The organism is Nocardia sp. NPDC055050 (assembly GCF_053608345.1).
Genome location: NZ_JBSGVG010000020.1, coordinates 1 through 113,775 on the forward strand (window position 1 = coordinate 1; position 113,775 = coordinate 113,775).

Here is a 113,775-nt window from a genome sequence, read left to right on the forward strand (position 1 = left end):
CCGCCGTCCGAATCGGACGGCGGCCTTTGTCGTGTGACTAGCGCGGCACCGGGATGGGGATCGGTGGCAGGCGCGGAATCTGCGGCAGCCCCGGAATCACCGGTGCCGGCGCGGCGGGCGGGGGAGTCGTCGGCGCGGGCACCCGGACGGTGCCGTCACTGATGTAGATCGTGACCACCGAGCCCGGAATGGCCGAGCCGTTCGGCGAACTGCCCATCACCGTGCCCTTGGCCTGCGAACCGGCGCCCGTCACCGCGGAGACCTGGAAGCCGGCGCCGGACAGGATCGAGGTGGCCTCGCCCTGCGACTTGCCCGCCACATCGGGGACCTGGGAGTTGTTCGCGCCGCGGACGTACTTGTCGTCCACCGGCGGCAGGCCCGGCGGCGGGAACCGATCCATCAACGGCTTGATGGCGTTGAACCAGGTGCGGGCCGGTTCGTTACCACCGAACAGGCCGGAGGCATCGCTGGCGCCGCAGTTGCGCAGCGGGAACGAGCAGATCTCGCCGGGGGTCGGGCTGTCGCCGTAGACGTAGACCGACGAAGCCAGCGCGTTGGTGAAGCCGAGGAACGCCGAGGAGCGGTGGCTCTCGGTGGTGCCCGTCTTACCCGACATCGGTGCCGACCACCCGGCCGCGCGCGCGGCGCCCGCGGCGGTACCGCTGACGTCGTCCTTGCTCATCGCGTTGGCGAGGGTGTTGGCCAGACCCGGGTCGACCACCTGCTCACAGGCTTGCTGGGTGAGCGGAACGGTCTTGCCGCTGCGGTCGACGACCTCCTTGATCGGCGAGGGCGGGCACCACTTGCCGCCCGAGCCGAGCGTGGCGGCCACGTTCGTCAGTTCGAGCGGGTTGATCGCGAACGGGCCGAGGGTGAACGAGCCCATGTTGTTGTTCTTGATGTGGTCGGCCAGGCTCGAGTTGCCGTGCCCGGAGGTGCCGGGGTTGGTGTAGGACCGCATGCCCAGGCGCACGGCCATGTCCACCGCGGACGAGACGCCCACGTCCTGGATCATCTTCACGAAGGTGGTGTTGGGCGAGGTCGCCAGCGCGTCGGTCACCGACATCGACCCCGGGTAGTTGCCCGCGTTCTTGACACACCACGAGTCGGCCGGGCAGCCCGGCGAGTTCGAGTAGCCCATGCCCCTGGCGGCGTAGGTGCCGGGGACGTCCACCTGGGCGGCGATGCCGAGGCCCTTCTCCATCGCGGCGGCGGTGGTGAAGAGCTTGAAGATCGAGCCCGCGCCGTCACCGGCCATCGAGTACGGCTGGCCCAGCAGCGTCTCGTTGGCGTCGCGGTTGAGGCCGTACGTGCGGCTCGACGCCATCGCGAGGACAGGGTGCGAATCCTGACCGGGCGCGACCACCGACATCACCTCGGCGATGTTGTCGAGGTCGGGGTTGGCCTGCTCGTTCACCGAACGCTTCACCGATTCCTGCAGCACCGGATCGAGTGTGGTCTTGATCAGGTAGCCGCCCTTGTCGATCTGCTCGCGACTGATCCCGGCCTCGGCCAGGTACTGCAGCGCGTAGTCGCAGAAGAAGCCCTTGTCGTTGGCGGAGATGCACCCGCGCGGCAGGCCCTTGGGTTCGGGCAGCACGCCGAGCGGTTCGGCCTTGGCCTTGCGGAACTCCTCGGCGCGGTGCGGGATGTTCTGGATCAGCGTGTCGAGCACGGTGTTGCGGCGGTCGGTGACGCCGGCCACGTTGGTGTAGGGGTTCAGCTTGGAGCTGGACTGCACCATGCCCGCCAGCATCGCCGACTGGGTGATGCTGAGCTGGGACGCGTCGATACCGAAGTAGGTCTGCGCGGCGTCCTGGATGCCGTAGGAACCGTTGCCGAAGGGCACCAGGTTCAGGTAGCGGGTGAGGATCTCGTCCTTGGACAGTTCGCGGTCCAGCGTGAGCGCCATCCGGATCTCGCGCAGCTTGCGCGCCGGTGTCGTCTCGATCGCGGCGCGGCGTTCGGCGTCGGTCTTGGCGACCACGAGCAGGTTGAAGTTCTTCACGTACTGCTGGTCCAGGGTCGACGCGCCCTGCTGCACGGCACCGGAGGAGGTGTTGGTGAGGAACGCGCGCAGCGTGCCCTGCCAGTCCACGCCCTTGTGGTCGGAGAAGCGCTTGTCCTCGATGGACACGATCGCCAGCTTCATGTTGTTGGAGATCTTGTCGCTCGGTACTTCGAAGCGGCGTTGCTCGTAGAGCCACGCCAGCGGCGACCCGTTCGCGTCGACCATCGTCGACACGGCGGGGACCGTGCCCTCCACCAGTTCGGCGGAGACATTGTCGACGGCGTCGGCGGCGCGGTTGGAGATGAATCCGAATCCACCGGCCAAGGGGAACAACAGCCCAGCGACAAGCACGGCGGCCAGCGCGCAGCTGCCGGCCAGCCTCGCGAGCGTTTGAGTGATCGGCACGATCCCAGACTAGAGGGTGGGGTGGTGAGGTTCACGGCTGTGCTGCTCGACGGGGAATGTCCGGGCGGTGCCAGGGGGGTTGCTCGGGCGTGTCAACAAAATGATCACATCGGCGTGTCGCGACCGGCCACGCCGGTGATCAGCACTACTGCGCGGTTCTGGCCCGATTTGAATGGACGCCCGTACCAAAAAATCGGGGGGCGGTCTTGCGTAACCGCCATACCTTTACCTAGATTGAGAACCCAGTGTGATAGAGCTAACACTCAAAGTGGAATGTGGTGCGGGACGCAGCGGTAGTTGGGTTGCTGTGATCCGCGCTCGCGATTCTGGAGCGCCGCACAACGGTGTTCGGACTGCAAAGGGGCACATCAAATGCACATCACAACCCCCATCGCTCGACTGGATGTAGAGCAGGCCGAGGCAAGGATCGCTTGGGTTGCCCAGGCGCGATGCAAGGAAGTGGACCCTGATCAGCTGTTCGTTCGCGGTGCGGCGCAGCGCAAGGCGGCAACGATCTGCCGTCACTGCCCAGTGCTGATGCAGTGTGGTGCCGACGCCCTCGACAATCGCGTCGAGTTCGGTGTGTGGGGCGGGATGACCGAGCGGCAGCGGCGTGCGCTGCTCAAACAGCATCCCGACGTGACGTCGTGGGCTGAATTCTTCAACGCCCAGCGCCAGCACCAGGTAGCTATCTAGCAGACGAGACCGGACCGTTATCACAAACGGCGCCGAGACCGCGTGGTTTGCGGAATCGGCGCCGTTGGTGAGTGTTACCGGATTGTGAGCTATAGCGGATTTGTCTGAATCGATCAGGCCGAAGCCGGGGTACCGGTCAGCTGATCGCCGACGGCGCGCAGTGCTTCGAGATCCGAGACCTCGAAGGGCAGCGCGGTCACCGAGACGATCTTCACCCGCGGGTGCGCACCGGTGAAGCGGTGCAGCAGCCGCCGCTCCCGCGCCGCCGTCGACACCCGATCGGCGTGGATGCGCAGCACCGACGCGGTCAGCGGGTTCGAATCAGCCAGCTGGTCGGCGGCAGTCAGCGCGTGGTCGCCCGACAGCTCCGACAACGCGGGATGGGTCCGGTTCAGCACCAGACCGGCCAGCGGCATCTTCTCGGTCGACAGCCGGTCGACGAAGAACGATGCCTCGCGCAACGCGTCCGGCTCGGGCGCGGCGACCACCAGGAAGTGGGTACCGGGCTTGGACAGCATCGCGAAGGTGCGCTCGGCCCGGTCCTGGAACCCACCGAACAGCGATTCCAGCGATTGCAGGAACGTCGAGGCGTCCTTGAGCATCTGCCCGCCGACAATCGTCGACACCCCGCGCATCGCCAGGCTCATCGCCCCCGTGACGATCCGGCCGACACCGCGTCCCGGCGCCATGATCAACCGGATCATCTTGCCGTTGAGGAAGGTGCCGAGCCGCTTGGGCGCGTCGAGGAAATCGAGCGCGTTGCGAGACGGGGGAGTGTCGACCACGATCAGGTCCCACTCCTTGCGCGCGGCCAGCTGGCCGAGCTTCTCCATCGCCATGTACTCCTGCGTGCCGCCGAACGACGACGCCACCGTCTGATAGATCGGGTTGGCGAAGATCTGCTCGGCCTTGTCCGCGCTGGTGTGCTCGAGCACCATGTCGTCGAAGGTGCGGCGCATGTTCAGCATCATCGCGTGCAGTTCACCGGGCACCTCGGGACCCAGCTCCACGCGCTGCGGGGTGTTGTCCAGTTCGGCCACGCCCAGCGACTGCGCCAGCCTGCGCGCCGGATCGATGGTCAGCACCACCACCTTGCGACCCGATTCGGCCGCCCGCAGCGCGATCGAGGCCGCGGTGGTGGTCTTACCGACGCCGCCGGACCCGCAGCACACGATCACGCGGGCACTCGGGTCGGCGATGATCTGCGAGACATCCAGCGCGGGCGGGGTGGAAACGTGCTCGCTCATCGGACTCCCTGCGCGGATAGCTGTTCGGCCAGTTCGTAGAGGCCACCCAGGTCGATGCCGTCGCCGAGGGCGGGCAGGGACAGCTGGGGGACGTCGATCTGCGCCAGTTCGGCGGCACTCGCGTTCTGCGCGGTCAGCACGATCGCATGGTCGACCGTTTCGGCGATCAGGCCGTCGAAGTCCGATTCGGACAGGGTGATGCCTGCCTTCGCCAGGTCGGCGGCGACCGCGGCGGTGTCGAGTTCGCCCGCCACGGCCGTGTCGCGCTGAGCCGGGGTGAGTTCGGCGGTGGCCGCCCGGTTGACGATCACCGTGCCGATCCGCAGATCGTCGGCAGTGAGCTCGGCGATCGCGTCGGCGGTCTCCTGCACCGGCAGCGCCTCGAGCAGCGTCACCAGGTGGATCATCGTCTGATCGGAATGCAGCAGGTTGGACACGCCTTCGGCCTGCGAGGCGATCGGACCGCCCTTGGCGATCTCGGCCATGGCCGTGGTGACGTCGAGGAAGCCGGCGATCCGGCCGGTCGGCGGCGCGTCGACGACGATGTCGTCATAGGCGGGTTTGCCGTCCTTGCCGACCCTGACCACACACTCTTTGATCTTGCCGGTGAGGATCACGTCGCGCAGACCGGGCGCGATCGTGGTGACGAACTCGATGGCGCCCATCCGGCGCATCGCCCGCCCCGCGAAGCCGAGGTTGTAGAACATGTCGAGGTACTCGAGGAACGCGTACTCGATGTCCAGAGCCAGTGCCGTCACCTCGCCACCGCCGTCGGCGCTGGCGATATGGGTCTCGGTGGGCGGCAACGGTGGCCGATCGAACAACTGCGCGATGGACTGGCGACTCTCGACCTCGACCAGCAGCACTTTGCGTCCCCCTGCGGCGAGCGCGAGTGCGAGTGCGGCCGAAACGGTCGACTTGCCGGTGCCTCCCTTGCCGGTCACGTAGTGCAAGCGGGCCTTGGCCGCGCGCTGTGGCCATCCGGTCGACGGTTCGGGAACCGACGAAACCGGCTCTGCTGTTGGTGCTCCCACGCCGCCGAGCCTATAACCCGTTTCGCCCAGGCGTTCGGGGTGAGCCCTAAACTCACACCATGAGTGAAGTCACCCTGTGGGAGTACGCGACCGTGCCGCTGTTGACGCACGCGACCAAGCAGATCCTCGACCAGTGGGGGTCCGACGGCTGGGAGCTGGTCTCGGTGCTGCCCGGACCGACCGGCGAACAGCACGTCGCCTACCTGAAGCGGCAGAAGTAGCCGTGGCCACCGCGTGGAAGGACGCGCTCGACCGGCTCGGTGTCACCCTGCCGCCGGTCGCCGCTCCTGTCGCGGCCTACATTCCCGCCGTGCGCACCGGTTCGCTGGTGTACACCTCCGGCCAGCTGCCCTTCGTCGACGGTGAATTGTCGGCGGTCGGCAAGGTCGGGGCCGAGGTGGATGTGGAGCAGGCCAAGGAGGCCGCCCGGCTGTGCGCGTTGAACGCGCTCGCGGCCGTGCACGACCTGGTCGGGCTCGACCAGGTGGTGCGGATCGTGAAGGTCGTCGGATTCGTCGCCTCGGCGCCCGGATTCAGCGATCAGCCGATCGTGATCAACGGTGCGTCGGAGTTCCTCGGTGAGGTGTTCGGCGAGGCGGGCGTGCACGCGCGCTCGGCCGTCGGCGTCTCGGAACTGCCCAAGAACACGCCCGTCGAGGTGGAATTGATCGTCGAGGTCGGATAGGCAGCCGTCATGGCACTGGAACATCCCGCGTACAGCCAGGTCAGGCCGGTCACTGCGACGGCATCGGTACTACTGGCCGACAACCCCAATCAAATGACGCTCGACGGCACCAACACCTGGCTGCTGCGTGGCCCGGACAGCGATTCCTATGTGGTCGTCGATCCGGGACCGAAGGACAAGAAACACACCGCCGACATCGTCGAGGCCACCGGCGGCCGGATCGCGTTGACGCTGATCACCCATCACCACCACGATCACACCGGCGGCATCGATCACCTGGTGAAAGCCACCGGGACGCCGGTGCGATCGGTGGACCCGGCGTATCTGCGTGGCGCGGTCGTGCCGCTGGTGGACGGCGAGGTGATCGAGGCCGCCGGCCTGCGGATCACGGTGCTCGGTACGCCGGGACACACCACCGATTCGGTGAGCCTGCTGCTCGACGACGCGGTGCTCACCGGTGACACGGTCCTCGGCCGCGGCACCACGGTGCTCGAATCCGCGCCGGGCGCGCTGGCGAACTTCCTCGCGTCGCTGGAAAAGCTGCGTGAGCTGGGCGCGGGTAAGGCATTGCTGCCCGCGCACGGGCCCGACCACCCCGATGCTGCGCCGGTGGCGCAGTACTACCTCGATCACCGGCGTGAGCGGCTCGACCAGGTGCGGGCCGCGCTGGTCGAACTGGGTCCCGGCGCGGGCGCTCTCGCGGTGGTCCGCAAGGTGTACGCCGACGTGGACAAACGGCTGTGGCCCGCCGCGCGCAGTTCCGTGCAGGCACAGCTGGAATACCTGCGGGCCGAACAGAACTGAACACCGGTCGATCGCCGACGCGCTTGCCGTGTCGGCGATCGACCGGTGTCAGGCAGACAACGGCCGATGTCCCGGCACAACGAAACCGCGGTGGTGTGGACGAGGCCCTCTCCTCGTGAGCCCACACGCATCAACGGTCCCGTCATACCGGGACGGCAGGTGTTCGAACGTCAGCGAGCGCGACGTGCCAGACGCTCGGAATCCGAGATCAGCACGCTCTTGCCCTCGAGGCGCAGCCATCCGCGATGAGCGAAGTCGGCGAGCGCCTTGTTGACGGTTTCCCGGGAAGCACCGACCAGCTGGGCGATCTCTTCCTGGGTCAGGTCGTGGGTCACGCGCAGCGCGCCCGCTTCCTGGGTGCCGAAGCGCTGTGCGAGCTGCAGCAGCGCCTTGGCGACGCGACCTGGCACGTCGGTGAAGATCAGGTCGGCGAGGTTGTTGTTGGTGCGGCGAAGGCGTCGTGCCAGCACGCGCAGCAGCTGCTCAGCGATCTCAGGGCGCTGATCGATCCACGACTTGAGTGCGTCGCGGTCCATCGTCACGGCGCGGACCTCGGTGACCGTGGTTGCGGTCGAGGTACGCGGGCCCGGGTCGAAGATCGACAGTTCACCGAACATGTCGGACGGACCCATGATGGTCAGCAGGTTTTCCCTGCCGTCCGGGGACCGCCGGCCGATCTTCACCTTGCCCGTCGTGATGATGTACAGCCGATCGCCGGGTTCGCCCTCGTTGAAGATGACGTGGCCGCGCGGAAAATCTACGGGCTGCAGCTGCTTGGCGAGCGCGGCCACCGCGGTGGGCTCGACGCCTTGGAAGATGCCTGCTCTGGCGAGGGCCTCGTCCACGAATGTGCTCCTTATGGGATATGGCTTGCGAACCTGGTCGAGCGAATCGACCAACCGCGCAGTCTACGCGGCATTCCGGCACCGCAGTGACAGACACCACGTAAAGAGTGGATTGCGCGTTGAGAATCGATCGTTTAGCTCGCCCGTGCGACATCCAATTCGGAGGTACGGGAACGGCGCTTGCGCACGCGCGCCACGGCGGCGGGCAGGCCGAGCTTCGTCAGCTCTTTCACTTCGGCGTTGCTGGCGTTGTCCAGGTACTGCTGAACCTCTTCGTCGGGTTCGAGAAGCTTTCGGAGCCGATTCTCGACCCGCTCCATCCCCAGCGCGAACAGCATCAACAGCACTGGGAAGAGCACCACAGCGAGTCCTTGCATGACTGGCAGTAAACACGGTCCAGGTCTCAGATGGAACACAGCGGGCAAACTGGCCGGGCAATGTTGTCGTAGTGGTTCCGTATGGTGAAGCGGTGCCCGTTTCCCCTGCCCCCGCCGCCGCCGGCGATGCCGATCCGGCAGCGGATTCGGCCGCCGTACCCACCGGCATCTCGGCCGCTCGCAAACGCAAGAACCGTGCGATAGCTGCGGAAACGCGGATCGGACTGGTCCGGCGCGCCCGCCGCATGAACCGCACGCTCGCCGCGGCGTTCCCCGACGCGCACTGCGAGCTCGACTTCACCACTCCGCTGGAACTGGCCGTCGCGACGATCCTGTCCGCCCAGTGCACCGACGTCCGGGTGAACCTCACCACTCCCGCCCTGTTCGCGAAGTACCGCAGTGCCTACGACTACGCGCAGGCCAACCGGGTGGAGCTGGAGGAATACATCAGGCCCACCGGCTTCTACCGGAACAAGACCAGTTCGCTGATCGGCCTCGGCCAGGCGCTGGTCGAAAAATACGACGGTGAATTGCCTCACACTCTGGACGAATTGGTGAAATTGCCCGGGATCGGGCGCAAGACGGCCAACGTCATCCTCGGCAACGCGTTCGATGTGCCCGGTATCACCGTCGACACCCATTTCGGCCGGTTGGTGCGTCGCTGGAAGTGGACCGACGAGGAGGATCCGGTCAAGGTCGAGCACGCGGTCGGCGCGCTGTTCGAGCGCAAGGACTGGACGATGCTCTCGCACCGGGTGATCTTCGAGGGGCGTCGGGTGTGCCATGCGCGCAAGCCGGCCTGCGGCGCGTGCATGCTCGCCGGCGACTGCCCGTCGTTCGGGCTCGGCCCCACCGACCCGGCGGTGGCCGCGGAGTTGGTGAAGGGCCCGGAGCGCGATCACCTGCTGAACATGGTCGGCCTGTGAGCGAAGCTTCGCTGCTACGGCGGCCCGCTGTGCGCTGGGTGCTCGCCGCGGTGATCCTGGTGGTCGCCGCCACGGTGGCGCTGTGGCCGCGTGAGGGTTCGCAGACCACCGGCGTCGTTGCGCAGACATCGCAACAGACATCGGGCGTGTCGGCCGAGGAACGAGCGGCGGCGGGGTCCCAACCCTGCCCGTCGCCCGCGTCCGCGTCCGGATCGGGGCCGCTGGCCGGTCTCCAGGTGAGCTGTCTGGCGGACGGCTCGCCCGTCGATCTCGCCGCGGCGCTCGCCGGAAAGCCCGCGCTGCTCAACCTGTGGGCCTACTGGTGTGGACCCTGCGCCACCGAGTTGCCGCATCTCCAGGAGTTCGCGCAGCGGGCGGGCTCGGCACTCACGGTCATGACCGTGCACAGCGATCCCGACGAGGCGAAGGCGCTGTCTCGGCTGACCGGACTCGGCATCACCCTGCCCGGCGTCGAGGATCCGCAGGCCGCCGTGCGCAGTGCGGTCGGTGCGCCCGCGGTGCTGCCCGTCTCGGTGCTCGTGCGGGCCGACGGCACCATCGCGAGCGTGGAGGTGCGTACGTTTGCCGACGTGGCCGACATCGCGGATACGGTATCCGCGAAGCTCGGGGTCACGGTATGACAGAGGACGTAACAGTGGCGTGTGGATCGAAGGCGATGGCGTGAACGATGTAGCGAGGCTCGACGATTCCGGCGTTCCCTCGTGGTTGCGCACCGCGATCAGATCCGGCGGCCCCGACGCCGACGACACGCTCGCTACTTCCCGCGCCCTGCGCCGGGCCATGTCGATCACCGGCAGGCCACGCCAGGCCGCTGTCCTCGTGCTGTTCGGCGGCTCGCCCGACGCCGATGAGTCGGTGCCAGGGGGCCTGCCCGCCGACGCCGACGTCCTGCTCACTCAGCGTGCCTCGACCATGCGCCAGCACCGCGGCCAGATCGCGTTCCCCGGCGGCGCCGAGGATCCCGGCGACGACGGCCCGGTCGGCACCGCCCTGCGCGAAGCCGCGGAGGAGACCGGACTCGACCCGGCCGGTGTCCAGCCGTTCGCGCTGCTGCCGAAACTGTTCGTTCCGCCGTCGAAATTCGACGTGACCCCGGTGCTCGGCTACTGGCGAGCACCCAGCGCGGTCCGCGTCGTCGATCAGGGCGAAACCGAGCGTGTCGTGCGTGTGCCGCTCACCGAATTGCTCGATCCGGCACACAGATTCATGGTGCGTGGCAGTCTCGGCTACCAGAGCCCCGCGTTCCAGGTCGACGGCATGCTGGTGTGGGGACTCACCGGCGGTATTCTCGCCGGCATCATCAAATCCGCTGGCTGGGAACGAAACTGGGATCGGGGCGACGTGCGTGACCTGGAGAGCTCGCTGGCTGCGGTCGGAATGACCCTGTGACCGCCTCGGTATGGCTCGACATCGCGGTGGTACTGATCGCGCTGGTCGCGGCGTCCACCGGCTGGCGGCAGGGCGCGGTGGCGTCGGCGCTGGCGTTCTTCGGCGTCGCGCTGGGCGCGGTCGCGGGCATTCTGATCGCACCGCACATCCTCAAGCACCTCAGTGAGGGTCGCAGCCGGGTACTCGGCGGCATCCTGCTGATCGTGCTGCTGGTGATCGTCGGTGAGGTGGCGGGCATGGTGCTCGGCCGGGCCGCGCGCACCAGCATCCGCCAGCCGGTCGCCCGCAGCGTGGACAGTGTTGTCGGTGCGGTGTTGCAGGCGGTGACCGTGCTGGTCGCGGCCTGGCTGCTCGCGTTGCCGCTGGCCACCGCGTCCCAGCCCGCTGTCGCCGCCGCGATCAACGGGTCGAAGGTGCTCGCCGACGTCAACTCGGTCGCGCCGGACTGGTTGCGCAAGGTTCCCAACGAATTCTCCAAGCTGCTCGACACGTCGGGCTTGCCCGATGTGATCGGCCCGTTCGGCCGAGCGCCGATCGCCGCCGTCGAACCGCCGGATCCCTCGGTGCTGGCCAGCCCGGTTGCGGCGTCGCTGCAGCAGAGCGTGCTGCGCATCCGCGGCACCGCACCCAGTTGCCAGCGGGCGCTCGAAGGTTCCGGCTTCATCGTCGCGCCGGAACGCGTGATGACCAACGCGCACGTCGTCGCGGGCACCAACACGGTGTCGGTCGACACGGCCCGTGGTGCGCTAGACGCCACCGTGGTCCTGTTCGACCCGTCCAAGGACATCGCGGTCCTCGCCGTCCCCGGTCTGACCGCCCCCGTGCTGCCCCAGGCCCCTGAGCCCGCGAGTTCGGGCGAGAGCGCGATCGTGCTCGGTTACCCCGGTGGCGGCCCGTACACCGCCAGCGCGGCCCGTGTCCGCGAGACCCTCGACCTCACCGGCCCGACCATCCACCGCGACGGCACCGTCGAGCGTGAGGTCTACACGGTGCGCGGTCAGGTCCGCGCGGGTAACTCCGGCGGCCCGCTGGTCGACGCCGAGGGCCAGCTCCTCGGCGTGGTCTTCGGCGCGGCGGTCACCGACGACGACACCGGCTACGTCCTCACCTTGCACGAGGTCGCGTCCGAACTGGCCGCAGCCGCCCCGAGCAGCACCCCCGTCAACACGGGCGCCTGCGTACTGAGCTGATCACCCAGTCCCCGGGTAGCCAGAGGTACGTCGACCCACGGCGCACACCGCCTGGGCCCGGTAGTCGCTGTATGTCTCTACCCCAAGGGGCCCGCCCCGATCTGGACTGACCGAAGGGTGCGACGAAGGAGTACCCGTAGGGAGGGAAGATCGGGGCCTCAGGGGCCCCGCTCGAGCGCGCCAGCGCTCCAAAAACACAGCCTCCAACTAACCCGGACCCGGTCGAACCCGATACGTCTACCCAAAGGCCAGACCCATTGCGCGCCGACGCTCCGAAACTACGGCGAAACCAAGTCGTCGTGCGGCGGCGACCCGTTCACACCGTTCTGCTCGCGCCAGTGCGCGGTCAGCGCCTCGTTGACCCGGCTGGGGTTCTCCTGATGGGCGTAGTGCCCCGCACGCGGAATCGAGACCAGCGTCCGATGGGGTGACAACGACTCCCCGCGCCGGAACGTGGCGTCGAGCAGATACGAGTCGTGCTCGCCGCGCAGCATCAGCACCGGGATGTCGATCGGGGTGCGCATCGTGGCCATGAACCGCTTACCGTCCGGTCGCCACTGACTGCGAAACGCCCAGCGCTGATACTCCAGCGCACTGTGCGCGGCCCCCGGTATCCGGATGGCATGCCGCATCCGCGACGCGGTCTCGACGAATTCCGCACTGCGCGACCAGGATTCACCGACCCGATCGTGCAGCAGGCGCTCCACCTCGGCGCCACCACGTCGGGTGAGCAGGTTTTCGGGATAGCGCGGCAGCTGATACCGCAGGAAATCGGGCAGCCAGGTCGCCCGTTGGGCCGGATCGCGCAGCACGGCGCTCTTGAGCGCGGCGGGATGCGGCGAGCTGACCAGCGCGATCGAGCGGACCAGTCGCGGATGCAGCACCGCGGTGGCCCAGCAGACCAGTCCGCCTTCGGCGTGGCCGACGAGCGTGGCCTCGGTGTGCCCGAGCGCCCGGACCAGGCCGGCGATGTCGCCTGCGAGGGTCCAGCCGTCGTAGCCACGCGGTGGTTTGTCGGTATCGCCGTAGCCGCGCAGGTCGACGGCGACGGTGCGATACCCGTGGCCGGCCAGCGCGGTCAGCTGATGCCGCCACGACCACCAGAAATCGGCGAAACCGTGCAGCAGCAGCACCAGGGGCGCCTCGGGGCGGTCCGCACCGTCGGTTTCGGCGACGTCTGCTTCGACGACGTGGAAGCGGATTCCGTTGGCGTGCACGTCCCGGTGGGTCCACGGTCCGTCGAAACGGACGCTGGAGGGATCCGGGAATGAATTGGACGACACGCCGATCGAGCCTAGTGGGCGGGTCCGGCTGTTGCGACCGGGCCCGCCCGGCGCGTCATCGGTTGCTCGACTTCTCCAGCGACGTGGCGCCCGCACCACTGGATCCGATGGCCGCGTGCGTGTCGGCCGCGTCGCGGTGGGTGAACGCGGCGGGCAGCACCTCGGCGGCCTGCTTGAGCGAACCGATCGTCTTCTCCGGCGCGCGCACCTTCCGTACCTTGAGCCAGCCGAGCAAGGCCAGCAGGACAGTGGTGAGCACCATCAGCAGGAACACGATCAGGAACGCGGCCCAGCGCCACAGCCACATGTCGAGCAGCTCGGCGAGGAAGAAGAAGAAAAAGAACGAGCTGAACAGCAGCACTGTCAGCGCGAGGATGAAGAAGACGCTGCCGGTGAGGCCCTTCTTGATCTCACCGGTGACCTCGGCCTTGGCCAGCGCCACCTCGGCGCGCACCAGTGTCGACATCTGCTCGGTGGCATCGCGCACGAGGCTGCCGATGCTCGCCGATCCGGGCGGATTGGCGTCGGTCAACGGGATCGAAGTGACCGTCCGACCGTCATTTCCGCCTTGGGTGTAACTCACTTCGTCGACCCTTCTCCCTGTGGTAACTGGTCTGCATCGCGGCGCGCCTGGTGCACACGTCCTCGGCGCAACAGTAGCGCCGATCCGATCAGCGATGCTGCCATCGAGGTCACCAGAACGGCGGCCTTGGCAAGATCGATGGCATCGTCGCCGACGTCGGCGAGCGCGAGTTCCGCCACGAGAAGGCTAACGGTGAACCCGATCGCGCCGAGTACCGACAGGGCGAACATGTCGCGATACTCCAGTCCGGCTGGGCGTTTCGCCCAGCCGAGTTTGATAACGACCCAGCTCACACCGAAGATTCCGATGGTTTTGCCGAGCAAGAGCCCGAGGAGGATCGCCAGCGCGAGCCGGTCGGTGAACAGTGATCCGAACACTGCGCCGTCGAGCGGCACACCGGAGGCGAACAGCGCGAACACCGGTACGCAGAAGCCGGCCGAGATCGGTTGCACCACATGCTCGAGGTGCGTCGCGGGCGCGATCTTCTCGCCGGGATCCTTGCGGACCCTGGTGAGCAACCCGAGTGCGACGCCGGCCAGCGTCGGATGGATGCCCGCCTCGTGCAGCGCGTACCAGCACACGAGCGCGACCGGAATATAGAACAGCGGCGTGTGCAGGCGCAGCTTCTGGGCCAGTGCCCACACTCCGCAGCAGGCGAAGGCGGCGGCCAGCCACAGCAGCGACAGCGAGGCGGTGAACAGCACCGCGATGAGAACGATGGCGAGCAGATCGTCGACCACGGCCAGGCTCAGCAGGAACACCCGCGCACTGGTGGGGATCCGCGAACCGGTCATCGCCAGGATCGCGAGCGCGAAGGCGATATCGGTGGCGACGGGAATGGCCCAGCCCTTGTCCATGCCGGGCACGCCGTGGCCCACCACCAGCGCGATCACGGCCGGGGTGATCACACCGCCCACCGCGGCGACGACCGGCAGCGCGGCCCGTTTCGGGTCGCGTAGCTCGCCGACGGCGAACTCGCGTTTGAGCTCGAGCCCGGCCACGAAGAAGAAGATCGCGAGCAGACCGTCCTTGGACCAGTCGGCCAGGGTGAGGTCGAGGTGTAGTGCGGGAATGTCGAGGTGGGTGTCGATCATCGTCTGGTAGCTCGCGCCCCACGGCGAGTTCACCCAGATCAGGGCTACCGCGGCGGCCACGAGCAGCAGCGCACCGCCGACGGTTTCGGTGCGGAGATAGCGGGTGAGCTCGGAGCGGACGCGCGTGATCAAGGGCAAGCCTTCCGGCAGAGGTCGACAGAACTGCGGGCGCTCATCGACTCGGATTCACGACCGCATGCCGACCAGACTTCCCGGCACACCTTTACTCGATCCTAACGGACCCGGCCGGTGACATTTGAGGTCACCGGCCGGGGCGCGTCAGTTGCTCCCGGTGCGAATGGCCTCGAAAACGCCCGGATCGACCAGCGTGGAGGTGTCGCCGAGCTCGCGCCCTTCGGCGACATCGCGCAGCAGCCTGCGCATGATCTTGCCGCTGCGGGTCTTGGGCAGTTCCGGCACGATGTGGATTTCGCGTGGCCGCGCGATCGGGCTGATCTCCTTGGACACCTGCGCCTTCAGCTCGGCGACCAGTTCGGGCCCCGCCGACGCCGCGGCCTCGCCGGTGAGGATCGTGAACGCGACGATCCCCTGTCCGGTGGTCGCGTCGGTGGCGCCGACCACCGCCGCTTCGGCGACGGCTGGATGCCCCACCAGCGCGGACTCGACCTCGGCGGTGGAGATGCGGTGTCCGGAGACGTTCATGACGTCGTCGACCCGGCCGAGCACCCACAGGTCGCCGTCGGCGTCGAGCTTGGCCCCGTCGCCCGCGAAGTACCATCCCTGCTCGGCGTAGCGCTCCCAGTAGGTGGCGCGGTAGCGATCCATATCGCCCCAGATGCCGCGCAGCATCGACGGCCACGGCTTGTCCAGCACGAGGTACCCGTTGGCCTCGGTTTCGCCGAGCTGCACCGGTTTGCCCTCTTCGTCGACGACTGTCGCGGAGATGCCGGGCAGCGGGCCCATCGCGGCGCCCGGTTTGGCCGCGGTGACGCCGGGCAGTGGCGCGATCATGATGGCGCCGGTCTCGGTCTGCCACCAGGTGTCGACGATGGGAGTCTTGTTCGCGCCGAAGACTTCCCGGTACCAGCGCCAGGCTTCGGGGTTGATGGGTTCGCCGACGGAGCCGAGCAGTCGCAGGGTGCTCAGGTCGTGGGCGTCGGGGATCTCCCGACCCCATTTCATGAAGGTGCGGATCAGGGTGGGTGCGGTGTAGTAGATGGTGACGCCGTACTTCTCGATGATCTGGAAGTGGCGGTGTTCGTCGGGGGAGTTGGGGGTGCCTTCGTAGACGACCTGGGTGGCGCGGTTGGCGAGGGGGCCGTAGACGATGTAGCTGTGTCCGGTGACCCAGCCGATGTCGGCGGTGCACCAGTAGACGTCGTCTCCGGCTTTGTGGTCGAAGACGTTGTGGTGGGTGTAGGCGGTTTGGGTGAGGTATCCGCCGGTGGTGTGCAGGATGCCCTTGGGTTTTCCGGTGGTGCCGGAGGTGTAGAGGATGAACAGCGGGTGTTCGGCGGGGAAGGGCTGTGCTTCGTGGGAAGGTGAAGCGGCGGCGACGGTTTCGTGCCACCACAGATCGCGACCGTCGGTCCACGGCACCTCCGTGCCGACCCGGCGCACCACGAGCACGTGCTCCACCGACGACGGCACGTCGCCCTTGGCGGCCAGCGCCTCGTCGACGGCCTCCTTGAGCGGTGCGGGCTTGCCGCGCCGCCACTGTCCGTCGGTGGTGATGATCAGTCGGGCCTCGGCGTCGTCGACCCGCTGGCGCAGCGCGCTCGGCGAGAAGCCCGCGAACACCACCGAGTGCGTGAGTCCCAGCCGCGCGCACGCCAGCATCGACACGATCGCCTCGGGCACCATCGGCATGTAGACGGCGACGCGATCGCCTGCCGCCAGTCCGAGCTCGGTCAGATAGTTCGCCGCTCGCGAGACCTCCTCCAGCAGTTCGCGGTAGGTGATGTCGCGCGAGTCGCCGGGTTCGCCTTCCCAGTGGATAGCGACCTGGTCGCCGTGTCCGTCGATGACGTGGCGGTCGACGCAGTTGTAGGCGACGTTGAGCTCGCCGTCGCCGAACCAGCGCGCGACCGGCGCGTCGGTCCAGTCGAGTACTTCGGTGAAGGGTTTGTGCCAGTGCAGCCGGTTGGCCTGTTCGGTCCAGAAGCCGTCGCGGTCGGTCTCGCCACGGTCGTAGAGCGTGGCGTCCGCGTTGGCGACGGCGGCGAATTCCGCACTGGGCGGAAACGAGTCCTGGTGTCCTGCAGCAGTTTCGGTCACGTCGGTTCAGCCTCACATGCCTGGTGCGGTCGGGTCGGTCGCCGGGGTGCGGCCCAGCTGTCTAGACAGTAGCCAACTGACCCGCGACGGCGTGTCCCGTTGTCGTGACGATGTTTCGCGGCGGTCAATAGGGCTAGTTCATCCGATGACTTCGCCGGACAGACCGGACGGTCGCGAGCTATCGTTTTTACTCAACGGTTCAGCTGAGCGTTCCCGATATTTGTTCATATTTTTCTGCCGAGAGCGAGGGGCTCGGCAATTTTTCCTGCGTTTCCAGCGAGTAACCGTACTGATACATGTGAACTGAAAATGGCTCGGATCGCTGAAAAATCCAGCCGGAGCCGCTAACCTCCGACCGTTAGCCACGGAATTGAACCGGGAGAGAGCGTTGAGATTCATCAGAGCGACCGCGCTGGTCGCGGCGGGACTGGCGGCCACAAGCCTCGGTCTCACCGCGTGCTCGTCCGACGACAGTGCTGATTCGAGCATCGTCACCACCAATGCGGGCGAGCCGCAGAATCCGTTGGTGCCCAGCAATACCAACGAGAACATGGGCGGCCGCGTCGTCGACCGTTTGTTCGCCGGGCTGAAGTACTACGACGCCAGCGGTGAGGCCCACGACGAGGTGGCCGAGAAGATCGAGACGGCTGATCGGAAGTCGTACAAGATCACTATCAAGCCGAATTGGAAGTTCACCGACGGCACCACGGTCACCGCGAAATCCTTCGTCGACGCGTGGAACTACGGCGCACTCGCCGACAACGCGCAGCTGCAGAGTTACGTGTACAGCCCGATTGCCGGGTTCGACGAGGTGAGTGCCGAGAATCCCACCGTCAAGACGATGTCGGGCTTGAAGGTTGTCGACGACCGCACCTTCACCGTCGAGTTGAAGTCGCCCTCGATCGACTTCGAGAGCGCGCTCGGCTACGCGCCGTTCTATCCGCTGCCCGATGCCGCTTTCAAGGATATGAAGGCATTCGGTGAGAAGCCGATCGGCAACGGTCCCTACGCGTTCGGTTCGTGGGAACACAACGTGAAGATCGATCTCACGCCCAACCCGGACTATCCCGGTGGCCGCCCGGCCAAGAACAAGGGCCTGCGATTCGTGATGTACCAGTCCTACGACACCGCGTACGCGGATCTGCAGGCCGGAAATCTCGACACACTCGACACCATTCCCGACAGCGCGATCACCACGTACGAGAGCGATCTCGGCGACCGTGCCATCACCAAGCCGACCGCGCAGAACCAGCACATCGGCATCCAGACCACCGTGCCGCATTTCGGTGGCGAGGAAGGCATTCTGCGCCGCAAGGCCATCTCGATGGCGATCAACCGCCCGCAGATCATCGACAAGATCTTCAACGGCACGCGCACGCCGTCGCGCGACTTCACCGCCGCGACCCTGCCCGGCTACGACGCGAACCTGCCGGGTGCGGAAGTGTTCGATTACAACCCCGACCAGGCCAAGAAACTGTGGGCGCATGCCGACGCGATATCGCCGTGGTCGGGTCAGTACCAGATCACCTACAACAGCGACGGCGGCCACCAGGCCTGGATCGAAGCTGTCGCCAACAGCGTGAAGAACACCCTCGGCATCGACGCGGTCGCCAACCCGATGCCGACGTTCAAGAACATTCGCGACGCGGTGAACGCCAAGACGATCGGTACCGCGTTCCGCTATGGCTGGCAGGGCGACTACCCCACGATGATGCAGTTCCTCAGTTCGCAGTACTACAGCTTCTCCGAGACCAACAACGTCAACTACAACAATCCCGAGGTGGACCGGCTGTTCAACGCCGCCCTCGCCGCCCCCACACAGGCGGATTCCTACAAGCTGATCGCGCAAGCGCAGGCGATCATGATCAAGGAGATGGCGGACATCCCAGTGTTCGACTACGTCGCCAACGCGGGTCGCTCGGACAAGGTCACCAAGGCCGAGCTCACCTGGAACGGCCTGTTCGACTTCGAGAACATCGAGAAATAGAACTCGACAGCTGGGCCGGGCCACTGCGAAGTGGCTCGGCCCCGGTCGTTTTCGGAGGAAACGATGGCTTGGTACGTAGTTCGGCGTCTGCTCCAGATGATCCCGGTATTCCTGGGCGCGACGCTGCTCATCTATGCAATGGTCTTTCTGATTCCGGGTGACCCGATCAAGGCGCTGGCCGGCGAGAAACAGTTGACGCCGGCCGCCGAGGCGGTACTGCGCGCCCGGTATCACCTCGATCAGCCTTTCATCGTGCAGTACCTGCATTATTTGAAGGGGATTCTGACTTTAGATTTCGGCACCTCTTTCTCGGGCAGACCGGTCCGCGAAGAACTCGAACGCGCCTTCCCGATCACCATCAGGCTGGCGTTTCTCGCCGTGTTCATCGAAGGCCTGTTCGGCATTTTGTTCGGCATGATCGCCGGGTTGCGAAAGGGCAAGCTCTTCGATTCGACCATGCTCATCGCGAGCCTGGTGATCATCGCGCTGCCGGTGTTTGTCGTCGGTTATCTCGCGCAATTCTTTCTGGGTGTGAAATGGGGGATCGCCCCGGTTACTGTCACGGGTAAAGCGAGCCTGAGCGAGTTGATCGTTCCCGCGTTCGTGCTCGGCTCGCTGTCGTTCGCCTATGTACTGCGGCTGACCCGAAACTCGGTGGCGGAGAACAAATCCGCCGACTTCGTTCGCACGGCGACGGCCAAAGGGCTCGGGCGCCGACGCGTGGTGAGCGTGCACATTCTGCGGAATTCGATGATCCCGGTCGTCACCTTTCTCGGCGCCGATTTCGGCGCGTTGATGGCGGGTGCGATCGTCACCGAGGGCATCTTCAACATTCCCGGCGTCGGCGGCACCATGTACCAGGCGATCATCCGCGGCGAGCCACCCACGGTGGTGTCGTTCGTGACGGTGCTGGTGGTGGTGTTCCTGATCGTCAACCTCGTGATCGACCTGCTCTACGCCGCACTGGACCCGAGGATCCGCTATGCATGACAAGCAACAGCATTTCGTGGCCCCCGCCGACGAGGTGGAGGTGCTCGCCACCGACCGTGTCCTGGACCAGGGCACCCCGACCAGCATCTGGGGCGACGCGTGGCGGCGGCTGCGCCGAAACCCCGTGTTCCTGGTCTCGGTGGTGTTGATCGTGTTCGTCATGCTCGTGGTGGTGTGGCCGTCGCTGTTCACCAGCCAGGACCCGCGGTTGTGCCTGGGGGAGTTCGGCATGGACGGCCCGCGCGAGGGTCATCCGTTCGGCTTCGACAAGCAGGGTTGTGATGTCTATGCCCGCACCGTCTACGGCGCGCGTGCGTCGGTGAGCGTCGGCATCGCATCGGCGATGCTGTTCCTGCTGGTAGGTGGCATCCTCGGCGCGATTTCCGGTTTCTACGGTGGGCTGCTCGACACGATCGTCTCGCGCATCGCCGAGATCTTCTACGCCATTCCGATGGTGCTGGCCGCGATCGTGCTGCTGCAGCTGCTGCGGCCCGCGGGGATCATGACGGTCGTCGCGATCCTGGTGGCCTTCACCTGGCCGCAGGCCGCGCGCATCACGCGTGGCGCGGTGATCGAGGCCAAGAACAGCGAATATGTCACCGCCGCGAAGGCGCTGGGCGTGTCGCGTCTGGGCACGCTGATGAAACACGTGCTGCCCAACTCGGCGAGTCCGCTGATCGTGGTCGCCACCATCTGGCTCGGAGTCTTCATCGTCACCGAGGCGACGCTGTCCTATCTCGGCGTCGGTCTGCCGCCGAGCATCGTGTCCTGGGGCGCCGATATCGACCGCGCCAAGACCGAGATCCGTACCTCGCCGATCCTGTTCTATCCGGCGACCGCGCTGGCCATCACCGTGCTGAGCTTCATCATGCTCGGCGACGCGGTGCGCGACGCGCTCGATCCGAAGGAGCGCACCCGATGAGCCTCGACAAATCCGCGCCCGAGCCCCTGCTCGAAATCCGGGACCTGGACGTCGGTTTCACCTCCGACGGCAAGGAGATCCCCGCCGTCCGCGGCGTGAGCCTCACCGTCTACCCCGGGCAAACCGTCGCCATCGTCGGCGAATCCGGCTCGGGCAAGTCCACGACCGCGCACGCCATCATCAACCTGCTGCCCGGCACCGGCAGGGTCACCGGCGGTTCGATCCTGTTCGACGGCAAGGACCTGACGAAAGCGTCGGAGAAGGAGATCGTCGCCATCCGCGGCAACGGCATCGGCCTGGTTCCACAGGACCCGATGTCGAACCTGAACCCGGTGTGGAAGATCGGCTTCCAGATTCGGGAAACCCTGGTGGCCAACGGTATCGCCACCGGCGCCGCGGCCCGCGAACGCGCGGTGGAACTGCTGGCCGAGGCGGGTATGTCCGATGCCGAACGCCGCGTGAACCAGTACCCGCACGAGTTCTCCGGTGGTATGCGCCAGCGCGCGCTCATCGCGATCGGCCTGTCGTGCAGGCCGAAACTGCTGATCGCCGACGAGCCGACCTCGGCGCTCGACGTCACGGTGCAACGCCAGATCCTCGGCCATCTCGAACAGCTCACCACCGAGCTGGGGACCGCGGTGCTGCTGATCACCCACGACCTCGGCCTCGCCGCGGAACGGGCCGAGCACCTGGTGGTGATGTATCGCGGCAAGGTGGTGGAATCCGGCCCCGCACTGCAGATTCTGCGCGATCCGCAGCACGCGTACACCAAGAAGCTGGTGAACTCGGCGCCGTCGCTGGCGGCATCGCGGATGTCGTCGTCGCGGCAGCGGGCCGAAGTGCGCGCGCAGGCTGTCGAAGTGGCTGTCGCCGAGAAGGCATCCGACGCACTGCCCGACACCGTGCTCGATGTGCGAAACCTGTCCAAGGCGTTCAAGATTCGTGGCAAGCGGCCGTGGCTGTCCACGGACTTCGTGGCCGTCGACGAGGTGAGTTTCACGGTTTGTCGCGGCACCACCACCGCGATCGTCGGTGAGTCGGGATCCGGCAAGTCGACCATCGCGCAGATGGTGCTCGGCCTGCTCGAACCGACGTCGGGCACCGTGGAGTTCGACGGCAAGGACGTCGCGAAGCTCGACAGCAAGGGCGCGTTCGCCTTCCGGCGGCGGGTGCAGCCGATCTTCCAGAATCCCTACGGCTCGCTCGATCCGATGTACTCGATCTTCCGCACGATCGAGGAACCGCTGCGGGTGCACAAGATCGGTACTCCCGCCGAGCGCGAAGCGGTGGTGCGTGACCTGCTCGACAAGGTGTCGCTGCCTGCGTCGGTGCTGCGGCGCTATCCCAACGAGTTGTCGGGCGGGCAACGTCAGCGGGTGGCGATCGCCCGCGCGCTGGCCCTCTCGCCCGAGATGGTGGTCTGCGACGAGGCGGTCTCGGCGCTGGACGTCCTGGTCCAGGCTCAGATCCTCACCTTGCTCAACGACCTCCAGGCCGAACTGGGGCTGACGTATTTGTTCATCACTCACGACCTGGCGGTTGTTCGGCAGATCGCGGACAACGTGTTGGTCATGCGCGAGGGGAAGGTGGTGGAGGCGGCCACAACGGACGAGGTGTTCGCATCTGCGCGCGAGGAGTACACACGGGCATTGCTCGAGGCGATTCCTGGTCGCGAGCTGCTCACGGGGTAAGGGTGCCGGCCGGGCTCTCGAAACTCTTCGATAGCCCGGCTCATCGGCGTAGCGTGGATTCGTCCGAGGTGGTGCGGGTTGGATCGCGGGGTTGGAGACGCCGGTGGATCGAATCGATGCTGAACGGCTGGCCGAGCGGGAAGCGCGGCGGCGCAGGGCGGTGACCCCGGCAGCCAAGCGGCTCGCCGAGGTGCCGTGGCCGGATCGCAGCTGGCCGACGGTGCGCGGGTTGTATGTGACCGTGGGGGCCGCACTGTACGAGCGGTAACCTCCATGCCGTGACTGATCCGCTCCAGCCCCTGGTCGACCTGCCCGGCGTGCGCGAGGCCGCCGACAAGGCGCGCGACGCGCTCGCGGCCGTGCATCGGCACAAGTCGAACCGGCGTGGCTGGGCGACCACCGCCGCCGAAGCCGCCGTGCGGGCCGCCCGCTCCTCGGCGGCCATCGAAGGCGCGAGCACCGACCTGCCCGCCGACGGTCAGGTCAGTGACCCGGTGCTGGCCGGCGCGTTGCGGGTGGGTCAGGCGCTCGACGGCGACGCGCTCACCAATCTCGTCGGCACCTGGCGGCGCGCGCCCCTGCAGGCGCTGGCCCGGTTGCACCTGCTCGCCGCCGCCGACCTGGTGACCGACGGGCAGGAACTCGGTCGCCCGCGCTCGACACCCGGCGTCGCCGAGCGGCTCGACATGCTCACGCAAACCGTCCAGTCGAGCAAGGCGCCCGCCCCGGTGATCGCGGCGATCGTGCACGGCGAGCTGCTGTCGTTGCGCCCGTTCGGCACCGGTGACGGTGTCGTCGCGCGCGCTGCCTCGCGACTGGTCGCGGTATCCAGCGGACTCGACCCGCACAGCCTCGGCGTGCCCGAAGTGTTCTGGCTGCGCCGCCGACAGGCCTACCTCGACGCGGCCGCCGGATTCGGCATGGGCACCGCGGAGGGCGTGGGTGGCTGGGTGCTGTTCTGCGCGGGCGCGTTGGAAGACGGGGCCCGCGAGGCGAACTCGATCGCCGACGCCGCGGCCGGCTGAACCGGCCGTACACATCGAAACGGGCGGCGTTGTCGATTGCTCGACCTCACCGCCCGCTAGCACGGAACACCCGGTTACCAAGCGTGCAGGGTGGGTTGTGTTCGGTGGCCTCGGCGATCATCCCAGCCCCGCCGGTTCATCCCCGCAACCTGTGCGAGGCGTTCGCCGACGTTGGCTCGAATTTCGCAGGCCCACAACTCTTTCGGCCTTGTCGCGGCGCGCTCCGCGTGGGTGCCTGGTGTCCGTGCTGGGAAGGGTGGGATGGGAGGCGAAACCTTCTCTTCCGGCTCCGTCTTGGCCTTCCGTCCTTCCGTGACTCCATTCTTACACTGTGATGGCACTCACATCAAGGGTTTCGCGGGCATAACCGAATCCCGATGAATTCGGCGTGTCACTCGGAGATTCGTGCTGCAAGCGGCCGGTCAGCGTCGTTTGCGGAGCAGTCGGTAGCTGATCGCGCCGGCGATGATCGCGCTCAGTCCGACGGCCGCCGTCGCGGCGACAGTGGTGGTCGACGGCGCCTGGAATCGTGACCACAGCGACACCGGGTTGGAGAACGTGAGCACCGGCCAGCCGCGGCTGGCCGCCTCCTTGCGCAGCGCACGGTCGGGGTTCACCGCGGTCGGGTGGCCTACGGCGCTCAGCATCGGCACGTCGGTCACCGAGTCGGAGTAGGCGTAGCACCGCGACAGGTCGTAGCCCTGCTCGGCGGCGAGCTTCTCGATGGCGGCGACCTTGCCCTCGCCGTAGCAGTAGAACTCGATATCGCCGGTGTACTTGCCGTCCTCGACGACCATCCGGGTCGCCTCGGTGTGCGAGGCGCCGAGCACCTCAGCTATCGGTCCGACGATCTCCTCGCCGGAGGCCGAGACGATCACCACATCGTGGCCGCGGATCTTGTGATCGGCGATCAGATCGGCGGCCTCGGCGTAGATCAGCGGGTCGACCAGATCGTGAAGAGTCTCGGCCACAATGGTTTTCACCTGCTCCACATCCCAGCCCGCGCACATGTTGGCGAGGTTTGCCCGCATCCGTTCCATCTGGTCGTGATCTGCACCGGAAAGCAGGAACAAAAAGTGTGCGTAGCTGCTCTCCAACACGGCTCTGCGGTTGAGCAGACCCTGCGCGTAGAACGGTTTGCTGAAGACGAAAGCGCTCGACTTCGCGATCACCGTTTTGTCGAGGTCGAAGAACGCGGCGACGCGCCCGCCCGGCACCGGGGCTCGGCCCGTTTTGCCGAGACTTGTGTCCGTAGGCGAGGTCTGGTCGCGTTCTGGCGTCACGTCAACAGGATAGGCACGACCTGCGCGCACCGCAGGATCGACTGCCCGCACCGTGGAAAAGGGTTTGCCCCGGGGACGCCGGGCGGCGCGAATCGCCGAAGAATGTCGGCGAATGCTACTTGCGCCCGCGGCAGGGGGTGGGTGTAGTATTGCTGGCACCTGGACTTAGTCCAGGCGCGTTCAGCCCGACCCCCCGGGGCTGAACCCGACGGCCCCAGCCTCCTCCCCCCCGGCTGGGGCCGTCCTCTATTTTCAGGACGATCGTCAAAGTTCTCCACACCCCCGAGTTATCCACAATCGGTGTTTTCGGGGTGTTGATGAACTCCTCGCTCGGCAACGCTGAGTCGCATGAACCCAGTCCCGATGCGCGGTGGCCCGCCACAGATCGCGCCCGCTCTAGTGCTCGTGCGTGATGAACGGCTGCGCGCGGAGGTGCGTCGAGTCGCGGCGGCCGCCGAGCGCGTCACCGAGGAACGGGTGATGCCGGTCGGCAGGCATGCGTGGGCCGGGGCAGGCATGGTCATCCTCGATACCGCCGCCGCTGTTGCCGCCGCCGTCGGCGGATTCCCGCGGCGGGCGGGCGTCGTCCTGGTCACCGAGGGGGAACCTGCCGTGCCCGACTGGCAAGCGGCGACGGCGGTGGGTGCCGAACGTGTTGTCGCATTGCCCTCGGCGGCTGTCGCACTGGTCGAACAGTTCGCCGAACACGCCGAATCCCGCACGGGTGAAGGGATAGTCGTCGCGGTGGTCGGCGCGGGAGGAGGTGCCGGCGCATCCACGCTCGCCGCGGCGACCGCGCTGCGCGGGGCCGCGCGGCGGGTGCGTCGCGACACGGTGCTGATCGACGGTGCCCCGCTCGACGGTGGGATAGATCTGGTGTTGGGCATGGAGAACGTGCCGGGCCTGCGCTGGCCGGACCTGATCATCGAGGACGGACGGGTGTCGGCTGCGGCGCTGCACAACGCGTTGCCCGTCGGGGCTCCCGGCTTGGCGGTGTTGTCCTGCGGCCGAGCGCGACCCGCCACCGGGGTGGGTCCCGGGCGATCACGGCCCGACTCGGCTTCCGTGGGGCACGCGTTCGTCGGGCTGGCGCCGGCGGCGGTCCGTGCGGTCATCGAATCGGGCAGGGACGCAGGAGATCTCGTGGTCTGTGATGTGTCGTGTGAGCGTGGCCCGGCGGCCGACGCGATGCTCGACGCCGCCGATCTGGTCGTCCTCGTAGTACCGGCCCGACTGCGCTCCATCGCCGCGGCCGAAGTCGTGTCGGCCTATCTCGGAGAACGAAACCCCAACCGCGGCTTGGTCGTTCGTGGTCCCGCGCCCGGCGGACTGCGCGGCGCGGAAGTCGCCGAACTTCTCGGATTGCCCCTTCTCGCCGCGGTGCGCGGGCAGGCCGGCCTCGCCTCCCGTCTCGAACGCGGTGGCCTGAGCGTCCGCCGGCGTGGCCCCCTGCGCGACGCCGCCGACGCTGTCCTCGCCATGGTCGGAGCCGAGGGATGACTACCCCCGTCAGCGCCCGGCGCTCCATCCGTCGTGCGGCCCTTCGGATGGACGGAGCCGGCACGACATGACCTCCTTTGTGACCGTCGACCTCCTCGAACGCGTCCGTGAGCGCCTCGCCGAGCATCCGGGCGTGCCAGATGCCGCGCAGCTGGCGGCCGCGATCCGTACGGAAGCGGGCGGGGTGCTTGCCGACACCGATCTGCTCCGGGCCCTGCGCCTGTTGCAGACCGAGATGACCGGTGCGGGGCTGCTGGAGCCGTTGCTGCACGATCCTCGGGTCGCCGATGTACTCGTCACCGGGCCGGATGCGGTATGGGTGGACCGTGGCCGCGGCCTGGAGCTGACCGATGTCCGCTTCGCCGACGAAGCCGCTGTTCGCCGCCTCGCCCAGCGCTTGGCCTCGGCCGCGGGCCGCCGCCTCGACGACGCTCAACCCTGGGTCGACGGCAAACTCGCCGGAACCGAAGCCACGCTGGGCGACGCGTTCGGCGTTCGACTCCACGCGGTACTGGCCCCCGTCGCCCACGACGGCACATGCCTGTCCCTTCGCATCCTCCGCCCCGCGACCCAGGGCCTCGACGCGCTGGCGGCCGCTGGTTCGATTCCTCCGGACGCCCGTCGTCTGCTCGGCGACATCGTCCGCGCCCGCCTCGCGTTCCTGGTCGTGGGAGGTACCGGAGCGGGAAAGACTACTTTGCTCTCGGCCCTGCTCGCCGCCGTCGACCCTGCCGAACGAATCGTCTGCGTGGAAGACGCCGCCGAGCTCGCTCCGGTCCATCCACATGTTGTTCGGCTGGTTGCCAGGACGGCCAATGTCGAGGGGGTAGGCGCTGTTACGGTGCGCGACTTGGTCCGTCAGGCCCTGCGGATGCGCCCGGATCGCATCGTCGTCGGAGAGGTCCGTGGTGCCGAAGTCGTCGATCTCTTAACGGCCCTCAACACCGGCCACGACGGCGGTGCGGGGACCGTCCATGCCAACTCGCCCCAGGAAGTTCCGGCGCGCCTGGAGGCACTGGCGGCGCTCGGCGGGATGGACAGGGCGGCCCTGCACAGCCAGCTGGCTGCCGCCGTCCAGGTAGTCCTGCACGTTCGGCGCCGCTCCGACGGAACCCGTGCTCTCCACGAAATCGGGGTCCTGCACCGTGATTTCGAGGGAGTCCACATCACCCCCGCCTGGCGGGCGGACGACCACCCGACTCCCGCGACCGGCGAACTCCACCGGCTGCTCGAGGTGCGTCTCGGATGAGTAACTCGGTTGCGTATGCGGTGGTGGCTCCGGGGGATTCGTGTCGCCATGAGCGAATTACAGGGGCAGGGAACTGGCTTCACAGGTCTACGCGCTATTCCGGGCGGTGGTCGGTGGTCGGCGAGGCGGAGCGGCGATCGCCGCGGGTAGAGCTCGGAGCCGCCCCCGGCGAGTGTGGCGAACGAGATGCGGGTTTCGGTGTGGAGGAGGCGGCCTCATGGGTAGTGCGTTGCTCTGTTGCGCGATCGCGGTGCTGGTGCTGCCGGTGGCAGGCGGTCAACGACGGTTCACCCGGCTGTTCGCGCCGAGCGGGAGCACTGCGCGACAACGCGTGCCTGTGGAGTGGTGTGCAGGAATCTCGCTGGGGTGCACGGCGTTCATGTTCGGACCCGGCGTCGGGTCGGCCGCACTGATGCTGGGAACCACTGTGGCGGTCCGTCAACGGCGTGGTCGAGGTGACCGCGAACGGCGGCGCGAATGCGGCTACCTCCTGGCCGGCCTCGAAGCTGTGGTCGGGGAGCTCCGCGTGGGCGCCCACCCGAGCGCGGCGGCCGAATCCGCCGCAGCCGAGTCGCGCGGCGAAGCGGCGCGCGTACTGGCGATCAGTGCCGGCCGCAGCCGCCTCGGTGGTTCCGGAGCCGACGGTTGGGTCCAGCCGGATTCGATTGTCGCCGAGGAACTGTCGCGAGTCGCCGCGGCCTGGCGGGTGGCCGAAGAGCACGGCTTGGCGCTGGCGGAACTACTCGCCGCCGCCAGGTCCGACCTACTCGGACGCATCCGCTTTCGCGACCGCACCGAAGCCGCACTGGCCGGCGCCCGAGCATCGGCCACCGTCCTGGCCGGCCTTCCCCTGGTAGGCATCGGCCTGGGACAACTGATGGGAGCTGCCCCGCTCACCATCCTGTTCGCTGCTCCGGCTGGGGAACTACTTCTCCCGCTGGGCGCCGCCCTCGCCTGCTGTGGACTGCTGTGGACAGATGTCATCACCCGTAAGAGCACCGCCTGATCCGCACCGGACGGTGTCGAACGGACGGCGGTAGTGGACAACTCGTGTGGATGCCCTGTGGACAAATGTGCGCCGCCGCAAGAGCGCAGCCGCACTCGGTGTGCGTCACGGCCCGACGGCAGGGCGGGAGTAGTCGCCGAATGCCTGTGGACAGATGTGATCACCGACCATGACCACGCGCTGATCGCGGTGCCCCGCGTGCGGCAGTTCGGATCGGGGTGTGGATGGGTGTGGACCGAACTTCGAGGAGGGGATTTGCTGTGCAGGGGATGGATGGTGCTGCTGCGCCGGGGGCGTTGCTGATCGCGGCCGTGGCGATTGTGTTGCTACCAGGGCGAGTGGCCGTCAGTCGACGGGTGCGTGCGCTCGGTCCGACGACGGCCGGCGTCTCCGGGACGGCAGGTGACACCGCGAAGGTCGACCCGCTCGGGTCGGCGTCCGCGTTCGATCTACTGGCCGCGTGTCTCCGAGCGGGACTGCCGATGGCCGCGGCCGCGCGAGCCAGCGCGCCGACAGCGCCGCCGGTTCTTCGGGCGGCATTGCTCAGGGCCGCAGACCTTCTCGCGCTGGGCGCCGACGCGGCGACGGCATGGGAACGGGCGGCCGCCGATGCGGTGGGGTCGGCGGGCGCCGATGACGTGGAGTCGCTGGCCAGGATGGCTCGTCGTTCGGCGCGCTCCGGCGCCTCGCTGGCCGCGGCAGTCGGCGAACTCGCCACGCAACGCCGCGAAGCCGTGGAGGACGCTGCCGTCGCGCGCGCCGAACGTGCCGGCGTGCTGATCGGTGGCCCGCTCGGCCTGTGCTTCCTGCCCGCTTTCGTCTGCCTCGGCATCGTGCCGGTCGTTATCGGCCTCGCCGATCGCGTGCTCGGCGGCGGTGGGCTGCTGTGACCGGTTGCGACGGGGCCACCGAAACTTCACCGCGCGGATCAGCCGCGCGGTGCAACCAGAGAGGGGATCACGATGACGTTCGCGCACGCGGTATACCTGGGGGCCCGCACTCGCATCACGCGTCTGCTGCTCGAGGACGACGGCATGTCCACGGCGGAGTACGCGATCGGGACTATCGCCGCGGCGGCCTTCGGAGCCGTGCTCTACGGGGTCGTCACCGGGGACAGCATTGTCAACGCGCTGACCGGCATCATCGACAAGGCACTCAACACGAGCGTGTAAACCGCCGCGACACCGGCACTCTCGGGGCCGACGCGGGTGCGGTGACGGTCGAGGCCGCCATCGCACTCGCGGCCCTGGTGTGCGCCGTAGCCCTGTGTGTCGGCGCACTGCTCGCAGGATCCACCCAGGTCCGCTGCACCGATGCTGCCCGCGAGACCGCCCGCCTCGCTGCCCGGGGTGACACCTCGCGCGCGATCACCGCGGGACGATCTGTCGCCCCATCGGGCGCGACCGTCGAACTCCGCACCGAAGGCGATCGGGTGGTCGCCACCGTCGCCGCGAACACCCCACTCCTGCCCGGCCTGCGCCTTCGCGCCGAAGCGGTGGCCGTCACCGAGCCGGGAGTGGATCCGTGACAGCGATGCGCAGGTGCCGGCGGAGGGAACGGCTCGAGAAGTGAAACCGTGCGGGTCGAAGGACCGTAGGTCGTCGTGGTTCACGGCGGATGGAGGCGGGGCAACGGCGTTCGTGTGTGTGGCGTTGGCGGGGTTGATCTGCCTGACGTTGCTGGTGGGCCAGGTGGGTGTAGCGGTGGTGGCTCGGCATCGGGCGCAGGGGGCCGCGGATCTGGGCGCGCTGGCCGCGGCGGGTCTCTTGGCGGAGAGCGCGGAGACGGCATGTGGGGAGGCCGGGGAGATCGCCCGGCGGATGGGGGTTCGAGTACGGCGGTGCTCGGTCGCGCAGTGGGATGTTGTTGTAGATGTCGAGGCGAATGTGTCAGCGGGAGTGTTCGGTATGCGCACTGTGCAGGCTTCGGCACGGGCGGGTCCGGTGGAAGAGAATGAGTGACGCGCAAGTGTTATCACTGGCCGGTGGTTGTTCCGCGCCGAACCAATTCGAATTAACCGGAAGTGCTTATGCGCTATTTCATGCGCATTCTTTGATCTGGGCGAGAAAAAAATGAAAAAAACGATGTAATCGCGCCCGTGGCTCCAGTTGGCTATGTGCCAGTTAATAGAAGAGTGGTCCTTTTTATTCGGACACGGGGCGTCGGCTGACATATCGCTGCTGGTCAGCAGTAATTCGGACGAGTGACCAACATTCTTCGAGTGCGGTGTCTCGCCGGTCACGCCGCGAGCGTGCGGACATCATGAATCCGCAGGTAGCTCCCGATGAGCCCGCAGCTCGCCGAGAACGGCGGCCAGCAAGCGCGCGGCGGCGTCCTTGTCCAGGGGGTTGTTGCCGTTTCCGCACTTGGGCGATTGCACGCACGAGGGGCAGCCGTCCTGGCACGCGCAGCTGTGGATCACGCTCAGCGTGGCGGACAACCAGTCCGTGAGCTGGGCGAATCCGCGCTCGGCGAACCCGGCGCCACCGGGCTGGCCGTCGTAGACGAACACCGTCGGCGCGCCGGTATCGGGATGTTCGGCGATGGAGACACCGCCGATGTCCCACCGGTCGCAGCCCGCGACCAGCGGCAACATGCCGATGGCGGCGTGCTCGGCGGCGTGCAACGCGCCGGGAAGCTGTTCGTCGGAGATGTCCGCGGCGGCGAGCAGCGGGGGCGTGACGGTATACAGGACGGCCTTGGTGTGCAGGGTGTGCGCGGGCAGATCGAGCTCCACCTGGTCGAGCACCTCGCCGGTCACCAGGGTCCGCAGGTAGCCGACGACCTGGTTTGTCACCGCCACCTGCGCGGATGCAGCCGTGACCTCGCCGAACACGCGCTCCTCGATCACCCCCTGAACGGTGATCGAGGTGATCTGCCGGGAACTGGTGGTGAAGCCGGGATCCACCTCGTTGACGAACGCGACACCACCCTCGAGGTCCAGTTCGTCGACCAGATAGGTCTCGCCCTGATGTAGATGGACAGCCCCCGTGTGCAGCGTGGCGGGTGCCCGGCCTGCGTCGGCGGTGCCGAGCAGGCGTCCGGTCTCAGCGTCGACGATCGCGACCGGCGAGCCGAGTCCACCGCGCACATCCACGTCGTCGTGCGGGTGGGTGTGCGCGGTGATGTGCCAGCGCGCACCCGCGCCGCGGGTGCCCGGCCTGCGCCGGATCAGGCCCTGATCGGCGAGGTCGGCGAGTACTTCGTCGGCTCTGAACTCGCTCGCCTCTTCGTCGGTGAGCGGCAGCTCCATCGCGGCGCACAGCAGTTGGGGGCCGAGGATGTAAGGGTTGTACGGGTCGGTGATGGTGGCCTCGATCGGCCGGTCGAGCAGCGCTTGCGGGTGGTGCACCAGGTAGGTGTCGAGCGGGTCGTCGGTAGCCACGAGCACCACCAGCGAACCCTGCGTCCGTCTGCCCGCCCGCCCGGCCTGCTGCCAGAACGAGGCGACCGTTCCGGGAAAACCGGCGATGACCACGGCGTCGAGGCTCGCGATGTCGACGCCTAGTTCGAGTGCGTTGGTACTCGCCGCGCCGAGCAATGTCCCCTGCGACAGCGACTGCTCGAGCTCCCGCCGGTCCTCGGCCAGATAGCCCGCCCGGTAGGCGGCAACCCGTTCCTGCAGCTCGGGGGCGGTTTCCGCGAGGACGCGACGGGCATCGAGCGCGATCAGTTCGGCACCGCGCCGCGAGCGAACGAAGGTCAGTGTCCTGGCGCCCTCGGCCACCAGCGCCGCCATGATCTTGGCTGCCTCGCTGGTCGCGGTGCGCCGCACCGGTGCTCCGTTCTCACCGGCCCGCATCGCGCTCAGCGGCGGTTCCCACAGGGCGACGGTCCGGGCGCCGCGCGGCGACCCGTCCTCGGTGACAGCGGCCACCGGCGCCCCGATCAGCCTGCTCGCCGACGCGGCCGGATCGGCACTGGTCGCCGAGCACAGGATGAACACCGGGTCGGCGCCGTAGAACCGGGCGAGCCGACGCAGCCTTCGCAACACCAGCGCGACGTGCGAACCGAACACTCCTCTATATGCGTGGCATTCGTCGACCACCACATACCGCAGGTTGCGCAGCACCCGTGCCCAGCGCTGATGCGAACGGAGAATCCCGACGTGCAGCATGTCGGGATTGGTGAAGATCCAGCGGGCGTTGGCCCGCACCCACTGTCTGACCTCGGCGGGAGTGTCGCCGTCATAGCTCGCCGGATGCGCCTCTCGCAGCGGATTGTCGTGGATCAGGCTGCCGACAGCGCGGAGTTGATCGGCGCCGAGCGCCTTGGTGGGGGAGAGATACAGCGCGGTGGCGCGGGGGTCGTCGTGCAGCGCGGTGAGCACCGGTAACTGGTAACCGAGCGATTTCCCGGACGCGGTTCCCGTGCTCACCACGACGTGGTTTCCGGTCGCCGCGAGATCGGCCGTGCGGGTCTGGTGTTCCCATGGCAGCGTGATCTCCTGCGCGTCCAGGGCTGTGACCAGCTCCGATGGCACCCATTCCGGCCACGCGGTGGTGTGCGCGCGCCGTGCGGGCAGCTCGGCGATGTGGGTCAACGGGTTGCCGCCGGCAGCCGCCTCGGTCAGGACACGATTGAGCAACGATCGCCCATAGCTCTCGCCCGTATCGTGCTCTCGGACCTCGGTCCGGTCTGTCGGATTCATCCAGTCCTTCTCTCACGCGACACGCGAAGTGTGAAACGTGTGTGTGCGACAACCACTACCTGGGATTTCGTAACCCAGTAGCGATCTGGGTCACAGCATGTTTGCTGGAAGCTCACTCGGTTATCAAGAAGCAAACAGACCGAAAGTACGGATACACCCAATCTGTCCCTTACCTGCACATTCGCAAGATCATGAATTTTGCAAATAGTCGGTAACTCGACTGTCGAATTGCGCAGAGACATGGTTCACTGGGTCTCGGTCGCAAGCTTCTGTGTTCGAGGGACGGATCCAAGGTCCAAACCATCAGCAGGATCGTTGTTGCGAACGCCGTGCTCAGGATTTCCTTGCAGGGGGACCAACAGTACAGCGGTCGGAACGGGCCCGGTGGACGAACCCAGTTGTCCGCCGTTTCCGGTAGAAAGAGAAGGAAACAGAATGGCACAGGGAACTGTGAAGTGGTTCAACGCGGAGAAGGGGTTCGGCTTCATCGCGCCCGAGGACGGCTCCGCTGACGTCTTCGTCCACTACTCGGAGATCCAGGGCACGGGCTTCCGTACCCTCGAGGAAAACCAGAAGGTCGAGTTCGAGGTAGGCCAGGGCACCAAGGGCCCGCAGGCCACCGGCGTTCGCGCGCTCTCCTGAGCTGCGGAACACAACAACGCCTCGTCCCCCTCCTCCGCATGCGGAGGAGGGGGACGAGTCATTTCCGGGTACCATCGCCCAGGACAGCGCCCGCGTCGTGAAACGCCGCAAATGCCTCTACCCCAAGTGCGCAGGGTATAAACGTCACTGGTGGTGATGTCCGAACGTCGCCGTCTGCCCCAGCCGCGCACCGAGCGGACCTCCCGACGCGCGGATCTAGAAGGAAGGTGTTCGCCGGTGGCAACACGAGACCGCAGTTCAGCCGACCAGGGCCGACCCCTGCGTCGTCTCGTGATCGTCGAGTCGCCGACCAAGGCCCGCAAGATCGCGCCCTACCTGGGTCGCAACTACACGGTCGAGGCCTCGGTGGGCCATATCCGCGACTTGCCGCGCGGTGCCGCCGACGTGCCCGCCAAATACAAGGGGCAAGCGTGGGCCCGCCTCGGTGTCGACGTCGATCACGACTTCGAGCCGATCTATGTGGTGAACCCGGATAAGAAGGCCAAGGTCGCCGAGCTCAAGAGCTTGCTGGCCGACGCCGACGAGCTCTACCTCGCCACCGACCCCGACCGCGAGGGCGAGGCTATCGCCTGGCACCTGCTCGAAACGCTCAAGCCGAAGGTCCCGGTTCGCCGGATGGTCTTCCACGAGATCACCGAGCCCGCCATCCTCGCCGCCGCCGCCGACACGCGCGAGCTCGACAACGATTTGGTCGACGCCCAGGAAACCCGTCGCATTCTGGACCGCCTCTACGGCTACGAGGTCTCCCCGGTGCTGTGGAAGAAGGTCATGCCGCGGCTGTCCGCCGGTCGCGTGCAGTCCGTCGCCACCCGGGTGATCGTGCAGCGTGAGCGCGAGCGCATCGCGTTCCGCTCCGCCGGGTACTGGGACATCGCCGCCAAGCTCGACGCGGGTCCCGACGAGAAGTCTGATTCGACCAACCCGCGCACGTTCGGCGCGCGCCTGGTGCAGGTCTCCGGCGACCGTGTCGCTTCCGGTCGTGACTTCGGTTCCGACGGTCAGCTCAAGTCGGCCACCGGTGTCGTCGTGCTCGACGAGGCCTATGCCCGCAGGCTGGCCGAGGCGCTCGACGGCGCCGCGCTCGAGGTCAGCTCGGCCGAGGCCAAGCCGTACACGCGCAAGCCGTACCCGCCGTTCATGACTTCCACGTTGCAGCAGGAAGCGGGCCGCAAGCTGCGGTTCACCTCCGAGCGCACGATGCGGGTCGCGCAGCGGTTGTACGAAAACGGCTACATCACCTACATGCGTACCGACTCCACGACGCTGTCGGAGTCGGCGATCGCGGCGGCTCGCTCGCAGGCGACCCAGCTCTACGGCGCGGAGTACGTCTCGCCGTCGCCACGCCAGTACACCCGCAAGGTCAAGAACGCGCAGGAGGCACACGAGGCGATCCGTCCCTCGGGTGACACCTTCATGACGCCCGGTCAGCTGGCCTCGAAGGTCGACAACGACGAGTTCAAGCTCTACGAGATGATCTGGCAGCGCACGGTCGCCTCGCAGATGGTCGACGCGCGCGGCACCACGCTGACCCTGCGCATCACCGGCACCGCGCGGACCGGCGAGGAGTGTGTGTTCTCGTCCTCGGGTCGCACCATCACCTTCGCCGGGTTCCTCAAGGCCTACGTCGAGAGCGTGGACGAGGAGGCGGGCGGCCAGTCCGACGACGCCGAATCCCGTTTGCCCGCACTGGAAGAGGGCCAGAGCGTCACGGCCGTCGAGCTCACTCCCGACGGCCACAGCACCAACCCGCCCGCCCGCTACACCGAAGCCTCGCTGATCAAGACGCTGGAAGACCTCGGCATCGGCCGCCCGTCGACCTACTCCTCGATCATCAAGACGATCCTCGATCGCGGGTACGTCTACAAGCGCGGCAGCGCGTTGGCCCCGGCGTGGGTGGCGTTCGCGGTGGTCGGCCTGCTCGAGGCCTACTTCGGTCGACTCGTCGACTTCGACTTCACCGCCGCGATGGAGGACGACCTCGACGCCATCGCCGGTGGACGCGAGCAACGCGGAAACTGGTTGTCCAGCTTCTACTTCGGTGGCGAATCCGGCGCCGAGGGTTCGGTCGCGCGGTCCGGTGGCCTCAAGAAGATGGTCTCCGTGCAGCTCGACGACATCGACGCGCGAGAAGTGAACTCGATCAAGATGTTCGTCGACGAAGAGGGCCGCGATGTCGTGGTCCGCGTCGGCCGCTTCGGTCCGTACCTGGAGCGGATGATCATCAATCCCGATGACCCCGAAGGGGATCGGATCTCGCAGCGGGCGAACCTGCCCGACGATCTGCCGCCCGACGAGCTGACGCCCGAGGTCGCCGAGAAGCTGTTCTCGACGCCGCAGGAGGGGCGCTCGCTCGGCGTCGACCCGGTGTCGGGGAACGAAATCGTCGCCAAGGAAGGACGTTTCGGCCCGTACGTCACCGAGGTGCTGCCGGAACCGCCCGCACCCGAACCGGACGCGGCGCCCGCGAAGAAGACCAAGAAGGCCGCGGAGGTCAAGCCGCGCACCGGTTCGCTGTTCAAGTCGATGGACCTGGCCGAGATCACCCTCGACGACGCGCTGATGTTGCTCTCGCTGCCCCGCGTGGTCGGCAACGATCCCACCTCGGGTGAGGAGATCACCGCGCAGAACGGCCGCTACGGCCCGTACCTGAAGAAGGGCACGGATTCCCGTTCGCTGGCGACCGAGGATCAGTTGTTCTCGGTCACCCTCGAGGAGGCGCTGAAGCTCTACGCCGAGCCCAAGCGTCGCGGGCGTCAGGCCGCGGCCGCGGCACCGCTGCGTGAGCTGGGCAAGGACTCGGCGACCGACAAGCCGATGGTGATCAAGGACGGTCGTTTCGGCCCGTACGTCACCGACGGCGAGACCAACGCGAGCCTGCGCAAGGGCGACGAGGTCGAGTCGATCACCGACGAACGCGCGTCCGAACTGCTGGCCGATCGCCGGGCGCGTGGGCCGGTGAAGAAGGCGGCGAAGAAGACGACCGCGAAGAAGGCGGCCAAGAAGGCGCCCGCGAAGAAGGCGGCGGTGAAGTCGACGGCGACGAAGACGGCGACCAAGACCGCGGCGAAGAAGTCCACCGCGAAGAAGACGGCAGCGAAGAAGGCTCCGGCCAAGAAGGCCGCCGCGAAATCCGCTGGGGCAGAAGAGGCTTGATCGCTCGCCTGCGTGCCCGCCCGGCCTCGGTGAATCCTGTCGGACCCCGCGGCTAGGGTGTAGCGCGTGGCAGGTGTCTTCGATCGACTGGTCGGCCAGGACGTGGTCGAGACCGAGCTGGCGGCTGCCGCGAAGGCGGCGCGGGCCGGTGTGGTCACCGGGGCGATGACGCATTCGTGGTTGTTCACCGGGCCTCCCGGTTCGGGGAGGTCTGTCGCGGCGCTGTGTTTCGCGGCGGCGCTGCAATGCACCGATCCCGATACCGTCGGGTGCGGGCAGTGCCATGCCTGCACCACCACGATGGCCGGTACCCACGGTGACGTGCGGCGCATCATCCCCGAGGGGCTGAGCATCAGCACCAAGGAGATGCGGGCCATCGTGCAGATCGCGGCACGTCGCCCGAGCACCGGTCGCTGGCAGGTCGTGGTTGTCGAAGATGCCGACCGCCTCACCGAGGGGGCCGCCAACGCGCTGCTCAAGGTGGTCGAGGAACCGCCGGACCGCACTGTGTTCCTGCTGTGTGCTCCCACCGTCGACCCCGAGGACATCTCCGTCACCCTGCGCTCGCGGTGCAGGCACGTTCACCTCGTGACACCGACCGTTCCCGCGATCGCCCAGGTTCTGCGCGAGCGCGACCGACTCGACGCGAAGACCGCCGACTGGGCTGCTTCGATCAGCGGCGGCCATGTCGGTCGAGCCCGCCGCCTCGCCACCGACGAGGACTCTCGCCAGCGACGCAAGCGTGCCCTCGCTCTGGTCACCGCGACCGAGCGCCCCGGCGCCGCCTACGCCGCCGCCGACGAATTGGTGAAGTCAGCCGACGACGAAGCCAAGCTGATGAGCGCCGATCGCGACGACCGCGAACGCGACGAACTCGCCACCGCTCTCGGCGCGGGCGGCACCGGCAAGGGCTCGGCGTCCGCCACCCGCGGTTCGGCGGGCGTTCTCAAAGACCTCGAACGCCGCCAGAAGTCCCGCGCCACCCGCACCGGCCGCGACGCACTCGATCGCGCCCTCATCGACATCGCCGGCATGTACCGCGACGCCCTGGCCATGCGATTCGCCGGCCGCGGCACCCCCATCACCCTCACCCACCCCGACATGGCCGACGAGATCACCGACCTCGCCACCAACGTCCGCCCCGAAGGCCTGCTCCGCAGCATCGATGCCGTCCTGGCTTGCCGCGAAGCCCTCGACCTCAACGTGAAACCTCGCTTCGCCATCGCCGCCATGACCGCCACCCTCATCACCGCCCGCACCACCTGACCACCCGTTTTCGCGTTCTACCCCTTCCCGCGATAGACTCGCGTCGCCGAAATGGCACGCCGCCTTAGCTCAGTCGGTAGAGCGCTTCACTCGTAATGAAAAGGTCGGGGGTTCGATTCCCCCAGGCGGCTCCAGTTCAGAGGCCCTTTCCGGTTCGCCGGGGAGGGCCTCTCTCGTTTCAGTGTGCCAACCGGCGGGAAATCCGTCCTGCGGCTCACCGGTTCAGAGCGGCCCCCGCCGCCTTCGATTCGTCCGCATGCGTGGCAATCGGGCGGTCGTCCGACACGCGACACCCAGCGCCAGGAACTCGGCGCGCTGCGCGTTCTCGAGCGCCGCGAGATGCGAGCCGACCCAACCGGTCCCGGGTCGTGGACGGAACAGACGCCTGGTATCTCGCGCAGCCTGCGCATCGACTGGTCAGTGTCCGTTCGGTCGAGATCGGGCACGTTGTGCGCCGTTGAAGCCGATCTCGCACGCGCATCTCGACGTCACCATTGCTGCTGTGCTCCGTTGTTGCAGGACCACACCTGGACCCGTCCGGTGAGCGTATGGCCGTTGGTGGTCAGCGCATCCAGGCACAGGCGATCATTCAGGCCGTTGCGCAGGCTGTGGCTGGGCCCGGCGATCCACCGCTGCTGCGCGCCGCCGTTGCAGGCCCATACCTGGACGACTCCGGTGAGCGTGCGCCCGTCGCGGGTCAGCGCGTCCAGGCACAGGCGTTCATCGAGAGCGTTGCGCAGACTGCCGTTGGGGCCGGGGATCCACCGCTGCTGTGCTCCGTTGTTGCAGGCCCATACCTGGACGACTCCGGTGAGCGTGCGCCCGTCGCGGGTCAGCGCGTCCAGACACACGCGTTCATTCAGGCCGTTGGGCATTGTGATGCCGGCCCCGGCCGAGCTGGCAGGCGCGAACACCATCATCGCCGCGGCAGCTACGACGGCCCCCCGGCCGAGCAGGCCGACGAGTCGTCGAGCCGAGCGCTCGGGCCGATTACGTCCCGCACGTACTACCCCGGCAGAAAGTGGATTCTTCACTGGTATTCCCTTCATGGCGCATTCGCCTATCGGTGCGTATTGCCTTGCTGCAGCGGATTTTTCCGACTTCGATGAGAGAAACGTAGCCAGCGCGGAATGTCGGATTCTTAATGAACGCTTTCGTACGAGGGTGCCTGGGCACGAGATGTTCCCGAGGTGCGAACATCCTCGGGGACGGTGAGTTACCCGCGGCACCGGTGCGGGCGGCGCCGCACAAGGGTGAGCAGACTCCGCCAGCCGAACTGGGACCGGCGGGCAAGGAACCGCATACCGTGGTGCACGGCGCGGGCCAAGCGGCCGACCACTCGTGCGACACCGCGCACCACGCGACCTCGAATTCGACCTATCGGGTCGTGGCTGAAACCAGCTCTGACCTGCTCTGCCTCGGTGGCCTTCGTCGCGCTGATCGTGTTCCGGATAGTGCACGGCGGTGACCGGGAAGTCGGTCACCTCAGCTGCAGATCGTCGATCGACCCTCGGCTGAAATGGACTCCCTACATCGCAGAAGAGGACTTCGAATATCGACAGCGGTGGTCTGCCCGGGCGACAACATGCCGAGGTTCCCGGCGCGGAGCGGGTTGCGAAGGGGGTGTGGCGGCGGAGTTTGTGACCGGGCCGAGGGCTGCGGTAAAACATGTGCGACCGCACAGACACGGTCGTCCGATCTTCACATCCGTTGTATGAGAGGACTTTTCAGCACATGGATCCAATTCTCGGTCAGATCGCGATCTTCACTTACGGCTGGACACCGCAGGGCTGGTACCCGTGCAATGGGGACATCCTGAAGGTCTCCGACCACCAGGCGCTGTTCAGCTTGATCGGCAACAAGTTCGGTGGCGACGGCAGGACGACCTTCGCCCTGCCGAACCTCAAGGCTGCCGGTGAGACGCTCGGCGACAACCTCCTCTACGCCATCGCCACCGAGGGCATCTACCCCCAGCGCCCGTAGACGCGGAGGTTTCAGCGGCGCGGGTACTGGCCGGCGACCGTTCTCTACATACCACTGAATAGTGCAGGGCGGGTATCGGAAAGTTCCGGTGCCCGCCCTTGCTGTAGGTGAACCAGTCCTTGTACGCCGTGGGCTGGACGCGATAGCGGCATGGCCGGATGTGTGCCGATCGGGTGGTCTTCTTCGGTCTACGCTGTGCTGCAGCAGTTCAGTGTTGTGAACGGTAAGGATCGAAGCGTGCCCCCGACCCCTCGTAGTCGCCGCCAGCCCACGCAGGATCGAGCCAAGGCGACGCGGAACCAGATCCTCGACGCCGCCGCGAAGTTGTTCGGGGAGCGCGGGATCACCGAGACCTCGACCAATCGGATCGCGGTGGCGGCCGGAGTCAGTATCGGTACGGTGTACCGCTATTTCAACGACCGCTCGCGAATGGTCGACGAGCTGTTGGACCGGCTGCTCACCGACATCGAAACGGCGTTCACCACCTCGATGTTCAGTCTCAGGGGCATGTCCACCCAGGAGATTTTCACCGCGATCTTCGGTGTCATCACCGACGTATTGGTCGCCAATGCCGGGCTGCTGCGGGCGCTGATCGCGGGCGTGCAGTTCTACAGCAGCGGCCTTCCCGAGTTCGAGCCGCGGTTGCGGCTGATGATCAAGATGCTGGTGATCCAGATCCTGGGTCCAGGCGATGACCACAAATACGACGTGATGGCCTCGGTCGTGGTCAACACTGGATTCGCGGCGGTGCTGCGCGCCTCGGCCCTCGATGTCGATGGCAGCGAGCGCCGTGAACTCATCGCAGCCACCGCTGAGATGGTCGCGACGTGGTTCGACGAGCATCAGCTCCCGAACCGTGATCTCACCTGGTAGTCCGCTGGCAGGAACCTGACCTCGAAGTAGAACCCTCCGTCTCCGGAGCCACGGCCTCGATTCCATGTTGCATAAATTTCTTTGCACAGATATTTGTGCAAAGAGTACGTTGTAACTATGGCCGACGAGGTACCGCCCCGAGAGATCACCGATCCCGCAGCGCTGCGCGCGCTCGCGCATCCCCTGCGTCAGCGCATCCTGCGCGCGCTCGCCGAGAACGGACCGGCCACCGCGACAGCATTGGGCGCTCGGCTGGGCGAGAACACCGGCGCGACCAGCTACCACCTGCGCCAACTCGCCGAACACGGCTTCATCGAAGAGGCGCCCGAACTGGCCAAGGGCAAGGAACGGTGGTGGCGTTCGCCGCCGAAGGACCTGCGCTACCGGATGGATCGCGAGCAGTCACCGGAGCTCCGTGAGTTGATGGAAGGTCTTGTCGCGCAGCACATCGCCGAAGACATCGAGATGTTCCAGCGCTTCCAGGCCGAGCGTGCCGAGCTGGGCGAGTGGGCCGACATGATGCCCTTCTCGCGTGGCGCCATCTACGCGACGCCGGCCGAACTCGAGGAATTCTTCGAGGACTACATGACGCTGCTCAAGCGTTTTCAGCAGTCGCACCCGCAGGATCGCCCGGGCGCCCGCCGTGTGCTGACGCGCTTCCTCGCCTTCCCCGCACCTCGCACGAACACCGCAAACTAGGACTTGGCGTGCTCTCTTTCTTCCGGCGAATCATCCTGCTCACCTTCATGATCACCGTCGTCACCGGATTTCCGGCGGCGCACGCGCAGAACACCACCACCGTCGACATCACCGTCACCCGCTCGGACGGCACGACCACCGCGGGCACCGTGCATGCTCCGGCGGGCGCGTCCGGCAGGCCGGGCGTCGTGCTCGTCCACGGATCGGGCGACGGCAGCGGCGAGCACTACGACCATGTCGCCGAGGCGTTCGCCCGCGCGGGCATCGTCGCGTTGCGCTACGACAAGCGCACCGAGGATTACACGCCGTCGCACCGTGACTACTCCCTCCTGGCCGACGACGCGCTGGCAGGCGTTGCCGCACTGCGGAATCGGCCCGAGGTGGACGCGGCGCGAGTGGGTTTGTGGGGCCTGTCGGAGGGCGGATGGGTCGCGCCCCTCGCCGCGTCGCGATCCGCCGACGCGGCGTTCTTGATCACGATCGGCGCGAATTCGGCCGCACCCGCCGCGCAACAGAACTGGGCGAACGAGACGCGGTTCGGTGCGGCGGGCGTGCGCGGTTCGATGGTCGATGTGCTGGCCCGCAACGGTATTCGTCAGCTGGTCGCGGCCGGTCAGTTCGCCCAAGCCGACTACGACCCGATCCCGGTGCTGGAGCGGATCACCCAGCCGGTCCTGGCGATCTGGGGTGATCTGGACCGTCTGACCCCACCCGGTGACAGTCTGCGCGGCTTCCAGACCGCCTTCGAGCATGCCGGAAAGACGAACTACACGCTGCGCACCCTCCCGAACGCCCAGCACGCCGGACAACCGACCACCGATGGCTTCGACAAACTTCCCGGTTTGGCGCCGGGATATGGCGAGCTCATGGGTGATTGGGTCAACGGGCTTCCCGGCGCCGCGACACCACCGACAACGGATCAACCTGCGGCACAGGGGCATTCGGTGCGGGCGCTGACTCCCGCCGCATGGTGGGAATCGACCGCGGTGCAGCTGACCTTGCTGTTCGGCATGATCCTGGCGCTGGGCGGCTACGCGTGCACCGGAACGGTCCGCTCCTGGCGACTGCCCGATCGGCTGCCGGCGCGAGTGCTGTTGTGTACGACGGTGATCGGCATCCTCGGCACGATCGTCCAGCTCGGCTACATCCTCACCACGCGCGCAACCTCGTTCGGCCCCTTGCTGTTCGGCCGAACCCTGCCCTGGCTGGCATTGCAGCTGATCGCCTTCGGCGCGGTGGTCGCGCTCGGTTTCGTGCTCGCCCGCGCCCGTCACACCCTCGCCGGTGCGAGCGCCGGAGCGCGGACCCGATGGGTCCTCTTGGTCTGCGGTGGAACAGGTTTCGTGCTCTGGGCGCTGTACTGGGGTCTGCTGCTCCCTTGAACCTACGAGAAAGGCCCCCGACGAGGTCGGGGGCCTTCTTCGCGGTTACTCCTGAGCCGATCGCCGTTGATCGGTCTCAGGAGAACTGGCTCGGGTCAGCGGGCAGCGACGTTGCGGCGGGTGGCCCGAGAGTTCATGGAGCTGCGCAGGATCTGGTGCAGAACGGCGTCGAAGGCGTCGGTGTCTTCGACATTGCTGAGGTGGCCGTGCGGCAGCACGTGGAAATCGGCCAGGTGGCCGGTGCTGCGCAGGGTGTCGACGATCGGGCGTGACAGGCGCTGTGGCAGCAGCCGGTCCCTGGCGCCGGCGATCACCGTGGTCGGCACGGTGAGGTTGGCGGTGCCCGCCGACAGATCCATGTCGGCCATCGCGGCGGCGTGGCGCCCGCGCGCGATCGGACGACAGGAGCGGATGATGCCCATCGCGAAGTCGACCTCGTCGGCAGTGGCCTCGGGGGTGAGAATGCGACTGCGCAGAACCTGCTGGGTGAGCCAGCCGCCGGGGATCGGCAGCGGCGCGAACAGCAGCGACTCGCTGACCGGCTGCGGCATCCGTACCGGTGCGCCGAGCAGCGTGACCGGGTATTGCGCGACGGTGAGCTGCTTGTTCAGCAGCGGCAGCATGTCGGTTTCCCAGCGGATCGCGGCATTGGCGGTGTTGGCGAGCAGCACGGCGGACGCGCGTCGGGAGACCTGTTCGGGGTGATGCTTGGCCCAGGCCTGAATGGTGAGCCCGCCCATGCTGTGCCCGGCCAGGACCGCTTTCTCGTCTTCGCGCAGCGTCGCGTCGAGGACGGCGGACAGGTCGTCGGCCAGGGTGTGTTCGCTGGGGGCGGCGGTGCCGAGGGTGGAGGCGCCGTGGCCGCGCTGGTCGTAGCTGACCACGCGGTACTCGCCGGCGAAGGCGGTGATCTGCGGGTTCCAGTATTCGATACTGCAGGCCCAGCCATGGATGAGGACCAGGGTGGGGGCGGTATCGGGACCGTAGACGTGGACCCGGAGCTGCGCGCCGTCCGCGGTGGTCACCGGGACGACCCGGTGCTCGACGGTGGGGGCGTTGAATTTCGCGGTGGCGAAACTGCGGGTACGCAGCCCGGCACGGAACTGTGCGGTCAGTGCGCCGGTCTCGAGGTGAGAGACCATGGATCGCGCTGCCGCGAGCGTCATCATCGACTTCGCAAGCATTGTCGGCACTCCTTTGTGTCGTAGGCCACCGTACAGTGCAAGCCAGGGTGCTAGCTAGTGTTAGCGGGTCACAGTGTCCCACTTGTTGTGAACTGGGTCACCGAGCGTGCTGACATTGTGAAATCGCCTGAAATCAGCGAAAAATTACACCGGATGGGCACGATCGGGCATCGGTCGCGCTGGCGGCGGCGGACGGCCGCCGCTACCGTATTGGAGTGGACAAAACGCACGTCACGGCCGAGTTTTCCGGCGCGGACCCGAACCGGGGTACCGCGCGCTCGACCTGGCAGCGGATGACGCCACCGCTGCTCGCCGCCGGTCTCGGCGTCGGCACGCTGGCCCTGCTGCATTTCCGTGACCCCCACATCGAGGGTTCCTACGGGCTGTGCCCGGTGTACGCGCTGTTCGGGGTGTACTGCCCCGGGTGCGGCGGCATGCGCGCGATGCACAACCTCACCGACGGCAACATCGTCGACTCGCTGCACAGCAATCTGCTGGCCCTGCCGCTGACCGTGGCCTTCGCGGTCTTCGTCATCGACTGGATCCTGCGCGCTCGTCGCGGACAGCGGTGGCGCGTGCCCGGGCTCAGCGCGGTGACCGTGTGGTCTTTCTTCGGCCTGCTCGCCCTCTATACCGTGCTCCGCAACACGCCATGGGGAACGTGGCTCACCCCCGTCTGACGCTGGTTCGCGAGCTGATTACCGGGCACCCTGGAGATATGGGCGATTCACTGAAAGACAGAGTCCGGCGGAAGTTGCAGCGTCAGCTCGCCCAGGACGGACCCGACCCCGAGCAGGACGACGCCAGGACCATCTCGGTCGCCGACGATCTCGAGGCGCTGGAGATGGTGCAGGCCGACGATCCGCTCATCGAGGAATTGGCCCAGCGCTATCTGGTGTTCTGATGCGCCTGCCCGCCCAGCGGCGGTAGTTGCGGCAGCGGCTTGGTCCCGAGCCAGATCGCGAACAACCCACGCAACGGCGCCACGCTGTAATGACCGGCCAGGTCGACGAACTCCTCCGTTGTAATAGAGGAATGCAAGAAGCGCGCGGTCCATTCGCGAATCAGCTCGAAGAACAGATGGTCGCGTAGTTCCAGCCGCAGCGCGTGCAGGGTGAGCGCCCCGCGCTTGTAGACCCGGTCGTCGAACATGTCCTTGGGTCCGGGATCGCCGACGATGATGTCCTGCGGCTGACGCGCCAGGTTCGCGCGCGCCGCCCGCGCCAGCTGATCGGCGGTCGGTCCACCGGACGCTTCGGACCAGATCCATTCCGCGTAACAGGCGAAACCTTCGTGCAGCCAGATGTCCTGCCACCGCTTCAGCGTGAGGCTGTTGCCGAACCATTGATGCGCGAGTTCGTGTGCGACAAGACGTTCCGCACCGCGCTTGCCATCGCAATGGTTGGCACCGAAGATCGAAATGCCCTGCGCCTCGATCGGAATGTCGAGCTCGTCGTCGGTGACGACCACGGAGTAGTCGTCGAACGGGTACGGTCCGAACCGCTCGGTGAACAGGGCCATCATCTCGGGCTGACGCGCGAAGTCGTGTTCGAAGCTCGCCCGTAACCGTGGCGGGATGACCGCGTGCATCGGTACGGGTTCACCGACGGCGCCGACCCGGTACTTGCGGTAGTTGCCGATCTGGATCGTCGCCAGATAGCTCGCCATCGGCTCGGCCATCTCGTACACCCAGGTGGTCTGGCTGGCCTTGGCCTGCTTACCGACCAGGGTGCCGTTGGCCAGCGCGTAGAACGGGCTGTCGGTGGTGATCGAAATCCGGTAGGAGGCTTTGGAACTCGGGTGGTCGTCGCACGGGAACCAGGACGCGGCGCCGTTGGGCTGGCTCGCCACCAGCGCGCCCTCGGTGAGCTCTTCCCAGCCGACCTCGCCCCACGGGCCGCGCACCGGCTTGGGGGTGCCCGAGTAGTGGACGGTGATCTCGAGAACGCCACCGGCGGGGATCTTCTGCTGCGGCGTGAGCGCGAGCTTGCCCTGCTGATGGACGAATTTCACCGCCTTCGATCCGTTGACGAGAACCTTCGACACCATCAATGCCTGCGACATGTCGAGGGTGAACCACGGCCGCACCGCAGTGGTGACCGCGATGATCACCGCACGCCCGGCGAGCCGGTTGCTGGCGGGCCGGTAGCTCAGCTCCAGCTCGTAGCGGGACACGCGGTAGCCGCGATTGCCGTTCTGCGGCAGGTACGCGTCGATGGGGTCCTCGTAGAACTTGCTCCGCATCAGGCGGCTCCGCGCTGCCTCGACTCCCGCGTCGAGGCGGGATCGGTCCAGTGCGCGATGGGATTGCCCCACCAGCGAGTCGACGGCGGAACCACGTCGCCGCGCATGACGAGCGACGCCGGGCCGATGGTGGCGCCGGCACCGATGTGGGCGGCGGGCAGGGCGACGCAGTGCGGGCCGAGGGTGGCGCCCGCGTCGAGTGTCACGGTGTCCATGGACATGATGCGGTCGTGGAACAGGTGTGTCTGCACCACGCAGCCGCGCTCCACGGTCGCGCCGTCACCGAGTGTCACCAGGTCCGCCTCCGGTAGCCAGTAGGACTCGCACCATACCCCGCGGCCGATCTTGGCACCGAGTCCGCGAAGCCACAGATTCATGACGGGAGTACCCGTGGCGGCCCGCGCGAACCACGGCGCCGCGACGGTCTCGACGAAGGCGTCGGAGACCTCGTTGCGCCACACGAACGAGCTCCACAGCGGGTACTCCACCGCGCGAATCCGCCCGACGATCAACCACTTGGCGGCCACCGCGATGGCACCGGCGACAGCGCCCGCGGCCATCAGTACCAGACCTGAGACAAGAGCCGCGACAAGGTAATCGGTGTGCTGAGCGATCAACGCCAGCACGAGCAGCACGCCGAGACCGATGGCGAAGGTCACCATCACCGGGATCAACCGGCAGGTCTCCACGAAGGCACGGGCCAGCTTGAGCCGCAGCGGCGGATCGAACGTGCGCGAGGTGTCGCTGGATTCGGTCGCGCGACGAAGCCGCACCGGCGGGCTGCCCAGCCAGGACGAGCCTGCCTTGGCCTTGTTCGGCGCGGCCGAGAGCACCGCGACCAGACCGTTCTTGGGCACGCGCCGACCGGGCGCGGTCATCCCCGAATTGCCGAGGAAGGCGCGCTTGCCGACCTTGGATTCGCCGATGCGCAGCCAGCCGCCACCGAGTTCGTAGCTACCGATCATGGTGTCGTCGGCCAGGAACGCACCGTCGGAGATCACGGTGAACTTGGGCAGCATCAGCACGGTCGACGCTTCGACGTTCTTGCCGATCTTCGCGCCGAGCAGGCGCAGCCAGACGGGGGTGAGCAGGCTGGCGTACAGCGGGAACAGGAACGTGCGGGCGGAATCGAGCAGGCGTTCGGTGGCCCACACCTGCCAGCCGGTCCGGCTGCGCACGGGGTGGTAGCCCTCGCGCAGACCGATGCTGAGCAGCCGCACCGCGAGCACGGTCGCCACGGCGTACACGCCGAGACTGAGCAGCGTGGCGAGCGGCAGGATGGCGAAACCGTGCAGGGCGGCGGCGCTGATCGTGGTCTCCTCGCGGACCCACCACGCGATGAAGGTGCCGCCGACGGCGAGGCCGAACACGGGCATCGCGGCCAGCACCATCGACGACAGGCCGAACACGACCAGCCAGTGCCTGGCGCGTTCCGGGGAGTGGTCGGGCCAGCGGCGCGGTGCCTTCCCGGTCTTGGTGGCGGGCGAACCCGCCCATTCCTGTTCGCCCTTGACCTTGCCCGAGACGGCGGAGCCCGGGGCGATCTCGGCCTTCTTGCCGATCTTGGTGCCGGGCAGCAGGATCGAGCGGGCGCCGATCACCGCGCCGTCACCGATGGTGATACCGCCGATGTGCACGATGTCGCCGTCGACCCAGTAGCCGGACAGGTCGACCTCGGGTTCGACGCTGGCGCCGTCGCCGAGTTCGAGCATGCCGGTGACCGGCGGCAGGCTGTGCAGGTCGACGCCCTTGCCGATCTTGGCGCCGAGCGCGCGAGCGAACGGAACCATCAGCGGTGCGCCGGACAGGCTTTCGGCGCCACTGGCCTCGGACAGGCGTACGGCGGCCCATAGACGCAGGTGCACGGCCGAGCCGCGGGGGTAGGACCCGGGCCGAAGTCCGGCGAGCAGAATTCGGGCGCCCGCCACGCAGATCGTCATGCGGCCGATCGGCGAGATGAACAGTACGAACGCCAGCAGAATCCACCACCAGGACAGGCGTGGCAGCCACGGCAGCGAGCCCGACCAGCCCGCGATGCCCGAGACCACGGTCAGCCACGTGACCCACTGCAACCCGGTGAGGGTGGTCAGCGGGACCGTGGCCAGCACCTGGGCGATCTGGGCGCGCAGCGGCGTCGGCTGCACGACGCGCACGTCGACGGCCGCGACCGGTGCGCTGCCGTCGAGCAGTTCGACCAGCGAACCGAGCCGCGGGTGGTCGTAGAGATCGGCGACGGTGACGTGCGGGTACCGCTCACGCAACGCGCCGACGAGCTGCGCCGCCGACAGTGAGCCGCCGCCGAGATCGAAGAATTCCGCGTCGAGATCGGTGGGCTGGGTGCCGAGGATCGCGTCCCACAGGTTCGCCACCCACGCCGCGGTGCCGGACAGTCCGGTCTCGGGTTCGTCGGTCGACGGCAGCGGCCATGGCAGTGCGTCGCGGTCGACCTTGCCGGAGGTGCGGGTCGGCAGGTCGGCGACGACAGCCAGTCGCGGCACCAGCGGAGCCGGAAGTTGTTCGGCCAGAATCTCTCTGGCCTTCTTCACGTCGAAATCAGGACCGGCGCCGGTGAGGTAGCCGACGAGAATCTTGTTGCCGGCCTTGGTGGTTCGGATCGCGGCGGCCGCGCCGCTGACACCCGGCAGATGCTGGAGCGCGTTGTCGAGCTCGCCGAGTTCGATGCGGCGGCCACCGATCTTGATCTGGTCGTCGGCGCGGCCGAGGAAGATCAGGCCCTCGCGATCGTTGCGGACCAGATCCCCACTGCGATAAGCGCGTTCCCACCCGAGGGAGGGCAGCGGCGCGTACTTCTCGGCGTCCTTGGCCGGATCGAGGTAGCGGGCCAGTCCGACGCCACCGATCACGAGTTCGCCGGTTTCGCCTTCGCCTACCGGGTTGCCTTGCGGGTCGACGACGGTGAGGTCCCAGCCGTCGAGCGGCAGGCCGATCCGGACGGGCATCTCGCCGGTGAGCAGCGCGGCACAGGCGACCACGGTCGCCTCGGTGGGCCCGTAGGTGTTCCACACTTCGCGGTCGGCGCCGGTCAGCCGTTCGGCCAGCTCCGGAGGTACCGCTTCGCCGCCGAAGATCAGCAGTCGCACCGATTCCAGCGCCTGGGCAGGCCAGGTCGCGGCCAGCGTCGGCACCGTGGAGACGATGCTGATCTCGCGGCGCATCAGCCATGGGCCGAGGTCGGCGCCGGTGCGCACCAGATCGCGCGGCGCCGGAACCAGGCAGGCGCCGTTGCGCCAGGCCAGCCACATTTCCTCGCAGGAGGCGTCGAAGGCCACCGACAGGCCGGCCAGGACCCGGTCGCCGGGGCCGATCGGGGCCTTTCGCAGGAAGAGCCGGGCCTCGGCGTCGACGAAGGCGGCGGCATTGCGATGGGTTACCGCAACCCCTTTCGGGGTGCCGGTGGAGCCGGAGGTGAAAATGATCCACGCGTCGTCGGCGGGGGTGGGCAGGGTGTTCCAGTCGTGGTCGCCGGTGGCCGTGGTGGCCGACTCGATGCCGTCGCCGGTGGCGATCGCGCTCACTCTCGCCTCGCCGAAGACGAGCCTGGCTCGCTCCTGCGGGTCGTCGGCGTCGACGGGCACGTAGGCGGCGCCGCAGTAGAGCACGGCCAGAATCGTCACGTACAGCGCGGCGGAGCCCGAGGGCATCCGCACGCCGACCCGGTCGCCCGGTCGCACGCCCGCCTCGGTGAGCTCGGCCATCCTGGCCTCGATCGTGGCGATCAGTTCCATGTAGCTGAGCACGACGGTGCCGTCGTCGATGGCCGGTGCGTCCGGGTGTGCGAGGGCGGTGCTGGTCAGGATGTCGACCAGGGTGCGCGGCGGCGCGGCGAGATCCGCGCGCAACAGCGGGTCGCGCAGGACCGCCGGTACCTCAGTGTGTGGCTCGAGCATCGTGCTCAGTCCACCTCTCATCGGTTGACCCCCATCGGTGGTGTCTGTTGTTTCATGAGCGGGTTACCGGAGGGCAAACAGGATGGTCACCAGATGCCAACGGTACTCGGTGCGGGTGTTGCCGGACGGCAGCGAAAGGCGTGCCGTCGGCGCTGTTCACGACGGTGATTCCGGCAATTCGCCGAGGGCGGTGACCGCCAGCCGGTGCAGCGTCCGCTGTTCGTCTTCATCCAGGCCGCTCAGCACGCGGGCGGTGGCCTCGGCGATCAGCTTGTCGGTGCGTTTGCACTGCTTGCGCCCGGCCTCGGTGATCCGCAGCCGGTATTTGCGGCGATCCTTGCCGTCGCGGGTGCGCTCTACCAGGTCGGCGCGTTCCAGCGCGTCGATCAGGCGGACGACTTCACTGCGGTCGATACCGAGCGCGTCGCCCACCTTCTTCTGCGTCAGGTCGGCGTTTTCCTCGATGAAGGTGAGCACCCAGTGATCGCGCAACGGGACGCCGATCTCGGCGTGCAGCGCCTTGGTGAGCCGTCCGAGCGCGTACACCGGGTAGCGCGGAAGGCCGCGGACGGAGTTCGTGTTCGTGGACATGAGAGGGAACTCTAGCAAATAGTGGAGGTGCCCAATCATCTTGGGTGTCCATCATGGGGTGCGTAGATGGTTGGAAACTGGGTGTGATCAGGCAACTCGGGGGCAATCGGTCAGGGGTAACCGACCACGTTGCGTGCGCGTGGCGAGCGCCCGGACTGATAGGTCTCGGCGCGGCGCCGGACCTGAGCGTGGATGCTCGATGCGGGATCGAGATCGGCGAGGTCGAACGAGATCTTGCCGCCGTGGTCATGGTGGATGACCAGGGAATCGTCGAGGACGCGGTAGACCGCGCGAACCTCACCGTCGGCCCAGGCTGCGACGTACCGCACCGCGACAGCCCGGTGCAGCGCGAGTCGCCAGTACTTGCTGGTTCGCTCGCGCAATCGGTCCGCGTCGACGCCGTCGTACCAGCTGGGCTCCGTGATGTGCGAGGAGCTGCCCGCCTGTGCCCAACGGTCGGCGGCGCTCAGGTCGACCCACAGGATCTCGCCGTCGCCGACCTGGTGCCCCGCGCGGGTCACGCGGCGTGACGGCGGCCGCCGGGGCGGTTTGGCGCGGGTGCCGACGACGGTGACGGCGGGCGTGCCGGGCAGTCGCGTTGCCGGGTCCACGGGCTGGTAGCCGGGATTGTCCTCGCGGACGAAGCCGAGGACGCGGTCGAACGCCGACAGGCCCGGTGCGGGGGCGCAACCGTCCAGGCACAGCAGGGTGCGGCCGAGCGCGAAGACGAGGTCCGCCGCGATCGAACCCCGCTTGTCCTCGTCGAACGCGCGGGTGAGGACCTGTGCGGGGACGATCACGATCGAGGTATCCGAGGGGCTGGTGTGCTCGGCGCAGCGGGTGAGGTGACCGACGTGCGCCGACTCGGACTCGGCGTAGAACAGGTAGTACGCGGTGGCGCCGAAATGCGCTGCGGCGTCCTGCAGATCGGCTCGCTGCGCGGAAGGCAGAGCAGCCGATTTGATCGGTTCACCCTGTCTGGCCCGCTTGGCCTGGATGAGTAACCGCACTTCGCTGGCACCTGAAGGGTCCTGCACGCTGTAGATGAAATCCGCACCGACTCCACGCCTGCCACGGGCACGGTTACCGCCCTCCTCCGGTCGCGTCAGCAGCCGGAGGCCACCCGATCCCGTCGCCTGCGTCGCCGACCCCCACGACGTGCACCGCCGCGGCGGCACGCAATCGGGGCACGGCGCGTCGATGCGGTAGTCGACCCCGGTGAGATGGCCGAGCAGGATCTCGGTGAACGTCTCCTCCTGCCACGGAAACAGCCGCGCGCCCAGGTGCTGCAGCCGGTATACGCTCTGACAACTCAGCCGCCGCGCCGCGATCGGGTCGACGAAGATCTCCGCTGGGAACTCAGACATCGAGTGGGATCTCGATCGCCGGGCGGAGCGCTTCGAGCTGGGTGACATAGGTGCTGAGCACCCGCTCGTACAGGTCGTCGACCTTGGCGTGGCGCACGGTGATCACCATCGAGTAGCGGATCGGCTGTGCGTTGACGGTGGGATGGCCCGATTCCCTGGCGGTGTGGTGGATGTCGAAGACCGGGTTGCGCAGGCTGTTGACGCGCTTGCTCCGCTCGGCGTGCAAGACGGTGTCCCACTTGTGGGAGTCACGGCGCAGCACGGCCTCGGGGTCGAGTTCGGTCGCGCGGAAGAACGGAGCCGAATCCGGGTGGATTCTGGTCGGTTCGGCGAACCGCTCGTCATGCGGACGGAACGTGACATCGAGGCCGCTGCGGGTGTAGCTGCCCGGGTCGGCGGGGTCGACCGGGGTAGCGAAGACCAGGGTCGCCCGAATGCGGACCATCCCGGCGGGAAGCGCTGCGGGGAGCGGAATCCGGGCGCGCAGGTATTTCGCGGGGGTGAGCTCACCCTGATAGAGAACTCTGGCTTCGCCGTCGCCGCACAGAACCATGTCGGCCAGGGTGGCGGCGATACGGCCGTGTCCTGAGTCGGAATCCGGTGAACTGGTGCGTCTTTCGGCAGTGTGCACGAGCAGGGCCTTCAGGTCTAGCGCACCGAGTTTCGGGCCGAACAGGGTGCGGGCGCCCAGTGCGGCGCGCAGGGCCATCGGGGCGGCGAAGCTGGTGCCGGAGTCGGGAACAGCGGTGCCGTCCGGTTCGACGACGTGGAACGGTTCGTGATCGCTGCCGCCGAAGGCGAGCAGGTCGGGCTTCACGGTGCCGGGGGAGCGGCCCGGCCCGATCGCGGAGTACGGCGCGCGATTCCATTGCGCTCCCACCCGATCCGACGAACCGACCGCGAGCGCGTTGACGCTGTCGGCCGGAACCTGCACGCGCGCATTGCCACTCGGCTTGTCGGCCTCGCCGTTGTTGCCGACCGCGATGGTGGCCAGCGTGGTGCCGTCGCTGAGGTAGTCGTCCCAGAACGCGGTCCAGGCGTGCACTTCGTCGTCCTCGATGGGGAGTTCGGGCCCGATGCTGACATTGACGAACTCGTATTTGCGTTGGCGCAGCACGGTATCGATGCGCTCGATGGCCGAGTACAGCTCGCACTGGTCGTCGTCGGTGTCCTCGTCGAGCACCTGATAGTGGTCGATGTAGCCGTAGGGGACCGGGACCGGCTGGACGGGGTCCACGCTGCCGAACAGCAGCGCCGAGGTGACGCGGTGGCCGTGGTCGAGATAGGTGCGCTGCGGCGCGGCGCTGTCGGCGAAGGTGTGGGCGTCGACCCAGCGGGTCAGCGGAGTGCGTGCGGGGATCCCACCGTCGAAGACCGCGATGGTGAGTTCCCGGTCGGTCGGCTCGGCCGTCGGCAAGGCCGGGCGGAACGTCGACAGCGCTGTCCTGGTGGTGGTGTCGCGCCCGAGCTGGGTGCGCATGCGCGGCATGCGGCGGATCACCCTGGTGAAGGAGTAGCCGGCGAGCGCGGCGATGGCGGCATGGGTTCCGGTGACGGGGACGAAGGCCAGACCACCGTTGTCGAGTCGGCGGTCGATGGCCACGTCGAGATCGAGATCGCGGGAGAAGTCGAGCAGACCCTGCAGGGCGATGTCGCGATCGGAGTGCAGCACCAATTCGGCGACGGTCTCCGAATCGCGCGGTTGCGCTGTGAGTCTGAGCCTGTCGGCGGCGTTGTTGAGCCGGAATTCCGCCAGGCTGACGATTCCGATCTCGGCGCCGCCCAGCGGTGTATCGGCATTGATCCGCGCGGTGAGCAACTGCAGATTGACGCGGGTCGTCGCCAGGAACAGCAGGGTGCTCGCCCGTGGTCGGCCGTGCTCCGGCGCGATCGCCACCGGCCTGCTGCCCAGTGGATCCAACTGCATCGATGTGAGAAGTCGTGTGGGATAACCACTTTTGGACAGGTACTGCGGATGCAGAGTGACCGCCGTGACCGTCTCGTCCTCCGGGCAGGCCGTCTTCGGCAACGCGTCCGCACTCGAGGTGGCCGCGCTGAGCATCGGCGCGAGTCGGGCTCGCGCCTGCGCCACCGTGTACGGGGACTGCGGCGAGCCGCCCGATCTGCTGGGGGAGATGGGCGCGGTGAGTCGCTCACCGAAGCCGATCAGAAATCGCGGTCCCGCCACCGGTGAATCCCCCCAGCTGCCACGTTATTCCCGTCGATGCGTGAAACCACGAATGGTGTCGCGCGACACCCCCGTCAGCGCGCTGATCTGGCGCTGAGACAAGCCTGACACGCCCGTCAGCGTCTGTGCCAGCCGTAACCGATCCGTTTTGGGAAGTTCAGCTGCCAGTCGCGCGGAATGCTCGGCCATCAGCCCGGGCAGTAGCTGGTCCTCGAGCACGCAACGCCTGCGCAATCGCAACATCGCGCGCTCGATATCGTTGAACGACAAGCCCTTCGACGCCAGCGCGACCGCGTCCACCGCGCCGTCGGGCAGTGGCTGCCCGGCGAATCGGCGAATCGCCTCGCAGCGTTGCTCGGCCTCGGGCAGCGCGAACTCCACGCTCACATCGAAGCGCCGCCACACGGCCGGATCCAGCAGATCGGCGTGGTTGGTCGCGCCGATGACCAGGCCCCCGCCGGTCGGCCAGTCGTCGATCTGCTGGAGCAGCACCGTCACCAGTCGCTTCAACTCGCCCACGTCGCGATCGTCGTCGCGACGCTTGGCGATGGCGTCGAGCTCGTCGAGCAGCAGAACGCACGGCCGCTGCTTGGCGTAGTCGATGGCATGGCGCAGGTTGGTGCCGGTCTTGCCGAGCAGGCTGCTCATGATGGTCGCCAAGTCCAGGACCACCAGCGGCAGCGACAGTTGGTGGGCCAGCCAGGCCGCGGCCATCGTCTTGCCGACACCGGGCGGACCGACGAACAGCAAGCTGCCGGCCGGAGTCAGATCGGCGGCGGCCAGCCGGTCGGCCTGCCTGCGTTCGTCGACGATCTGGGTGAGCACGTCATAGGTTTCGGCGGCCAGGATCGGCACTTCGGCGGTGGAGCCGGGCGGGATCACCCGCAGCAGCGGCAGCCGGCTGTCGCCGTCGACCGGAATCGGCGTATCCACTTCCGCGCGTAGGGGATTGGCGCGCGTGGGGTTCTGGCGCAGCAGCGCGATCAGCGCATCGGCCAGTTCGGGACTGGCATGCCGGTGGCGGCGCGCGGCGCGGCGCACGAACATTGCGACGTCCTGCTCGCGCCCGGCGAGCGCCAACCTGGCCAGGTGGACGAATTCGTCGGGTAGATCGGCGCTCACGTCCGCCGAAGTGGAGCTCAAGGCGTGTGACATGGTCTTCTTCCGATCAACTACGTGGACTATTTTCGCTTCACTCGATCGTACGGCGTCCATCACGGGCAAAGTTCACCCCTTGTGTACCGGTTTGACATCGGACCCCACCCGCAGCGCCACATTGATCTGCCGAGCACTCAGCGCAGCGATTCCCTTCGTCGGATGCTAGTTCCGCCACGCCCCCTCATGGGCGATTCCCTTCGCGTCGGGCGTGCCTCGAAGCGTGCGGCGCGGTGCCTATGCGACGCCGAGCGTCCAGACCAGCGCCATGGTGAACGGGTGGCCGCGCAGGTCGGCCCACTTGGGTTTCGCCGCGAGCCAAGCGTCGTCCACCAGGGCCTCGGCCGCTTCGGTGAGGACCCAGCCCGCGTCGGTGCCCGCGGCGATGTGCTCGCTCAGCAGGTGCAGGTGGGTGCTGATCGCGATCGGATCGCCCCCAGCCGGGGTGTAGTGCGTCGGCATTCCGGTGACCATCATGAACTGTGGGTGGTAGCTGACGTGGGCGAACGTGGCTCCTGGGACAGCCAGCCGCGCGGCCTCTGTGTAGAACGGGCGCAGGTCCGGCAGATGTTCGTCGATCAGTGAGGAGATCACGAGATCATAAGTGCTGCTGGGCAATTCGGTAGCACACACGTCGGCTTTGGTGAGTGTGCGATGTACACCGCGTACGCGGGCACGGGCCAGCATGCCCGCGCTCAGATCGACGCCGTCGATCTCGGCGCTACTGCGGCTGCGCAACCACGCGCCGGTTCGCCCCGTCCCGCAACCCAGGTCGACCGCCTGGCGCACGCCCGCCCAATCCGGGCGGCGAAGCCGATCCAGCAGCGCCGAGTCCATCTCGTCCATCACGGTGCGCTCGTAGGTGTCGGCCCAGCCGTCGTAGCCGGTGGCGACATCGACGGTGGGGTAGTGGCGTCGGTCGAAATCGGCGAAGGCAGGCATCACCGGAGTGTCGCAAAGGAAAGCGCACGTGGACAACCGATTTCCCGCTGCGGTCGCGACGCTCCGACCGCCGCGCCGAACCGGGAGATCTCGTGCGTGGCCGGGGTCGGCTCCGAGCGCGCCGGCGATCGGTGGTTGACAGGTCCGGTGGTCGTCTGTCACTCTCGTTGCAGGTCACGAGTACCAGCGTTCAGCCCCGGCTTGCTGGTCGGCAACCCTCCTCCGCGGTGGGGTGCTCCGGGTGACGACCAGGCTGACGTCCGAATTGGGCGCGGCAAGCGCGGGCCACCTCTTCAGGAGCGGGTCCCTGAGCCGACGGGATTTCGTCATGACTGCTGTAATCGACCCCACCTGTGCCATCGCCGCCGTTTCCGGTGCCGACCTGCAGGTTCCGCTCGTTCAGGGCGGTACCAGCTCCTACGCCAACTTCGACTACGCGGCGAGTGCGCCTGCGTTGAAGCAGGTCACCGACCGGATTTCGCAGTTGCTGCCGTTCTACGCCAGCGTGCACCGGGGCGCGGGATACGCCTCGCGGATCTCCACCGAGTGCTACGAGGCCTCGCGGGGGTCCGTTGCCCGGTTCCTCGACGCCGACGACGACCAGGTCGTGGTGTTCACGCGCAACACCACCGATTCGCTGAACCTGCTGGCCGGGTGCGTGCCGGGGGAGACCGTGGTACTCGATATCGAGCACCACGCCAACTTCCTGCCGTGGGCGAAGCACGGTCGTCGCGTCGTGCGGGCCGCCGCCACGGTCGAGGAGACGATTCAGCGTGTCGTCGCCGAGCTGTGCAGCAAGCCTGCCGCGCTGCTCGCGGTGACCGGCGCGTCCAACGTCACCGGTGAGGTGCTGCCGCTGGAACGGCTCGCGACCATCGCCCACCTCTGTGGTGCGCGCATCCTCGTCGACGCCGCGCAGCTGGCTCCGCATCGCCGGATCTCCCTGCGCGAAACCGGGATCGACTACCTCGCCTTCTCCGGGCACAAGCTGTACGCGCCGTTCGGTTCGGGTGTGCTCGTCGGCCGGCGCGACTGGCTGGACGAGGGTGAGCCCTACCTGGCCGGTGGTGGTGCGGTGCGCAATGTCGGTGTGACAGAGGTCGAATGGGCGTGCGCGCCGCAGCGGCACGAAGCCGGTTCGCCGAACGTCCTCGGCGCGGCCGCTATTGCCGCTGCCTGCGATGCGCTGGCCGCCATCGATCCCACCGAACTCGTCGCGCACGAGCGCTTTCTGGCCGACCGGCTGCGTGACGGCCTGTCCGCGATCCCCGGCGTCGACCTGGTCAGTATCTGGTCCGACAGTCCCGACTGTGTGGGCATCGTCGCCTTCACGATCGCCGATGTCGCCCCTGGCAAAGTCGCCGCGTACCTCTCCGCCGAACACGCCATCGGCGTGCGCGACGGCCGCTTCTGCGCGCACCCCCTCCTCGCGAGCCTCGGCCTCGACGCCGCCCTCCGAGCCAGCATCGGCCTCGGCACCACCGCCGCCGATGTAGACCGCTTGATCAGTGCGGTAGCCACCCTGGTCAGCCAAGGCCCCGCCTGGAATTACGCCGCCACCGACGGGCACTGGAACCCGACCCCCGAAACCCGTCCCCTCAGCGCCTCTTCCCCCGCAGGCGCCGCCCCCTGCCTGATCGGCTGAACTCGTCACAGGCGAGATTCGCCGAACGTCGGCCGTCGAGACCTGCTCTCGGCGGCCGATATTCGTTTTCCGTCGAGTGGTATCCGTCCGAGAACCCGACGGACCGCTTCTCGGAAATTCCAGGTTTGGACTGCCTCCCAGCTGGGTAACGCCTGTCGAACCCGTCGCGATGAAGCCCCCGAGATTGCCCGACAATCAAAGGGGACACCGTGACTCGACCGATTCAGCCGCCCGACCCGTGGGCTCGTCCGCCCCGCCGACCCGAAAAGAAGCGGCGTTGGCCGTTGCTGGCCGGGATCGGAGTCGCCGGCGTGCTCGGTCTCTCGGTCGTCGCCGGTCTCAGTGACGACAACCCCTCACCGGCCGCGCGGACATCACCCACCTCGACCACCCGCGTCGTCGCATCATCGACCACGGCCAAGCCGTCGACGACCACCGCCGCCCCGACCACCACGACGTCCGCCGCCCCGACCACCACGATCGATCTCCCGCCGGCACCCATCGCACCCACCACCACTGCACCCACCACCACGATCGCGGCGCCGGCTCCACCGCCGGTCATCGTCCCCGGGCCGACCACCACCGTCGACCTCCCCGCCCCGCGGGTGGCAGCCGTCCCGGAGCCCGAAACGCCCGCGCCCGCCAGCGCCTACTACAAGAACTGCGCCGCTGCCAGAGCCGCCGGCGCAGCCCCGCTGCGCACGGGCGATCCCGGCTACCGCTCCGGCCTGGACCGAGACGGCGACGGCGTGGCCTGCGAATAGCGCCGATCAGATGCCGAGGCTGCCAGGCATCAGTCGAGGTCCGCGTCGAGGGCGTCCCAGGTGATGGTGACGTCGAGCGGATCAGTGATGGCGATCGCGAGGGGATTGTGCGCGCGGAAGCGGGTTTCGGTGGAGATGTAGACGCCTGCGGTATTGAGACGAAGGATCTCGATGGACTTCACGCGGCCGTCGTTGTTCTCCATGCGGACGATCCAGTACTGCTCGATTCCCAGGCGGGCGTATTCCGCTCGTTTATCCACACAATCGGCGGTAACCGTCGCCGGTGATACCACTTCGACGACCAGCAGGGTGTCGCCTGCTGTCGGCTTGGTTTTCCACTTGTCGCGGGGGTCTTCGATGCAGCGGTACACAATGGCGTCGGGGCGGCGGAAGTTGAAGGGAACCTCCGAGACCAGCATGTCCAGTTCGCCGCTGGCCTTCAGGCAGGGCTGCCCGGTGGCGCGTTTCCGGATCGCTTCCCGCAGGGACTGTTTGATCACGTCGGCGCTGGCGATGTGATTCGGCGAAGGTGAGTCGCGATGCACCAGCAGGCCGTCTTTGACCTCGATTACCCGAGCGAGGTCTTCCGGCATCGCCAAATACGTGTCCAGGTCGATTCTCGGAACACCGGCGCGCAACCACGACCAGTCGTATTCCTCGCTCATCGGACCAACCTAGCTGTGGCAGGTGGGTCACCGGCCTACACAGACGCTCTGATCAGGTGTCGAGGGCGGTGGGGCGGTGGTATTTGCCGTTGTAGTAGAGCAACGGGGCTGCGGAGGGGGACTCTTCGGTTTGGTCGTGGACTCGGGTGACCAGGCCTACGGCGAGGGTGTGGTCGCCGAGGTCGATGAGTTTGTGGAGGGTGGTGCGCAGCCAGATGGGGGTGCCGTGCAGGACCGGTTCGCCGGTGTCGAGGGTGGTCCAGAGGGCGCGGTCGGTGAAGCGGTCGGCGGCGGTCCGAGAGAAGCGGTGGGCCAGGTGTTGTTGGTGTTCGCCCAGGAAATGGATCACCACCGAGTCCGCGGCTCGCAACGCGTCGATGCTCGATGAGGTGTGCGCGATGTTGAACGACACCAGCGGCGGTTCCAGCGACAGGGAAGCGAACGAGGTGGCCGTGAACCCCACCGGTCCACTCTCGGCTCCGAGCGTCACCACCGTGACGCCGGCCGGATAGTGCCGCATAGAGGCCCGATACTGCTCAGCCGTAATCCCGCTCAGATCATCGGGAACGACCAGTCCGGTCTCAGAAGGTTGCACATCGCCCACCGCCCCCAACTTACGCCCGTTCGGCGCGCGTCCTCACGGTCGCTGTGTCCGTTTGATCCAACTCACACGGTCGGGATGGGAAGCCGAATTCAGTCGATATCAATCGGCAGACCCGCGGTGATACGGATGATTTCGCGGAAGTTGGTGCGGAACACGGTGTTCGGGTGGCCGCCCGCTGCCCAGACTTCGGGGTGGGCGGCGAGGGCGGTGTCCACCCAGGTGGGGAGGTTGGTGGGGTGGCCGAGGGGGGCCGTGCCGTCGACGGGCTGGCCGGTGATGCGTTCGGCCAGGGCGGTGGGGGCGGGGGTGAGGGTGCCCTCGAGGCGTTTGCCGGTGCGGGCGAGGTCCACGTGGTGATGGTCGGCCACCAGGATCAGGACGGGGTCGTCGTCGAGGAGGAAGACCTGGGCGGTGAGGATCGCGGTGGGCTGGGCGCCCATGGCGCGGGCGGCGTCGGCCGCGGTGGGAGCCGGCGTCTCGGGGCAGACGATGACGCCGTGGTGCCCGCGGGCGATGAGAGTTTCCGCGACCCGGCATGCGACCGGCGGCAATGACGACCTGCGCATGTCATCCAGAGTAGGTCGATTGCGGGAAATATGCTGTGTTACTTGGAGTTCTGGCGAACGCGAACCCGGCCGCTGCGCGTCCGGCCCCTCCCTAGGGGTCGGGGGCGGGGCTGGGTGGGCGGCATGTTGGCGCGGTGGCAATAATCAGGGCATGAGTGAATGGAAGGCCTTTACCGTCGAGATCGCCGACAACGTTGCCCAGGTCACGTTGATCGGACCGGGCAAGGGCAATGCGATGGGTCCCGACTTCTGGCGCGAGCTGCCCGAGGTCTTCGCCGAGCTCGACGCGGATCCGCAGGTACGGGCGGTGGTGGTGACCGGGGCGGGCAAGCACTTCTCGTTCGGTCTCGACCTGGCCGCGACCGCGGGCACGCTGGCTCCGGTGCTGGCCGACGACGCGAAGGCGGGGCCGCGTACGGAGTTCCTCAGGGAGGTCCGCCGGATGCAGGCCTCGGTGACGGCGCTGGCCGAGTGCACCAAGCCGGTGATCGCGGCGGTGTCCGGGTGGTGCATCGGCGGTGGTCTCGACCTGATCGCCGCTGCCGATATTCGTCTGGCCAGCGCGGATGCCAAGTTCAGCCTGCGTGAGGCGAAGGTGGCGATCGTCGCCGACATCGGGTCGCTGCAGCGCCTGCCCGGCATCATCGGCGAGGGCAATCTGCGGGAGCTGGCCTTCACCGCCAAGGACATCGACGCGGCCCGTGCCGAGCGGATGGGCCTGGTGAACGAGGTGTTCGCCGATCAGGAGGCCGTGCTGGCCGCCGCGCACGCGATGGCGCGCGAGATCGCGGGCAACCCGCCGCTGGTGGTGCAGGGCATCAAGGACGTGCTCGAGCAGCGGACCAGCCCGGCGATCGCCGACGGTCTGCGTTACGTGTCGACGTGGAACGCGGCGTTCCTGCCGTCGAAGGACCTGCCCGAGGCGATCGCGGCGGTCTTCGAGAAGCGCGCGCCGGAGTTCAAGGGCGAGTAAAGGCAGTTCAAACGGTTGCCACGGCGACCGTTCTGCCTACATACTTGCATCACACAACTAATTGATTGATGCAAGTAAAGGTAAACGTGTGAGTGAGAGTGAGCCCGCGATCGACGCGATCGCGATCCAGCTCGTGCGGCTGCACCGGCTGCGCGATCGGGCGATGGCCCAGATCAAGGACCACTCGGGGATCGACCCGGCGGGGTTCATGGTGCTGTTCCGGTTGGTGTGTGACGGGCCGATGCGCTCGGGCGCGCTCGCCGACGCGGTGCATTCGGACGCGTCGACGGTGAGCAGGCAGGTCGCGCAGCTGGTGGAGCGTGGCCTGGTGGTGCGCGCCGCCGACCCCGACGACGGGCGAGCCACCGTGCTGGAGGCCACCGACTACGGGCGCGAGACCGCCGACCGGATCCGGGCGCGGCGCCGGAATTCCATTGCCATCGTCACCGAGAACTGGTCCACCGACGATCGCGCGCTCTTCGCCGGGCTGCTGACGCGGTTCGTCGAGGACTACGACGCGGCCCGCCCGGTCCTGCTGGCCCAGCCGCCCGCACTGAGCACTACGGAGAACGTTTCGTGACGACAACCGCGGCCCCGGTGGAATCACCGGCAGGCTTCACCCATCGCCAAATCCTGACCATCCTGTCCGGGCTGATGCTCGGCATGCTGCTGGCCTCGCTCGATCAGACGATCGTGTCGACGTCCATCCGCACCATCGCCGACGACCTCGACGGCTACTCGCTGCAGGCCTGGGCCACCACCGCCTACCTGATCACCGCGACGATCAGCACCCCGCTCTACGGCAAGCTCTCGGACATGTTCGGCCGCAAGCCGTTCTTCCTGGCCGCGATCGGTCTGTTCATCGTCGGTTCGCTGCTGTGCACGCTGGCCACGTCGATGTATCAGCTGGCAGCGTTCCGCGCGTTCCAGGGTCTGGGCGCGGGCGGACTCATGTCGCTGGCGCTGGCCATCATGGGCGACATCATCGGACCCCGTGAACGCGCCCGCTACCAGGGCTATTTCCTTGCGGTGTTCGGCATTTCGAGTGTGCTCGGGCCCGTCCTCGGCGGGCTGCTGGCCGGGCAGGACACCATTCTCGGCATCACCGGCTGGCGCTGGGTGTTCCTGGTGAACGTGCCGCTGGGGCTGCTCGCCCTGGTGGTGGTGACCCGGGTGCTGCACCTGCCGCGCAAGCCGCACGCCACCCATCGCATCGACTTCGCGGGTGCGATCGTGCTCGCGGTCGGATTGGTTCCGCTGCTGATCGTGGCCGAACAGGGTCGCGAATGGGGCTGGAGCAGTAACTCTTCGGTGATCTGTTACGCGATCGGCGCGATCGGGCTGGCCGGCTTCGTCGTGGTCGAGAAGTTCATGGGAGACGCGGCGTTGATCCCGCTGCGGATCTTCGACAATGTGACGTTCGCGCTCGGCGTGGTGATCTCCTTCGTCGTCGGTGCGGCGATGTTCGGCGGCATGCTGCTGCTGCCGCAGTACCTGCAGGTGGTGCGCGGCGCCGGGCCGACCGAGGCAGGTCTGCAGATGCTGCCGATGGTGCTCGGGCTGATGACCGGTTCGATCGTCTCGGGTCGGCTGATCTCGAAAACCGGCCGCTACCGGGCATTCCCGATAATCGGCGCGATCATGCTGACGCTCGGGTTGTTCCTGCTGCACCTGCTCGACGCCGACAGCCCGCTGTGGCTGGCGATGCTGTTCATGGCGGCCACCGGCTTCGGCCTCGGCAATCTCATGCAGCCGCTGACCCTGGCCTTGCAGAACGCGCTGCCGCCCAAGGACATGGGCGTCTCGACCGCGTCGGCGACGTTCTTCCGTCAGATCGGCGGCACCCTCGGCGCCGCGGTGTTCCTGTCGATCCTGTTCTCGCTGCTCACCCCGAACATCACCACCGAATTGCAGCAGTCGGCGGCGGACCCCGCCTACCAGCAGGCCGTGATCGAGGGCGCGCAGAGCACCAACCCGGCGGATGCCGCGCTGGCCAAGGGCCTGCTGGCGCACGACACGTCGGCCGCGGGCAAGGTCCTCCAGGACAGCTCGATCATCCAGCAGCTCGACCCCGAACTCGCCAAGCCCTTCCAGGTGGGCTTCGCCGACTCGATGTCGACGGTGTTCCTCGTCGCCTCCGCGGTGGCGTTGATCGCCCTGCTGCTGGTGCTGTTCTGGAAGGAAGTTCCGCTGCGGATGTCGGGGGGAATCCAAGCCGACGGCGATGCCAAGGCCGCCGAAGGGGTGGGTGCGCTGGTCGACACCGCCGCGCAGTCCGCCGCGTCAGCCGGGGACCCGCGCGACGGGGGCGAGGGTGGTCGAGTCCGAGCGGGTGCGCCCCCGGCATGATCATCGGGTGAGTCGATTCGGCAGCGGTGGTGTAGTGCGGCGGTTACGTCGTCTGCCCGCCGCTGTCGGCTATCTGCTGGTGGGCGGGCTGACCGGGGTGGCGTCGCTGTTCGCGGTGGTCGCGCTGGCGATCGTGGCGGCCGCGAGCCTGATCGGGATCGGGATTCCCGCGCTGCCGGAGGCGGTCAAGTTGATCCGGCCGCTGCTGGGGCTCGAACGGCGCAGGGCGGGCAGGTTGCTCGGCACGCCGATCGTGTCCGCCTACCGGCCGTTGACCGGCGACCTGCGTCATCAGCTCTCGACGCTGGCCGCCGATCCGGCGAATCGGCGTGATCTGGCCTGGCTGGTGCTGCACGCGATCATCGGATTGCCACTGGCCGCGCTGGCGGTGGCACTGCCGCTGAGCGCGGTACAGCATCTCGCCGTCGCGAGTTATTGGAGTGCGCGGGCCGACGGCACGGTGTCCAGCGGCGGCATCGTCATCGATTCTTGGACCGCCGCCGTGGTGAGCGTGGCGGTCGGCATCGTCTACGGCGCCCTCGCACTGCGCGCGCCCGAGGCGGCGAACGCGCAGGCCCGAGTGGCAGGGGCGTTGCTCGCGCCGGACGAGAACGCCGTGCTGGCCGATCGGGTCGCCGAGCTGACCGTGACCAGGGCCGCCGCGCTGGACGCGCACGGTGCCGAACTGCGCCGCATCGAACGCGATCTGCACGATGGCGCCCAAGCCAGAATCGCGGCGGTGATCATGCAACTCGGACTGGCCGAGCAGTGGCGCGACCGTGATCCCGAAGCCGCCGATCGGATGGTGCGGACAGCGCAGGACACGGCTTCGGCGGCCTTGGCCGAACTGCGCGATGTGGTGCGCAGCGTCTACCCGCCGGTGCTCTCGGATCGGGGCCTGAACAGCGCCGTCTCCGCGCTGGCCGCGCGCAGTCCGATCCCGTGCGTGCTCGAATCCAACGGCATCACCCGGCGGCCGATGGCGGTGGAAGCCGCCGCCTATTTCGTGATCGCCGAGGCCATCACCAACGCGACCAAACACTCCGGTGCCGACACACTGTCGATAGAACTGGGTGGGCCGCCCGATCTGCTCACCGTCGAGATCCGCGACGACGGTATGGGTGGAGCGAGCGCGACCGATGGGGGTGGTCTGGCCGGCATCCGGCGCAGGGCCGAGGCGCTCGACGGGCAGATGACGCTGAGCAGCCCCGCCGGTGGGCCTACTGTGGTGCGGGTGGAGTTGCCGTGCGGGTCGTGATCGCCGAGGACGACGCCCTCCTGCGGGAAGGCCTCGTCCTGCTGTTGAAGACGGCCGGGATCGACGTGGTGGCCGCCGTCGACAATGCCGACGATTTCCTCGCCGTCGTCACCGCCGACCGGCCGGACGCCGTGGTGGTGGATGTGCGGCTCCCGCCGACCTTCACCGACGACGGCCTGCGCGCTGCGGTGCGTGCCAGGACCGTCCACCCCGGGCTGCCGGTGCTCGTGCTGTCGTCCTATGTGGAGGACAGTTACGCCTCCGAACTGCTCGGTGACGGTGGCGGTGGCGTCGGGTACCTGCTCAAGGAACGGGTCGGCAAGGTCGACCGGTTTCTCGAATCCCTGCACCGCGTCGCCGCCGGTGGCACCGCGATGGACCCGGAAGTTATCGCACAGCTGCTGGTGCGCCGCAAGGTCGACGATCCGCTGTCCACGCTGACCGCCCGCGAACGCGAAGTGCTCGCGCTGATGGCCGAAGGACAGGACAACTCCGCCATCGCGGCACGCCTGGTCGTCACCGAAGGCGCTGTGCTCAAACACATTCGCAGCATCTTCGCCAAGCTCGGCCTCGCCGCCGACGAATCGGGCCACCGCCGGGTCCTCGCCGTACTGGCCTACCTGAACGCGCGCCCCGGATCATCCTGACAGACCGGGTCGGTGTCGGGCAGCGTGCCGTCGCGGAGATAGGCGTTGACGGTCGTGTCGACGCAGGTGTTCGGGTAGTTGCCGTAGATCCAGTGCACCGCGACATCTTCCAAGGTCACCATGCGTGACCCCGTCATTGCCCGGTGCATGACCCGCGCGCCTGCGTGGGTGGTGCGGGTGTCGTCGGTGGACTGGACGATCAGGCTCGGCACCGCATTGCCGATCACGGTCGGCTGCTCGACCGGGGGCGCCCAGAACGCGCACGGCGGGATGTTGTTCGCGAATGCGCCGAACAGCGGTTGATCGGCACGGCTCGCCTCGATATTGCGCCAGTACCAGGCTGGATCGCGCGGTACTTCCACATCGCCGCACAGGACGGCCAACGCCGGTGAGTAGTCGCGTGGCCGCGCGGTGAGCATGAAGGCGAGCGAGGCGGCAAGCTCGGGTTCGGGCTGCACCTCGATGCCGTCGGCGGCATCGGCGAGTTGCCGGATCTGGCGTGCCAGCGGCGGATAGTTGCGTGGGTCGTCGAGCCCGCGGTAGAGCACCATCGGCAGGCTGTGTTCGTCGACGGTGAACTCGCCGATCCGGATCGGCCGGTCGTTCGCGCGGCGGACCATGGTCTGCACGGTCGACCTGACCGCGGAACGGTCCGCGCCGAAACGGAACTCGCCGTCGTGGGCGGCCACCCAATCGGCCCATCGGTCGAATGCCGCCTCGTTGACCGGGCCCATGGCACGGATCATCCCGACCGATCCGTAGTGCTCGGGGTCGACGGCACTGTCGAGGACGAACCGGTCGCTGCGCTCGGGGAACAGCTGGGCGAAGACCGCGCCGAGGTAGGTGCCGTAGGAGGTGCCGAAGTAGCTGATTCGTTCCTCGCCGAGGGCGGCACGGATGACGTCCATATCGCGGGCGGTGTTGCGTGTGGTGATGTGGTGCAGCCGAGGTCCCTCGTTCGTCGCGCACAGCGCGGCGAGTTCGGCATGCTGGGCGACGCTTTCGGCGAAACCGACGCCGTCGAGACCGGCGGATTCCAGCCCGAATCCGTGCTGCCAGCGGCAGTTCACCGGGGTGGAGCGGCCGATTCCGCGCGGATCCATGCCGATCAGGTCGTAGCGGTCACGGACCTCGGAGCTCATCGCCTCGCGCACGTCGATCATGAAGTCGAGACCGGGAGCGCCGGGGCCTCCCGGATTGGACAGCAGCACGCCGCGACGTTTCGCCGGGTCCGTAGCGGGCAGCCGCGAGATGGCCACGGTCATCGTTTCCGCCTGTGGCGCCGAGTAATCCACCGGCACCCTTACCTGCGCGCACTGGGCTCCCGCCGGATCGAGACGCGGATCATCGCAGGACTGCCAGGTCAGCGACTGATGGCGAAAACGATCGAGCGGGTCGATATCGGCCGATGCCGTTGTGGCGGTCAGCAATCCGGCGGCCGTCGCGGCGACTGCGACGGCCAGGATCGCGCGTTTCATGAGGCACAGACCACGGTGTCGAAGGCCCGCTCGACAACCTCTGCCTGGTCCTTGTTGTGCGGCAGCTCGTTCACGGTGATGGTCACCGCGACGCCGTCGGCTGTGACCCCGGTGCGGGTATCGAAACCGGGGATGCTGCCACCGTGGGCGACGGTCGTCTTGCCACACGAGGTGGTCTGCACGACCAGGCCTAATCCGTAACCGGCCGAAGGCATTCGGTCGAACTGCACCGTCTGCCGCATCTGTTCCAGCTGTGCGGCGGGCAGCAACTTACCGTCCAGCAGTGCGAGGAAGAAGCGGTTCAGATCCGAGCCGGTGGCGATCATCGCACCCGCGGTATCGCCCCATGAGGGATCGAAGTCGGTGAAATCGACACGTGCGCCGTCGATGTCCTGATAGCCGCGCGGGTGTGGTGTGCGCAGGCCGATGTCGCCGGGTGCGGGAAAGTAGGTGTCGCGCAAGCCGAGTGGCTCGATGATCCTGGTGGTGATCTCCGTGGCGGCGGGGCGGCCGGTGACCTGCTCGATCAGCATGCCGAGCAGGATGTAGTTGGTGTTGGTGTAGACCGAGCGGGCGCCGGGTTCGTGCCGCGGCGGCATCGTCATCGCGATGCGGACCAGCTCGCTGGGCGAAAAGTGGCGCAGGCGGATGACTTCCGGGTCTGGCTCGATCTGCTGCGTGCCTGGGTCGGCACGCAGGCTGGGATCGCCGCCGGCCAGATAGTCCGGTAGCCCGCTGGTGTGCTGGAGCAGTTGGCGCACGGTGATGCGGTTGCCATCGTTGCCACTGCCCTGCACGACGCCCGGTAGGTACCGCTCGACGGGACCATCGAGTTCGACCTTCCCCTCGGCGACCAACTGCATGACCACGGTCGCGACGAAACTCTTGGTGTTGCTGCCGATTCGGACATACGCCCCGTCGGGAATCGGTGCGCCCGTCTCGATATCACCGACCCCCGCGGTGACGGTCTGTTCGCCGGCCGCGGTGGTGATCACGGCCTGGGCGCCGGGGAATCCGGCCTGCACCACCGATTCGAGCGCCTGCCGGATCTCCGGCCGACCCGGTTGCGCCGCCGTGGCGCTGTTCTCGGGCCCGCACGCGGTGACGGTGAGTAGTGCGAGCAGGCCGGTTCCGGCCGCGAAGGCACGCCGTGACTTGCTCGAAAAAGTGGTGTTGAGCTGCATGATTCGAGCCTAGGAACGAGCGGGCGCCGTGCCCATGCCGCGCACACCCGAATCGAAGGTGGTGCCTGCGCTACCAACCTTGGGGTGGGGTAGGTGAATCGACCAAGGGGAGAGCGAACCAACCTCTAGGGTTGGCTGTTCAAACCTCTGCGCCGCAATAACTTCGAGAAGTCGAAGTTGTCCGCGTCAGGAGAATCAATATGCGCATCAAATCCACCGTCGCCGCCGCCCTGCTGGCCGTCGCGACCGTCGCCGGGGTGTCGGCGGTCGGTGCGGGCAGTGCCGCCGCGGCGCCGTACGGAACGTATTACGGCACCTACTACGAGCTCTATCAGTGCCGCGCGGCCGGGGAAGATCCGTACACCGGCGGGTATTACTGGGAGTGCACGGAGAGCTGGGACGGCTGGGATCTCTACATCTGGTACTGACACCGAAACGGGAAGTCCGAAAACTCTTCGGACTTCCCGTTTTTCGCAGGTCTATCGGCTCAGTGGCCGGATTCCTTCAGCCGAGTGAAGGACTCGTCGATGATCTTCTCGGCCTCGGCGCGGCCGAGCCACTCCGAACCCTCGACGTACTTGCCCGGCTCGAGATCCTTGTAGCGCTCGAAGAAGTGCTTGATCGCCGACAGTTCGAACTCCGAGACGTCGCCCAGGTCCTGGATGTGATCCCAGCGCGGGTCGCCCGCGGGGACACACAGCACCTTGTCGTCGCCACCGGCCTCGTCGGTCATGCGGTACACGCCCACCGGGCGGGCCTCGACGATCACGCCGGGGAACACCGACTCGGGCAGCAGCACCAGCGCGTCGAGCGGGTCGCCGTCCTCGCCGAGGGTGTTCTCGATGAAGCCGTAGTCGGCCGGGTAGCCCATGGAGGTGTACAGGTACCGGTCGAGCTTGACCCGACCGCTCTCGTGATCGACCTCGTACTTGTTCCGAGAACCCTTGGGAATCTCGATGGTGACGTCGAACTCCACGCCATCTCCTTGCTCGTTCGAGTGCTGGTCTGTGCCGAATCGCCAGATCGTTCTGGGGAACCGTTGCGCAACGAGGATAGTGTGGTGTGCTGGTACACCGGTGCGGCAGGCGGCTGTAGTCGCGCAGTCGAGGCGTGTCGGTCGGCGTTGAGGGAGACACTGTCGTGGTCGATGCAGGCGGCAATCCGGGATCACCGGTGCAGGGGCGCCGGAGGTCCCGCTGGATCTGGTTGTCGGCAGTGGTCGTCGCGCTACTGGTGATCGCGGGCGGTTTCGCGGCGATCGCGCAGCCGTGGACGCCGGAATTCCGCCACGGCGGACTCACCGTGGCGCCGCCGCCGGACACGGGTCAGGTGTTTCCCGAGGTGGCTCCGGCCCGATCGGACGCGCCCGCGCCCACGGTGGCGGGCATCGCCGCGGCGCTCGCCGCGGTGGTCGGCAACCCTGATCTCGGTGCGTTCGCGGGTCAGGTGACCGATCCGGGCAGCGGGACGGTGCTGTGGAGTCAGGAGCCGGCCAAGGCGATGATCCCGTCGTCGACGGCCAAGATCATGCTGGTCGCGGCCGCATTGCTGACCTTGCCCGATGATCAGCGGGTGACCACCAAGGTGCTCGCCGGTGCGCCCGGCGAGCTGGTGCTGGTGGCGGGCGGGGACCCCACGCTCACCACGCGGGCAGCGGGCGGCTACTACACCGACGGCGCCCGGATCGCGGATCTGGCCGCGCAGGTGCGGGCCGCGGGCCGCCAGGCGAACGCGATCGTGGTCGACACGTCCGCCTACTCGGGGCCGACCATGGCCTCGGGCTGGGACCCGATCGACATCCCGGAAGGGTCGATCGCCCCGATCGAGCCGATCATGCTCGACGGTGGCCGGTTCGACCCCTCGGCCGACTATTCCCCGCGCACCGCGAATCCCGCGCTGGACGCCGGACGAGCGCTCGCCGCCGAGCTGGGTATCGATCCCGCCGCGGTGCGAGTGGGACCGGCCGCGCAGACCGGCGCTCAGATCGCGAAGGTCGAATCGGCCCCGCTGCGGGTTCGCTTGCACGACATGATGATTCACTCCGACAATGTGCTGGCCGAGACCATCGGACGTGAGCTGGCGGTGGCGTCGGGCCAGCCGGCCTCCTTTGCCGGTGCGGTCGCCGCCACCACGGCCGCCCTGTCGACGGCCGGATTCGATATCGCCGGACTGCATCTGGCCGACAACAGTGGGCTCTCCGTCGACGACCGGGTGACCCCGAAGCTGCTCGATTCGATCATCGCGACCGCGGCGGAACCGACCGGCAACGCCGCATTGGTACCGGCCGGAACACAGGCCAGGCCCGAAAACGACCCGCGCGCAGCGGCTCTCGCGCCGATGCTGGACTACCTGCCCGTCGCGGGCGGCACCGGCACACTCGCGCCGCGCTTCGTCACACAGAACCGGCAGGGTGCGGGGTGGGTGCGCGCCAAGACCGGAACTCTGAGCGTGGCCAGCGCGTTGGTCGGATATGTACTCGACCGCGACGGGCGGGTACTCACCTTCGCACTCATGTCGAACGACCGATTGCCGGAGCAGAGCAGGCCGGCGCTCGACGCGGTGGCGGGTGCCCTGCGCAACTGTGGATGCTCGTAGAGAACGGGTGACTATGACCGACAAGACCGAGCGCAAGAGTTCCGGGTTCAGCGGAGCTGTGGACTGGCGGCTGGCCGCGCGAACCGGGGCGGTGCTCGCTCCCTCCGGGCCGCGCGTGTCCCGGCAGACGGCCGAACAGGTCGTCGCCGAGCTGGCGTCTGCCTCGATACTGGCCGAACTGCCGGTGCGTGAGGTCAGTGGGCTGCTCGACGACCGGCCGGTTCCCGAGGCGCGGATCGTCGACCGGCCGGGGTGGATCTCCGCGGCCGCCGATTCGATGGCTGTGCTCACCGGCATCGAATCCGCCGACGGTGGCAAGTTCGTCGGGAAACCCGCGGGTGTCCAGGCGGGGACCATGCTGGCGTTCCTGTCGACCGCGATTCTCGGGCAGTACGACCCGTTCACCGGCGAGGACGGCACCTTGCTGCTGGTCGCGCCCAATATCCTCGGCGTCGAGCGTGCGCTCGGCGTCGATCCGAGCGACTTCCGGCTCTGGGTGTGCCTGCACGAGGTGACGCACCGGGTGCAGTTCTCGTCGGCGCCCTGGCTGGCCGGGTACATGCGCACCAACGTGGACATCTTGAGCGAGGTCGGCGAGGAACCGATGAGCGAGATGCTCACCCGATTACTGGGCGAGGTGCGGTCGCGGCGCAACGGCGACAACACCGACGATCCGAACAGTCGAGGGGTGGTCGGACTGTTGCGTGCGGCCCAGGCGCCGCCGCAGCGCGAGGCACTGGATCGACTGTTGATGCTCGGCACGCTGCTCGAAGGGCATGCCGATCATGTGATGGACGCCGCCGGGCCCGCTGTGGTGCCGACCGTCGCCGATATCAGGGCCGCGTTCGATCGACGTCGACAGAAGCCGTCCAATCCGATCCAGCGGCTGCTGCGGGCCTTGCTCGGCGTGGACGCGAAGGTCGCGCAATACGTACGGGGCAAGAAGTTCGTGGACGCGGTGGTCGAGCGGGTGGGGGTCGCGGAATTCAACACGGTGTGGACGAACGCCGACACGCTGCCGTTGCTGGACGAGGTCGACGATCCGGAACGGTGGATTCGCCGGGTGCTGGGATAGGTCTCGGTAACCTGCACACGTGACTTACGCGGACGGTCGACCGCCGAGCAGGGCCGCGCAGCCTGCTCGTGGATCGCGGCTGCCGTCCGATGTTCGAGAGGCGATTGTTCGGTGTGGCCGATGACATCGCCTCGTCCGATGCGCCTGCCGGAGACAGCGGCGGTGCTCGCGGTGCGGCGGGGTGTGCGCGAGTGGGTGGCCGCGCACGGTGGGCGGGGGCCGGTGGTTGTGGGGTTGTCCGGCGGGGCGGATTCGCTGGCCTTGGTTGCCGCCGCCGTTGTCGAGGCGGGTGCGGTGACCGCGGTGGTCGTCGACCATCGGTTGCAGGAGGGGTCAGCGGCGGTGGCCGATCGGGCGGTCGAGCAAGCGATGGGGCTCGGGTGTGTGGGGGCGATGGTCGTGCCCGTCGAGGTCGGGCGTGCGGGGGGTGTGGAGGCGGCGGCTCGGGCGGCTCGGTACGCGGCGTTGGAGTCGGTACGGGACGGGCGGCCGGTGTTGCTCGGACACACGCTCGATGATCAGGCCGAAACGGTGCTGCTCGGGTTGGCGCGCGGCTCGGGCGGGCGGTCCATTCAGGGGATGGTGGCGTGGAATGCGCCGTGGGGGCGGCCGTTGCTGGGTGTGCGGAGGGCTCAGACGGTGCGGATGTGCACCGATCTGGGGATCGAACCGTGGGACGATCCGCACAACGTCGACCTCAGGTACACCCGCGTGCGGGTGCGCAACGAAGTCTTGCCACTGCTCGAGGACGTCCTCGGCGGTGGAGTCGCGCAGGCACTCGTCCGCACGGCCGAGCAGTTGCGTGCGGACGGCGCCGTGCTCGATGCCTACGCGGCCGAGTTGCTGCGGAATGCGCGTTCGCACCGCGCGAGCGCACGTCCCGATGGCGCCGTGGCGCGCCGTCCCGATCTCGACGATCGATCCGGGTCCGGTGGCCGCGACGACACCGATCGACCCACGCTGTCGATCGAGATCCTGGCCACTGCCCCGCCCGCGTTGCGTCGCAGGGCGGTGCGCGCCTGGCTTGCGGATGAGGGCGTGAGCGGGCTCATGAACGCCCATTTACAGGCGATCGACGAGCTGGTGAGTAATTGGCACGGACAGGGCGGGGTGGCGGTGGCGGGCGGCTCGAGGGACCACAGGTTGGTCGTGACGCGCGAACATGGCACGCTGGCGGTGCGAGCACAGCCGCGCATTTGATGCCACGAAGGGACACCCACTTCCGTGTACGGAGACGACATCGCATCGGTGCTGATCACCGAAGACGAGATCAAAGCCAAGATCGAGGAACTGGCCGAGCTCGTCGCCAAGCGATACCCGCCCGATTCCCCCGAAGGTGACCTCCTGCTGATCTGCGTCCTCAAGGGCGCGATCTTCTTCATGACCGACTTCGCCAGGGCGCTGTCGATCCCCACTCAGCTCGAATTCATGGCCGTGTCGTCCTACGGTTCGTCCACCTCGTCCTCGGGCGTGGTGCGCATCATGAAGGACCTGGACAAGGACATCGCGGGCCGTAACGTCCTGATCGTCGAGGACATCATCGACTCGGGCCTGACCCTGTCCTGGCTCAAGCGCAACCTGTCCACCCGCAACCCGGCCTCGCTGGAAGTAGTCACCCTGCTCCGCAAGCCCGACGCGCTGCGCACCCCCGTCGACGTCGCGCACGTGGGCTTCGACATCCCCAACGAATTCGTCGTCGGCTACGGCCTCGACTACGCCGAGCGCTACCGCGACCTCCCCTACATCGGCACCCTCAACCCGGCGGTGTACTCGTAATCTTGGAGCGCTGGCGCGCTCGAGTTCGCGCCTCCGGCGGTCCCGCCGATCAGGTACCGCTGCTTGCTCCTTCGTCGCCTACGCAACGGCACCTGATCGGCGGGACGGGCGCGAACCGCCGACTGCGTCGGCGGCCCCTCCTCGAGGTCGGGGCGGTCGGGGTTGGGGATCGACGACTCTGATCAAGGCCCGGATATCGGCGTCGATCGCGCGGAACAGCGCGTACGAGCCGAGGAAGGTCACGACGCTGCCGAGGTAGACCACACGCAGCGAGACCATGGTCGGCAGCAGGTCCTCGGTGGGCAGCAAGGTAATGGCGACCATCGCGATCAGCGGGATGGACGCGGCGACCGCCAGATACCAGCCGCAGCGCCGCAGGAGTCCGCGCAGCGCCGCGGCGTCGGTGTGGAACCGGTGGCCTTGCTGCAGGAAGGCCGGGTAGGCGCAGCGGACCATGTAGAAGGTGATGAGGAAGAACGCGTAGGTCGCCGCCACGGCGCAACCGATGGCGTTCGACGTCAGAAATTGCACCGTGGTGCGCGTCTCCAGCTCACCGGTGCTCACCTTCACCGTGGCGGGCAGGATCGCGGCCGCGGTGACCCAGAACAACACGGCGACGACAACCGCCCGGTCACCCAGGTACAGCGATTGCCTGCTTGCCAGGCCCAACGTCGCGGTACCCACGCGTCGCCCGGCCCGTAACGCGCGTGGAACCAGGATCGCGTGGCGGGACAAATAGACCAGGATCACCGCGCCGAGCGCGAAGGACATCACGTTGGTGACCACCGAGACGATGTGCACCGCCTCGCGAGCGGCGGGCTCGAGCCGCTGCACCAGCAGGCCGGAGTTCTGCCAGGTCTTGTATTTCACGGCGAGCGCGTTGGGTACCGCGATCGCCAGCGTCATCAGCGCAACCATGAAGGGCCGCAAGCGAATTCGGTAGGAACGGGCAGGCGGGTCGACCAGGTCTCTGCCGCGCGGGTCCAGGCAGAGGTCGAACTGTTCGGCGAGGACGGTGCCGTCGGGCCAGCGGTCGTTTCGGTCCGGCTCGAGGCAACGCAGCAGCACCCGGCGAAGTGCGGGCGGACAGTCCGGCGGGAGTTGCTGCAGCGCGGAATGACCGACGCCCGTGCTGCGTGCGGAGAGCATCGCTTCGAGTCTGGTTCGATCGCCGCAGTCGGGGTCGTCGGCGCCGGTGTCGTCGAACGGCTTGGTGCCGGTGAGCAGTTCCCACAGCAGCACACCCAGTGAGAAGAGATCGGAGCGTGCTTCGAGGTCGGCGGCGCTGCGGTCGTAGCCGGGATGGCTGGCCTCGAGCTGCTCGGGTGACATGTACGCCAGCGACCCGCCGAAATACGAGAGCGGGCTGGTGCCCGCGGTCTCGCTGAAGCTGATGTTGAAATCGGCGAGCTTCGGCACGCCCTCGGCCGTGAGCAGGACATTCGCCGGCTTCACATCACGGTGCAGCACACCCCGATCGGCCGCGTGATCCAGTGCCGCGGCCAGGCGCCGACCCAGCCAGGCCACGGTGTCGGGCCAGCTGAGGTGGGCGATCTCGTGCCGCACGCTCGAATCCGCCGGCCGGATCTCGCCCTTCTCCGTCATCGCCGCGTCGATCGCGTCGAGCAGGAGCCGACCGTCGCGTTCGGCAGGCGGGGTCGCGCGGACCCAGCGCAGCAGGCCGAGCAGGGTGCCGCCGGGCAGGAACTGCATGTACAGCAGGCGCAGCCGGGGCGACCCGTCGCCGGGTGGATCGAGGACGAGCTGATCGAACACGCGCACGATGTAGTCATGGTCGAGCTGGGCCAGGGTTTGCGGCTCAGTGCCGCTGTCGGCGGAGATCTTCACCGCGACCAGACGTTGCATCGACCGTTGCCTGGCGAGGAAGACCCGGGCGAACGCGCCCACGCCGAGCTCGGTCAGCAGCTCGAAGTCGCCGACGCGGTCGCCCACCTCGAACCGGTCGAGCCCGCGGCGATCGGTGGAGTGCATGGTGGCGGTGCGGTCGAGCGAGGGGCGGGTCGCCTCGGTGATGACAGTCGAGCTCACGACGGGTCATACGCGCGGACCCGCACGGAGGTTCATCCACGCCGGAGATCGTCAGCTGACGACGCGTTCCAGGGCTTTCAGATCGGCTTCGAGCGCGCGGAAGAGCAGGTAGGAGCCGATGAAGGCGACGATGCCGCCGACGCAGAGCACCCGGACGGCGACGATCACGGCCGGGATATCACCGGGCGGGAGGAAGGTGACGCCCGCGACGGCGAGGAGGGGGACCGAGGCGGCCACCGCGAGGTACCAGGTGCAGCGGCGGCTCAGCTCGCGCAGCCAGGTGCTGTCGTCGGTGCTGATCTCGCCGTGGCGAAGGAAGATCGGGTAGATGCAGCGGACCAGGTAGAACGTCACGAGGAAGAACGGGTAGGCGACGGCGATCGCCCCGCAGACCAGCAGGGATGCGAGGAAATGGACCACGGCGTGGCCGGGGACATCGCCGGCGGCCAATTGCAGCGCGATCGGGAAGGTGAGTCCGGAGATCGCCCACAGCGAGAACACCACGATCACCACCCGGTCGCCGATGCGCAAGGTGTCGTGTCTGGTGCGGCGCAGAATCTGTGGGTCGTAACGGCGGCCATGGCGAAGGCCGCGCGGCACGGAGAGCACGAAACGGGCGAGGTAGATGAGCACCGCGGCCCCCAGCGGGAAGAAGACCACGTTCACGCCCGCCGTGATCACGACGAACGATTGCTGGGCCGACTCGCTGAGCCGACTCACCACCAGATTCTGGTTGTGCTGGATGTTGTACCAGGAGGCGAGGGCGTTGGGGATGCCGATCGCCAAGATCATCACCAGCAGCGGCCACTTGCGCCACACCATCCGCCAGCTGTTCGGCGGCGGGTCGACGAGGTCACGGGCCCGGGCGTCCAGACACAGATCGAACTGCTTGGCCAGCACCGCGCCTTCGGCCCAGCGACCCGACCTGTCCGGGTCGAGGCAGGTCAGCAGCACCCGGCGCAGGGCAGCGGGGCAGTTCGCCGGAACCCGGTCGAGCGCGGCGGGATCGACGCCGCCGGTCCGTCGCTCGAGCATGGCCTCGAGGGTGGTTTCGTCGCCCCGGCCCTCGGCCGCGGCGGTGTCGTCGTCGAACGGCTTCGCACCGGTGAGCAGTTCCCACAGGACCACGCCGAGGGAGTAGATATCGCTGCGGGTGTCGAGGTCGGCGGCGGTGCGGCTGAGGCCGGGGTGACAGGCCTCCAGCTGTTCGGGCGACATGTAGGCCAGCGAACCGCCGAAGTAGGCCACCGGGCTGGTGCCCTCGACGGTGCGGCTGAAGCTGATGTTGAAGTCGGCGAGCTTCGGGACGCCCTCGGCGGTGAGCAGCACATTCGCCGGTTTCACATCACGGTGCAGCACACCGTGCGAGGACGCGTAGTCGAGCGCCTCGGCCAGCCGCCTGCCCAGCCAGGCCACTGTTTCCGGCCAGCTCAGGGCGGCGATCTCGGCGCGCACGCTCGAATCGGTCGGGCGGATCTCGCCCTTCTCCTCCATGGCGGCGTCCACGGCGTCGAGCAGCAGTTTGCCGCTGCGTTCGGCGGGTGGGGTCGCGCGGACCCAGCGCAGCAGACCGAGCAGGGTCCCGCCGGGCAGGAACTGCATGTAGAGCAGGCGCAGACGCCGCGAACCCGAGGGCGCCGAGTCGGTGTCCATCAGTTGCTGGTCGAACACGCGCACGATGTAGTCGTGGTCGAGCTGGGCCAGCGTCTGCGGCTCGGTGCCGCGGTCGGCGGAGATCTTCACCGCGACCAGACGCTGCATCGACGTCTGCCTGGCCAGGAAGACACGCGCGAAAGCACCGGAACCGAGCCCGGTGAGCAGCTCGAAATCGCCGATGCGCTGGCCGATCTCGATGCGGTCGAGCGGCTCGAACGCGCCGGGATTCGAGAGTGCGTCCGTCGACGACGTCGCGGCCGAGGTGGCGGTCGCGGTGAGGTCGAGCTGCGGGCGGGTCATCTGGGTACTACGAGTCGAGTCCGCCGTTTGGTTCATCGTCGCGTCGGGATCGTCGGTCCGGTGGGTGCTCTGGTCGAGTTCCTCGGTGTTGAGCAGGCCGCGCAGACTGGCCGCCTGCTCCGGGTACTCGCGCAGGCACTCGCGCGGGTCGACACGTTCGCCGCTGTGCCTGCGGATGACGAATTCCTCGAACACCAGCCCGGCGGGCAGCGTGGCAACGTCGAGTTCGGGGAACTCGGCGCAGTAGTTGACCAGCCGCTTGCGGTCGATGCCGGTGCCTGCGTGGTGCAGCCAGCGATGGCGCAGGTCGACCCGGATCAGCTCGTGCAGCGCCTGCGCGCGCAGGGTGGCCGCGTCGGGGAGGAACTCGGCGATGTCGGGCGGGCGTTCGTCGACCGCGCCCCACGCGGCGGCGAACGCCTCGACCATGTCGACGCGCACATTCGTGGCCCGACCGGCCGTTGCGTCGGGTTGTTCCCCGCTTCCGGTGTTATCGCTCATCAACCGACCTAAAGAGTTCGCGCGGATCGGTGCGAAATTCATTCCGCCACACCCACCGCCATCGCCGGAGAGCTGTACTTGAAATGATAACTTGCGCCTCTAGAGCTGATCACCCGAATTTCGACGACCATGCGACGGGGGCGAATCCGCAGATGAACGAAGACCTCACAGCGGTAGCATGGGAGTCCGTCGACGACGACGGCGTAACGGACGCTGAGGTGACGATGGACTCGTCTCGCCCTCCTGCCGACGAATACCCCATCGGCGGCCCCGCCGCGGCACTGGCCGCCCGGGTCCGTGCGGGCACCATCACGCCCGCCGACGTCACCGCCGACGCGCTCGCCCGCATCGGTTCGGAGAATCGCAAGATCAACGCCTTCACGGTGGTGCGAGCCGAGCGGGCCAGGGCCGAAGCGCGGGAACTGGCCGCCCGGCAAGACCTCGACGAGCTGCCGCTGGCCGGCGTGCCGGTGGCGGTGAAACAGAACATCGCGGTGGCGGGCGAACCGACCCGGGCCGGTTCGGCGGCCACCTCCGCCGAACCGGCGAGCGTCGATCACCCGGTCGTGGCCAGGCTGCGCGCCGCAGGCGCGATCGTTGTGGGGTTGACCGCGATGCCCGAGCTCGGTTTGTGGGCCAGTACCGACTCCGCGGGGTGCGTCACCCGCAATCCGCGTGATGTCGGCCGGTCGACGGGTGGATCCTCGGGTGGTGCTGCCGCGGCGGTGGCCGCCGGACTCGTGCCGATCGCGCACGGCAACGACGGTCTCGGCTCGATCCGGGTGCCCGCCGCGGCATGCGGGGTCTTCGGGATCAAGCCGGGTAGACACGTGGTGCCCGCGCAGATCGGCGCCGATTCCTGGGCGGGACTGGCCGAGAACGGCGTCCTCGCGACCACGGTGTCGGACGCGGCGCTGGCGCTGTCGGTGCTGGCAGGCCGTTCCGACCTGGCCGAACTACGCAAGCCGCAGCGACTACGCATCGGACTGGCCGTGGCTCCGCCGTCGCGTCTGGTCCGGATGGATCGGCATTGGACGGCGGCGGCGCGCACCGCGGGTGCGCGCGCGGCAGTGGCCGGGCACGAGGTGCAACCGGTGGAACTGCCCTACGGCGACACGGCGCTGCTGATGCTGCTGCGCTGGCCGAGCGCGGGCCTGGCCGACGCCGACACACTCGAGAACCCCGAACTGCTCCAGCAACGCACCAAACGTCACCTGGCGATCGGCCGGGTGATCCGGCGACTCGGCCTGGTCCGCCCCAGCCAGATCGACCGGACCGAAGCCAGGCTGCTCGAATTCTTCGAGGACTTCGATGTGGTGATCACCCCGACGCTCGCCGCGCCACCGCCCAAGGCCAGGCAGTGGAGCGGGCGCGGGTGGGCCGCGAATGTCGTGTCCTCGGCGCGCTACGCGCCGTTCACCGGACTGTGGAATCTGCTCGGCTGGCCCGCGGCGTCACTACCGATGGGCACCCATCCCGAAGCACACACCCCGTTGGCCGCGCAGCTGGTCGGTCCGCCGGGCAGCGAGTCCACCTTGCTCGGTCTCGCCGCCCAACTGGAACTGTCGAACTAGACCGCGATCGGCTGCGGCTGCGGTGTCGGCTCGGAGAAACCACCGTCGACGGCGCGACCGGCGAATTCCAGAATGGTCGGGCGCGTGTCGTCGGCCCGCCATGCCACCGCCAGCTCACACGGGGTGAGGCCGGCGACCGGACGCGCGGTGAGCCCGGGCCAGCGGTACATCGGCACGTTGTTCTCGGCCAGCAGGCACACGCCGAGGCCGAGGCTCACGGCCTCGAGCTTGTCCTCGGGGGTGGCCGCCTCGGCGCCGATCTTGGCCGCCTTGCCGCCACGGGCATCGTTGCCGAGCCAGAAGTCGCGGACCGCGCCCGCCTCGGTGGGCAGGGCGACGAAGGGCTCGTCGAGCAGATCGGCGAATTCGATGCTGTCCTGCTCGGCCAGCGGATGCGACTCCGGCAGCAGCACCCAGCGCGGCTCGGTGCGCAGCACCTGCCAGCGATAACGGTTGGGGTCGGGCAGCGGCAGCCAGACCAGCGACAGGTCGGCCTGTCGACCGGCCAGGCCACTGGAGGGGTCGTTCCACGACGCGGCGTGCAGGGCGAGGCGGTGACCGCTCGCGCTCTCGAGGTCGTTGAGCAGACCCCGGCCGAGCGCGGACTGGATTCCGACGCGCAGCACCTCGCCTGCTTCCTGGAGGGACACGTTGGTCACCTCCCACAGCTCGAGGATCTTGCGTGCGCCTTCGAGCAGTTCCTTACCGGCGACGGTGAGGGCGACACTGCGCTGGTTGCGGTCGAACAGGACCACGTCGAGCTGGCGTTCGAGCTGGCGGATCTGGCGTGACAACGTCGGCTGAGCGATATGCAGCCGCTGGGCGGCGTTCGTGAAATGCAGTTCCTCAGCGACGGCGACGAAATACCGCAGATCGCGCAAATGCGGGTCCATAGCACCTTGCTATCAGAATCGGTCGGGAAAATCCAGCCAAAACGGGCAAGGAAGTTCGCGGAAGTGGATCAAAACAGTCACCAGGTTGGTATCGCACAGCATATGGCCTGACATGGTGAGCTGCACCATCGGATTGTCTATTGTTCGTGGCGATCTGCCACCGAGTGGATCGACGTCATATCTGGGCGGCTGACCAGCGAAAATGCGTCGCTGTTCACATCACCTGCTCCGATGTGGGCCGCACCGCGCCGCTGTCGTGCGCGCCGAAAGGTGCCGCTGACCACGGCGACCGTGACCAGCAACTTCGTCGAAGTGATGTTAGTCACAAACAAGTTTCGAAGCGGCGAATCCGGCTGCGCACCAACAGGTGTCGCAGCCGGAATCGACTACTTGCTCTTCTTGAGACGCAGCACCGCGGGCAGGTCGATTCGGCGCATCCCGCGCGCACCGGCCGCCCGCATCGCCGCGACCGCGACGACCAGCTTGTTCATGTCGTAGGGGTACCAGAACAATTCCTTGCCCATGGTCGGCAGCTTCGGCTTCGTCATCGCCTGCGCGCGACAGTATTTCCGCAGCCCCGACGCACCGCCCCAGCGTGCGCCGACGCCGGACAGACCCCAGCCGCCCATCGGCATCGCGGGATTGAACAGGTTCGAGAACACGTCGTTGATGTTCACCGCGCCTGTGTTCAGCTGCCTGGCCACGCGTTCGCCGCGCGCCTTGTCGCCGGTCCACACCGACGCCGAAAGCCCGTAGATCGAGTCGTTGGCCATCCGGATGGCCTCGGCCTCGTCGGCCACCTTCATCACCGGCAGCGTCGGGCCGAAGGTCTCCTCGGCGACGCACGACATCGAATGGTCCACATCCACGAGCACAGTCGGCTCGAAGAAGGTGCCGACGCCGGTGCGTTTGCCGCCGGTGGTCACCCGGGCGCCCGCCGCCACCGCCTCGTCGACGTGGCGCTGCACGATCAGCACCTGATTCTCGTTGGCGAGCGCGCCGACGTCGTTCTTCGACTCGCGATCGTCGGCGCCCTGACGCAGGGCGGCGACCGCGGCGGTGAGCTTGGTGACGAACTCGTCGTAGGCAGGCGCTTCCACGTAGACCCGCTCGACCGAGATGCACACCTGCCCGGCGTTGAACATGCCGCCGAAGGCGATGCCGTGCGCGGCGCGGTCCAGGTCCGCGTCGGCGAGCACGATCGCCGGGTCCTTGCCGCCGAGCTCGAGGCTGTAGGGCACCATCCGCTCCGCGCAGGTGGCCGCGATCTTGCGACCGGTCGCGGTGGAACCGGTGAACTGGATGTAATCGGCGTTCTCGACCACCGCCGCGCCGGTCGCGCCCGCGCCGGTGACCACCTTGAACACCGGCGGCGCACCGATCTCGGCCCAGCCGCGGGCCAGCTCCACCGCGGACAGGGGCGTCACCTCCGACGGCTTGAGGATCACCGCGGCGCCGGCCGCCAGCGCGGGGAACACGTCGATCGCGGGCATCGCGAGCGGGAAGTTCCACGGCGTGATCACTCCGACCACGGGATAGGGGCGGTAGGCCACAGTCAGCGACTTCACCCGCGCGAGCGGGCTGTGCGGCGACGGGTGCTCGTCGGCGAGGAACTTGCCCGCCCGGCGCGCGTAGTAGCCGAGAATGTCGACCGCGAACGCCGGATCGATGATCGCGTCGACGCGCGGCTTGGCGGTCTCGGATTGCAGCACCGCGGCCAGGTGCTCGGTGTTGTCGATCAGCCAGTCCTGCATCTTCAGCAGCCACTGCTTGCGCCCGGACGGCCCGATCGCTTCCCATTCTGGCTGGTAGAGGCGCAGTTCGCGGACCGCGGCCGCCACGTCGTCCGGTGTGGTGACCGGTACGGTGCCGACGAGGTCGCCCGTGGCCGGATTGTGTACTTCGATCACCGCGACGTCTTTGTCGAGTTCGCTCACTGGTCGTTCTCCTCGTGCGTCTGCTGAATTCGGTTCACCGACTATCGCGGCGCGGCCAAGAGGAAGTGGCGTGCCTGCTCAGACAATTAGAACACGTTGCAGTTCTGGATCGAGCTGATTCCTACGGTGCTTCGCTGGCCTCGTTCTCGCGCGCCGCAATCCGGCGCAGCGGTGGCTCGGTGGGCGGCGGGACCCGGCGATCGGGGAGTTCGGCCAGCAGTGCCGTGGTAGCCGCGGCGATGGCCGCGACAGCCTTGTCGACCGCGGGCTTCGTGGCGCTACTCAGGCCGGAGATGCCGCCGACTTTGCGCACATATTGCAAGGCGGCAGCGTAGATCTCCTGCTCGGTGGCGGCAGGCTCCAGACCACGCAAGACGGTGATATTTCTACACATGACAGAACCATAGACCTGTGAGGCATGACACGACAGGCGAAGAATAAGGGGATCTGAAAATCTCGTGATGCACGTGAGATTCGCACGCCACCCGTGATCGCGGTCACGGCACTAGACTCGGCCGCATGCCTGCCAGGGGAGTACCAGCGCTGACCACTTTTCCCTACCCGGAACTGGACGAGCGCGAAGAAGATCACTGGTCGGGTGCGGGGGTGAGCGACGACGAACTGCGCGCGCTCGCCCTCGGCGCCTTCTACTCCACCCGCTGGGACGCTTTCCACGACGCGATGTTGCTCGGCCCCGAGCGTGAACACCCGCTCGGCGACCGCCGCGAACTCGCCATCGACACGCTCACCGGCGCCTGGGGCATCACCGACGGCACCGAAGCCCGCGCCTCGATGGAACAGCTGCTCGAAGGCATGCACGCGCCGTTGTATTCGCTGGTGCATCCGCTGGTGATGGCCTCGGTCAACGCCAGCGAGCGCGACCGTTTCGGTGAGCGGGCCGACAAGCAGCGCGCGTTCCTGCGGCAGGTCGGTTCGTTTCGGGGGATGGACAATCCCGAGGCGCTGGTGCGCGACTACGACATCTGGGCCCAGGCCATCAAGATCGGCTTCACCGACCATCTCTCGCGCCCGTTACCCAACGACATCCACGCCTGGGATCTGGCCCGCGTCGTCGCGGTGGCCCGCATGGCGTTCACCGCGGGCTACATCGACGCCGACGTGGCGTGGGAATACTGCATGCGCGCGCTGGTGCCCGCGCAGCGCCGCTACCGCAACTGGCGCCAGTTCGGCGACGCCTACCTCACCGGCTGGACCTACTGGCAGGCCACCGAGGACCTCGCCGAACTGAAGAACGGCGGCGTCGACCGCCGGATGGAACTGGTGCGACTATGGACCCGGCCCACCAGCCCGTGGCGGCGGATCGAACTCAACGAACCGGAGCAGAAGGCGGAAACCGAAGCGGCCGAACCGAATTGAGCATTCGGTCCGGCCACCGGCACTACAGGCTGCGCAGGATACCGCGGCCGTAGCGCTGGAATTGCGTGTCGTCGACCATGCCGAGCGAATGCCGCTCGACGAGTAATTCCCATTCCGCGTAGAGCTGGTTGACACCGGGGTCGGCGGGACCGGCGGCGCCGTCGGCAGCCTGCCTGCGGATGGCGAAATTCACCGCGCAGGTGACCCGTTCGGTGTCGGCGCGATCCACGCCCGCGAAATGCAGCGTGCGATTGCCGTCGTTGATATCGATGCCCGATCCGCCGTGGCGCGTATCCACCTCGCCGGGCGCCGAGCGCGCGCCTTCGACGGTGCGGGCGCCGAGAATCGCGGCCACCGCCAATTCGAAGGCATAGCGCTCGCCGCTGCCGATGGAGATGAACAGCACGCGGGAAGTGGTCGCGGCGAGCAGGCCGATGCCCGATCCCGCAGGCGGGGCGGCAACGGCGATGGCCGTTTCCAAGACGTATTCGTCGGGCGTGACATACCGGTTCAGCGCGGTGACGGCCGAACGCGCGTCCTTGCGCGGCGCCATCCGGCGCACGGCGCGCTCGACATCGGCGCGGGTGGGACCCGACTTGCCCCACTCGGGAGCGGGCGGGGTGAGATCCGGCGCGGCCACGTCGATGCGCTGGGTCACCATGATCTGGTCGTTGATCCGGTCGACGATGCCGAGGGCGGCAGGCACGTCGTGCTCGGCGATGAGCACCGGAAGGGGAGTGCGGTCGGCGGGAACGCCGGTGAGGACCGCCGTGGGATAGCGCAGATAGATCTCGATCACCACCGCTTCGTCGGCGCGCCGATTGAGGCGCACCTTGAGCAGGTCGGCAATGGGAACGTCGAGAACACGTTCGCCGTCGGTACCCGGCCGGAGGACGACGAGCCGTCCACCGCCGTGGCGCAGAATCGCTGTGGGTGTTCGTAGCTCGACGATGTCTATACCCCCTGCGCTGTAGTTGTGTCGTCGCCCACGATAAGGCGGGCATGACATGATTGTGGCCACTTGCCACAACCCGGTCGGAGCGTTCGGGAACCTCTTGCGTTCTCCGGCCGTTTACCAGTGCAACTGCACCAGCAGCCGAACTGCGCGATGTATCGAACTAGACCGTACGCGGTAACGTGGCATGTCCGCATCCGAAACCCGCCGATCTCGACGCTTCGCAAGCACACCCGGAGTAATAACCGGAAAGGACTGGGCCGTCCGGCCGACGCTCTATGAACCGCAAGACAGTGTTTCGCACCTTGGCGATCATCTCGGGCATCATGCTCATGATCTGGCTGTTCAGCTTTCTCAGCGATGACACGCGCGGTTGGGAGAGTGTCGACACTTCCGTTGCGCTGGCCCAGCTCGAGGACAAAGCGAACGTCAAGAACGTGCAGATCGATGACAAGGAGCAGCAGCTCCGCATCGAACTGAACAACGGCAACGAAGCCACGAGCAACAACGCCAAGATCGTCGCCAAGTACCCCAGTGGTGGGGAGAACTCCGCGCAGGTCCTCGACGCCGTGCAGAAGTCCGGCGCCCCGTACGACACCGTGGTCAAGCAGGAGAGCTGGCTGTCGCAGCTGCTGCTGTTCATCGTGCCGATGGTGCTGCTGGTCGGCCTGTTCATCTTCGTGATGTCGCGCATGCAGGGCGGTGGCCGTGGCGGAATGATGGGCTTCGGTAAGTCCAAGGCCAAACTGCTGACCAAGGACATGCCCAAGACCACGTTCCAGGACGTGGCCGGTGCCGACGAGGCCGTCGAAGAGCTCTACGAGATCAAGGACTTCCTCCAGAATCCGGCCCGCTACCAGGCGCTCGGCGCGAAGATCCCCAAGGGCGTGCTGCTCTACGGGCCGCCGGGAACCGGTAAGACGCTGCTGGCCCGCGCGGTCGCGGGCGAGGCCGGGGTGCCGTTCTTCACCATCTCCGGTTCGGACTTCGTCGAGATGTTCGTCGGTGTCGGCGCCTCCCGCGTGCGTGACCTGTTCGAGCAGGCCAAGCAGAACAGCCCGTGCATCATCTTCGTCGACGAGATCGACGCGGTCGGCCGCCAGCGCGGTGCGGGCCTCGGCGGCGGTCACGACGAGCGCGAGCAGACCCTCAACCAGCTGCTGGTCGAGATGGACGGCTTCGGCGATCGCTCCAACATCATCCTGATCGCGGCCACCAACCGTCCCGATATCCTCGACCCCGCGCTGCTGCGCCCCGGCCGATTCGACCGGCAGATCCCGGTCGGCAACCCCGACCTGGCCGGTCGCCGCGCGATCCTGCGGGTGCACTCGGCGGGCAAGCCGATCTCGCAGGAAGCCGACCTCGAGGGTCTGGCCAAGCGCACCGTCGGCATGTCCGGCGCCGATCTGGCCAACGTGATCAACGAGGCCGCGCTGCTCACCGCCCGCGAGAACGGTTCGGTCATCACCGGCGAATCGCTCGAGGAATCGGTCGACCGCGTGATCGGTGGCCCGCGCCGCAAGAGCCGCATCATCAGCGAGCACGAGAAGAAGATCACCGCCTACCACGAGGGCGGTCACACCCTGGCGGCGTGGGCGATGCCCGATATCGAGCCCGTCTACAAGGTCACCATCCTGGCCCGCGGCCGCACCGGCGGGCACGCCATGACGGTGCCCGAGGACGACAAGGGCCTGATGACCCGCTCGGAGATGATCTCCCGGCTGGTCTTCGCGATGGGTGGCCGCGCCGCCGAGGAACTGGTGTTCCACGAGCCCACCACCGGCGCGTCCTCCGATATCGACCAGGCCACCAAGATCGCCCGCGGGATGGTCACCGAATACGGCATGAGTGCCCGCCTCGGCGCCGTGCGCTACGGCCAGGAGCAGGGCGACCCGTTCCTCGGCCGCTCGATGGGCGTGCAGGCCGACTACTCGCACGAGGTCGCCCGCGAGATCGACGAGGAGGTGCGCAACCTCATCGAGGCCGCACACACCGAGGCATGGTCGATCCTCAGCGAATACCGCGAGCAGCTCGACGCCTTGGCCACCGCGCTGCTCGAGCGCGAGACGCTGCACCGCAAGGATCTCGAGACGATCCTGGCCGGTGTGGAGAAGCGTCCGCGGATCACCGCGTTCAACGATTTCGGTGACCGGCACCCGTCGGACAAGCCGCCGGTGAAGACGCCGGGCGAGCTGGCCGTCGAGCGCGGCGAGCCGTGGCCGCCGGTGCAGCCCGCGCCGGTGCCGGTGCCCAACGGTGCACCGCCGGTGGAGCCCAACGGCTACCCGGGTCAGCCCTACGGCCAGCCCGCACCGCCCGCCGCCGGTTACCCGTTGCCCGCCGCGCCGACCCAGGCGTTCCCCCGGCAGTCGGGCACGCACGGTTCGCGGCCCGATTACGGCGCACCGGCCGGCTGGTCGGCTCCGGGTTGGCCGCCGCGCGACGAGCAGCAGCCGCAGCAGCAGCAGCCGCAGCAGCAGCCCCAACCGCCGCAGGACCAGGGCAGTGCCTGGGGCAGGCCCGAGCAGCAGCAGCCGCGGCACGCCAGCGATGGTTTCCAGCCGTGGGGTGCCCAGCCGCAGCCGCCGGTGCGTGACGCCGATCCGGAGAACAAGGAGTGGGAAGGGCCGAACGGCCGCCACTGACCGGGGGCCAACTACGCTCGGAGGTCGAATGCCGAACAAGTACCGGCATTCGGCACTGGTTCTCGGATCACGCTCGGCCGTCGAATGTCGGGTGGTCGCCGGCTTTCGGCTCTCGTTCTCGGCCCGCCCGCCTCTGGACTGAGCGGAGAACAGGGCCGAGAACCCGCGGCGCCAGCCGCAAATATCACGGAGGTGCGGAGAAGTTGTCGGCCAACAAGCAGGAACTCGATCCGGCAGGTGAGCTGGGTGCGACCAGTCCGTCGGTGCTGACGGCGCTGGCGACCGGTTTGCCGTTCGATCAGGAGCGCGCCGAGAACGCGGTGCGCGAGCTGCTGCTCGCGGTCGGTGAGGATCCCGACCGTCCCGGCCTGCTCGACACGCCCGCGCGGGTGGCGCGTGCTTACCGGGAGATGTTCGCCGGGCTCTACACCGAGCCCGACGCGGTGCTCGCGACCACCTTCGACGAGGGTCACCAGGAACTCGTGCTGGTTCGTGACATCCCGATGTTCTCCACCTGTGAGCATCACCTGGTCTCGTTCCACGGCGTCGCGCACGTCGGCTACATCCCCGGCTCGCACGGCCGGGTGACGGGGCTGTCGAAGCTGGCGCGCGTGGTCGATCTCTACGCCAAGCGCCCCCAGGTGCAGGAGCGGCTGACCAGCCAGATCGCCGACGCGGTGATGCGCCGACTGGATCCGCGCGGCGCGATCGTGGTGGTCGAGGCCGAGCACCTGTGCATGGCCATGAGGGGAATCCGTAAGCCCGGCGCCAGCACCACCACCTCGGCGGTGCGCGGCCAGCTGCAAACCGACTCCGCCTCGCGAGCCGAGGCGCTGGACCTGATCCTGCGCAAATGAGCCAGCCACTGGTGACCGCCCGTGACCACCGCTCCTGCGTGGTCATGGGTGTGGTCAACGTGACCGCTGATTCTTTCTCCGACGGTGGTCGCTACCTCGATCCCGAACTCGCGATCGCGCACGGTGTGGAGCTGTACGAAGCGGGCGCCGACATCGTCGACGTGGGTGGTGAATCCACCAGGCCGGGCGCCGACCGGGTCGACCCGGCCGCCGAGGCCGCCAGGGTCGCTCCGGTGATCCGCGGACTGGTCGCCGCCGGGGTGCCGACCAGTGTCGACACCATGCGCGCCGAGGTCGCCGAGGCCGCGCTGGAGGCGGGTGTCTCGGTGGTGAACGACGTCTCCGGCGGCCGTGCCGACCCGAACATGGTGAAAGTCGTCGCCGAAGCGGGCGTGCCGTGGATCCTCATGCACTGGCGGGCGGGCGCCGACTACCGCCATACCGGCCCCGCCGATCACTACGACGACGTGGTCGCCGAGGTGAACGCCGAACTCTGCGCCCAGGTCGACCTGGCTGTCGCCGCGGGGGTCACCCCGGACCGGCTGATCCTCGACCCCGGCCTCGGTTTCGCCAAGAACGCCGAGCACAACTGGGAACTCCTGGCCGCTCTCCCGGAACTGGTGGCAGGCGGTTTCCCGATCTTGATCGGCGCCTCACGCAAGCGTTTCCTCGGCGCCCTCCTGGCCGACGAAGCCGGCCCACGCCCGCCCGACGGCCGCGAAACCGCCACCGCCACCCTGTCGGCCCTCGCGGCCACCCACGGCGCCTGGGGCGTGCGCGTGCACGATGTCCGGGCTTCCCTGGACGCCATCGCCGTCGTCGATGCCTGGCGTCGAGCAGCCGACGCTCGATCGGTCGCTGGGCGCACGCCGTGAACGTCCTCGCTACCCGAACTGCCGCAGGCGTCCGAGTCACCCTCCGAGGAGCTGTCCGATGAACTTGCCCTTGCTGCCGCCGCCCGCGGGCAGACCCGCCTCGTCGCGGATCGAGCTGCGCGGTCTGCGTGCTTTCGGCAGGCACGGAGTGTTCGATTTCGAGCGTCGTGACGGCCAGGAATTCGTCGTCGATCTGACGGTATGGGTCGATTTCGCCGCGGCCGCCGCGTCCGACGACCTCGCCGACACCGTCGACTACGGCGCGCTCGCCGAGCGTGCCGTGCGCATCGTGACCGGTCCGCCGCGCGATCTGATCGAAACAGTGGTCTCCGAGATCGCCGACGACGTGATGGCCGACCCGCGGATCGAGGCGGTGGAGGTGGTCGTGCACAAGCCGTCGGCGCCGATCCCGCACACCTTCGAAGACGTGCGCGTGGTGGCCATCCGGTATCGCACGCAGGCCCCGGAGCCGCGCCGATGACTCGCGCGGTGCTCTCGATCGGCTCGAATCTGGGCGATCGGCTCGCGCATCTGCGCAGCGTGCTCGACGCGCTGGGGGAGCGGGTCGTGGCGGTGTCGCCGGTCTACACGACCGCGCCGTGGGGTGGCGTCGACCAAGACGATTACCTCAATGCTGTTGTCACAGCGGAAGATCCGGCCTTCGACGATTACGCCTGGCTGCGTTTCGGTCAGGAGCTCGAGCAGGCGGCGGGCCGCGTGCGCGAGGTTCGCTGGGGTGCGCGCACCCTCGATGTCGATGTGGTCCAGTGCGCCGACAGCACCGGTACGGCGATCGCCCGCGACACCGATCCGACGCTGATCCTGCCGCACCCGCAGGCCCACAACCGGGCCTTCGTCCTCATCCCGTGGCTGGCTGTCGAACCGTCCGCGCACCTTGTCGTCGACGGGGCCGCGCGCCCGATCGCCGAGCTGCTCGCCGGACTCGACCAGTCCGAGAAAGACGGCGTGGTCCGTACCGACCTGGTGCTATGCGAGGAAAGCGCCGGCTCGTGCTGAAACCCACCCGGGTACTCGACCTCGCGCTGAATGTGGTGGTGGCCGCCGCGGTCGCCTGGGTCGCCACCCGGTTCGCCTATTCCAGCTTCCCGTCGATCTCGGTGGCCGCGGGCGCCTCGCTGCTGCCGGTCGCCGCGATCGAGGCGGCGCTCGGCTTCGCGATCAAGGCCAAGATCGCCGATGAGCAGATCGGCGACGGATCGGGCCAGATGCATCCGATCAACGTGGCCAGGGGTGTGGCGCTGGCGAAGGCGTCGTTGCAGGTGGGTTCGCTGGCCGCGGGTGTGTGGCTGGGTTTCCTGCTGTGGGTTTTCCCACAGCGCGGGACCGTCACCGCCGCCGCTACGGATTCGCCGGGTGCGGTGGTCGGCCTGCTGGCCGGTTCGGCCCTGGTTGCTGCGGCTTTGTGGCTGGAGTATTGCTGCCGGGCACCCGAGGACCCGACCGACGATCCCGCTACTACATAGCAACTTGCGAATGGAATCTCCGTAGCCTTTGGTGGGCCGACCAGCCGATTCCGGCTACCCTGGCCCTCATGGTTTCACCCTCCCGCAGCACGGCGCCCCGACGACGGCGGGACGACGCGGGAAAATTCTTCGTCGGTTTCCTCATCCTGCTCGGTCTGACCGCCAGTGTTTTCCTGATCTTCAGCGAAAACGTCCAATACGTGCGGATCGGCCTGGTAGCAGCCCTGTGGGCCGCGGTGATCGGCGCGCTCGCGGCTACCCGCTACCGCAAGGACGCGGCCGTCGACAAGGCGAAGGTGCGCGATCTGCAGACGGTGTACGAGTTGCAGCTCGAGCGTGAGATCAACGCGCGCCGTGAGTACGAGATGGGTGTCGAGGCGCGGGTGCGCGCCGAAGTCGGCGCCGACTCCTCCGAAATCGCCGCGCTGCGCGCCGAGCTGACCCTGCTGCGCCAGAATCTGCAGGTTCTCTTCGACGGCGCCCTGCTCGACGAGCAACCTGCGCTGCAGGCCGATGCCGTGCGGATCGACGCGCTGCCCGCCGGTGGCTTCAATGCCTTCGACGAGCCCGACCACGATTTCGACGTTAGCCCCGAGGATGCCACCGCCGCCTGGTTCGGCCCGTGGCAGCAACCGCCCAGCGCACTGAAACCTGTCTTCATGCAACCGGTTTCGGCCAATTTCGCCGACCCGTACGACGACCCGGTCACCGCCGAGACCTCGGCGGTGCAGCTCGACGAGTACGCCGAAACCCAGCAGTCGACCGCCCCCGCGCAGCCCGCCGCACCGACCACGTCATCGGGAAAGACGCCGCCGCCGCGCCTGTCCTCGCCGAACACCCGCCAGGTGACGGAGACGGTCCTGCCGGCCGAGCCCACCACCAACGGCAACTCGGCCGCTGCCCCCGAGCCCACCCCGGCGGCGGCCGAACCGACTCCGGCACCGGTCGCCGCGGCCGAACCTGTCCCGGCACCTGTAGCGACGGCCGAGCCCACCCCGGAGCCCGCCCAGCCCCCGGCCACCCGCCCCGAGAAGGCTCCCTCGGTGGGCACCAGCTCTCGTCGGCGCCGCCGCGCCGAAACCGAGGGCACCGCCCGGCTGTCGGTGGCAGACATCATGGCCAACCTCGAATCGGAGTCCACCGGCTCCGCCTCTCCGCGTACCTAGCTGGTCGCAACACCGACAACAGCCGGCTCGCCCACCGGCAAACCCTCGGCCGCGTCCCCCTGTCACCACGCACCTGGGTCCGGCCTGAATACGCGGAGTGGTGGACCAGGTGAGCGCTAGATCACGGTGGGGGCGTGTGGCGGTCCTCGAGTAACTCCCTCTATTCTCGAAGCGAACGTCTGGTACCCGCACCGCGGGACTGGAACGCAAATCGAGAGGACAACGTTGACCTCGAGAAGTGTCAACCCTGATGGCGCAAACACGAGTGGCGACTCCGTGCCCGCACGAATGGATCCAGCGCCCGCACGACTGACGGTAGGAATCGTCTCGGCGGGACGAGTGGGTTCCGCACTCGGCGTAGCGCTCGAGCGAGCCGGCCACGTGGTCTTCGGTGTCGCCGCGATCTCCGACGCCTCGGTGCACCGCGCCCGTACCCGGCTGCCCGAAGCCCAGGTGCTGCCGATCGAACAGATCGCCCAGCGCAGTGAACTGCTCCTGCTCGCCGTGCCCGACGCCGAACTGGCCGGGCTGGTCCGCGGCCTCGCCGGTGCGAACGTGGTCCGCCCCGGCACCATCGTCGTGCACACCTCCGGCGCGAACGGCGTCGCGATTCTCGAACCGCTGACGAAGCAGGGTGCGCTCGGCCTCGCGATCCACCCGGCCATGACCTTCACCGGCCACGACGAGGACATCGCCCGGCTCGCCAATGCCTGTTTCGGCGTCACCGCCGCCGACGAGGTCGGGTACGCCATCGCGCAGGCGCTGGTGATCGAGATGGGTGGCGAACCGGTTCGCGTCGAGGAGGATCAGCGTTCGCTCTATCACGCGGCCCTCGCCCACGGTAGCAATCACCTGGTCACGGTGATCGTCGACGCCGTCGCGGCCCTGCGCGAATCCCTCTCCGGCCCCGGTCTGCTCGGCCAGCCGCTGGTCGACGATCAGCCCGGCGGCCTCCCCGAACGGCTGCTCGCCCCGCTCGCCTCGGCCGCACTCGACAACGCTTTGCGTCGCGGCCAGGCCGCACTCACCGGTCCGGTCGCCCGCGGTGATGTCGACGCCGTCGCCGCCCATCTCGCCGCGCTCGAGCAGGTCGACGACCGCTTGGCCGAGGCCTACCGAGCCAACTCGTTGCGCACGGCCCAACTCGCCCACACCGATCCGGCACTGCTGGAGCTCCTCGCCAAGGAAGGCCACTGATGGAACCCCGAGAAGTGCATCACCACCAGGGTGGCGCTCGCGCGACCGGCGCTTTCAAGGCGGGCGTGCTCACCGTGCACCACAACCCCGAGGTGCTCGACACGGTCGCCAAGGCCCTGCGCGGCGCCGGTCGCACGGTCGGTTTCGTGCCGACGATGGGCGCGCTGCACGAGGGGCACCTCGCGCTGATCCGTCAGGCCAAGCTCAACAACCAGGTCGTGATCGTCTCGATCTTCGTCAACCCGCTGCAGTTCGGCGCGAACGAAGACCTCGACGCCTACCCGCGCACTCTCGACGCCGACCTCGAACTTCTCCGCACCGAGGGCGTCGACCTGGTTTTCGCGCCGACGGTTTCCGATATGTACCCGGACGGCATGCGTTCCACGGTCCAGCCGGGTCCACTCGGCGCCGAGCTCGAAGGCGGCAGCAGGCCGACGCATTTCGCGGGCATGCTCACCGTCGTCGCGAAGCTGCTCAACATCACCCACGCCTCCGAGGCGTATTTCGGTGAGAAGGACTACCAGCAGCTCACGCTGATCCGGCAGATGGTGCGCGACCTGAACATGGACGCGAAGATCGTGGCCTATCCGACGGTTCGCGAGCCCGACGGCCTCGCCCTGTCCTCGCGCAACCGCTTCCTCGACGCCACCCAGCGCGAGTCGGCGCTGGCGCTGTCGGCCGCGCTCGCCGCAGGTCGTCACGCCGCCGGCCTCGGCGCGGAGGCGGTTGTCCAGACCGCTCGCTCGGTTCTCGACGCGGTCGAGGGCCTCGATGTCGACTACCTCGAACTGCGCGATGCCAACCTGGGTCCGGCCCCCACCGCGGGCAACGCCCGCCTGCTGGTCGCCGCCAGAGTCGGCGACACCCGCCTGATCGACAACGCTCCCGTAGTACTCGGCGCCCAGATCGACGGGCATCCCGACGCGAACTCCCTCCCTGCCTCGCAGGCGCACTGAAAGGCGACGACGATGTTGCGCACCATGATGAAGTCGAAGATCCACCGTGCCACCGTGACCCATGCCGACCTGCACTATGTCGGGTCGGTGACCGTCGACCAGGATCTGCTCGACGCCGCCGATCTGCTCGAGGGTGAGCAGGTCTGCATCGTCGACATCGACAACGGCGCCCGCCTCGAGACCTATGTGATCGCCGGCGAGCGCGGTTCGGGCGTGATCGGCATCAACGGTGCCGCCGCCCACCTCGTGCACCCCGGTGACCTGGTCATCCTCATCGCCTACGGCCAGATGGACGAGGCCGAGGTCCGCGAGTACGACCCGAAGGTGGTCTTCGTCGACGACCACAACCGTCCGGTGGAGCTGGGCAGCGACCCCGCGCACGCACCGGAGGGCTCCGGCCTCACCTCGCCGCGCTCGCTGTCGTTCGTCTGAGCCGGGCGGGGGACCCAGGACCATGCTGCTGACGATCGACGTCCGCAACACCGGAATCGAGCTCGGCCTGTTCTCCGGTAGTGGCGACCACGCGACACTGGTGCGGCACTGGCGGATTCACACCAATCCGCTGATCACCGCGGACGAGTTCGCCATGCAGGTGCGCGGTCTGGTCGGCGACGATCTCGATCAGATTGCCGGTGTCTCGGCGTTGTCGACCGTGCCGCCGGTGCTGCGCGAACTGCGCGCCATGCTGGCGCGCTATTGGTCCCATGTGCCGCATGTGCTGGTGGAACCCGGTGTGCGAACAGGCATTCCGTTACTGGTCGACAACCCGAAGGAAGTCGGCGCCGACCGCATCGTCAACTGCCTTGCCGCGTTCCGTAGTTTCGGCGGGCCCGCGATCGTCGTCGATTTCGGCACTGCGATCTGCGTCGACCTGGTCTCGGCCAAGGGGGAATTCCTCGGCGGCGTGATCGCGCCCGGGGTGGAGATCTCGGCCGAGGCGCTGGTGGAACGCAGTGCGATGCGTCGCGTCGAGCTGGCACGGCCGCGTTCGGTGGTGGGCAAGAACAGCATGGAATGCATTCAGTCCGGCGCGATCTTCGGGTTCGCCGGGCTGGTCGACGGGCTGGTCGACCGCATCCGCGACGAATTCGACGCGTTCGCGGGCACCGATGTCACCGTCGTCGCGACGGGGGCGGGCGCACCGCTGATCGTGCCGGAGTCGGAAACCATCGACCAGCACGTCCCGCATCTCACGCTCATCGGCCTGCGCCATGTCTACGAGCGCAACAAAAAGTAGTGTCTGCTAAACTAGCGCTCGTGATCTTCCGTGTGAGCACCCAGGAGTGTTGTCGAGGCTAATCTGCCTCGACCGTTCGAGGCTGACGTTTTCCCTCGACCGTTTTCTCACCTCCTGGAGATGCGCTCATGCGTTCTTCTGTCCTTTCCCTTCCGTCCGCGCGCGACGAGTACTCCGCGACGCCCCCGCTCGACCGGGCGATCGCCTCGGCGTTGCCGACCCGGTTGCGGCCCGCTGACCTGCTGCGACTCACCGACGAAGGCGCCGAAGACGTCCTCTCCGGTCGCTACGACCACCTCCTGCCCGCCGACGGTATCTGGCCGGCCGACGAGCGCTGGGCGACCCGCCTCTCGCACGACGACGAGGTCGATGTCTGGCTGATCAGCTGGACGCCGGGCAAATTCACCGATTTGCACGATCACGCCGGTTCGCTCGGCGCCCTGACCGTGCTGAGTGGCGCCCTTTCGGAATACCGCTGGAATGGCACGGAGTTACGCAGGCGCACGCTCGCCGCGGGTGATCAGGCGTCGTTCCCGATCGGCTGGGTGCACGACGTGGTGCGCGCGCCCGCCGCCGCCGAATCCGTCGGTCCGCTCGATCCCACCTTGAGCGTGCATGCCTATTCCCCGCCGCTGTCGGCGATGTCGTATTACGAAGTGACCGGCCACGGAACGTTGCGCCGAACCAAAACCGTCCTCACCGACCAGCCCGAAGGTGATCTGTGATGAGCCGTTTGACGATTGATCAGATGCTCGAGAACGCTCGCGCGCGATTGCACCGGGTGTATGTGTACGACGTGGCCGCCGCGCTCGAGCGTGGCGCGATTCTGGTCGACATCCGGCCGGCCGCCCAGCGGGTGCGCGAAGGTTCGCTGCCCGGCGCGCTGGTGATCGAGCGAAATGTCCTGGAATGGCGGTTGGATCCGACCTCGTCGGCCCGGTTGTCCCTCGCCGTTGATCACGACGTGGAATGGGTCGTCTTCTGCTCGGAGGGGTACACGTCGAGTTTGGCGGCGGCCGCGTTGCAGGAGCTGGGGTTGCACCGGGCCACCGATGTGATCGGTGGATACCAGGCGTTGAAGTCGGCGGGGTTGTTGACCGTGGGCGTCGGCGTCCCGCATTTCGCCCGTGAGGTCGACGCGCTGGCTTCGCTGTAGGGGGTCGACGTCCGCGAGTTCAGTTGTCCACGAGGCGAATCAGAGGTCGTCACGGGCTGTGTGTGTTTCAGTTATGTGACGTTGATTGCATCTCGCAGGGGAATGGTCGGTGTGGGCCGGGGTTTGCCTCTCGTTCTTTGTGGGCGGGAGTAAATCCATTTCGGGGTGCCGCTAATGTTGTCGAACGTGAGCACTCCTAACCCCGCCGCACCCGGCCGCGCCGCCACTTCCGCTGTGGACATCGATGTTCCCGAGCAGATGCGGATTCGCCGGGACAAGCGCGAACGGCTGCTCACCGAGGGTGGTGAGGCCTATCCGGTGGTGGTGCCACGCACCCACACCCTGGCCGAAATCCGTGCCGCCTACCCGGATCTGGAAGCCGACACTCAGACCGGCCTGCAGGCCGGTATCGCGGGGCGCGTCATTTTCGTCCGTAATACCGGCAAGCTGTGCTTCGCCACGCTGCAGGAAGGCGACGGCACCAAGCTGCAGGCGATGATCAGCCTCAACGGTGTCGGCGCCGACGCGCTGGCGGCGTGGAAGGCCGATGTCGACCTCGGTGACTTCGTGTTCGTGCACGGCGAGGTCATCTCCTCGCGTACCGGCGAATTGAGCGTGATGGCCGATTCCTGGTCGATGGCGGCCAAGTCGCTGCGCCCGCTGCCGGTGGCGCACAAGGAGATGAACGAGGAGTCGCGCGTCCGTCAGCGCTATGTCGACCTGATCGTGCGCCCGGAGGCCAGGGAAATGGCCCGTACCCGTGTGAACGTGGTCCGTGCGCTGCGCAACGCGCTCGAGCGCCGCGGCTTCCTCGAGGTCGAGACCCCGATGCTGCAGACCATCCACGGTGGCGCTGCCGCGCGCCCCTTCGTCACCCATTCCAATGCGCTGGACATGGATCTCTTCCTGCGCATCGCGCCGGAGCTGTTCCTCAAGCGGTGCGTGGTCGGCGGGCTGGAGAAGGTCTTCGAGATCAACCGGAACTTCCGCAACGAAGGCGCCGACTCCACCCATTCGCCCGAGTTCGCGATGCTGGAAACCTACGAGGCCTACGGCACCTATGACGACTCGGCGACGATGACCCGGGAATTGATCCAGGAAGTCGCGCGCGAGGCATTCGGCACCCTTCTGGTGACGCTTGCCGACGGCACTGAATATGATCTCGGAGGCGAGTGGACCACCGTCGAGATGTATCCCTCGCTGTCTGAGTCGATCGGTGTCGAGGTCACTCCGGAAACCACTGTCGAGGAATTGCTCGCGCTCGCCGATCGGGTAGGTCTGGAAATTCCTTCGGACAAGGGCTACGGTCACGGGAAACTGGTCGAAGAACTATGGGAACACGCGTATGGCGACAAGCTCTACGCGCCGACTTTCGTTCGCGACTTCCCGGTCGAGACTTCACCGCTGACCCGTCAGCATCGCAGCAAGCCCGGCGTCACCGAGAAGTGGGACCTCTATGTTCGCGGCTTCGAGTTGGCAACGGGCTATTCGGAACTGGTAGACCCGGTGATCCAGCGGGAACGCTTCGTCGACCAGGCCAGGTTGGCCGCGGCGGGCGATGACGAGGCCATGGTGCTCGATGAAGACTTCCTCGCCGCGATGGAACACGGTATGCCGCCGACCACCGGAACCGGTATGGGAATCGACCGGTTGTTGATGGCACTCACGGGTTCGGGAATCCGGGAAACGATCCTGTTCCCGATTGTGCGACCCACTAGTCGCTGACCAGTGAATTCACGGGGTGAAGACCCCGTGTTGGAAATTTCGCATTTCGGGGTATTCTTGCCTCGGGTATTCGGCCTGGAGGCAGGCTTGACGATTTCGAGAGGACGTTCATCTCATGGCAAAGAAGGTCACCGTTAGCCTGATCGACGATGTCGACGGTGAGTCCATCGCGGACGAGACCATCGAGTTCGCTATCGATGGGGTGTCGTACGAGATCGATCTGTCGGACGCAAATGCGGCGCGCCTGCGCGAAGGCCTGGACGAGTGGGTCGCCAACGCCCGCCGTGTGAGTGGCCGTCGTCGGGTGAAGGCTGCCGGTGCACCCGCGCCGCAGGGCAAGAGCCGTGTTTCCATGGACCGCGAACAGAGCGCCGCAATTCGCGAATGGGCACGCCGTAAGGGTCACAAGGTCTCCGCCCGCGGTCGTATCTCGGCGGAAATCACCGAGGCATACAACAAAGAGGTCGGCAAGAGCTGAGATATCGGCGGCGCGGGCGCCGCGTGGTTCGCGGCCCCGCCGGTCCCGCTGTTGAGGCACCGTTGCTTGCTCCTTCGTCGCGTACGCAACGGCACCTCAACAGCGGGACGGCCGCGAACGGCAGGCTGCGCCTGCCTACCCCTCCTCGAGGTCGGGGCGTGCGGGGTTGCGTTGGCGGGGAAACGAGGGAACGAAGGGCCCGGGTTGTGCCGGGTGCGGGGAACAAGGGGCCCGGGTTGTCCCGGGTGTGGGGTCTCGGGACGTAGACTGATGGCCGTGCACAAGGTGTTTCGAGTATCCGGCGGTGTCGCGCAGTGAGTTCCTTCCTGCGGTATACCGACGACACCGGTAAGCAGCATGAACTGGCCCTGGAGGCCGGGCAGCAGCGTGTCACCATCGGGCGCAATGTGCAGGCCGACCTGGTGCTCGCGTGGGACGCCGAGGTTTCCCGGCTGCACGCCGCGGTCGAACACCTCGGTGCGCACTGGACCATCATCGACGACGGACTGTCGCGCAACGGCACCTTCGTCAACGGCGAGCGGCTGGTCGGGCGGCGCCGGCTGAGTCCCGGCGACCGGATTCGGGTCGGGACCACGCTCGTGCATTTCTTCGATTTCGGCGGTGTGGTGGATGACGCGACGCATACCGCGTCCGGGTCCATCCCCACGATGCGCTCACTGACCGAGACCCAGCGCGCGGTGCTGGTCGCGCTGTGCCGTCCGTACAAACACGGCACCGGATTCGCGACGCCCGCCTCGAACCAGCAGATCGCCGAGGAATTGTTCCTCTCGATCGATGCCATCAAAACCCACCTGCGCGCCTTGTTCGCGAAGTTCGGGGTGGAAAATCTGCCGCAGAACCAGAAGCGCACCCGATTGGCCGCGCTGGCGATGCAGAGCGGCCTGATCTCCGACCACGATCTGTGAGTGCGACGTTCGCGTAGGTCGGTGAGCGTCTGAACTATGTCGCGGATCCGGTCTGGGCGGTTGACTTACTCGTATCACCGGAGCGCGGGATCGAAGCTCCGGACCACGAGTCAGGAGACATCACATGTTCGCAGTTCGGATGGCCACCATGGTGCTGGCCCTGCTCAGTACCGGACTCATCGCCGGCGTGTTCTACGCTTACGCGATCTCGGTGATGCCGGCGCTGGCCCGCACCGATGACCGCACGCTGATCGACGTGATGCAGAAGATCAACGTCGTGATCATCAACCCCTGGTTCATGTTCGGCTTCATGGGCACGGTCGGTTTCACGGCGCTGGCGGCCGCGCTGCACCTCGGTAGGGAACAGCGTTCGACACTGATCTGGATCGGAATCGCGTTGGCGCTCAACGTGATCGCGTTCGCGGTCACCGCCGGCTTGAACGTGCCGCTCAACGACGCGCTCGCCGCGGCGGGTGATCCGGCGTCGATCGCCGACACCGCCGCCGTCCGTGCGGATTTCGAGGCGACCTGGGTTCGCTGGAATATCGTCCGCGCGGTGCTGCACAGTGCCGCGTTCCTGGTGCTGTGCGGCGCGCTGTTCGCCGCGGGCGTGCAGCAGGGTAAGTCCAGTTCGGCCACCGACGTGGCCGCGGCACCGGTGCCGATGGTTTACGGCCGGTAGTGCCACGCGATCACTAGAACGTGTTCCATGATGAGTGGAACACGTTCTAGTGAGGAGTCGTTCATGCGACGTTGTTCGCTTCTGGTGCTGGCCGCGGCCCTGTTCGCCTGCCTGCCCGCCACCGCGTCGGCCCAGCCCCTTCCGGTCGACTACAACTTCTTCGCGGGCATTGCGCCGGAGCTCACCAACCCGGGCGGCTCGCTACCCGGCGCGAACGATCCGGGCTGCGTCCCCTCGCCCGAGCATCCCGACCCGGTGGTCCTGCTGCACGGCACCGGCGGCGGAGGGCAGACGAACTGGGGTGTATATGCCCCCCTGCTGGCCAACGAGGGCTACTGCGTCTTTTCCCTCACCTACGGCGCCTACGCCCTTCCCTGGCCCGTCTCGGCGATCGGCGGCATGCGTCCGATCGAGCAGAGCGCCGCCGAGGTCTCGGCCTTCGTCGACAGCGTGCTGGCCCGCACCGGCGCCGAGCGCGTCGACCTGATCGCCCATTCGCAGGGCAATATCGTCGGCAACTACTACCTCAAGCGGTTGGGCGGCGCAGACAAGGTCGGCAAGCTGGTCGGGATCGCGCCGCCGTGGCTCGGTACCAATGCGTTCGGCGCGGCCGACATCGCCCGCTTCAGCCGGGCGCTCGGCGCTGGTCCGGCCTTCGACGCGGTCAGCTCGTCGCTGTGCCAGGCCTGCGGGCAGATGTTCACCGGCTCGCCCTTCATGACCGCGCTCAACGCCGACGGTGTGTACGACGCACGGGTCACCTACACCAATATCGTCTCCGCCTTCGACGAACTGGTCGTTCCGCATACATCGGGCCTGGTCCCCGGCCCGAACGCCACCTCGATCGTGGTGCAGGACGGGTGCGCGCAGGACTACTCCGAACACCTGGCCATCGCGGGCAGCCCGCGCGCGGCAGGCCATGTCCTCAACGCCCTCGATCCCGCCCGGCAGGCCCCGGTCGCGTGCGAATTCGTCCCACCCTTCACCGGTTGAGCCGCGCGGCGCGATTTCGCTGTAGGCAAAACTGAGGTGGAAACGAATGCTGCGACGTGCGCGTTGTCAGTGAGTGACCATGTTGTCGCCGGTCCCCATTAGGGTGGACCGGCGGCGGCGGAATCCCCTGCCAACTAGAGTGGATGGCGGGGGCCGCAACCCCCGGGCTTCATGGCAGGCTGACGGCGAAAGTTGTCGGTCCGACGCCCTAGGTTGTATCGAGCATACTGCGGCGTCTGTTGCCAGAATGTCGGAGCAGGAGAGTGAGGGAGCGATGTTCGAGAGGTTCACCGACCGCGCGAGGCGTGTCGTTGTCCTGGCCCAAGAAGAGGCCCGGATGCTCAACCACAACTACATCGGCACCGAGCACATCCTGCTTGGGTTGATCCACGAGGGCGAGGGCGTGGCGGCGAAGTCGCTGGAGTCCCTTGGCATCTCGCTGGAGGGTGTGCGCAGCCAGGTCGAGGAGATCATCGGGCAGGGCCAGCAGGCGCCGTCCGGTCACATCCCCTTCACCCCGCGTGCCAAGAAGGTGCTGGAGCTGAGCCTGCGCGAAGCGCTGCAGCTCGGCCACAACTACATCGGTACCGAGCACATCCTGCTCGGCCTCATCCGCGAGGGCGAGGGCGTCGCGGCCCAGGTGCTGGTCAAGCTCGGCGCCGACCTCAACCGTGTCCGTCAGCAGGTCATCCAGCTGCTGTCCGGGTACCAGGGCAAGGAGCCCGTCGAGGGCGCCGGTCCGCGCGGCGAGGCGGGCACCCCGTCCACGTCGCTGGTGCTCGACCAGTTCGGTCGCAACCTCACTCAGGCGGCCCTGGAAGGCAAGCTCGATCCCGTCATCGGGCGCTCGAAGGAAATCGAGCGCGTGATGCAGGTGCTCTCGCGCCGCACCAAGAACAACCCGGTGCTGATCGGCGAGCCCGGTGTCGGTAAGACCGCGGTCGTCGAGGGCCTGGCACAGGCCATCGTCAACGGCGAGGTCCCCGAGACCCTCAAGGACAAGCAGCTCTACACCCTCGACCTGGGCTCCCTGGTCGCGGGCAGCCGCTACCGCGGTGACTTCGAAGAGCGCCTCAAGAAGGTGCTCAAGGAGATCAACACCCGCGGCGACATCATCCTGTTCATCGACGAGCTGCACACGCTCGTCGGCGCGGGTGCTGCCGAAGGCGCCATCGACGCGGCCTCGATCCTGAAGCCGAAGCTGGCCCGTGGCGAGCTGCAGACCATCGGTGCCACCACCCTCGACGAGTACCGCAAGTACATCGAGAAGGACGCCGCGCTGGAACGCCGTTTCCAGCCGGTGCAGGTGGGCGAGCCGACCGTCGAGCACACCATCAACATCCTCAAGGGTCTGCGCGACCGCTACGAGGCGCACCACCGGGTCTCCATCACCGACAGCGCGCTCGTCGCCGCCGCCACCCTGGCCGACCGCTACATCAACGACCGGTTCCTGCCGGACAAGGCGATCGACCTGATCGACGAAGCGGGCGCGCGCATGCGCATCCGCCGGATGACCGCTCCGCCGGACCTGCGCGACTTCGACGACAAGATCGCCGATGCGCGCCGGGAGAAGGAAAGCGCTATCGACGCGCAGGACTTCGAGAAGGCCGCGCGTCTGCGCGACAAGGAGAAGCAGCTCGTCGCCAAGCGTGCCGAGCGCGAGAAGCAGTGGCGTTCCGGTGATCTGGACGTCGTGGCCGAGGTCGACGACGAGCAGATCGCGGAGGTGCTGGCCAACTGGACCGGCATCCCCGTCTTCAAGCTCACCGAGGAGGAGACCACCCGTCTGCTCCGGATGGAAGACGAGCTGCACAAGCGGATCATCGGCCAGGAGGATGCCGTCAAGGCCGTCTCCAAGGCGATCCGCCGCACTCGCGCCGGTCTGAAGGACCCCAAGCGTCCGTCGGGCTCGTTCATCTTCGCCGGCCCCTCGGGTGTCGGTAAGACCGAGCTCGCCAAGTCGCTGGCGAACTTCCTGTTCGGCGACGACGACGCGCTCATCCAGATCGACATGGGCGAGTTCCACGACCGCTTCACCGCTTCTCGTCTGTTCGGTGCCCCTCCCGGGTACGTGGGCTACGAGGAGGGCGGCCAGCTCACCGAGAAGGTGCGTCGCAAGCCGTTCTCGGTGGTGCTGTTCGACGAGATCGAGAAGGCGCACCAGGAGATCTACAACACCCTCCTGCAGGTGCTCGAGGACGGCCGTCTCACCGACGGTCAGGGTCGTACGGTCGACTTCAAGAACACCGTGCTGATCTTCACCTCGAACCTGGGCACCTCCGACATCTCCAAGGCTGTCGGCCTCGGCTTCACCCAGTCCAACGCCGAGGGCTCGAACTACGAGCGGATGAAGCTCAAGGTCAACGACGAGCTGAAGAAGCACTTCCGCCCCGAGTTCCTCAACCGCATCGACGACGTGATCGTCTTCCACCAGCTCACGAGCGAACAGATCGTGCAGATGGTGGACCTGATGATCGCCCGCGTCTCGGTGCAGCTGAAGAACAAGGACATGGCGATGGAGCTGACCGAACAGGCCAAGAGCCTGCTCGCCAAGCGCGGCTTCGATCCGGTCCTCGGCGCTCGTCCGCTGCGTCGCACGATCCAGCGCGAGATCGAGGACCAGCTCTCGGAGAAGATCCTCTTCGGCGAGATCGGCGCGGGCCAGACCATTCTGGTCGACGTCGAAGGCTGGAACGGCGAGGGTCTCGGCGAGGACGCCAAGTTCACCTTCGAAGGTAAGACGAAGCTGACCAAGGGCTCCGCGACCGACGACAAGCCCGAGGTGGTTCTCACCGGCGCAGCCGAGGGCACCGCGCCCGAGGCCGCCGCCTCCGGCGAGTAGTAACCAGCTGAACCGAAAGCCCGCCCTCTGTATCAGAGGGCGGGCTTTTCGCGTCGCGGATCAGCAGCGCATCGTCTACTGACGTGCGCGTTCGAGAACCGGGGCGAAGGCGGTGGCCAGCTCGCCCGGGACGATCAGCTCGTCGATTCCGTAACGCTCGCTGCGGGACTCGAGGATTTTCACCGCGGCCTGTGGATCGCTGGGGAGAAGTCCGGCGGCCCCCGCGGCGCGGAGTTTTTCGGGGGTGTGGCCGAGGCGGGTGCTCAGCCAGCTGGGGAGCTGGTCGCCGATGCCGACCAGTTGGAGGGTGAATCGGATCTCGCGGTCGGTGTGGGCGGTGACGATGCCGACCATCTCGGCGAGGTCGTCTTCGGTCGCGTCCGGTGCCGCCGCCAGCAGAATGCGGTCGGCGTATCGCGCCGCGGTGGTGAGCATTCGAGGCCCGCTCGCCGCGATGACCACCGGTGGTGACGGGTCCACCTGGGCGCGCACCGAGGTGATGGTGTCGATCAGCTGGTTTCGTCGTTCACCCGCCGAACCCCATGGCATGCCGAGTCTTTCGGCCTCCGTTCGCGCGTCCGGTCGGCCGGTGCCGATCCCGAGTTCGAATCGGCCGCCCGAAAGCAGTTGCAGTGCCGCCGTTTCCCGAACAGTCGTAGCGGCGGAGCGGAAGGGCGCGGCCAGGACATTGGGCCGCAATCGCAGGTTCTCCGTCACGGCGGCGGCTGCTGCCAGGGCAATGAGCGGGGACGGCGTGTACAGCGTGTCCGGCAGCATCAGCGTGCGGTACCCCTGTGCCTGCGCCCCGGTCACCGCCTGTGTCCACTCCGCCCCGGACCGCGGCATGAGCACGATTCCGAATCGCATCGCTACTTCTTCCCGCGCGGTTCGCTCAATACCGCGAGCCTGCCGCGGTATTCGGCCTCGGTGATCTCGCCGCGAGCGAAACCTTCGCGCAGCGCGCCCACCGCGCCACCGCGTCCCGCGCACCGGCGGCGGGCGAAGAACACCAGTGCGATCACGGTGATCCAGAAGATCACCGGGAAAATCCAGAAGAACGGCCATGGATGCCACCCTCCGTCGTAGTGGTCGGCCAGCAGGGTCAGCGTCGTCGCGCTGTCGACAATGTTCATGTCTCAACCCTGCTCGCCCGAACGACCGACGACATCGGCCGCGAGACCCGATCCGGCGTACGTCACCGCGCGTACAACCCGTCGACCGGTACCGTGCAGTGCATCGGAGTTCCATCAGGAGGGGTGCACGTGACGCAGACCGATGGTGCGCACAGCCTCGACGATGTGCTGGCCGGTGTGCAGTGGCGCTTCGCCGGTCGCGACGAGTTCGCACTCACGGCGGGCCAGTGGGAGTTCATGACCGAGCCGAGCGCGCTGGTGGTGCTGGACGGGCTGGTCCGGGTCGAAGGGCTCAGCACGGCAGAAGACCTGGCGAGCGGGGATTTTCTGTTCGTGCCCGGCACCGAACGATTCGCGATCAACGCGCTGTCGGACGGCCGGGTGCTCCGGGTGCGCCTGGAACCCGTCGGGACCGGCAGTGCCATGACCGCGCTGCCACAACGGCTGCTGCTGACCGGTTTCGTCGACCACACGCCTTTGGCCGCGAACATGTTTCGTCACCTGGTCCAACAGTGCCCTGACCCGTTCGGCGTCCAGGGCGATCGGGTGGCCACTTTGCTCACTTCGATGGCGATCGAGTCCTGGCATGCCCGTGGTTGCGCGCCACCACGGTGGCTGCTGAAGGTGAACGAGCCCGGGGTGGCGCAGGCCGTGGCCGCGATGCACGCCGACCCGGGGCAGGAGTGGACAGTTGAAGGGCTGGCAAGGATCGCGCTGGCCTCGCGGTCCGGGTTCGCCGCCCGGTTTCAGGCGGCGACCGGCCTCACACCGGGCCGGTACCTGACGAAACTGCGGATCGAGCGGGCGCAACTGCTGTTGGTCGACCACGCGGTGCCGGTCGGCACGGTGGCCCGCAGGCTCGGCTATCGCTCGGAGACGGCGTTCGGGCGGGCGTTCCGGCGGCAGACGGGCCGCACGCCGTCGCAGTGGCGGCGGGCGGCCCGGGCATCGACTGAGGTCAGTGCGCCGCTCGGGTGAGTGAGTGCCTGATCAGGACCCCGCCGACAACCGCGGCGACGGCACCGAGCGCGTAGGTCGGGGCCAGGCCGACGCTGTCCACGCCGCGGCCGCCGATCGCCGAGCCGAGGATGATCGCCAGCTGGAAACCGGCGACGATCAGTCCGCTGCCCGCTTCCATGCGATCGGGCAGCACCCGCGATACCCACACCTGCACGAGATTGAGAATGCCGCCGAACGCGGCGCCCCACACCACCACGGCCAGGTAGGCGAGTGGGGCGAACGCCGCGGAGGCGATGATCGCGAGCAGTGACAGGCCGACGGCTGCCGGCACCGCCACCAGCAGGGCGCCGAGGTGGCGGTCGGCGAGTGCGCCGAGGACGAAGTTGCCGAGCAGACCACCGACGCCGAACAGGGCGAGCAGCACCGGGATCACCGCCGGGCCCGCACCGAGCAGTTCGGCCAGGGCCGGGCGGATATAGGTGTATCCGGCGAAGTGCCCGCCGACGACGGCGACCATGCTGACCAGCCCGAGCGTCACGCCCGGGGACCGTAGGGCGTTGCCGAGTGCGGCGAACCCGATGCCTGTGCTCGGCGCGATCGGCGGCAGCATCAGCCGCACCGCGACGGCGGTGGCGGCGGTCAGCGCGGCCACGATCAGGAAGGTCGTCCGCCACCCGGCGTAGGTGCTCAGCAGCACGCCGAGCGGCACTCCGGCCACCGTCGCGACCGTGGTTCCCGCGTTCACGATCATCATCGCCTTGCCGAGCCGTTCGGCCGGGACGAGCTTCGCGGCGATCACCAGCGCCATCGACCAGTAGCCGCCGACAGCCAGGCCGAGCAGCAGGCGCGCGATCAGCAACAACACGATGTTCGGCGCGAGGGCGACCACCACGTTCGACACCGCCGCGCCGACGGTCAGCCAGATCAGCAGGGTGCGCCGATCCAGGCGGGGAAACAGCGCGCCCGATCCGAGCGCGGCCACCAGCGCGGTCAGCGCCGTCGCGCTCACCGACAGTCCGACAACCCCTTCGGGCACTCCGAGATCATTCGCGAGTGCGGTGAGCACGCCCGGCGGCAGGAACTCCGCGGTCACCAGCGTGAAGCTGCCGAGGAACATGGTGAGCAGGGCGGGCCACGTGGCGCGGCGCGAAACTTCCGATGCCGCAGGGCTCGTCGTCAATGTCTTGATCATGCCTGATGCAACAGCCGGAATATCCCCGTCACGCGACCCAAACGCCACGGCGATCGACCTGAACGCCAACGTTGCGCTGCTACTGCGCCACCGGATCGGCCGCGTGATCGGCGGATCTGGGCAATGACCTCGGGCAGGCTACGCGAATTGGCCCATCGCCGCGGAATTCGTCGCGGCCGCGTGCGTGAAGAACGCCTGGAGATCCTCGTAGGCCTCGCGCAGGTAGTCGAGTGCTTCGTCGCCGTCCCAGATGTCCGGGCCCGCGCCCTCTTCGTCCATCAACTCCGGGGAGAAATGCTCGGCCAGTCGGTCGAAGGGAGTGGCGGAGAGGACCCGTGCCGCCGCGGACACCTCGGTTGCCGACCACACACGCAGGCAGTCCTGGCGGGTGCTCGGCTCATCGCCGCCGAGTAGGTCGAAATCGACTGCTGCGGCGGAGAACAGGCAGCGCAGGCCGTCCCAGGCCTGGTCGAGGTCGCCGGACGGTTCGTCCGCGGATCGAGCCGTTTCGATGAGGTCCCACGCGGCGTCCGGCTCGGCAGTGACCCGGATGGCATCGGAGGGAGTGATACGGGTGAAGACGAAAATGATGCTCACGGAAAGGAGGCGCCTTTCAGGCGGAGTAGTCGGACCGTGGTGAAGGTAGGAATCGCGCCTTGGCGATACCTTGGGGTCTTCTTTTCGCCGGTCAGACGGTCCTGTTTCGCGGCGTACGGTGGGAATTGCTTATCCGACCGACACGGGGGTGTTCGCACACATGACTGATTCCGACCGCACGCTGATCGCCGTTCTGCTCGACCGTTCGGGGTCGATGCAGACGATCAAGGCCGATACCGAAGGTGGGTTGGCCGCCTATTTCGAACAGCAGCGCAGTGTGCCGAAGACGATCGAGGTCACGCTCGCGCAGTTCGACACCACCTATGACGTGGTCTATGCGAATGTGCCGCTGGCTCAGGTGCCTGCGCCGAGCTTGCAGCCGCGTGGCGGGACCGCGCTCTACGACGCGCTCGGCAAGCTCGTCACCAGCGTGGGCAGCGAGCTGGCCGAGCGCCCCGAACACGAGCGTCCCGGCACCGTGATCGTCGTCGTTCTCACCGACGGCCACGAGAATTCCAGCCGCGAATGGACCCACGCCGCCGTGAAGTCCCTCATCACCCAGCAGCAAGACGTGTACAACTGGACCTTCGTCTTCCTCGGCGCCAACATGGACGCCGTCGAAGTAGGCTCCAACCTCGGCTTCGACCCCGGCTCTGCCATCACCTACGCCCCGGTCGCCGGCGGCGTCCGAGGCGCCTTCGACGCCCTCTCCGCCTACTCCGCCCGAGCCCAAGCCGCCCCCGCGGGCGCCGCCCGCCGCGCCCGCTTCTCCGACTCCGAACGCCGACAAGCCGACCAGGGCGAGTAGTCCTACGCCGCGTCGACCTTCTCGAACCGAGCGACGAACCGAACCTCGAGCGCATACGCCAAACGTTCGAGCATGCCGATTGTCGGTGTCCCGCCCCCGGATTCGATCCGTGAGACCTCGGGCTGACGCAGCCCGGCCCGTTCGGCCAGCTGTGTCTGTGTCAGCCCGAGTTCGAGCCGCCGTTCGCGAATGGCTTCGGCCAGCTCGATCGCCAGAATCGCCTCGGCCCGCCCGGCCTCGTACTCGCCCGCGTCGAACCCGGGGCTGCTCATCCGTTCACGGCGCAGGTCGTCCATCGATGGGTGCTCAGTCATGATCGGTTACCTCCTGTCGAAATCTGTGTGGGCACAACCATGTTCCGATTCGCATACCTTGCGTAGTGCCTTGGCTCGCGCCACCTCGTCGGTCTCCCGCATGCGAGTCTTGCGGAAAACTGTCAGCAGCACGATGCGACGACCCGGAGCGAGCCAGTAGGTGATTCGCATTTCTCGCGGGTGAAGGTGAAAGCGGAGTTCACGTACCCCATCGCCAAGATTGCGCGACCACGGTTCGGTCAGGGTGGTCGCACGCTCGGCAAGCATGCCCACATACACGTCTACCTGGCCGTACTCGCGTGTAGTCAGTGAGCGCAGCCATCGGGCTACCTCGGGTTCGAGTTCCACCAGGTACAGGTGCATAGGATTGATCCTATATAGGATCAATCCTATATAGCAATGGTGGCGCTACTGCCAGCCTGGGCGGACCAGGCCTGATTCGTAGGCGAGGACTACGAGTTGGGTGCGGTCTCGGGCGGCTAGTTTGGTGAGGATTCGGCTGACGTGGGTGCGGGCGGTGGCGGGGGACATGTAGAGGCGGGCGCCGATTTCGGCGTTGGTGAGGCCTTCGGCCACCAGGGTCATCACCTCGCGTTCGCGGTCGGTGAGTTCGGCGAAGGCGGCGGGGGGTGGTTGCTTGGCGTGGGTGGAGAATTCGGCGAGGAGGCGGCGGGTGACGCCGGGGGACAGGAGCGCGTCGCCCGCTGCGACGACGCGGACAGCGCGGAGCAGGTCGGCGGGCTCGGTGTGTTTGACCAGGAAGCCCGCGGCGCCCGCGCGGATCGCCTCGAAGACGTATTCGTCGAGTTCGAAGGTAGTGAGGACGACGACGCGGACCGCCGCGAGCTGGGGGTCGTCGGCGATCATGCGGGTGGCGGCGAGGCCGTCGAGGATCGGCATGCGGATGTCCATCAGCACCACGTCGGGGACGAGGGCTCGGGTCATCCGGACGGCTTGCTCGCCGTTTTCGGCCTCGCCGATGACTTCGATGTCGTCCTGGGCGTCCAGCAGCGCGACGAAACCGCCGCGCACCAGCGCTTGATCGTCGGCGACGAGAAGCCGGATCTTGGTGGGCCCCGCACCGGTCGGCGGCAGTTCGGTCATGCGCCCGCCTGCCTGCCCGGTGAATCCGACGATCGCGCGGACGCGGTCGAAGTCGCTGGTCGAGCGGGCAATCGGGCCGCCACCCGGAACCCGCCGGACGGTCGCGGCCCCGCGGTGAGCGCCCCGCCGAGCGCGTGCGCCCGCTCGCGCATCCCGATGATCCCGTTGCCGCCGATGCCGGTTCGGACAGCGGTTCCGGTCGGCCGGGAGTTGTCGACGGTGATGTCGACCGATTCCGGGGTGTATCGCAGGGTGATCAGAGCTGTCGCGCCGGGCGCGTGGCGCACCACGTTGGTCAGCGATTCCTGCACGATTCTGGCCGCGGCCACATCGATCACGCTCGGCAGCTTCTTCGGCGTACCGATGATCTTGGTACCGACGTCGAGCCCGGTCGCGCGGGTGCGCTCGAGCAGGGTGTCGAGGTCGTCGAGGGTCGGTGCAGGCGCACGCGGCGCGGGACGCGGCGGAGGGGGTGAATCATCCACGACGGGAGCATGTTCCGGGTACTCCGGCACCACCGCCGCGCCACTGCGAATCGCGTGCAGCAGCGTGTGTACCTCGGTCAGTGCCTCTTTCGAGGTCGTCTTGATGGTCGCCAGCGCCGCGGCCGCCTGCTGCGGCTTGCGATCGAACAACTCCAGCGCCACCGACGACTGCACGTTGATCAGCGAAAGACTGTGTGCCAGTACATCGTGCAGTTCCCGCGCGATCGCCAATCGCTCCTCGGAGGCCGCCCTGGCCTGCTGAGCTTGCTCGTCGCGTTGTGCCGCCTCGGCCCGCTGCTCGCGCGCCAGCACCACCGCGCGCCGCTGCCGCACGCCCTCCGCGATCGCGACCAGCACGCCCATCCAGGCCAGCAGGCCGAATATCTGCCACGCGTCGGAGTGCCGCCCGAGCAGGGCGGGTAGCGGCCACACCATCGTCAGATACCCGATCGCGACCACCGGGTAGGTGCGCCATCGCGACCCGGTGACGGCGGCCGAGAGGAAGGCGATCACCAGCGACAGGAAGATCGGCCCGTACCCGTAGTCGCGCAGGACATAGGTCACCGTGGCGATCAGCGACACCGCCAGCACCGCTTCGGGCACTGCCCGCCGGAAACCGAGCGCCACCGGCCCGGCGAGCAGCAGCAGATACGCGAACGCGTCCAGCGACCGCACCCCGGTTTGATGCGAATTCGCACCGGAACTACCGGCCAGCTGGATCACCGCGACCACCACTGCCAGGCCCCAGTCCTGAACGACTGAGCCACGCTCCCACTTCGCAGACGCTCCCACGTGCCCAACCCTATTGTGTGCGCCCACCCACCGCGTCGGCCTGCGCACGTATTTCCCGCGGGAAGCCGCGTAGGCCGCGCGGCGTAGCGCCGTGCACGCCGCGCGACGGATGTCCCGGGACCCCTCGAGCGCGGATTCTGATTCCCATGAACGAATCGATCGTGGTCACCACCGAGTTGACCAAACGCTATGGCGAGCACCTCGCGGTGGACGCGGTGAGCATGCGGGTCGCGGCCGGGGAGATCTACGGATTCCTCGGGCCCAACGGCGCGGGCAAAACCACCACGTTGCGCATGCTGGCCGGTCTCATCCGGCCCAGCGCGGGCACCGCGACCGTGCAGGGCCTGTCGCCGGGCGATCCGGCGGTGCTGCGCCGAATCGGCGTACTCATCGAGGGCCCCGGCTTCTACCCGTACCTCTCCGGCCGCGACAACCTGCGAGTATTGGCCCGCTATCGCGGCCACGGCAATGCCGAGGTCGAGAAGGCATTGGAACGCGTCGGCCTGGCCGATCGGGCAGGAGACCGCTTCCGGACCTATTCGCTCGGAATGAAACAGCGTCTCGGCGTCGGCGCGGCCATGCTCGGCGACCCGGACCTGCTCATCCTCGATGAACCGACCAACGGCCTCGACCCGGCGGGCCTGGCCGAAATGCGCACGCTCATCACCGATCTCGCGGCCGACGGACACACTGTGCTGCTGTCGAGCCACCAGCTCGCCGAGGTGCAGGAGATCTGCCACCGCGTCGGGGTGATCTCCGGTGGTCGCCTGCTGGCGGAATCTACCGTGGCCGAATTGCGCGGCACCGCGACACTGCTGGTGCGTGCCGAGCCCGTGGACGTGGCTCTGGACGCCGTCCGCGCCGTCACCGATGCCCCCGCTCGAGCGGGCGCGGACGGCATCAGGGTCGACACGAGCGCCGCGCTGGCCCCTGAGGTGGCGCGAGCCGTCGTGACAGCAGGCGCGGACCTGCTCGAACTGCGGGTGGACGAGAAATCGCTGGAAGAAGTGTTCTTCGAGATGACGGCTGTGGAGGTAGCGAAATGAACGCCATGACAAGGGATCTCACCGCGAGTATCCGTGCGGAGGCGCTACGGCTGGGCCGCTGGCCCGCCTTCTGGATCGTCCTCGGTACCTGGATCCTGCTCAACCTGACCTTCGCCTACCTCTTCAACTACCTCGCCTACACCTCGGGCGAGAGCGGTGCGATGTCGGACGGCCTGCCTCGCGATGTCCTGCTCGGCCAACTCATGCCCGCCGCTGTGCCCGAGGTGTTCACACAGGGCATGTCGATGTTCGGCGGCGCGTTGGTGCTGATCCTCGGCGCTCTCGCGGTGGGCAGCGGATATGGCTGGGGCACGTGGAAAACCGTGTTCACCCAGGGCCCGAGCCGAGCCGCGGCCGTGGGGGGACTGCTGTCGACGCTGCTGGTAGTGGTCCTCGCGCTTGTCCTGGTGGCCTTCGCCGTCGATGTCGGCATCGCCTCCGTGATCGCAGTCGGCGAATCCCAGCCGGTGACGATGCCGTCGCTCGACGACTCACTGATCGGAATCGTCACCGGTACCGCGATTCTCGGCATGTGGATGCTCGCGGGAGCGCTCATCGGCGCCATCGCTCGTGG

Annotated in this window: 107 protein-coding genes, 1 tRNA gene and 1 riboswitch (1 of these 109 only partly in view); of the genes, 68 read left to right on the plus strand and 40 right to left on the minus strand. The window is 67.7% G+C overall.

Going from position 1 to position 113,775, the window contains the following annotated elements:
- Positions 1 to 37: 37 nt before the first annotated feature.
- Positions 38 to 2,416, minus strand: coding sequence for a penicillin-binding protein (locus tag ACWGCN_RS20970; protein ID WP_387445917.1), 2,379 nt, complete (start codon positions 2,414 to 2,416; stop codon positions 38 to 40).
- Between the two features lie 372 nt (positions 2,417 to 2,788).
- Here ACWGCN_RS20970 and ACWGCN_RS20975 point away from each other — a divergent pair, with 372 nt between their 5' ends.
- Complete coding sequence (locus ACWGCN_RS20975) at positions 2,789 to 3,112, plus strand: WhiB family transcriptional regulator (protein WP_056821932.1); 324 nt, start codon at positions 2,789 to 2,791, stop codon at positions 3,110 to 3,112.
- 113 nt (positions 3,113 to 3,225) lie between these two features.
- On the opposite strand, the gene ACWGCN_RS20980 is transcribed toward ACWGCN_RS20975, so the two are convergent.
- Both ACWGCN_RS20980 and ACWGCN_RS20985 read right to left on the minus strand, forming a co-directional pair.
- Positions 3,226 to 4,359, minus strand: coding sequence for an ArsA family ATPase (locus ACWGCN_RS20980; RefSeq protein WP_378994324.1), 1,134 nt, complete (start codon positions 4,357 to 4,359; stop codon positions 3,226 to 3,228).
- Positions 4,356 to 5,393 carry an ArsA family ATPase gene (locus ACWGCN_RS20985; protein ID WP_378994322.1) on the minus strand — a complete coding sequence of 346 codons (1,038 nt, stop codon included), beginning with the start codon at positions 5,391 to 5,393 and terminating at the stop codon, positions 4,356 to 4,358. The genes ACWGCN_RS20980 and ACWGCN_RS20985 overlap by 4 nt, the downstream gene beginning before the upstream one ends.
- A 59-nt stretch (positions 5,394 to 5,452) precedes the next feature.
- Here ACWGCN_RS20985 and ACWGCN_RS20990 point away from each other — a divergent pair, with 59 nt between their 5' ends.
- The 3 genes from ACWGCN_RS20990 to ACWGCN_RS21000 are packed head-to-tail and all read left to right on the plus strand — an operon-like array spanning position 5,453 to position 6,882.
- A complete protein-coding gene (locus ACWGCN_RS20990) occupies positions 5,453 to 5,614 on the plus strand; it encodes a DUF4177 domain-containing protein (RefSeq protein WP_101464811.1) in 162 nt (53 codons plus the stop codon).
- 2 nt (positions 5,615 to 5,616) lie between these two features.
- The gene (locus tag ACWGCN_RS20995; protein WP_211300352.1) at positions 5,617 to 6,078 is read left to right on the plus strand and encodes a RidA family protein; all 462 of its coding nucleotides are present in this window, start codon (positions 5,617 to 5,619) and stop codon (positions 6,076 to 6,078) included.
- A gap of 9 nt (positions 6,079 to 6,087) precedes the next feature.
- Positions 6,088 to 6,882: an MBL fold metallo-hydrolase gene (locus tag ACWGCN_RS21000; RefSeq protein ID WP_378994320.1), complete on the plus strand. Its 795-nt coding sequence runs from the start codon at positions 6,088 to 6,090 to the stop codon at positions 6,880 to 6,882.
- Between the two features lie 170 nt (positions 6,883 to 7,052).
- Here ACWGCN_RS21000 and ACWGCN_RS21005 read toward each other — a convergent pair whose 3' ends face one another.
- Positions 7,053 to 7,727, minus strand: coding sequence for a Crp/Fnr family transcriptional regulator (locus tag ACWGCN_RS21005; protein WP_040703546.1), 675 nt, complete (start codon positions 7,725 to 7,727; stop codon positions 7,053 to 7,055).
- Positions 7,728 to 7,861: 134 nt separating this feature from the next.
- A complete protein-coding gene (locus tag ACWGCN_RS21010) occupies positions 7,862 to 8,104 on the minus strand; it encodes a hypothetical protein (protein WP_056821920.1) in 243 nt (80 codons plus the stop codon).
- A 167-nt stretch (positions 8,105 to 8,271) separates the two neighbouring features.
- Here ACWGCN_RS21010 and nth point away from each other — a divergent pair, with 167 nt between their 5' ends.
- From nth to ACWGCN_RS21030, 4 genes are read left to right on the plus strand one after another with little or no spacing between them, the layout of a single operon-like run.
- Positions 8,272 to 9,030, plus strand: coding sequence for an endonuclease III (gene nth, locus ACWGCN_RS21015; RefSeq protein WP_378994498.1), 759 nt, complete (start codon positions 8,272 to 8,274; stop codon positions 9,028 to 9,030).
- A complete protein-coding gene (locus ACWGCN_RS21020) occupies positions 9,027 to 9,671 on the plus strand; it encodes a TlpA family protein disulfide reductase (protein WP_452459643.1) in 645 nt (214 codons plus the stop codon). The genes nth and ACWGCN_RS21020 overlap by 4 nt, the downstream gene beginning before the upstream one ends.
- A 40-nt stretch (positions 9,672 to 9,711) precedes the next feature.
- Entirely contained in the window at positions 9,712 to 10,440 is a 729-nt protein-coding gene (locus ACWGCN_RS21025) for an NUDIX hydrolase (RefSeq protein WP_378638735.1), read from the plus strand.
- Positions 10,437 to 11,630, plus strand: a complete 1,194-nt coding sequence (locus ACWGCN_RS21030) for a MarP family serine protease (protein ID WP_378638738.1) — start codon at positions 10,437 to 10,439, stop codon at positions 11,628 to 11,630. The genes ACWGCN_RS21025 and ACWGCN_RS21030 overlap by 4 nt, the downstream gene beginning before the upstream one ends.
- Positions 11,631 to 11,908: 278 nt before the next feature.
- Here ACWGCN_RS21030 and ACWGCN_RS21035 read toward each other — a convergent pair whose 3' ends face one another.
- The 4 genes from ACWGCN_RS21035 to acs form a co-directional block, all read right to left on the minus strand.
- Positions 11,909 to 12,913 (minus strand): alpha/beta fold hydrolase, encoded by a 1,005-nt coding sequence (locus tag ACWGCN_RS21035; protein ID WP_387445915.1) that lies wholly within the window; start codon positions 12,911 to 12,913, stop codon positions 11,909 to 11,911.
- Between the two features lie 55 nt (positions 12,914 to 12,968).
- Positions 12,969 to 13,496, minus strand: coding sequence for a phage holin family protein (locus ACWGCN_RS21040; protein ID WP_452459644.1), 528 nt, complete (start codon positions 13,494 to 13,496; stop codon positions 12,969 to 12,971).
- Positions 13,493 to 14,722, minus strand: a complete 1,230-nt coding sequence (gene nhaA / locus ACWGCN_RS21045) for a Na+/H+ antiporter NhaA (RefSeq protein WP_452459645.1) — start codon at positions 14,720 to 14,722, stop codon at positions 13,493 to 13,495. Before nhaA ends, ACWGCN_RS21040 begins: the two co-directional genes overlap by 4 nt.
- 147 nt (positions 14,723 to 14,869) lie before the next feature.
- Positions 14,870 to 16,828: an acetate--CoA ligase gene (acs, locus tag ACWGCN_RS21050; protein ID WP_452459646.1), complete on the minus strand. Its 1,959-nt coding sequence runs from the start codon at positions 16,826 to 16,828 to the stop codon at positions 14,870 to 14,872.
- A 388-nt stretch (positions 16,829 to 17,216) separates the two neighbouring features.
- On the opposite strand from acs, the gene ACWGCN_RS21055 reads away from it, so the two are divergent.
- From ACWGCN_RS21055 to ACWGCN_RS21080, 6 genes are all read left to right on the plus strand, one after another.
- The gene (locus ACWGCN_RS21055; protein WP_452459647.1) at positions 17,217 to 18,815 is read left to right on the plus strand and encodes a peptide ABC transporter substrate-binding protein; all 1,599 of its coding nucleotides are present in this window, start codon (positions 17,217 to 17,219) and stop codon (positions 18,813 to 18,815) included.
- A gap of 63 nt (positions 18,816 to 18,878) precedes the next feature.
- The gene (locus ACWGCN_RS21060; RefSeq protein WP_378994308.1) at positions 18,879 to 19,805 is read left to right on the plus strand and encodes an ABC transporter permease; all 927 of its coding nucleotides are present in this window, start codon (positions 18,879 to 18,881) and stop codon (positions 19,803 to 19,805) included.
- Positions 19,798 to 20,727 carry an ABC transporter permease gene (locus ACWGCN_RS21065; protein ID WP_378994305.1) on the plus strand — a complete coding sequence of 310 codons (930 nt, stop codon included), beginning with the start codon at positions 19,798 to 19,800 and terminating at the stop codon, positions 20,725 to 20,727. Before ACWGCN_RS21060 ends, ACWGCN_RS21065 begins: the two co-directional genes overlap by 8 nt.
- Positions 20,724 to 22,418, plus strand: coding sequence for an ABC transporter ATP-binding protein (locus tag ACWGCN_RS21070; protein ID WP_452453060.1), 1,695 nt, complete (start codon positions 20,724 to 20,726; stop codon positions 22,416 to 22,418). The genes ACWGCN_RS21065 and ACWGCN_RS21070 overlap by 4 nt, the downstream gene beginning before the upstream one ends.
- A 103-nt stretch (positions 22,419 to 22,521) precedes the next feature.
- Positions 22,522 to 22,686 carry a hypothetical protein gene (locus tag ACWGCN_RS21075; protein ID WP_266297608.1) on the plus strand — a complete coding sequence of 55 codons (165 nt, stop codon included), beginning with the start codon at positions 22,522 to 22,524 and terminating at the stop codon, positions 22,684 to 22,686.
- Between the two features lie 10 nt (positions 22,687 to 22,696).
- On the plus strand, positions 22,697 to 23,443 hold the full coding sequence (locus ACWGCN_RS21080) for a Fic family protein (protein ID WP_378996368.1): 747 nt from the start codon (positions 22,697 to 22,699) through the stop codon (positions 23,441 to 23,443).
- A 422-nt stretch (positions 23,444 to 23,865) separates the two neighbouring features.
- Here ACWGCN_RS21080 and ACWGCN_RS21085 read toward each other — a convergent pair whose 3' ends face one another.
- Positions 23,866 to 24,660: an HAD-IB family hydrolase gene (locus ACWGCN_RS21085; RefSeq protein WP_378996458.1), complete on the minus strand. Its 795-nt coding sequence runs from the start codon at positions 24,658 to 24,660 to the stop codon at positions 23,866 to 23,868.
- Between the two features lie 414 nt (positions 24,661 to 25,074).
- Between ACWGCN_RS21085 and ssd the strand changes: the two genes are divergently transcribed.
- The 7 genes from ssd (at position 25,075) to ACWGCN_RS21120 (ending at position 30,442) form a co-directional block, all read left to right on the plus strand.
- Complete coding sequence (gene ssd, locus ACWGCN_RS21090; RefSeq protein WP_452459648.1) at positions 25,075 to 26,226, plus strand: septum site-determining protein Ssd; 1,152 nt, start codon at positions 25,075 to 25,077, stop codon at positions 26,224 to 26,226.
- A gap of 67 nt (positions 26,227 to 26,293) precedes the next feature.
- Entirely contained in the window at positions 26,294 to 27,475 is a 1,182-nt protein-coding gene (locus tag ACWGCN_RS21095; RefSeq protein ID WP_387445910.1) for a TadA family conjugal transfer-associated ATPase, read from the plus strand.
- 217 nt (positions 27,476 to 27,692) lie between these two features.
- Positions 27,693 to 28,481 (plus strand): type II secretion system F family protein, encoded by a 789-nt coding sequence (locus tag ACWGCN_RS21100; protein ID WP_387445909.1) that lies wholly within the window; start codon positions 27,693 to 27,695, stop codon positions 28,479 to 28,481.
- A 269-nt stretch (positions 28,482 to 28,750) separates the two neighbouring features.
- Positions 28,751 to 29,371, plus strand: coding sequence for a type II secretion system F family protein (locus tag ACWGCN_RS21105; RefSeq protein WP_378996380.1), 621 nt, complete (start codon positions 28,751 to 28,753; stop codon positions 29,369 to 29,371).
- A 72-nt stretch (positions 29,372 to 29,443) separates the two neighbouring features.
- On the plus strand, positions 29,444 to 29,653 hold the full coding sequence (locus ACWGCN_RS21110) for a DUF4244 domain-containing protein (protein ID WP_378661791.1): 210 nt from the start codon (positions 29,444 to 29,446) through the stop codon (positions 29,651 to 29,653).
- 41 nt (positions 29,654 to 29,694) lie between these two features.
- A complete protein-coding gene (locus tag ACWGCN_RS21115; protein ID WP_378638781.1) occupies positions 29,695 to 30,009 on the plus strand; it encodes a TadE family type IV pilus minor pilin in 315 nt (104 codons plus the stop codon).
- A 40-nt stretch (positions 30,010 to 30,049) separates the two neighbouring features.
- Entirely contained in the window at positions 30,050 to 30,442 is a 393-nt protein-coding gene (locus tag ACWGCN_RS21120) for an Rv3654c family TadE-like protein (protein ID WP_452459649.1), read from the plus strand.
- A gap of 299 nt (positions 30,443 to 30,741) precedes the next feature.
- Here ACWGCN_RS21120 and ACWGCN_RS21125 read toward each other — a convergent pair whose 3' ends face one another.
- Positions 30,742 to 33,132: a DEAD/DEAH box helicase gene (locus ACWGCN_RS21125; protein WP_452459650.1), complete on the minus strand. Its 2,391-nt coding sequence runs from the start codon at positions 33,130 to 33,132 to the stop codon at positions 30,742 to 30,744.
- A 435-nt stretch (positions 33,133 to 33,567) separates the two neighbouring features.
- Between ACWGCN_RS21125 and ACWGCN_RS21130 the strand changes: the two genes are divergently transcribed.
- The 4 genes from ACWGCN_RS21130 (at position 33,568) to ACWGCN_RS21145 (ending at position 38,348) form a co-directional block, all read left to right on the plus strand.
- Complete coding sequence (locus tag ACWGCN_RS21130) at positions 33,568 to 33,774, plus strand: cold-shock protein (protein ID WP_019044597.1); 207 nt, start codon at positions 33,568 to 33,570, stop codon at positions 33,772 to 33,774.
- Positions 33,775 to 34,011: 237 nt separating this feature from the next.
- Complete coding sequence (topA, locus tag ACWGCN_RS21135; RefSeq protein ID WP_378996389.1) at positions 34,012 to 36,948, plus strand: type I DNA topoisomerase; 2,937 nt, start codon at positions 34,012 to 34,014, stop codon at positions 36,946 to 36,948.
- A 66-nt stretch (positions 36,949 to 37,014) separates the two neighbouring features.
- Positions 37,015 to 38,214, plus strand: a complete 1,200-nt coding sequence (locus tag ACWGCN_RS21140) for a DNA polymerase III subunit delta' (protein WP_452459092.1) — start codon at positions 37,015 to 37,017, stop codon at positions 38,212 to 38,214.
- 58 nt (positions 38,215 to 38,272) lie between these two features.
- Positions 38,273 to 38,348, plus strand: a tRNA-Thr gene (locus ACWGCN_RS21145).
- Positions 38,349 to 38,702: 354 nt separating this feature from the next.
- Here the strand turns inward: ACWGCN_RS21145 and ACWGCN_RS21150 are convergent.
- Positions 38,703 to 39,248, minus strand: coding sequence for a ricin-type beta-trefoil lectin domain protein (locus ACWGCN_RS21150; protein WP_387445904.1), 546 nt, complete (start codon positions 39,246 to 39,248; stop codon positions 38,703 to 38,705).
- Positions 39,249 to 39,948: 700 nt separating this feature from the next.
- Here ACWGCN_RS21150 and ACWGCN_RS21155 point away from each other — a divergent pair.
- The 4 genes from ACWGCN_RS21155 to ACWGCN_RS21170 all read left to right on the plus strand — a co-directional run bounded on the left by ACWGCN_RS21155 (position 39,949) and on the right by ACWGCN_RS21170 (position 43,151).
- Entirely contained in the window at positions 39,949 to 40,197 is a 249-nt protein-coding gene (locus ACWGCN_RS21155; RefSeq protein WP_379295948.1) for a phage tail protein, read from the plus strand.
- Positions 40,198 to 40,434: 237 nt separating this feature from the next.
- Positions 40,435 to 41,070: a TetR/AcrR family transcriptional regulator gene (locus ACWGCN_RS21160; protein WP_452459090.1), complete on the plus strand. Its 636-nt coding sequence runs from the start codon at positions 40,435 to 40,437 to the stop codon at positions 41,068 to 41,070.
- Positions 41,071 to 41,187: 117 nt separating this feature from the next.
- Positions 41,188 to 41,769 carry an ArsR/SmtB family transcription factor gene (locus ACWGCN_RS21165; RefSeq protein ID WP_378996426.1) on the plus strand — a complete coding sequence of 194 codons (582 nt, stop codon included), beginning with the start codon at positions 41,188 to 41,190 and terminating at the stop codon, positions 41,767 to 41,769.
- An 8-nt stretch (positions 41,770 to 41,777) separates the two neighbouring features.
- Positions 41,778 to 43,151: an alpha/beta hydrolase family protein gene (locus ACWGCN_RS21170; RefSeq protein ID WP_452459089.1), complete on the plus strand. Its 1,374-nt coding sequence runs from the start codon at positions 41,778 to 41,780 to the stop codon at positions 43,149 to 43,151.
- Positions 43,152 to 43,246: 95 nt separating this feature from the next.
- Here ACWGCN_RS21170 and ACWGCN_RS21175 read toward each other — a convergent pair whose 3' ends face one another.
- Complete coding sequence (locus ACWGCN_RS21175; RefSeq protein ID WP_452459088.1) at positions 43,247 to 44,335, minus strand: alpha/beta fold hydrolase; 1,089 nt, start codon at positions 44,333 to 44,335, stop codon at positions 43,247 to 43,249.
- A gap of 215 nt (positions 44,336 to 44,550) precedes the next feature.
- On the opposite strand from ACWGCN_RS21175, the gene ACWGCN_RS21180 reads away from it, so the two are divergent.
- Together ACWGCN_RS21180 and ACWGCN_RS21185 are read left to right on the plus strand one after the other, a co-directional pair.
- On the plus strand, positions 44,551 to 45,015 hold the full coding sequence (locus ACWGCN_RS21180) for a DUF2752 domain-containing protein (protein WP_378996433.1): 465 nt from the start codon (positions 44,551 to 44,553) through the stop codon (positions 45,013 to 45,015).
- 38 nt (positions 45,016 to 45,053) lie between these two features.
- Positions 45,054 to 45,239, plus strand: a complete 186-nt coding sequence (locus ACWGCN_RS21185) for a hypothetical protein (RefSeq protein WP_378996435.1) — start codon at positions 45,054 to 45,056, stop codon at positions 45,237 to 45,239.
- Here the strand turns inward: ACWGCN_RS21185 and ACWGCN_RS21190 are convergent.
- From ACWGCN_RS21190 to ACWGCN_RS21220, 7 genes are all read right to left on the minus strand, one after another.
- Positions 45,224 to 46,579, minus strand: a complete 1,356-nt coding sequence (locus ACWGCN_RS21190; RefSeq protein WP_378996437.1) for a M1 family metallopeptidase — start codon at positions 46,577 to 46,579, stop codon at positions 45,224 to 45,226. The genes ACWGCN_RS21185 and ACWGCN_RS21190 overlap by 16 nt on opposite strands.
- Positions 46,579 to 50,487, minus strand: coding sequence for a Pls/PosA family non-ribosomal peptide synthetase (locus ACWGCN_RS21195; RefSeq protein WP_452459087.1), 3,909 nt, complete (start codon positions 50,485 to 50,487; stop codon positions 46,579 to 46,581). Before ACWGCN_RS21195 ends, ACWGCN_RS21190 begins: the two co-directional genes overlap by 1 nt.
- 156 nt (positions 50,488 to 50,643) lie before the next feature.
- Positions 50,644 to 51,078 carry a MarR family winged helix-turn-helix transcriptional regulator gene (locus tag ACWGCN_RS21200; RefSeq protein WP_378996442.1) on the minus strand — a complete coding sequence of 145 codons (435 nt, stop codon included), beginning with the start codon at positions 51,076 to 51,078 and terminating at the stop codon, positions 50,644 to 50,646.
- 110 nt (positions 51,079 to 51,188) lie between these two features.
- Entirely contained in the window at positions 51,189 to 52,445 is a 1,257-nt protein-coding gene (locus tag ACWGCN_RS21205; protein ID WP_449970213.1) for a hypothetical protein, read from the minus strand.
- The gene (locus ACWGCN_RS21210) at positions 52,438 to 54,633 is read right to left on the minus strand and encodes a S8 family peptidase (RefSeq protein WP_452459086.1); all 2,196 of its coding nucleotides are present in this window, start codon (positions 54,631 to 54,633) and stop codon (positions 52,438 to 52,440) included. The genes ACWGCN_RS21205 and ACWGCN_RS21210 overlap by 8 nt, the downstream gene beginning before the upstream one ends.
- A 24-nt stretch (positions 54,634 to 54,657) precedes the next feature.
- A complete protein-coding gene (locus ACWGCN_RS21215) occupies positions 54,658 to 55,788 on the minus strand; it encodes an AAA family ATPase (RefSeq protein WP_449970219.1) in 1,131 nt (376 codons plus the stop codon).
- A 237-nt stretch (positions 55,789 to 56,025) separates the two neighbouring features.
- Positions 56,026 to 56,730 carry a class I SAM-dependent DNA methyltransferase gene (locus ACWGCN_RS21220; protein ID WP_452459085.1) on the minus strand — a complete coding sequence of 235 codons (705 nt, stop codon included), beginning with the start codon at positions 56,728 to 56,730 and terminating at the stop codon, positions 56,026 to 56,028.
- Positions 56,731 to 56,902: 172 nt separating this feature from the next.
- Positions 56,903 to 57,017, plus strand: a riboswitch (SAM riboswitch).
- A 41-nt stretch (positions 57,018 to 57,058) separates the two neighbouring features.
- Between ACWGCN_RS21220 and ACWGCN_RS21225 the strand changes: the two genes are divergently transcribed.
- Positions 57,059 to 58,375, plus strand: a complete 1,317-nt coding sequence (locus ACWGCN_RS21225) for an aminotransferase class V-fold PLP-dependent enzyme (RefSeq protein ID WP_452459084.1) — start codon at positions 57,059 to 57,061, stop codon at positions 58,373 to 58,375.
- A gap of 209 nt (positions 58,376 to 58,584) precedes the next feature.
- Positions 58,585 to 59,139, plus strand: coding sequence for an excalibur calcium-binding domain-containing protein (locus ACWGCN_RS21230; protein WP_452459083.1), 555 nt, complete (start codon positions 58,585 to 58,587; stop codon positions 59,137 to 59,139).
- A 29-nt stretch (positions 59,140 to 59,168) separates the two neighbouring features.
- On the opposite strand, the gene ACWGCN_RS21235 is transcribed toward ACWGCN_RS21230, so the two are convergent.
- The 3 genes from ACWGCN_RS21235 to ACWGCN_RS21245 all read right to left on the minus strand — a co-directional run bounded on the left by ACWGCN_RS21235 (position 59,169) and on the right by ACWGCN_RS21245 (position 60,974).
- On the minus strand, positions 59,169 to 59,804 hold the full coding sequence (locus ACWGCN_RS21235; protein WP_452459082.1) for a Uma2 family endonuclease: 636 nt from the start codon (positions 59,802 to 59,804) through the stop codon (positions 59,169 to 59,171).
- A 52-nt stretch (positions 59,805 to 59,856) separates the two neighbouring features.
- Entirely contained in the window at positions 59,857 to 60,324 is a 468-nt protein-coding gene (locus ACWGCN_RS21240) for a flavin reductase family protein (RefSeq protein ID WP_378638843.1), read from the minus strand.
- A 173-nt stretch (positions 60,325 to 60,497) separates the two neighbouring features.
- Positions 60,498 to 60,974, minus strand: a complete 477-nt coding sequence (locus tag ACWGCN_RS21245) for a YbaK/EbsC family protein (protein WP_452459081.1) — start codon at positions 60,972 to 60,974, stop codon at positions 60,498 to 60,500.
- Between the two features lie 151 nt (positions 60,975 to 61,125).
- On the opposite strand from ACWGCN_RS21245, the gene ACWGCN_RS21250 reads away from it, so the two are divergent.
- The 5 genes from ACWGCN_RS21250 (at position 61,126) to ACWGCN_RS21270 (ending at position 66,201) form a co-directional block, all read left to right on the plus strand.
- Entirely contained in the window at positions 61,126 to 61,947 is an 822-nt protein-coding gene (locus tag ACWGCN_RS21250) for a crotonase/enoyl-CoA hydratase family protein (RefSeq protein WP_452459080.1), read from the plus strand.
- 88 nt (positions 61,948 to 62,035) lie between these two features.
- Positions 62,036 to 62,527 (plus strand): MarR family winged helix-turn-helix transcriptional regulator, encoded by a 492-nt coding sequence (locus ACWGCN_RS21255; RefSeq protein WP_378990785.1) that lies wholly within the window; start codon positions 62,036 to 62,038, stop codon positions 62,525 to 62,527.
- Entirely contained in the window at positions 62,524 to 64,296 is a 1,773-nt protein-coding gene (locus ACWGCN_RS21260; RefSeq protein ID WP_449971474.1) for an MDR family MFS transporter, read from the plus strand. The genes ACWGCN_RS21255 and ACWGCN_RS21260 overlap by 4 nt, the downstream gene beginning before the upstream one ends.
- Positions 64,297 to 64,303: 7 nt before the next feature.
- Positions 64,304 to 65,554 carry a sensor histidine kinase gene (locus ACWGCN_RS21265; RefSeq protein ID WP_452459079.1) on the plus strand — a complete coding sequence of 417 codons (1,251 nt, stop codon included), beginning with the start codon at positions 64,304 to 64,306 and terminating at the stop codon, positions 65,552 to 65,554.
- Entirely contained in the window at positions 65,542 to 66,201 is a 660-nt protein-coding gene (locus ACWGCN_RS21270) for a response regulator transcription factor (RefSeq protein WP_378990780.1), read from the plus strand. The genes ACWGCN_RS21265 and ACWGCN_RS21270 overlap by 13 nt, the downstream gene beginning before the upstream one ends.
- Here ACWGCN_RS21270 and ACWGCN_RS21275 read toward each other — a convergent pair.
- Positions 66,171 to 67,679 (minus strand): alpha/beta hydrolase, encoded by a 1,509-nt coding sequence (locus ACWGCN_RS21275; RefSeq protein ID WP_452459078.1) that lies wholly within the window; start codon positions 67,677 to 67,679, stop codon positions 66,171 to 66,173. The two genes, ACWGCN_RS21270 and ACWGCN_RS21275, sit on opposite strands and share 31 nt — an antisense overlap.
- Positions 67,676 to 68,863: a serine hydrolase domain-containing protein gene (locus ACWGCN_RS21280; RefSeq protein ID WP_452459077.1), complete on the minus strand. Its 1,188-nt coding sequence runs from the start codon at positions 68,861 to 68,863 to the stop codon at positions 67,676 to 67,678. The genes ACWGCN_RS21275 and ACWGCN_RS21280 overlap by 4 nt, the downstream gene beginning before the upstream one ends.
- Before the next feature lie 200 nt (positions 68,864 to 69,063).
- On the opposite strand from ACWGCN_RS21280, the gene ACWGCN_RS21285 reads away from it, so the two are divergent.
- Positions 69,064 to 69,291: a hypothetical protein gene (locus ACWGCN_RS21285; protein ID WP_378990774.1), complete on the plus strand. Its 228-nt coding sequence runs from the start codon at positions 69,064 to 69,066 to the stop codon at positions 69,289 to 69,291.
- A 59-nt stretch (positions 69,292 to 69,350) separates the two neighbouring features.
- On the opposite strand, the gene ACWGCN_RS21290 is transcribed toward ACWGCN_RS21285, so the two are convergent.
- Positions 69,351 to 69,839, minus strand: a complete 489-nt coding sequence (locus ACWGCN_RS21290) for an inorganic diphosphatase (RefSeq protein ID WP_062991391.1) — start codon at positions 69,837 to 69,839, stop codon at positions 69,351 to 69,353.
- Positions 69,840 to 70,003: 164 nt separating this feature from the next.
- On the opposite strand from ACWGCN_RS21290, the gene dacB reads away from it, so the two are divergent.
- From dacB to hpt, 4 genes are all read left to right on the plus strand, one after another.
- Positions 70,004 to 71,458, plus strand: coding sequence for a D-alanyl-D-alanine carboxypeptidase/D-alanyl-D-alanine endopeptidase (gene dacB, locus ACWGCN_RS21295; RefSeq protein ID WP_387446190.1), 1,455 nt, complete (start codon positions 70,004 to 70,006; stop codon positions 71,456 to 71,458).
- Positions 71,459 to 71,471: 13 nt separating this feature from the next.
- Positions 71,472 to 72,533 (plus strand): zinc-dependent metalloprotease, encoded by a 1,062-nt coding sequence (locus tag ACWGCN_RS21300; protein ID WP_449971494.1) that lies wholly within the window; start codon positions 71,472 to 71,474, stop codon positions 72,531 to 72,533.
- Between the two features lie 138 nt (positions 72,534 to 72,671).
- Positions 72,672 to 73,733, plus strand: coding sequence for a tRNA lysidine(34) synthetase TilS (gene tilS / locus ACWGCN_RS21305; protein ID WP_452459093.1), 1,062 nt, complete (start codon positions 72,672 to 72,674; stop codon positions 73,731 to 73,733).
- Positions 73,734 to 73,757: 24 nt separating this feature from the next.
- Positions 73,758 to 74,309, plus strand: coding sequence for a hypoxanthine phosphoribosyltransferase (gene hpt, locus ACWGCN_RS21310; protein WP_056819061.1), 552 nt, complete (start codon positions 73,758 to 73,760; stop codon positions 74,307 to 74,309).
- 78 nt (positions 74,310 to 74,387) lie between these two features.
- On the opposite strand, the gene ACWGCN_RS21315 is transcribed toward hpt, so the two are convergent.
- Positions 74,388 to 76,358, minus strand: a complete 1,971-nt coding sequence (locus ACWGCN_RS21315) for a serine/threonine-protein kinase (protein ID WP_452460455.1) — start codon at positions 76,356 to 76,358, stop codon at positions 74,388 to 74,390.
- A gap of 51 nt (positions 76,359 to 76,409) precedes the next feature.
- Positions 76,410 to 78,815, minus strand: coding sequence for a protein kinase domain-containing protein (locus tag ACWGCN_RS21320; RefSeq protein WP_378990766.1), 2,406 nt, complete (start codon positions 78,813 to 78,815; stop codon positions 76,410 to 76,412).
- A gap of 224 nt (positions 78,816 to 79,039) precedes the next feature.
- Here ACWGCN_RS21320 and ACWGCN_RS21325 point away from each other — a divergent pair, with 224 nt between their 5' ends.
- Positions 79,040 to 80,389, plus strand: coding sequence for an amidase (locus tag ACWGCN_RS21325; RefSeq protein WP_378990765.1), 1,350 nt, complete (start codon positions 79,040 to 79,042; stop codon positions 80,387 to 80,389).
- On the opposite strand, the gene ACWGCN_RS21330 is transcribed toward ACWGCN_RS21325, so the two are convergent.
- From ACWGCN_RS21330 to ACWGCN_RS21340, 3 genes are all read right to left on the minus strand, one after another.
- Entirely contained in the window at positions 80,386 to 81,282 is an 897-nt protein-coding gene (locus ACWGCN_RS21330) for a LysR family transcriptional regulator (RefSeq protein WP_378631508.1), read from the minus strand. The two genes, ACWGCN_RS21325 and ACWGCN_RS21330, sit on opposite strands and share 4 nt — an antisense overlap.
- Before the next feature lie 386 nt (positions 81,283 to 81,668).
- Entirely contained in the window at positions 81,669 to 83,219 is a 1,551-nt protein-coding gene (locus ACWGCN_RS21335) for an aldehyde dehydrogenase family protein (protein WP_378990764.1), read from the minus strand.
- A 121-nt stretch (positions 83,220 to 83,340) separates the two neighbouring features.
- Positions 83,341 to 83,613, minus strand: coding sequence for a DUF2277 domain-containing protein (locus ACWGCN_RS21340; RefSeq protein ID WP_378990763.1), 273 nt, complete (start codon positions 83,611 to 83,613; stop codon positions 83,341 to 83,343).
- A gap of 125 nt (positions 83,614 to 83,738) precedes the next feature.
- On the opposite strand from ACWGCN_RS21340, the gene ACWGCN_RS21345 reads away from it, so the two are divergent.
- Positions 83,739 to 84,596, plus strand: coding sequence for a DUF1266 domain-containing protein (locus tag ACWGCN_RS21345; protein WP_062991379.1), 858 nt, complete (start codon positions 83,739 to 83,741; stop codon positions 84,594 to 84,596).
- A 22-nt stretch (positions 84,597 to 84,618) separates the two neighbouring features.
- Here ACWGCN_RS21345 and ACWGCN_RS21350 read toward each other — a convergent pair whose 3' ends face one another.
- Entirely contained in the window at positions 84,619 to 85,605 is a 987-nt protein-coding gene (locus ACWGCN_RS21350) for a hypothetical protein (RefSeq protein WP_378990762.1), read from the minus strand.
- 224 nt (positions 85,606 to 85,829) lie between these two features.
- Between ACWGCN_RS21350 and ftsH the strand changes: the two genes are divergently transcribed.
- The 19 genes from ftsH to ACWGCN_RS21445 all read left to right on the plus strand — a co-directional run bounded on the left by ftsH (position 85,830) and on the right by ACWGCN_RS21445 (position 104,770).
- Positions 85,830 to 88,196, plus strand: coding sequence for an ATP-dependent zinc metalloprotease FtsH (gene ftsH, locus ACWGCN_RS21355; RefSeq protein ID WP_452459942.1), 2,367 nt, complete (start codon positions 85,830 to 85,832; stop codon positions 88,194 to 88,196).
- 242 nt (positions 88,197 to 88,438) lie between these two features.
- Positions 88,439 to 89,053 (plus strand): GTP cyclohydrolase I FolE, encoded by a 615-nt coding sequence (folE, locus tag ACWGCN_RS21360; RefSeq protein ID WP_378990814.1) that lies wholly within the window; start codon positions 88,439 to 88,441, stop codon positions 89,051 to 89,053.
- Positions 89,050 to 89,928 (plus strand): dihydropteroate synthase, encoded by an 879-nt coding sequence (gene folP / locus ACWGCN_RS21365; RefSeq protein WP_452459943.1) that lies wholly within the window; start codon positions 89,050 to 89,052, stop codon positions 89,926 to 89,928. The genes folE and folP overlap by 4 nt, the downstream gene beginning before the upstream one ends.
- A gap of 58 nt (positions 89,929 to 89,986) precedes the next feature.
- Positions 89,987 to 90,409, plus strand: coding sequence for a dihydroneopterin aldolase (gene folB, locus ACWGCN_RS21370; RefSeq protein WP_449971509.1), 423 nt, complete (start codon positions 89,987 to 89,989; stop codon positions 90,407 to 90,409).
- Entirely contained in the window at positions 90,406 to 90,945 is a 540-nt protein-coding gene (gene folK, locus ACWGCN_RS21375; protein WP_452459944.1) for a 2-amino-4-hydroxy-6-hydroxymethyldihydropteridine diphosphokinase, read from the plus strand. Before folB ends, folK begins: the two co-directional genes overlap by 4 nt.
- The gene (locus ACWGCN_RS21380) at positions 90,939 to 91,412 is read left to right on the plus strand and encodes a DUF3180 domain-containing protein (protein WP_378990757.1); all 474 of its coding nucleotides are present in this window, start codon (positions 90,939 to 90,941) and stop codon (positions 91,410 to 91,412) included. Before folK ends, ACWGCN_RS21380 begins: the two co-directional genes overlap by 7 nt.
- A gap of 68 nt (positions 91,413 to 91,480) precedes the next feature.
- Entirely contained in the window at positions 91,481 to 92,578 is a 1,098-nt protein-coding gene (locus ACWGCN_RS21385) for a DUF6779 domain-containing protein (protein WP_378990756.1), read from the plus strand.
- A 288-nt stretch (positions 92,579 to 92,866) separates the two neighbouring features.
- On the plus strand, positions 92,867 to 93,775 hold the full coding sequence (locus tag ACWGCN_RS21390; RefSeq protein ID WP_378990813.1) for a Rossmann-like and DUF2520 domain-containing protein: 909 nt from the start codon (positions 92,867 to 92,869) through the stop codon (positions 93,773 to 93,775).
- Complete coding sequence (panC, locus tag ACWGCN_RS21395) at positions 93,775 to 94,731, plus strand: pantoate--beta-alanine ligase (RefSeq protein ID WP_452459945.1); 957 nt, start codon at positions 93,775 to 93,777, stop codon at positions 94,729 to 94,731. Before ACWGCN_RS21390 ends, panC begins: the two co-directional genes overlap by 1 nt.
- A 12-nt stretch (positions 94,732 to 94,743) precedes the next feature.
- Complete coding sequence (panD, locus tag ACWGCN_RS21400) at positions 94,744 to 95,163, plus strand: aspartate 1-decarboxylase (protein WP_357370408.1); 420 nt, start codon at positions 94,744 to 94,746, stop codon at positions 95,161 to 95,163.
- A 22-nt stretch (positions 95,164 to 95,185) separates the two neighbouring features.
- Entirely contained in the window at positions 95,186 to 95,968 is a 783-nt protein-coding gene (locus ACWGCN_RS21405; protein ID WP_452459946.1) for a type III pantothenate kinase, read from the plus strand.
- 128 nt (positions 95,969 to 96,096) lie between these two features.
- Complete coding sequence (locus ACWGCN_RS21410; protein WP_364584063.1) at positions 96,097 to 96,693, plus strand: cysteine dioxygenase; 597 nt, start codon at positions 96,097 to 96,099, stop codon at positions 96,691 to 96,693.
- Complete coding sequence (locus tag ACWGCN_RS21415; RefSeq protein WP_378990753.1) at positions 96,693 to 97,124, plus strand: rhodanese-like domain-containing protein; 432 nt, start codon at positions 96,693 to 96,695, stop codon at positions 97,122 to 97,124. The genes ACWGCN_RS21410 and ACWGCN_RS21415 overlap by 1 nt, the downstream gene beginning before the upstream one ends.
- A 258-nt stretch (positions 97,125 to 97,382) precedes the next feature.
- Positions 97,383 to 98,849 carry a lysine--tRNA ligase gene (gene lysS, locus ACWGCN_RS21420; protein WP_378990810.1) on the plus strand — a complete coding sequence of 489 codons (1,467 nt, stop codon included), beginning with the start codon at positions 97,383 to 97,385 and terminating at the stop codon, positions 98,847 to 98,849.
- Positions 98,850 to 98,964: 115 nt separating this feature from the next.
- Positions 98,965 to 99,327 (plus strand): histone-like nucleoid-structuring protein Lsr2, encoded by a 363-nt coding sequence (locus ACWGCN_RS21425; protein ID WP_067454241.1) that lies wholly within the window; start codon positions 98,965 to 98,967, stop codon positions 99,325 to 99,327.
- A 314-nt stretch (positions 99,328 to 99,641) separates the two neighbouring features.
- Complete coding sequence (locus ACWGCN_RS21430; protein ID WP_101464728.1) at positions 99,642 to 100,253, plus strand: FHA domain-containing protein; 612 nt, start codon at positions 99,642 to 99,644, stop codon at positions 100,251 to 100,253.
- 124 nt (positions 100,254 to 100,377) lie between these two features.
- A complete protein-coding gene (locus ACWGCN_RS21435; protein ID WP_378990752.1) occupies positions 100,378 to 100,935 on the plus strand; it encodes an anthrone oxygenase family protein in 558 nt (185 codons plus the stop codon).
- A gap of 63 nt (positions 100,936 to 100,998) precedes the next feature.
- A complete protein-coding gene (locus tag ACWGCN_RS21440; RefSeq protein WP_378990751.1) occupies positions 100,999 to 101,928 on the plus strand; it encodes a lipase family alpha/beta hydrolase in 930 nt (309 codons plus the stop codon).
- Positions 101,929 to 102,202: 274 nt separating this feature from the next.
- A complete protein-coding gene (locus ACWGCN_RS21445; protein ID WP_378990750.1) occupies positions 102,203 to 104,770 on the plus strand; it encodes an ATP-dependent Clp protease ATP-binding subunit in 2,568 nt (855 codons plus the stop codon).
- Positions 104,771 to 104,845: 75 nt separating this feature from the next.
- Here ACWGCN_RS21445 and ACWGCN_RS21450 read toward each other — a convergent pair whose 3' ends face one another.
- Together ACWGCN_RS21450 and ACWGCN_RS21455 are read right to left on the minus strand one after the other, a co-directional pair.
- On the minus strand, positions 104,846 to 105,637 hold the full coding sequence (locus ACWGCN_RS21450) for an LLM class flavin-dependent oxidoreductase (RefSeq protein WP_449971530.1): 792 nt from the start codon (positions 105,635 to 105,637) through the stop codon (positions 104,846 to 104,848).
- 2 nt (positions 105,638 to 105,639) lie between these two features.
- Complete coding sequence (locus tag ACWGCN_RS21455; protein ID WP_378990748.1) at positions 105,640 to 105,903, minus strand: SHOCT domain-containing protein; 264 nt, start codon at positions 105,901 to 105,903, stop codon at positions 105,640 to 105,642.
- 129 nt (positions 105,904 to 106,032) lie between these two features.
- On the opposite strand from ACWGCN_RS21455, the gene ACWGCN_RS21460 reads away from it, so the two are divergent.
- Positions 106,033 to 106,881 (plus strand): helix-turn-helix domain-containing protein, encoded by an 849-nt coding sequence (locus tag ACWGCN_RS21460; RefSeq protein WP_452460387.1) that lies wholly within the window; start codon positions 106,033 to 106,035, stop codon positions 106,879 to 106,881.
- Here ACWGCN_RS21460 and ACWGCN_RS21465 read toward each other — a convergent pair.
- Positions 106,862 to 108,043: an MFS transporter gene (locus tag ACWGCN_RS21465; RefSeq protein WP_452529080.1), complete on the minus strand. Its 1,182-nt coding sequence runs from the start codon at positions 108,041 to 108,043 to the stop codon at positions 106,862 to 106,864. The genes ACWGCN_RS21460 and ACWGCN_RS21465 overlap by 20 nt on opposite strands.
- A gap of 150 nt (positions 108,044 to 108,193) precedes the next feature.
- Entirely contained in the window at positions 108,194 to 108,652 is a 459-nt protein-coding gene (locus ACWGCN_RS21470; protein WP_452459831.1) for a YfbM family protein, read from the minus strand.
- Positions 108,653 to 108,812: 160 nt separating this feature from the next.
- On the opposite strand from ACWGCN_RS21470, the gene ACWGCN_RS21475 reads away from it, so the two are divergent.
- Positions 108,813 to 109,460 (plus strand): vWA domain-containing protein, encoded by a 648-nt coding sequence (locus ACWGCN_RS21475; protein WP_378990743.1) that lies wholly within the window; start codon positions 108,813 to 108,815, stop codon positions 109,458 to 109,460.
- 2 nt (positions 109,461 to 109,462) lie between these two features.
- Here ACWGCN_RS21475 and ACWGCN_RS21480 read toward each other — a convergent pair whose 3' ends face one another.
- From ACWGCN_RS21480 to ACWGCN_RS21495, 4 genes are read right to left on the minus strand one after another with little or no spacing between them, the layout of a single operon-like run.
- On the minus strand, positions 109,463 to 109,774 hold the full coding sequence (locus ACWGCN_RS21480; protein ID WP_378631540.1) for a helix-turn-helix domain-containing protein: 312 nt from the start codon (positions 109,772 to 109,774) through the stop codon (positions 109,463 to 109,465).
- A 6-nt stretch (positions 109,775 to 109,780) separates the two neighbouring features.
- The gene (locus tag ACWGCN_RS21485) at positions 109,781 to 110,137 is read right to left on the minus strand and encodes a type II toxin-antitoxin system RelE/ParE family toxin (RefSeq protein WP_452459832.1); all 357 of its coding nucleotides are present in this window, start codon (positions 110,135 to 110,137) and stop codon (positions 109,781 to 109,783) included.
- Positions 110,138 to 110,182: 45 nt separating this feature from the next.
- A complete protein-coding gene (locus ACWGCN_RS21490) occupies positions 110,183 to 110,878 on the minus strand; it encodes a response regulator (RefSeq protein ID WP_378990742.1) in 696 nt (231 codons plus the stop codon).
- A complete protein-coding gene (locus tag ACWGCN_RS21495) occupies positions 110,875 to 112,155 on the minus strand; it encodes a sensor histidine kinase (RefSeq protein ID WP_452459833.1) in 1,281 nt (426 codons plus the stop codon). Before ACWGCN_RS21495 ends, ACWGCN_RS21490 begins: the two co-directional genes overlap by 4 nt.
- Before the next feature lie 146 nt (positions 112,156 to 112,301).
- Here ACWGCN_RS21495 and ACWGCN_RS21500 point away from each other — a divergent pair, with 146 nt between their 5' ends.
- Positions 112,302 to 113,201, plus strand: coding sequence for an ABC transporter ATP-binding protein (locus ACWGCN_RS21500; RefSeq protein WP_378990740.1), 900 nt, complete (start codon positions 112,302 to 112,304; stop codon positions 113,199 to 113,201).
- Positions 113,198 to 113,775: the 5' portion of an ABC transporter permease gene (locus tag ACWGCN_RS21505; protein WP_452459834.1), read on the plus strand. 283 nt of this gene lie beyond the right edge of the window; the window shows 578 of its 861 coding nt (coding positions 1-578); it begins with the start codon at positions 113,198 to 113,200; the stop codon falls past the right edge of the window. The genes ACWGCN_RS21500 and ACWGCN_RS21505 overlap by 4 nt, the downstream gene beginning before the upstream one ends.

Bases quoted from the DNA above. Each gene is read 5' to 3' on its own strand.
- ACWGCN_RS21065 (WP_378994305.1), top strand. From the start codon at position 19,798: ATGCATGACAAGCAACAGCATTTCGTGGCCCCCGCCGACGAGGTGGAG.
- ACWGCN_RS21250 (WP_452459080.1), top strand. From the start codon at position 61,126: ATGAGTGAATGGAAGGCCTTTACCGTCGAGATCGCCGACAACGTTGCC.
- ACWGCN_RS21450 (WP_449971530.1), bottom strand. From the start codon at position 105,637: ATGCGATTCGGAATCGTGCTCATGCCGCGGTCCGGGGCGGAGTGGACA.
- ACWGCN_RS21415 (WP_378990753.1), top strand. From the start codon at position 96,693: ATGAGCCGTTTGACGATTGATCAGATGCTCGAGAACGCTCGCGCGCGA.
- ACWGCN_RS21385 (WP_378990756.1), top strand. From the start codon at position 91,481: ATGGTTTCACCCTCCCGCAGCACGGCGCCCCGACGACGGCGGGACGAC.
- ACWGCN_RS21220 (WP_452459085.1), bottom strand. From the start codon at position 56,730: ATGCCTGCCTTCGCCGATTTCGACCGACGCCACTACCCCACCGTCGAT.
- ACWGCN_RS21475 (WP_378990743.1), top strand. From the start codon at position 108,813: ATGACTGATTCCGACCGCACGCTGATCGCCGTTCTGCTCGACCGTTCG.
- ACWGCN_RS21440 (WP_378990751.1), top strand. From the start codon at position 100,999: ATGCGACGTTGTTCGCTTCTGGTGCTGGCCGCGGCCCTGTTCGCCTGC.
- lysS (WP_378990810.1), top strand. From the start codon at position 97,383: ATGCGGATTCGCCGGGACAAGCGCGAACGGCTGCTCACCGAGGGTGGT.
- ACWGCN_RS21410 (WP_364584063.1), top strand. From the start codon at position 96,097: ATGCGTTCTTCTGTCCTTTCCCTTCCGTCCGCGCGCGACGAGTACTCC.
- ACWGCN_RS21320 (WP_378990766.1), bottom strand. From the start codon at position 78,815: ATGAGCGATAACACCGGAAGCGGGGAACAACCCGACGCAACGGCCGGT.
- ACWGCN_RS21445 (WP_378990750.1), top strand. From the start codon at position 102,203: ATGTTCGAGAGGTTCACCGACCGCGCGAGGCGTGTCGTTGTCCTGGCC.
- ACWGCN_RS21060 (WP_378994308.1), top strand. From the start codon at position 18,879: ATGGCTTGGTACGTAGTTCGGCGTCTGCTCCAGATGATCCCGGTATTC.
- ACWGCN_RS21125 (WP_452459650.1), bottom strand. From the start codon at position 33,132: ATGAATCCGACAGACCGGACCGAGGTCCGAGAGCACGATACGGGCGAG.
- ssd (WP_452459648.1), top strand. From the start codon at position 25,075: ATGAACCCAGTCCCGATGCGCGGTGGCCCGCCACAGATCGCGCCCGCT.
- ACWGCN_RS21350 (WP_378990762.1), bottom strand. From the start codon at position 85,605: ATGTCATGCCCGCCTTATCGTGGGCGACGACACAACTACAGCGCAGGG.
- ACWGCN_RS21285 (WP_378990774.1), top strand. From the start codon at position 69,064: ATGCGCATCAAATCCACCGTCGCCGCCGCCCTGCTGGCCGTCGCGACC.
- ACWGCN_RS20990 (WP_101464811.1), top strand. From the start codon at position 5,453: ATGAGTGAAGTCACCCTGTGGGAGTACGCGACCGTGCCGCTGTTGACG.
- folP (WP_452459943.1), top strand. From the start codon at position 89,050: ATGAGCCAGCCACTGGTGACCGCCCGTGACCACCGCTCCTGCGTGGTC.
- ACWGCN_RS21300 (WP_449971494.1), top strand. From the start codon at position 71,472: ATGACCGACAAGACCGAGCGCAAGAGTTCCGGGTTCAGCGGAGCTGTG.
- panD (WP_357370408.1), top strand. From the start codon at position 94,744: ATGTTGCGCACCATGATGAAGTCGAAGATCCACCGTGCCACCGTGACC.
- ACWGCN_RS21205 (WP_449970213.1), bottom strand. From the start codon at position 52,445: ATGTCTGAGTTCCCAGCGGAGATCTTCGTCGACCCGATCGCGGCGCGG.
- ACWGCN_RS21175 (WP_452459088.1), bottom strand. From the start codon at position 44,335: ATGCTTGCGAAGTCGATGATGACGCTCGCGGCAGCGCGATCCATGGTC.
- folB (WP_449971509.1), top strand. From the start codon at position 89,987: ATGAACTTGCCCTTGCTGCCGCCGCCCGCGGGCAGACCCGCCTCGTCG.
- ACWGCN_RS21110 (WP_378661791.1), top strand. From the start codon at position 29,444: ATGACGTTCGCGCACGCGGTATACCTGGGGGCCCGCACTCGCATCACG.
- ACWGCN_RS21195 (WP_452459087.1), bottom strand. From the start codon at position 50,487: ATGCTCGAGCCACACACTGAGGTACCGGCGGTCCTGCGCGACCCGCTG.
- ACWGCN_RS21165 (WP_378996426.1), top strand. From the start codon at position 41,188: ATGGCCGACGAGGTACCGCCCCGAGAGATCACCGATCCCGCAGCGCTG.
- ACWGCN_RS21240 (WP_378638843.1), bottom strand. From the start codon at position 60,324: ATGCGGCACTATCCGGCCGGCGTCACGGTGGTGACGCTCGGAGCCGAG.
- ACWGCN_RS21485 (WP_452459832.1), bottom strand. From the start codon at position 110,137: ATGCACCTGTACCTGGTGGAACTCGAACCCGAGGTAGCCCGATGGCTG.
- tilS (WP_452459093.1), top strand. From the start codon at position 72,672: ATGCGCCTGCCGGAGACAGCGGCGGTGCTCGCGGTGCGGCGGGGTGTG.
- panC (WP_452459945.1), top strand. From the start codon at position 93,775: ATGGAACCCCGAGAAGTGCATCACCACCAGGGTGGCGCTCGCGCGACC.
- ACWGCN_RS21095 (WP_387445910.1), top strand. From the start codon at position 26,294: ATGACCTCCTTTGTGACCGTCGACCTCCTCGAACGCGTCCGTGAGCGC.
- ACWGCN_RS21435 (WP_378990752.1), top strand. From the start codon at position 100,378: ATGTTCGCAGTTCGGATGGCCACCATGGTGCTGGCCCTGCTCAGTACC.
- ACWGCN_RS21130 (WP_019044597.1), top strand. From the start codon at position 33,568: ATGGCACAGGGAACTGTGAAGTGGTTCAACGCGGAGAAGGGGTTCGGC.
- ACWGCN_RS20975 (WP_056821932.1), top strand. From the start codon at position 2,789: ATGCACATCACAACCCCCATCGCTCGACTGGATGTAGAGCAGGCCGAG.
- ACWGCN_RS21100 (WP_387445909.1), top strand. From the start codon at position 27,693: ATGGGTAGTGCGTTGCTCTGTTGCGCGATCGCGGTGCTGGTGCTGCCG.
- ACWGCN_RS21070 (WP_452453060.1), top strand. From the start codon at position 20,724: ATGAGCCTCGACAAATCCGCGCCCGAGCCCCTGCTCGAAATCCGGGAC.
- ACWGCN_RS21105 (WP_378996380.1), top strand. From the start codon at position 28,751: ATGGATGGTGCTGCTGCGCCGGGGGCGTTGCTGATCGCGGCCGTGGCG.
- ACWGCN_RS21500 (WP_378990740.1), top strand. From the start codon at position 112,302: ATGAACGAATCGATCGTGGTCACCACCGAGTTGACCAAACGCTATGGC.
- ACWGCN_RS20980 (WP_378994324.1), bottom strand. From the start codon at position 4,359: ATGAGCGAGCACGTTTCCACCCCGCCCGCGCTGGATGTCTCGCAGATC.
- ACWGCN_RS21340 (WP_378990763.1), bottom strand. From the start codon at position 83,613: ATGTGTAGAAATATCACCGTCTTGCGTGGTCTGGAGCCTGCCGCCACC.
- ACWGCN_RS21330 (WP_378631508.1), bottom strand. From the start codon at position 81,282: ATGGACCCGCATTTGCGCGATCTGCGGTATTTCGTCGCCGTCGCTGAG.
- ACWGCN_RS21490 (WP_378990742.1), bottom strand. From the start codon at position 110,878: ATGACCGAACTGCCGCCGACCGGTGCGGGGCCCACCAAGATCCGGCTT.
- ACWGCN_RS21245 (WP_452459081.1), bottom strand. From the start codon at position 60,974: ATGCGCAGGTCGTCATTGCCGCCGGTCGCATGCCGGGTCGCGGAAACT.
- ACWGCN_RS21390 (WP_378990813.1), top strand. From the start codon at position 92,867: ATGGATCCAGCGCCCGCACGACTGACGGTAGGAATCGTCTCGGCGGGA.
- ACWGCN_RS21280 (WP_452459077.1), bottom strand. From the start codon at position 68,863: ATGCAGCTCAACACCACTTTTTCGAGCAAGTCACGGCGTGCCTTCGCG.
- folK (WP_452459944.1), top strand. From the start codon at position 90,406: ATGACTCGCGCGGTGCTCTCGATCGGCTCGAATCTGGGCGATCGGCTC.
- ACWGCN_RS21480 (WP_378631540.1), bottom strand. From the start codon at position 109,774: ATGACTGAGCACCCATCGATGGACGACCTGCGCCGTGAACGGATGAGC.
- ACWGCN_RS21235 (WP_452459082.1), bottom strand. From the start codon at position 59,804: ATGAGCGAGGAATACGACTGGTCGTGGTTGCGCGCCGGTGTTCCGAGA.
- ftsH (WP_452459942.1), top strand. From the start codon at position 85,830: ATGAACCGCAAGACAGTGTTTCGCACCTTGGCGATCATCTCGGGCATC.
- ACWGCN_RS21345 (WP_062991379.1), top strand. From the start codon at position 83,739: ATGCCTGCCAGGGGAGTACCAGCGCTGACCACTTTTCCCTACCCGGAA.
- ACWGCN_RS21000 (WP_378994320.1), top strand. From the start codon at position 6,088: ATGGCACTGGAACATCCCGCGTACAGCCAGGTCAGGCCGGTCACTGCG.
- ACWGCN_RS21405 (WP_452459946.1), top strand. From the start codon at position 95,186: ATGCTGCTGACGATCGACGTCCGCAACACCGGAATCGAGCTCGGCCTG.
- ACWGCN_RS21455 (WP_378990748.1), bottom strand. From the start codon at position 105,903: ATGAACATTGTCGACAGCGCGACGACGCTGACCCTGCTGGCCGACCAC.
- ACWGCN_RS21190 (WP_378996437.1), bottom strand. From the start codon at position 46,579: ATGCGGAGCAAGTTCTACGAGGACCCCATCGACGCGTACCTGCCGCAG.
- ACWGCN_RS21325 (WP_378990765.1), top strand. From the start codon at position 79,040: ATGGACTCGTCTCGCCCTCCTGCCGACGAATACCCCATCGGCGGCCCC.
- ACWGCN_RS21185 (WP_378996435.1), top strand. From the start codon at position 45,054: ATGGGCGATTCACTGAAAGACAGAGTCCGGCGGAAGTTGCAGCGTCAG.
- ACWGCN_RS21155 (WP_379295948.1), top strand. From the start codon at position 39,949: ATGGATCCAATTCTCGGTCAGATCGCGATCTTCACTTACGGCTGGACA.
- ACWGCN_RS21010 (WP_056821920.1), bottom strand. From the start codon at position 8,104: ATGCAAGGACTCGCTGTGGTGCTCTTCCCAGTGCTGTTGATGCTGTTC.
- ACWGCN_RS21215 (WP_449970219.1), bottom strand. From the start codon at position 55,788: ATGTCACACGCCTTGAGCTCCACTTCGGCGGACGTGAGCGCCGATCTA.
- ACWGCN_RS21225 (WP_452459084.1), top strand. From the start codon at position 57,059: ATGACTGCTGTAATCGACCCCACCTGTGCCATCGCCGCCGTTTCCGGT.
- ACWGCN_RS21425 (WP_067454241.1), top strand. From the start codon at position 98,965: ATGGCAAAGAAGGTCACCGTTAGCCTGATCGACGATGTCGACGGTGAG.
- ACWGCN_RS21200 (WP_378996442.1), bottom strand. From the start codon at position 51,078: ATGTCCACGAACACGAACTCCGTCCGCGGCCTTCCGCGCTACCCGGTG.
- ACWGCN_RS21275 (WP_452459078.1), bottom strand. From the start codon at position 67,679: ATGAAACGCGCGATCCTGGCCGTCGCAGTCGCCGCGACGGCCGCCGGA.